Source organism: Streptomyces sp. NEAU-W12 (assembly GCF_026242095.1).
GTDB lineage: Bacteria > Actinomycetota > Actinomycetes > Streptomycetales > Streptomycetaceae > Streptomyces.
In genome coordinates this window covers 1-81657 of record NZ_JAPJDM010000033.1, presented here as the reverse complement: position 1 = coordinate 81657, position 81657 = coordinate 1, and the positions used below count along the sequence as shown (strand labels likewise).

Below are 81657 nucleotides of genomic sequence, written 5' to 3'. Positions count from 1 at the left end.
TATACCCAGGCCGAATTGGATGCCGTCGCCCTCAAGCTGAACACCCGCCCCCGGCAGACCCTCGGGTTCGAAACTCCCGCTGATAGGCTCGCGGCAGCTGTTGCATCAACCGGTTGACTCCACCGCCGCCGCCTTCAAGATGTCGTTCGCCCGCTTCAGCTCGGCGATCTCCTTCTTCATCGCCTTGATCTGCGCGGACTCCTCCGTGGTCGTCCCCGGGCGCTTCCCGGAGTCGACCTCATCGCGCTTCACCCAGTTCCGCAGGGTCTCGGCCGAACCGATGCCCAGCTTCTGGGCGACCGCCCGCAGCACGGCCGACTCGTTCGGATAGTCACCACGAACCTCGGCGACCATACGGACCGCTCGTTTGCGCAGCTCAACGGGATAAGAGGAGGGACGTGCCATGACTCAATCCTTTCACGGAATCAAGTCTCTACCGAACCCGGAACGGTTCAGGCCACATGAGTGGCCGTGTTGCGGACGGTCATGTTGACTCCGGGCGCGTACTTGGCCAGGCCGTTCTGCATGGAGCTGACCGTGCGGTCGCTCGGGTCCCCAGGCCACGCCAGCATCGGGTTCTTGGACGCGAAGACCTTCTCGTAGAGGTTAGTGGCATCCATGTTGGCCAGCCCAGTGCGGGTCTTTAGCTGGGAGGTAAGGCTTTCAGCCGCGCTTTGGACAGCAAGACGGAAGTGGCCGTCGACCCAGAGCTTGCGGGCGGCTCCCCAAATCGTCGGGTGCATCGCCTCCACTCCGGTAGTCGGGGGCAACTCCGCCTCCGCCTTATCCGTCATCGCCTCCAAGCGCCCCAGAATCTGCTCCGCCGCGTCCAACACATCGCCCGGTTCAAGCAGCGGCTTCGGTGTGATGACGGTTTTCCAGGCCGCAATCGGGTCCAAAGGCTCCGGGAAGCTGGCGATGCCTATGTACATCCGGGTCAGGCCGGGGGCCGCCGAGGCGCGGCCAGCTGCTCGCGCCACCCGATCGGTAACGGTTTGGATCTCCTCGAGTGACACGCCTTCCCGGGCGACTGCGGCGGGGAGGAGACCCCGCCCAAAGCCGGCGTCCTTCGTCTCCATGTGGAGCTCCATGAACGCCTTGAAGGCTTCTTTGAACTCGGTCACGGCTTCGGCGGTCTTACGGAGGTACTCGGGGTGAGGTACTCGGGGTTCCGGGAAGCGTCCATGCCGCTGATCGTGTCACGGGCTCGGAAGGTTGTTCCCAAGAAGGCGCCGAGTCGGCGCTGCTCACGGAGCGGTCAGCGGCTCGCCGCCCAGGGCAGTCGACGGCGAGCCCTGGGCGGCCGATGGCTACCGGCGATGGGCCGGACGTGCAGCCACTACAGGGTGACTTGCCTCGCGCGTCTACTCATCCTCTTTTCCCCTCCACTGCGCGAACCGGTTGTCTTTAGCCTGGGCGCATGCCCGAGCCCGTGTTCAGCGCCGACGACTACGTCAACCCCGATGCTCCCGAAGACGAACTCCGCCTGAAGCCAGACCATCCTCGTGTCCGTGACCACTCCTACGACTGTGCGCGCAGCACCCAGGAGCTTGACCTCTGGAAAAGTTCTCTCATCTCCACCGTGATGGAACCCTGGGATGGCTACCCCGACCTGGCGGAGATCCCTGAAAATGCCGTGCCTGGGCCGGAACTCACACTGTTCGTCAAAGAGCGAGAGCGCGGGCCAGGCTACGTCGCAGACTTCCTCTACAAGGCAGCCAATCTGCCGGTCACGGTGCACGGCATTCTGGCGAACCAAGGAACCGGCCTGGGAGTGATCGAGCTCGAGCTCTGGCAGCCGGGGTGGGGTTACTGGGACGACTGGGGAGACTTCGTCGGTCCTCCAGGCGAGGATGCGGCGGTAGCGGTGTCCGTGCCGATCACCAGTGACGTGTTGCGCCGTATCCCACTGGGTCAGATCGTCGCCCGGGCCCAGGCCGAGCTGGCCGACCAGTCGTGGAAAGAGGAAGGTGTCACGGTCTTGGGCCGATCGCGGGCCGCGGGATCAGACCTCGCACCACCGTCCATGCGAGCCCTGGAGAACGCGAACGCGCTCGCACAGCCGGCGCAGCGAGGGCGCCCCCCGCTCGACGGTGAACTCCTGCACGCCGTGGCCCATGCCTATCTCCGTGAAGCCATCAACGGTCCTGGCCTCCATCGCCGCCTGGCTGACCTGTTCAACCGGCCGGAACCGACTATTAAGGACTGGATCAAAGCGGCCCGGGACCGCGGCTACCTCTCCCCCGCCGTCCCAGGCCGCCGGGCCGCCGGCCCCGGCCCGCTCCTCACTCCCCCCGAGGACGGCTCACGTCCACCACCGGCCTGATCTCCATAGCCACCATGAGCGCGCGGCGGCTGCCTACTCCGGGCCAGGGTCGCGCAGCGGGTTGCGGTGACTGCAGTCCCAGCACCTCACGCTCTCGGGGAGGTTCTCGAACCGTATGCCGGGGATGCCGAAGGAGCCGTCGATGCGGAAGCCTCCGCAGCCCTGGCACGGTGTGGCGTGGAAGGGCTTGTCGCAGCGGAAGCAGGTGCCTTCCGCTGCGGTCTGGTCAAGGCGGGTAACTCGGGTGTCTGCGCTGCCACATCGCACGCAGAACGCTTCTTGTGTCTTCATGGTTCTGGTGTACATCAGGTTCGCGGCATCGTTCCCCCCGCTCCGATCCGGGGGCTGCCGGCGGTCACAGCGAAGAGATCACGGTCGGCCGGCAAAGCGGAGCCGGTGGTCGTAAGCGGGGCGTATGGATTTCGAACACGAAATCCAGGAGGGACCGGCTGGACGCCGAACAGCTCGCCGCCCTCGCGGAACTGGGCAAGGACTGGGCGTGAGAACCACGGGCCGCTGGCCGACCTCATCGGGCTCACTCGACAACTCACCGAGTGCCGTACATCGAGCGCCAAGCGCATTACGGTTCTTCGATGAACCAGGATGAGATCCGTGATGAGCTGGTGCGCTCTGCACAGCGATGGGCTCGGACAGCCCTCGACGCCTACTTCGAGGAGCCGGTGGACCAGGACTTCGCAGTCCATCACATGGCTGTGGCTGTCGAGCATCTGGCCAAGGGGTGTCTAGCCTCCATCGCGCTCACGTTGCTGGCCGACGTCAGGCCTTCCGTAGAAGATCTGCTGGTACTCGGTGGCCAGGGGGAGTGTCAACTTAACGGCTGATCTTGGTTGTTGGTCGGTCAGTGGGTGGCCGGGGTGAGCCGGCCTTCGAAGTGGATCTGGAAGGCGTTCAGCGGGGCCTTCCAGCGCATGGTCCAGCGCTTGCGGCCCTTGCCTGTCGGGTCCAGCGACATCAGTGCCATATAGACGCACTTCATGGCGGCCTGTTCATTCGGGAAGTGCCCGCGAGCGCGGACGGCCTTGCGGATCCGTGCGTTCACGCTCTCGATCGCGTTGGTCGAGCAGATGATCTTGCGAATCTCGACATCGAAGGAGAGGAAAGGCACGAACTCTGCCCAGGCGTCCTCCCAGAGCCGGACGATCGCCGGATACTTGGCGCCCCACTCCTCCTGGAACTCGGTGAAGCGGGCTGCGGCCGCGGCCTCGTTCGGCGCGGTGTAGACCGGCTTCAGCTTCTTGGCGATCTTGTCCCAGTCCTGGCGGCCCGCGTAGCGGAAGCTGTTCCGAAGCAAATGAAGCCGTAAGGAAATAACACGTTGCTTCGCGAGGACGCGTTCGTTGGTCTGGTATGCGAATATCCGACGAGGCCCGTGTCCTGCTGACCCGGCGGTTCGAGGTCCTGCTCCCGCACCTGAACGAACGGCAGCGCCGTCTCGCCCTGGCCACCGAGGCCCGGCTGCTGGGCCATGGTGGTGTGAGGCTCGTGGCGAGAGCTGCCGGGGCCAGCGAGACCACGGTCCGCAGAGGTGTCTTCGAACTCGAAGGCGGCACCGGACCGCTACCCGAAGGCCGTGTCCGGCAGGCGGGCGGCGGGAGAATGCGCGTCGAGGACGTGGACCGCGAGCTCGTCCCCGCGCTGTTGGCGCTGGTGGAACCGGATGAACGGGGCGATCCGATGTCTCCGCTGCGCTGGACGACCAAGTCGCTGCGCAACCTCGCGGAAGAACTGACTCGGCAGGGGCATCCGGTCTCCGCTCCGACCGTCGGCCGGTTGCTGAAGGAGCAGGGCTTCAGCCTGCAGGCCAGTGCCAAGACCCTGGAGGGGAAACAGCACCCCGACCGTGACGCGCAGTTCCGCTATCTCAACGAGCAGGTCAAGGAGCATCAGTCCGCCGGACAGCCGGTGATCAGCATCGATGCCAAGAAGAAGGAACAGCTGGGGCAGTTACCCAATCCCGGCCGGCAGTGGCGACCGGCAGGTGATCCAGTACAGGTGGAAGACCACAGCTTCTACTTCATCGGCCCCGACGTCGACGTGGCGATCCCCTTCGGCATCTACGACCTGGCCAACGACAGCGGCTGGGTGAACGTCGGCACCGACCACGACACCTCCGTGTTCGCCGTCGAGTCAATTCGCCGCTGGTGGCAGGCGCGCGGACGGGCGGACTACCCAGATGCCAACCGCTTGTTGATCACTGCGGACTGCGGAGGGTCCAACAGTTACCGCTACCGGTTGTGGAAGGCCGAGCTCGCCGCCTTCGCCGCCCAGACGGGTCTCACTGTGACTGTCTGTCACTTCCCGCCGGGCACCTCAAAGTGGAACAAGATTGAGCACCGGCTGTTCTCCCACATCACTATGAACTGGCGCGGCAGGCCCCTGACCAGCTATGAAGTCGTCGTCAACAGCATCGCTGCGACCCGCACCCGTACCGGCCTGCGCGTTCACGCCGAGCTGGATGCCGGTGCCTACCCGGTGGGCATCTCCGTCAGCCGCGACCACCTGCGCTCTCTACCGATCACGCCCCATGACCAGCACGGATCCTGGAACTACACGATCGCCGCCGCCGGTGCCGAGGACGGCAGCCAGGTCAGCCCCAGCGATCGAGACCGCACCAGGGCGCAGGTCCTCACGATGCTCACCGACCCCCGCTTGAGCGGCATGACCGCATCGGAACTGGACACGCTGCGCAACCAGTTGGCCCCCGCACAAGCCGCCCAGGCGGAACAACGCAAGTTCCAACAGCGCGGCGGCCGACGGCTGCAGGCCCCCGGAGCCCACGGCAGACCCCTGCTCTCGAACGCCGATCGTGTCCTGATCACCGTGATCTACTTGCGCCGCGTCTGTTCCCAGAAGGTCCTGGTCGATCTGCTGGCCATCAACGCGGTCACCATCGGCAAGGTCATCGGTGAGACCCGCACGCTCATGGACGCACAGAAGATCACCGTCACACAGACCACGCATTACTTCTCCTCCGCCCGGGAACTGCGCGACTGGGCGGAAGGCGGTGCGACCACCAGTCGCATGGAACTCTCCCAAGCTCTGTCCCACCCCGCCCTCACCGGCATGCCTCGATCAGACCTCCAGGCACTGATCGACCGGATCACCCTGCCCTACCAGGCCGCCCTCGAAGAACGCCGGCATCGCCAGCGCGGCGGTGACAGGCGACCCGGAACCCGCGGCGGCCTCTTCCGCCAAAAGATCACCGACGCCGACCGAATCCTGGCAACTGTCCTTTCCCAACGAGGTCTATGCGACCAACAGGCCCTGGCCGCCGTGTTCGGCGTCAGCCGCGGCACCATCCGCAACGCCATCGAGGACGTCCAGCCTCTCCTCGACCAGGATCAATACGTCGTGACACCCGCCGAACGACGCTTCGCCACGGCCGCCGACGTACTCAAATTCGTCGCGGAAAGAGGGGAAACACCATGTTGATTCCTTACGGCTTCAATGGGTGCGGCATCGCTGCCAGGACGCGCCCGGCAGGACCGCGCCGATCGCGTTCACCAGGCCGGTGTGAACGTCGGAGACGACCAGCTGGACGCCGGACAGGCCGCGGGCGGTCAGCGAGCGCAGGAAGGCGAGCCAGCCGGCGCCGTCCTCGGCCGTGGCGACGTCGATGCCGAGGACCTCGCGGTGTCCGTCGGCGTTGACGCCGACCGCGATCAGGGCGTGGACGTTGATGATGCGGCCGCCCTCGCGGACCTTCTGGGTCAGTGCGTCGACCCAGACGAAGGCATACGGCCCCGCGTCCAGGGGCCGGTTGCGGAAGGCTGCGACCTGCTCGTCCAGGTGCTTGGCCATCGCGCTGACCTGGGACTTCGACAGCTGGGTGACGCCGAGGGACTCGGCGAGTTTCTCTACCCTGCGCGTGCTGACGCCCAGCAGGTAGGCGGTGGCCACCACCGAGATGAGGGCCTGCTCGGCCCGCCGGCGCCGTTCGAGGAGCCAGTGCGGGAAGTAGCTGCCCTGCCTCAGTTTGGGGACGGCGAGTTCGACGGTCCCGGCGCGGGTGTCCCACTCGCGTGGGCGATACCCGTTGCGGTGGTTGACGCGTTCGTCGCTGACCTGCCCGTATTCGGCGTTGCAGAGGGCGTCGGCCTCCGCGGACATGAGCGCGTCGGCGAACGTCTTGACCATCGCGCGCAGCAGATCGGGACTCGCCGCGACGAGGTTGTCCTCGGCGAGGGCGCGCAGGGGCAGACTGTCTGGTGCGGTCATCGTGCTGATCTCCTTCGAGCTTCGACATCTCGAAGATCAGCCGGTGGCCGTTCATCTATGCGGGCACCACCCCGATGCCGGAGCAAACCCCCGGATCAGGTCGAACCCGTACACCACTTCCTTGGACGCGACCCGGCCCCGGACCCTGTGCGTACTGTCCTCGGGGCTCCGACTCAATCCTCGTTGAGACCAGATCAGTCGGGCGCCGACCTCGGGTCGTTGCGCCTTCTGCGAGGGTATGTGCCAGTTCGGTTCAAGTTCCGTATCGGTCTCGCAGAGGAAGTGGAACCGTTGTGGTTGTGCGGACACTTGTTGCTGTGGACTTCCTACTGCACGAACGGGTCCGGTCTGGTGATCGGGCGGCGTTCGCCGAGATCTTCGACGAGCACGCGCGAGTCGTCTACGCCCACGCGATCCGGACGACGGGCGACTGGGCCATGGCCGAGGACGTCATGTCCCTCACCTTCCTGGAGGCTTGGCGGCTGCGTGACAAGCTGCGTGAGGAAGTCAGAAGCGTTCGGGCGTGGCTCTTGGGCATCGCGACGAACGTGATGCGCAATATCGCTCGGTCGGCACGCCGCCACCGGGAGGCGATGTCCCGTCTGCCGCCCCCGGAAGCGTTGCCGGACTTCTCCGACGAGCTGGTCGGTCAGATGGCCGATGCCCAACGCCTGGCCGCCGCCGCCAGAGCGCTGCAGCGTCTCAAGCGCAGCGAGCGCGAGGTCTTCACGCTGGTGGTCTGGTCCGATCTGGGGTACGCGGCGGCCGCTGAGGCTTTGGGGATTCCGGTAGGCACCGTGCGTTCCCGGCTTTCCCGGGCGAGAGAGAAACTGCGCAGGCTCGTCGATGAGGAACTGGTGGTGCCGAATCTGGACGGTGCGGAACCGCGGACCGACAGCGGACACATATCGCACAGCGGGGTGGCCGCAGCCCGCACGTCCCACCGAAGGAGAGCACGATGAATCCGGAACAGCGGGAACAAGCCGAGCGTGAGCGGGCGAGCCGGACGCTGCCTCCCGCTCCCTACCCGGACCCGGCACCCGAACGCGTGGCAGCGCGCCGCGCACACCTCTTGAGCGAGGTCGACCGGCAGACGCATTCCCGTGCTTCCCGTCTGGCACTGCGGCCGAAAGGACGTTGGGGCCTGGCATGGGGAGCAGTTGCCGCTGCAGGAACTGTCGTCGCCGTCCTCAGCCTCGGCTCCGGACCCTCTGACACTGTGGGTAACGTGCCACCGGCCTCAGCAGCATCGGTCCAGCTGCTGGAAAGAGCGGCTCTGGCCGCCGCGACGACGCCGCAGACGACGGTGCGCGCCGGACAGTACTCGTACGTGAAGACGGTCGGCCACACATCGGTGCTGTCCGAGACCACGGCCGGCGAAATGGAGCTCCTGCGCGAGGACGAGGGCATGGAGCAGTGGACCTCGGTGGACGGCAGTGAGCAGACTCTGCAGCGCAAGGACGGCAACGACAGCTTGCTGCCCGGCACCGCAGGTGAGGGGAGTCTGAACGCGCCGACCTACGACTTCCTGGCCGCCCTGCCGACCGATCCTGACACTCTGCTGAAGCGGATCCGCGACGACGCCGAGAGGAATCACGGAGCTGGCTCCGGCTCCACGACGGGACCGGACCAGGAAGCCTTCGTCACGATCGGTGATCTTCTGCGGAACGGGGTGACACCTCCCGAGACCACTGCGGCTCTCTACCGCGCCGCTGCCCTTATTCCCGGCGTCGACGTCGTCCCCGACGCCGTCGACGCGGCAGGACGGAACGGGGTCGCCGTCGCCCGGACGCACGACGATGAGCGCACTGAATGGATCTTCGACAGGAGCACGGCCCGACTCCTGGGTGAGCGCACAGTTCTTGTGGTGGACAACGCCTGGGGCGAAGCCGGCACAGTCGTCACGTCCGTCGCCGTCATCGACAGCGGCATCGTCGACGAGGCCGGACAGACTCCGTAGAGGGCGAACGGCCGCGCGGCACAACGTCATACACCCATGACGACGACCCGCACAAGATCGAACATCCGGACGATCGTGATCGAGAACCCGACATACTAGATCGCGGCCGCCCCGCACCCACGAAGCGTGCTGTGGGATCCCTGTGAATCACCGCCACAAAACCATCACAGGAGAAGCAGCATGCGCCCTGCACGCGTCCTTGTCCCGGCTGTCGCCACCCTTTGTGCGTTGGCGGCGAGCGCGACGACTGCAACCGCGGTACCGGAGCCCGTCGCAGTACCTGAGGTCAGAATCACCACGCAGGCCGAGGAGGCCCAGCTGCAGGAGCAGCTCGCCGAATCCAAGCCCGTCATCGCCACCTACAAGGGCGAGAGAATCAACCTGGCTGACGGCTGGCAGGGGGCGCAGGCCTGTAACGAAGTACCGAGCGGTGAGGTCTACTGCTACGACAGCGCCGCCGAAGCGGACCAGGCAATGGCCGCGATCGCCCCGAAAACGACCAGAGGGTCGGAGAGTGGCAGGGCTGCAGCGACGGCCGGCGGTGCGTTCGGTCCTACAGCCTGGAGCGACTGCGCGTACGGGTGGGTCTGCCTGTGGGAGCACTCGGACTTCACGGGGCGCCGGCTCCAGTGGAGCGCCAAGGGGACCAAGCAGCTCGGAGACTGGGACTTCCGGGACAAGGCCAGTGCCGGCTGTGTACAGCGCGATCAGGGCGGTGTGTCGGTCTACGACGCTCGAACGGGCCTGCCTGACCCGTACATGGTCCTGACCAACGGGTACTGCTACAAGTTCTCCACTGCCAGCTACCCGACCGGTGGCACCTTCAACGACAAGGCCGACTACATAACCATGTGACCGGCCGGGACTGGCCTCATCTCGTGCTGACGACGCGCTGCACGACGGCGCCTGGCGCCCGAGAGACGTGCGTCCTGGCTGTCAGCCGCGGTCCCGTACGCCCCTGGTCGGGACCGCGGCGATCCAGTTCAGCGTTGGCCGAGCGCCCCACCGCCGAGGCCGGTCTTTAGGAAGGCAGTAGGAACGGTCCTCGTTGATGCCACGTCATCACTGTTCCGGTCGATCGTCGCAGCTTCCGCAGAGGCCGCGCCGGGCCCCTTCCGTACACCCTGACATCGCATTGTTGGAGTAGTAGTTGAGAGCTCACAGACTAGCTCGTAGCGGAATCGCGGGCCTTGCGGCCAGTGCGATCCTGACCGGGCTCATACAGGCCGCGCCGGCGTTCGCCGACTCGAGCCCTCCCAACCCGAAGCCTGCACCGAAGCCGACCGCCAACCCGTCGTCCGACGTGCCCCCGCGTGTGCCGGACCCCGGCAAGAAGCTCGGAAAGAGCTGGGACACCTCGCTGGACCGGGCAGTGACCACAGCGGCAGACAACGACGGATTCAAGGTCCTCGTGGCGGACAGCAAGGACGCCTACCAGTGGCGAACCGCTGCGACGCTCGCCGAGCCCGGTATGCCGACGGACTCGTGGATCGGCAACTCCTGCGTCATGGACCGCGATCATGCTGCGGTCGTGTATGCGCCCCGGACGTTCACGAACAAGCCGGACCTGATGCAGGGTGGGGCGTTCACCGCAGTCGTCGACCTGAAGTCCGGCCAGGTGACGAAACTGCCCTTCACCGGATCGCTGGCCTACTTCGACCCGTCGTGCAACCCCACAACACGCACGGCCGTCTTCACGGCGTTTCGCGACAGCAAGACCCGGCTCGTCACCGTCGACACCAGCGGTAAGACGACCAGCGACACTTCTGTCACTGGTCAGGTGACCTCCGCCGTCCCGACCAAGGACGGTCTTGTCGCGGCACACGGCCGCCGTCTGGTGCGCGTCGACCCGACGAAGAGCAGCATCACGCGGCTGGCTTCCACGAACGAAGTGCCCTTCAGCCTCCGCCCCACCAGCAAGGGCATCGCCTTCCTCGACCGTAAGGACAACACCGCCCACGCCAAACTGTGGAAGAAGGGGAGCACACCGTCGCTTCTCGCGACGGGCAAGCTGGGCGACCTGGCCCTCCAGCAGGGAACCGACGGCCGGGCATTCCTCACCGGAGACACCACAGACGCGAACGTCGCCGGCACCGGGATCACCCGCCTGCATGTTTCGGCAGACACCGATGTGTCCACCCACGGCCGACTCGCTGTCGATCCCGTCCTCATGCCCGGCGTCCGTGCAGGCCTGGAACGGATCGGCAACGTAGGCAAGGGCTTCACCAAGGCAGAACCGACACCACGAGCTCGCGCCACTGACGACCCCACGCGGGACAGTGCCGACCCGCTGACCATCACCAGTGTCGCGACCGCCACCGGCGAGAAGATCACCCAGGCGGTCACCGACACAACCAGCGACACAGGAAAAGGCTCCTTCTCACCTGCCCTGCGCGCAGCCGCCGACACGGAGAAGGCACCGGGAAAGAACGCGCGGACCGTTCAAGCGGCCGACGCACGGGCGCACAACCCGGTGGATACCGACCGCTGGTGCTCCATCCCCCGCAACGACGTCAAGGCGCTGGCCCTGCAGCCGACCCCCAACCAGGTCGAATGGGCTGTCAACATGGCGATCCGCGGCGAACTGCGCGCCAACTGGATCACGCAGGGAGGCTGGCGCTCCCAGTTGGGCCTGGGCACCGTCGACCCTCAGGGACTCTTCCCGCCTCCCGCCTTGAAGGGCGGTGGACAGATCCCGGCGCAGGTGCTGCTGGGCGTGCTCGCCCAGGAGTCGAACCTGTGGCAGGCGGAAGGCGGCGCCATCCCCGGTCAGATGGGCAACCCTCAAGCGGCGATCGCCGGCTTCTACGGCCATGAGGGCGAGACGTCCGAGGCGTACTGGAGGATTCGCTGGCACGAGTCCGACTGTGGCTACGGAGTCGGTCAAGTCACCGACGGCATGCGGCTCGCCGGCTATGAGAAGCCGGGTGAGACGTCCCTGTCCCCGACGAAGCAGAAGGCCGTCGCTCTGGACTACGCGGTCAACATCGCCGCGTCCATGTACATCCTCGCGGACAAGTGGAACCAGGTGCACACCGCCGGGCAGACCATCACGGTCAACAACGACGACCCGTCGAAGCCGGAGAACTGGTTCGCCGCCCTGTGGAACTACAATCTCGGGTTCAACGAGAACAAGGGTGACGGCACGCCGTGGGGCCTGGGCTGGTACAACAACCCCGCGAACCCGTTCTACCCGCCCTCGCGGGACCCGTTCATGTCCGACCCGCGTGACGCCGCCAAGCCCCAGAACTGGCCCTACCAGGAAAAGGTGATGGGCTGGGCCGCCTGGTCCATGGACACCGGCTACTCCTATGCCACTTCCGGGCGGCAGGACTGGCCCGGCGAGTCCGGCTACGACTCCGCCGGTTTCCGGCCCGCCTGGTGGATCAACCCAGGCCAGCGCGACCGGATCAAGCCGCCACTGGACGCGTTCTGCAACGCCACCAACAACTGCGATGCCGCCAACCCGCCCGACTGTCCCGACGCGAAGTGCTATGAGACGTACTGGTGGCGCGGCGCAAACGTGACGTGGAAGGCGAACTGTGACGCCGACTGCGGTCACGAGAACGTCAAGTACGTCACGTCCCGCGCGGAACCCGGCCGTGGCTACCGTCTGCAGTACGGCACACCGGAGTGCGGCGCTGCCCCTGCCGGGGCGCTGATCGTGGAGTCCGTACCTGACGACACCGCAACCTACGGCGGCTGCGCGTCCGGCACCGACGCCGGACACTTCCAGTTCACCTTCCACCCCAACCCCCTGGCGACCGGACCAGGCCTGGGCCCGTACGAAGCCAAGGGAGACCTGCACCAGATCGGCGGCGGACAAGGTGGCCACTTCTGGTACACGCACACCCGCGACATCGCTCACCTCGGCGGTCCTGGCAACAGGATGACCATCGACGGCACCTGGACCCTCGACCGCGACGTCGAGTGGACACGCGTCTTCGCCCACCAACCCGACACGGGGGCGCACACCCAGCAGGCCCATTACGTGATCAAGGGAGTCGCCGGCGGCGACCGACACCGCTACGTCAACACCCACTTCAGTGCCAACACCTGGGTGGAACTCGGCGTCTACCGCTTCACCGGCACCCCTCAAGTCCAACTGACGAACACTACCGCCGACGGCACCGCCGACGAAGACGTCGCCTGGGACGCCGTTGCCTTCCAGCCGCTGTCAGGCAAGCCCAAGCACATGGTCGTCGCCATGGGCGACTCCTACACCTCCGGCGAGGGGGCCGGAGCCTACTCACCCGAGTCCGACAGAGACCACGGAGAGAGCGACTGGAACGCCTGTCGACGCAGCGACAACTCCTGGCCGCGCAAGCTCCGGCTGCCCGGTCACAGCACCAGCCTCGGCGAACTCTCGGACAACAGGAGCGCCACCGTCGACTTCCTCGACGTCAGCTGTTCCGGTGCGAAGACCTCGCAGCTGACCCCAGGCGACCCTCTGCCCTGGGGAGAAATCGGCAACTACCATGAGGTGAGCCAGATCGACTCCGGCGTCCTCAGCCCGGACACCACACTGGTCATGCTGACCATCGGCGGCAACGACGGGGACAACTTCACCAACGCCGTCACGAACTGCTACATCATCGGAATATGTGATCCCGCCGACTACACAGGCAAGGTCGACCAAGCGGTACTCGATACCGGGGGTCTCATCGCCGACATCGCACTCGCCGCGCCGAACGCACAGATCGTCCTTATGGGCTATCCACGCCTGGTCAGTGACGAGCAATGCGTGACAGCCGACTTCGACGCCCTGAACCAACTGGCCGACTACGTCCGAGACAAGCAGAAGGCCAAGGTGGCGGAGCTGAGCAAGGCCGGGACCAAGGTGGCTTTCGCCGACCCGATACCCGCCTTCCAGGGGCACGGTATCTGTGACGGCGACGAGTGGATCAACCGCATCGTCGCCGGCCCGAACGGCGATGGCGACTTCCACGCCGGAGACCCGGCCAACCAGGCCCCGTGCCTGCCCTGGCCCGGGGAGAACATCTGTGCCAGCCTCGAGTCGTTCCATCCCAAGAACGCCGGCACCACAGGCTATGCACGGGTCATGGAGCAGACACTGGCCGGTATCGGATACAAAGGCAGCTAGTGGCACCTGACCAAACCAGAGGTGCGGTGGTCGCGAGGCCGGGGAACCGCCTCGTGACCACCGGCTGCCTCACCGTGCTGATCGCGTTGGCTGCCGTTCTAAGTCTCGTCGTCTCCTGGCTGTGGTACCGGCATTGGCACGACGGGAACATCAACAGCGAGCGCAGGGAGCAGGCCCTGGCAGCGATCCTCGAGCAGGCTCAAGCCAGGGCGGACGAGACAGACCGCGCACTTGAGACGAGCGGCACCACCGACGTCGACACACTGACCCGAGTAATCTGGCAGCACTCCAAAGCCCCGGTGGTCACCTACGACGCGACCTACCGCGAATTCACTGCCACGGCTGCGTCATCCGCCCAATACGATGCGGAAACCATGCTCCCCGGTGGCGGATCGATCCAGGTGACCCGCTGCTTCGTCTTCACGTACACCCAACACCCTGGCCAGGCGTGGACATCGAAGGTATCCGAGCGCGACGACGTCGTGTGCCGTCCGAGCACCCAAATCGGTAACCGGGTCCGCCTGGCGCTGACGCGCATTTCAGGCATGTACACCGAGGACCTGACGCCCGAGGGTGTACAGCATGTCCTCAACCCCACGAGACGCCGATCCTTCGACGTCAGGAATGTAGTGCACGAAGGGGACACGGTGATCGTCTCCGTCCTCGTCTCCAGCGCCGACGCACGAATCGACCAGTGCTACCGCTTCTCACGGCCCGAAGCAGGCGCTGTCGGCCAGGAGACAGCCACAGCGGTACCGGCACCTTCATGCTGAGGGAAGCTGCGCCGCATTGTCGTCCGGCAGGAGGCCGAGCGAGAGGCCAGCCGTGCCAGAGACGGCCCACGCCCCGCCGTCGCTGTCTAGAGGCCCGACGCGGTTGCGCAGCGTGGACCTGGCGGGCCGCTCGCACGCCGCGCCGGGCCGTCATGATTGAGGACGTGGACTACAGCCTTGTCATCGCGGCCGCCCAGGCCGCCGGCCCCTGCCCGCTCGGTGAGGAACCGGCCTGGGGCCGTCGCGTGCACGCCCTGACCGTCGACCTGCACCTGATCGCCCAGCAGGCGGCGCAGGACATCGACCGCCTGGAGAGCGCCTCGCGGTTCGTGGCGTTCCTGGAGGAGGTCGAGATCGAGGAGTCCAGCCGCCGGGGACTGCTCACCCTGCGCTCCCCGGCCGGGGACACGGAGCACATCCGCACCGAGCAGCAGGAGACCGACCGCGGCCGCGACCTCATCGAGCGGGCCCGCGGCCTGCAGGGCCGGTGGGTGCTGGTCTTCCGGTACAACGAGAAGGCCTCTGACAAGTTGCAAGCGGAGATCGACGCTGGCCAACTGACGCCAGAGAGCGGGAAGACCGAGGCAGCCTGTATCCAACCAGGCAGCGAAAGCACGATTACGGCCCGTCGCATGTCGGAGCTGGCCGCTCGGGCCCCCGTGGCCATGCCGGACTACTGCTTCGACCTCGCCACTGGAAACGGTGCCTGGTACTACACACGCACTGATGCATGTTCCATCTCGGTGTGGACCCTCGACGTCACCGACATCAGGACCGGCGAGCTCACCGGCCAAATCATGTACCTCCAGGCCGACCTGATCTATACCGGCTATGACACACCTCACTGGGCCCACCAGGTAGTGATCGACAAGTCAGGTGGCTGGGGCAACATCAACGGCACCACTGTCAGCGGCGGCGGCTCCTGTGCGGGGGACTGCACGCTCGCCGCGGGCGACAAAGACTTCCCCGTTCAGACAATCACCGAGACGGGGACAACCTACGGTGACATCCTGCCGAAGAGCACTGTCCTGGGCGTAGGCGACATCGGCGAGGGCCGCACCACGGTGACTTACCGCTTGGCGAACACGTCCTGGGTGTCGCAGCCGTCCGGCGTCGCCTCGACCCCCTCCTTCGACGTGCGCTGCGACAATGCCACCCCCGGGACTGCGAAGATTGGTTGCGTGATATCGGACTACGACGCGGTCGACGTCGTCAGCCTCACCGGCACCAACCCGGACTACGCCCGCCATGTCCAGGCCGCTCAGGCATCCGGTCTCCCCGGCGCCTACCCGGACGGTGAGCCGCTCTACCGGCTGACCGACACGGCCCTTCGAAACAGGAACGGCGACACGGCCTGCCCACAGGCATCCAGCGGCGGCTACCCGCGTCCGTGGAAGTACAGCTGCGACGAATACCCCTTCCGCTCCACCTGGCAGGGGGCATTCACAGGATCACTACCTCAACCTGCCCCCTACCCGGGCCGTACGTTCAACTGGTGTCAGATCAGCGCACTGCCTCAGAACGTCACAGGCCCCAACGGCTGGAGCGCCTGTATGATCCCGGCCAGCCAGAACAGCAGCGCGGGCAGTTTGCTGAACCGCTTCTACATCAAGAACCGGGTCATCGAGCGGGATGCCTTTCGCGTCTGGATCGTCGCTTGAGGGAGCAGCCTCTACGATGCCGGCTATGAGTGAACCCGTCGCGAGGGCATCCGGGGCCTTGACCCCGGTTTCTGGACACGGGTTATGCGGCTTGCGCCAACGTAGTTGATGTCGTTCGGAAGGTGTTCTCGTAGGCGATCGGACTGCGGTGTCCGAGGCGGGAGTGACGGCGTCGGGTGTTGTAACGGTTCAGCCAGCGGAAGGCGTCGAGGCGGGCCTCGCCCTCGGTGGGCCAGTGCTTTCGACCTTGAAGCGTCTCGCGTTTGAACGTCGCGTTGAAGGACTCGGCGAGCGCGTTGTCCGCGCTGGAGCCGATCGCGCTCATGGACTGGCGGACGCCGGCCTTGCGGCAGGCGTCGGCGAAGGCCCGGCTGGTGTACTGGGCTCCGTGGTCGGTGTGCAGGACCGCCCCGGTGAGGCCGCCGCGGGTCCGCTCGGCGGCGGCCAGGGCGTCGGTGACAAGGTCGGTGCGCATGTGGTCCGCGATCGCCCAGCCGGCCAGGCGCCGTGAGGCGAGGTCGATGACGGCGGCCAGATAGAGGAACTTCCCGCCGTCCAGGGGGAGATAGGTAATGTCGCCGACGTACTTCGTGTTCGGCTTGCTTGCGGTGAAGTCGCGGCCGATGAGGTTCGGGGCCTTCGCCGCGGCCGGGTCCGCAACAGTGGTGCGGTGTCTGCGGCGCAAACGCACGCCCGCAAGACCGGCACCCCGCATCACGCGCGCGATCCGCTTGTGGTTGACGCGCTCGCCCGCCTCGCGGAGCTCGGCGGTGATCCTCGGGGCGCCGTAGGTGCCGTCCGACTCGCGGTGCACGGCCCGGATCCGGGCGGCAAGGCGGGCGTCGGCCGCCTGCCGGGCGGCCCGGTCCGCAGCGGTGCGGCGCCAGTAGTAGAAGCTGGAGCGGGCGATGCCGAGGATGGTGCACAGCCGCTTCACGCCGTAGCGGCGGTGGTGGTCGGCGACGAACTGGAAGCGGTTCACCAGCGCGTCTCCCCGGCGAAATACTTCGCCGCCTTGCGCAGGATCTCGCGTTCCTCCTCCAGCTCGCGGACCTTCTTGCGCAGAGCGGCGTTCTCCGCCTCCAACGGCGTGGGCGGCTCGGTCGGCACCTCGGCCCGGCGTCCCCGGGGCCGACTCGCACCAGCGGCGCGGACCCAGTTACGCAGGGTCTCGGGATTGATCCCCAGATCGGCAGCGACCTGCCGGATCGTCGCTTCGGGCCGCGACTGGTACAACGCGACCGCGTCCGCCTTGAACTGCGGCGGATAGTTCTTCATGACCACGAGATGTCCGTTCTCAGATCCTCAGGATCCAGTGTCTCGTGTGTCCAAGATCAGGGGTCAAGGCCCGTCTCTTGCAGCTCTTCACCCCAGCGTGCGGCGCACGCTCCTACCTCTATGCGCTGAACGAGCCACGCGCCCTTGAGCCCTGCGGCTATCAGGCACTGCCTCAGGTTGGACCACAGTCGGGACCCGCGCCAAATGAACAGCGTGACCATGATGACTGCCGCCACCACAACCGCTATGAGCAGGGCGAGTAGGCCACTGAATATCAACAGGGCCAAGGAGCCGACAGCGACCAGCGAGCAGACCACTCGCCAGTTCCAAGGCGTCGCTCGAGCCGCTCGCTCGTGTTTGTCCCGGGCCTCGGCCAAGTCCTCTATCGCTCTGTCGAGCAGGGATGATGGGCAGCGGAGGGTGGTGTAGCGGTGGTACCGCGTCGTCATCATGCGCTCTACGACGGCGTCGCGGTCTACGCCGGCACGTTTGCCGAGCAGCCGCTTCGTCTCGGGCGCGTCAACTGCGGCCAGCACGCACCGTTGGTAGATCGCCGGCTTGTCGACACCGTCGACGAAATCGAAGGCCCTCGCCGCCCATAACTCCAGCCAGGCCTGCAGCCGCAGCATCCGTCCACCTTCCCCCGAGTGCAGAACCTGCGGATGCTACTCCCGAGGCCAGCACGGTGGGAGGCGTTCTCCTGAAGGTGGCGCAGTTTGTGCACACCGAGCAAGGGGATGGCAGGCATACCCGCAACGAATCCCCCTTGAGCAGCTCGATCAGTTTCTCCACCTGCTCTGGCGTCAGGCGGCTACGGAGGTCTTGCGTCAGGGCCTGCAGTTCCTCCCTGCCTGACGGCCAGAGGGCGCTTCGCCCCCTCAGAAGACCTGTCGGTTCACTCGGCGCGAGCTGCATGAGATGCCGCAGGATGCTGAGCGACCGCGGGTCTGCCTAGTAATGTTCGGCCGCATGAGCATCCCCAACCCTCGGGGAGAGCGAGAGAAGCTAATTACGGCCCTCACTCCCCAGCTACGTAGGCATCTAAAGATCCGCGCCTTTGAGCACGGAATGGACATCCAGGACGCGACCGAGCACGCGATTAACGCCTGGTACTCGGCAGAAGGCCTGCCCGAGGTCAAAACCGATGGGGCGAAGACCTGGGGCACGTTCCTTCCGGTCGGAGAGCCGGACAAGTTCAAGGCGACCTGTTCGGAGCGCGGCGTCACCTACGTCCAAGGGTTGGCGCAGGCTCTCTCGCTGTGGCTCGACAACCACCCCTCCCCCACAGCTCCGTTGGTGGCACAGCCCGTGGTACGGGTGATAGTGGCGAACCAGAAGGGTGGCGTCGGGAAGACATTCCTGTCCTCCGGCATCGCGCAGGCCCTCGCAGAGGCTGGCCATCGGGTTCTGCTGGTCGACTACGACCCCCAGGGGCACCTGACGGCGGAGCTGGGCTTCGAAGACCTCATGTACGAGGACGACGTCGAAACCCTGATGATGCACATGGACGGCAGCGCCAAGGGCGACATCCATGACTTGCTGGTGGCTTTGGACGGCGAGCGGTTCGGGGAGCGGCTTCACCTTCTGCCAGCGTCTGACGACGCGTTCCTGCGCGACGTGGCTCTGTCCAAGGTGAGCTTCAGCGAGGCCGCGCTGGAGCGGGCACTGGAGCCGTTGGAGGCGGACTACGACGTCATCATCATCGACGGACCGCCCAGCCTCGGGCTGAACATGGACACCGCCCTGTACTACGTCCGGCGTCGCGACGGTGAACTCGCCGACCGCTCTGGCGTCATCACGCCCGTCTGGGCAAACAAGGCATCACACCGAGCATTCCGGCTCCTGAAGTCGCAGATGGACGATCTTTGCCGGAAGGGTCGCATCCAGGTCGACTACCTGGGCCTGATCATCAACGCCTACGACAGCCGCCGCGGCAAGCTTGTGAAGGAGAACAAGGACCAGTGGGAGAAGAGCAGCTCCCCGTCTGTCCTTGCAGTAATCGGTGATCTCAAGGAGGGGCGTGAGGCGGCAGACGGTGAGATCCCGCTGCTGGAGTACGCACCGGATAGTGAGCACGCGCAGGTGATGCGCGATCTGGCAAAGGAGCTGGCCGTATGACGCCTCCGACGCAGCGGGTCACCCGTGGCTTCAGCATCGATGAGGACGGTTTGGACGCGAAGCCTGCGCCCCGTCGGGTCCGGACTCGGCAGCAGATCATGAGCGGGGAGGGGAAGCGCCCGCCGGCGGCTGTGCCGCTGTCCGTGCTGGCGCATAATCCGCTCAACCCTCGCGATGAGCTGACCGAGATCGAAGAGACCGCGGCCTCTCTGAAGGAGAAGGGTCAGCTTCAGCCCGTGGCAGTCGTCCGGCGAGCGGCCTTCTTGACAGCCCACCCCGGCCGGGAAGAGGAGATTGGGGCGGCTGAGTACGTCGTCATCGACGGCAACAGGCGACTGGCGGCCGCGTCCGTCGCGGGTTTGGCAGAACTGCGGATCGACGTCAATGACGATCTCGCTGCCAGCGCGGAGGACATGCTTGAGAGCGCGCTGATCGCCAACGTTCACCGGGTCGACGTCCCCCCGCTGGACCAGGCGAAGGCCATCCAAGAGCTCCTCAGCAAGCACGGCAGCCAGGAGAAGGTAGCCAAGAGGCTCGGAAAGTCGGGGGCTTGGGTGTCGCAGCGCCTGGCGCTGCTCGGGCTGAGCGAGGACCTGCAGGAGAAGGTCGAGTCCGGCGAGCTCACCGTCAAGGATGGGCGCCGTATTGGTCGGCTCCCTGCCGATCAGCAGCAAGCCGAGGCCAACGCAGCCCTTAACCGGGTTAAGACGCCCCGGAAGCCGCGGTCCAAAAAAGCGAGTGTCCCGTCCGTGGACTCAGTGGCTTCTTCGATCTCATCGCAGGCGGCTGGTGCGAGCGAAGCCGAGGGGACGGGCACCGTAGGTCTTAACCCGGTTAAGGGGGAGCAGACGGACGGCCGCGGGCTGGACCTCCCGTGGAACGATCCGAAGTGGTTCAACGACCGGCTTCGCGCCCACATGTCGGCTGAGCACCGCGAGGAACTCGTGCTGCTCCTCATGGCCGACAGCTGACCCCTGGGGGTCTTAACCCGGTTAAGGGTCCGAAACGCAGAGAAGGCCCGGCACCTCCGCAGATCGATCTGGGGGAGGTGCCGGGCCTTCGGTTGTCAGGCTGCCCAGGTCGCAGGTACGCCCGTGTCGGGGTTGGGGATGCCAGCGGCGGTCACCACGGCGGCCGGGTGCCGCATAGCGGTGACCGGAACGGCGCCAGGCTCGGTGCTGGATGCCCAGACCATGCGCCAGGTGTCATCTCACTACAGGGCCGGTGCGGTCACGCGCTCGCCCCCGCGACGGCGGCGTCCAGGAGCGCCACGGCGTCGGCCTCGTACGGGTCGGCGAACAGCTGGTGGTCGCTGACGTCGAACGGACCGAACCTTGCGGAGACGCGGTGTCCGGGCACGAGGGTGGTCTCGCGTCCGTCCAGCGCGGCGGTAATCCGGTCGTGGTCCTGCTGGGCGTGGCGGGTCTGGGTGTACGGGCCGACGCGCAGCAAGGTGCAGCCGTCGCGGCTGCCGTCGCGTTTGCGGGCCTCGATGTAGAGGGCGTAGTGCGCGGGGGCCATGCCGACGTCGTCGGGCAGGAGCAGGCCGGCGGCGGCGTGGGTGAGCATCGCGTAGCCGGGCTGCCAGAAGCCGAGGATCGCGCTCGTCTCGCAGCGCAGCCAGCCGCGCTCGGTGTAGCCGAGCTGGCGGCCGTGGAGGTAGGCGCGGGCGTGCGGGGTATCGGGGTGGACCAGGGCGACGGCGATCATCTCGGGGCCGTGGTCGTCGCCGGGTCGGGTGTGCGCACGTTCCACGAACGGGCCGACGCGCACGGCGATGTCCCGGGCGCTCCCGGGCGTCCAGGGCTCGGGGTTCCGCAGGGCGGTGAGCATCGCGCGGAACTGGTCGACGACAGCCTGGTCCTCGGGTGTGAGGGCGCCGGGGCCGTGGCCGCAGCGGCGGAAGCGACGGATCATCGGGCGGTCTCCTGCTCGGTGTTGGCGGTGCGGGGGCCGACGGGTGCCTTGAGGACGCGCGGCAGATGGACGTGCAGGTGCTCGACTACGACCTCACGGCCGCGGGCGCGGAGTTCTCGGGCAAGGAGTTCGGTAAGACCGCTGGCCCTGTGCCTGCCGCCCGCACAACCGATGGCGATGCGGCTGGGGCCGGCGGGCAGGTCGGCGTAGTCGGCGAGGTTGGCGAGTAGGTCGCGGGCGCCGGGGGTGGCGAGGACGACGTCCTGGACGCGGGGGTTGAGGCCGTCGAGGTCGAGGATGTCGCGGGCGGCGGCCGGGTCGCGGAGCCGGTCGCGGACGTCCTCGATCCGGTCGGCGGCAGGCGGGACGGGGGAGCCGTCCGGGCCAGTGGGCAGGTGCAGGTAGCCGAACGAGATCAGACGGATCGGGTGCAAGGGAGCCTCCTACTCGGGGGTGAATGGCGAGAACGCGCGGAGCGCCGCGCCCGGCCGGGAAGGGCGGGGCGCGGCGCTCCGGGGCGGGGCTACTGGGTGGTGGTGTCGGTGACCACGAGGAACTGGTCGGTGCGCAGGTCCATCACGACCTGAGCGTTGGTGCCCTGGGCTCGCTGGCTGGCGGCGTACTCTTCGGCCGGCCAGGAGCCGCGAGGTCCTCCGGCGGGGAACCGTTCCAGGACGGTGCGGGCCTGTGGGCTGGTCGTGGCCATCAGGCGTCACCGCCGTTCACGCGCTCGTGGATGTCGATGAGAGTGGCGATGGCGTCGGGGTTGTCCGCCTCGCCGACCCACTGCCCGAGCGCGGTGAAGACGGGGATCTTGTCGTGGTCGGCGTCGAAGATGCAGCAGTAGTCGCCGTACCTGTCGAGCACCATGTCCCGCAGTACCGGGATGAGTCCGGTGTCCAGGACCTCCAGGGCGTCGACGGTGAGCCGGGCGGGCTCGCCGGGTGCCGGCGGCTGGACCAGGGTGCCGGTGACACGCAGCAGGTCGCCGGGCTGGATGCCGGTCAGCAGCTCGTGCGTGATGCGGGGGTCGCCGCTGGTGCAGGTGACGATCGTGTCGGGGGCGTCGTCGGCGAGCGCGTCGATGTCGGCGGGCCGGACGATCAGGTCGAAGGTGGCGGTCCCGATGCGCGGGCCGGGGGCGGGTATCGCGTCGACCCAGCCGTCGACGGCGCAGTACTTGGTGTCCATCAGTTGGCCTCCGCCAGGGTCTCGGTGGGGCGAGGGGAGCGGGGTCGGGTGGTGCCCTGGGCGATGTCCAGCAGTTCGCGGTTGCACCGCTGCTGGGCGGGCGTGAGCGGGCGGGCCTTCGCGCCGTGGCGGTGCCAGAGCGGGGAGGCGGGCGGCTCGGGGTAGGCGAGGGCGTGGTCGACGTCGCGGTCGGTGCTGCTCATGGAGGTCCTCCAGGTGGAGGTCAGGCGTGGTCGCCTTGGCCCTTGGACTTGGGCTTCGGCGCGAGGTCGGAGGCGAACCGCCCGAGGCGGGCCTCCACGGGGTTGGCGGTGATCCATCCCTCCGCGCATGCCTTGTGCACGGGCTCCCTGGAGTGGGAGCGCATGGGCGTGGGCTGGTCGCACAGCTCGCAGGGGAGGTTCTGCCAGCGGTCGAAGTGCTGGCCGTCCCGCCAGACGAGAAGCTCGCCGGGAGCCGGGATCAGGCCCGGCTCGAACGGCGGCTTCTCCCTCTTCGTGCGTCCCCTGCGGGTCACGGCCGGAAGTCGGGCAACTGCTGGAACACGCGGTCCAGCAGGTCCAGCGATGGCTTCCAGGGCACGACCTGTCCGCGTGCGGGAACCGGCAGGGGCAGCTCCTGGACGTCGGCGAGGACCAGGTGCCAGGCGCCCGGGTGCGCCCACTCCGAGCAGGGCGGCGCTCCGTCGGGGTCCTGGTGGCAGTCGGTGATCCGGGCTACGTCGACCACGGCGCCCGCGATCAGCTCGCGGCCTCGGATCGTGCGGCCGATCAGCGGGGTGCGCAGGGCGGGCTGGTCGATGGTCTTGCTCGTGTGCAGCAGTACCCACCCGGTCCGCCATGGTGTGGGCCGGTTCTCCACCGTCTTGGCCCCGGCGAGGATGGGCCACTTCTCTGGGGGTCCAGGCGCGTGATGCAGGCCCTCGACGAAGTTCTTGCAGCTCAGTGGCGTAGGTCTGGAATGTAGCGTCTGCAACAGGTGTGGTGCAGGCGGACTCACCGGTTTCCGCCTTGGAACCCATCCTTAAATCCACAGGGCAAAGCAGCGCGGCTTATAGCTCCTTGGGAGGAAGGACGGGCCCGGGCAGGCGAGTTGATCGGTCGGCGAGTCTTGATCGCTACCAAGCCTGCTGATTGGCTGGTCGGCATGACTGATCTTGGATCCGTCGCCTGGCCGCCTGCCCCGATCAGGACCGAGAGGCTCGTGCTCCGTGAGTCCGAGACCCGGGACCGTGCGGCGTTCATCGAGTTGTTCGTCTCATCGGACGTGCACACCTACCTCGGTGGTCCTCGACCGCGCGATGTGCTCGAACGCGAGGTGCCTGAGATACCCGGACGGCGGCCTGGCTGCTTCGTGATCGATTTCGACGGAGCGATGATCGGCCAGATCACGCTCACCAAAGACACGGGGCACCTTCGTCAGGCCGCCGGAAAGGCCGAGCTCGGCTACCTCCTTCTGCCGCAGGCGTGGGGACGCGGATTCGCCGCCGAGGCATGCGCCGCGGCACTCGACTGGTTCGCCGGCGCGCTTCCCGGCGAACCAGTGGTGCTCGCCACCCAGACCGCCAACGTCCGCTCGATGCGTCTCGCGGCGAAGCTGGGCTTCACCGAAGTAGAGCGGTTCGAGGCCTACGGCGCCGAGCAGTGGTTCGGCATGTGGTCCCCGGCCGCGCTATCTGAGTGAGGTCGTGCTCGCCGGCGTCCGCACTCATCGCGATGAAGCCGGGCGAGCGCGAGGAGATCAATCGAGGCTTAAGGATGGGTTCTTAGGGGTCCTCCCGCGGACGAGGTGTGGTGTTCAGGCGGGTGATCAGCTCACGGTTGGCGGCTCGTGCCGCGTCGAGTTCTTGCTGGCATTCCTCGAGCTGGCGCGTGAGGTCGACGGCTTGTTGCTCAAGTGCGGTAATCCGGCGCTTGAGCTGCTCGATGTTGTCCGGTGCGCCCAGGCCGGACTGCCTCCAGGCTTGTTCGCCGAGCAGTCCGCTGAGCTTGTTCTCCAGCTGGTGGATCCGGGCGGCCTGGCGAACGACACGGCCTTGAGCGTTCGCGAGGTCAGCCTGCAGAGAGGCCCGGCTGACCTGAGGTGCGGTGTCCGGGGTGCCGGGCGGTTCGGATGCGGCGGCGTGGACCTGAGCAAGCAGGTCTCGGTGGCGGTAGAGAAACGTTCGGTCGACGCCTGCGCTGCGGGCGATCGCCGAGACGCTGATCTCCGTGCCGTTCTTCGCGGCCTCGTTCAGCGCCTTTTGGACGCGCTGACGCCTGCGGGCGGAGTCGGCGCGTCGTCCCTGGGTCATGGGTGTGGTGGTCATGCGCTCCGGTCCGGGCGGATGTCGGGGAGGGGTTGGCGAAGGCGGGGGATACCCAGGTTGACGACGCTGTTTCGCGCTCGTCGGATGGTGGTGACTGCTTGCTCGATCCGGGCTCGTTCGTCGTCGTCGAGTTCATCGACGTCAGCTTTGATGCGGTTGATCAGCCGCCGGACACGGCGGATCTCCTCGTCTGAGGGCATGGCCTCGTCCTTCGCCCACTGATCGGCGTCAACGGTGGCCAGCAGTCGTTCCCGGTTGCGCAGGAGGTCGCTGAGGTATGCCTCCAGGTCGGGCAGGAAGGAAACGTCGGTGCGGAAGTGGGCGCATCCGACACAGCGGAACCTGACTGGGCAGTCCCCGCCGCCGGCAGCGACGTTGGTGGGCTCGGTGCAGATGCCGTAGGGGACCGCGACTTCACCGACCGCCCGGCGGGCGTGCTCGGAGTCGAGCAGGGCGGTCGCCTGCCGCCAGATCCGGCTTCCGTGCCGGTCGAACTGCATCGTGGTGACGCGGTCTACAGCCTCTCGCCTGCGCTTTTCCCCGACGCGGTAGTAGCACTGGGTCGTGGACAGCTGCTTGTGGTCCATCAGCTCTTTGAGGACCTCGACGCGGACGCCGGCGTCGGCATACCGTTGTGCGAAGGTATGCCGGTAGGCGTAGAGGTAGATGCGCCGCTTGTCGAACGGCAGCATCCGGGTCTCCGTCCTGCCGTCCGTCTCGACGGCCGTGGGCACGAGAATCTCTGGCAGGCTGTCGACCCAGGTCCGGTGCCGGCCGCTCACCCAGTCCGCGCTGATCGACTTGCGGCCGTCAGGGTTGGCGACGGTAGAGGGCAGCAGCGCCAGGTCGGCGACGGGTGTGTCGGGGAAACGGCCGCGGGCCGCCTCCTGTTGTCTGACGATCACGGACGCCATGGCCTCGGAGATCGGCAGTCGGCGCCCGAGGCGATGGGCTTTGCGGTTGTCGTAGATCAGGACCGGTTTGCCGTCCTGGTCACGCATGAGGCAGTCCCATGGAAGCTGGCAGATCTCATCGGGACGGCGGCCGGTGTCGATCAGGAGCTCGATGGCCGCGCGGACTTCAACGCCGCTGCCACCGTCGATCTTGCCCAGATGGGAGCACAGGTGGCGGATGGCCTCGATGGGCAGATCTCGGCCGGCTTCTTGGTCTTCGGGCTCGTCCGGCAGGTCCTCGCGGCCGAGCGCGAAGTCCTCGGGCAGGCCGTGTAGCGGGCGACCGGGTCGGGTCAGGCCCATGGTGCGCATCCGGGCTAGCAGCCGTAGCACCGAGTGGCAGTGGCGCGACCGCAGGCCAGAAGACAGCTCGCCTTGGTCCTGGAGGTAGGCGAGACGGTTGCAGAAGGCGGTGATGTCGGTCCGGGTCAGGCTCCGCAAATTCTCGCCGTGGTCGTCGCACTGCAGGTGCAGGCTTTCGGAGAGTTGGACGATGCCCTCGATCGACGCCTGCATGCTGCCGGCAACACCCCTGCCCCGGCGCTGTGGAAGTGCATCGAACGCCCACGCCTTGGTCGCTTCCCGCAGCCAGGGCTGGCGGATATCGGTGAAATGAAGGTTGCCGGCGTATCCGAAGACGGCGAGAGTCCAAAGGTCCTTGTGCCGCTCGGTCTCCGGCGTGGACTGAAGCAACTCGCAGTGCCGTACGAACTCGTTGCGTAGGTGGCGCATGGACGACTTCAAAGACTCGGGCGGCACTTCGCTCAGCGTCCTGGGCTGCTGCAGCCGGATCTGGTCGATCAGCGGGCGGACCATGTTGAACCTGGTCTTCACTCCGTGCTGACTGCGCTGCTGCAGCCCGTAGACGAACTCGGCAGCCACTCGTAGCGGGAGTCCTCGCAAGCTGATCTTGTTGTCCTCGGCGATCGCGGGGACGGTGCGGCGCCACTGTTCTTCGTCCAGATCCGGCTGGGCCCCCACGGCTTTGCGCCAGCGGTTGTAGTGCCCCAGGCAGTAGGCGCCGCGGCCGGCGCGCTCTCGCAGACACGAGGCAGCCCGGCAGGGTCCCAGCGAGGCGTGGCCCGTCGCCTCCGGCATGGCCAGGAATTCTTCTAGGGACACCCGTAGCTTGCGCTTCTGCACCTCGTGGGCGAGACACAGCTCCGTCCGTTCGCTCTTCCAGGGGCGCTCGCAGCCAGTCACCGTGCAAAGACGGACGCCCACCATTCGGACGAAAACCTTGGGAGCCTTGATGTACTCCTCCATTGGCGGATTCCCCAGCCGCCGCCATCGGCCGTGGCAGCTAGCACAGACGCCACTTGCGAGCGAGCGGGCCTTGACGCAGCCAGGGACCACGCACTTCTTCCAGCCGAGCGTCAGGTGCTGCTGGGGGAAGACCACCACAAGGTCCGTCGGGTCCCACTGGACCGCCGCAGCGAACTCCGGGGTGATCGCGGCCAGCAGGGCCGTGGTGGCCTCGTCCGCAACCTCTTCGGGCCCCGACAAGGATTCGAGCTGCATCGCCGTCATCGCCCGGCCTCCTCGACCAAGACCCGGGGCGTCGGAACGCGCTCGACAGCCTCGCGCAGCCGACCTGGATCTGGGTGCAGGTAGGGCTCGCTGGACGATGCGTAGGCGTGCCCCAGCAGGTCCTGCAGTTCGTCCTGGCTGCCTCCCGCATCCCTGACGTTGCTGGCGAAGGCGTGACGCGACATGTGCGGGGTGATCCGGCGCGGAATGCCCGCGCGCCTGACCAGCGCGTCGACCAGCTCGTTGACGGCGTCCGGTCGCATCGGGGCCCCGATTGGCGCCCGGAACAGGTTGACCAGCAGAAAGTCACTTTCCCCGGCGGCCTGGATCTGGTGGCGTTCAGCGACGTACTGGTCGAGGGCCTGGACGGAGACGAAGTCCAGCGGAACTACTCTGCTCCGTCGGGACTTCGCCCACGCGCTGTTGCTGTTGGCCCGGCGGTGGACATGCACGTGGGCCCCTTCGACCAGGCAGCCCAGGCTGGCGTTGTCGACCAGCAGATGCACGTCGCTGCGTCGCAGACCGGTCAGCTCGCCGCGGCGCAGGCCAGCCCGGGCCATGAGCAGAACGATCAGGCGGTCCCGGGCCGACCGGCAGGCCCGGAACATGGCCACGATCTCGACGTCCGCGGCCCGGTCGACCACCGTCTCAGGCTCATGCAGCCGGTGCTGAGCCCGCAGTCGGTAGGCCAGCCGGGCATCCTCTGCCTGGGCTTCGAGCGGCAGGTCGCGCGAGTCCGCCAAATCGTAGATCTGCCCAAGGATCCAGGATGGCGCTTCATCCCGGGCAACCGCGAAGGCCAGGAAGCCCCGTACCGCGGTGAGCACCTTGTTGATGCGTCGCTCGCCGCGCACCGGCTGCGTGCCTGGTCCACGGACCATCTGTTGGTCCTCGGCTCCGGCTGGAACGTACTTCAGCCAGACCATGAACAAGCCCATGTCGGCGGCCGCCACCCGCCAGTCGCGGCCGGTGCGAAGACACCACCGCAGGTACAGAGCCACCGAGCCGGCATAGGCCTTCGTTGTGGACTCGGCCCGGTCCTGACCGAACCGAACGTGCCGCAGGAAGCGATCGGCGGTCGTCATCACCTCCAACTTGTCGTCCAGCACCGTCCAGTACCGGGTTCCAGACGGCATCCTCACCGGGAATGCGCGCATCAACTGCTCCTCGCTCCTCGCTTGATGCAACGAAGAGCCACAGAGCTACACCCCGTGAGAACCAGTGCACGACGCTCCACGCGGGCCTCAATGCGACATCACACGACAGTGGGACGATCCCCAGAGAACAGGCCGCGTACGGCTGCCGGATGCTGATGCCCCGGATCCAGTCGCCCTCGGGCAGGGTCGCGGTGCTCATGCGGCCCGCCCTCACACGGCCGTGCCCGGCCTGCCCGCCCGGCGTCCGTTGATCGACGGGACCGTGGTGTGCGCGGCGGTGGCGAGGGCCGCGCGGCCGGAGTGCTTGCCGTCGTACAGCGCGGTGTCGGCTGCCCTCTGCAGGCCGATCAGGTCGCGGGTGCCGAGGACGTCGAGGGCTGCGGCGCCGACCGAGGCGGCGACTTTGAGGGTGCGGCCGTCGTCCAGGGTGACCGGCGTGTGCAGCATCCGGACCAGCTGCGCGAGGCGCTGCTCGCGACGGCCGGCGGGCAACTCCAGTACGACGGCGAATTCGTCACCACCGAGACGGCCGACGGCGGCGTGCGGGCCCGCCCAGGCGGTGATCCGGGCGCCGAACGCGGCGAGCACGGCGTCCCCGGCCGGGTGCCCGGCCGTGTCGTTGATCTGCTTGAAGTGGTCGGCGTCGACCATGACCACGGTCACGCTGTCGCCGTGCCGGGCGAGGATCCGGCGGGCGCGGGCGGTGTAGGCGTCGCGGCGCAAGAGTCCGGTCAGCGGGTCCTTCCGCGTGGCGGCGAGCCGCTTGTGCAGCGCGACGGCGTGCACCGCCCAGCCGGTCAGCGGCACGGCGGCGGTCGTCAGAAGGAGGGTGCGCGAGCCGATTCGGCCCCGGTGGTGCAGGACGGAGTCCATACTGAGGATCTCCCTCTCGTCTCGTACGGGTTGGGTGGGCCCGGGGCAGGCGACGGTTTCCACGCCTGGACGCCTGTCCCGGGGCAGAGCTACAGCTCGAAAGGGCTGGAGTTGAGCCAGCTGTACGGGCTCCTCCAGGGGCCGGCCTTCGCGGCGGGCCAGTCGAGCTCCCAGCCGGGCCGGTATCCGCAGGCACCCCAGCCGTCCGGGCGCCCGTGGGGAATCTCAAGTCCGGCCTCCGCCGCGGCGCGCGCCGCGTCGTAGACCTCGTGTGCAGCCTTCACGGCGGCGCTACGGCTGTCGGCCTGACCGGTGAAGACATGCACGCCTTCCAGGCCGGTCTCGGTGCTCCGTATAGGGACGTCGACCTCGAAGTAGGGCAGGGTCATGACGTCCATCTCCTCTCGTGATCGCGGCGGTTGAGGGACCACCGCGACCGCCCCGGCCCCGGCGGTGGGCCGGGACCGGGGCAGCACGGAGGGTCCGTCAGCTTCGGATCGCTTCGAGGGCCTGCTCCTCGAGGTCGGCGCGCCCGTCGGGGTCGTCGTCCTGGTCGTCGCCGTTGTTGGGGCCGTGGACGGTGCAGACGATGTCCTCGTCGTCGTCCAGGTCGCCGTTGAGCGCGCGGAACAGGCAGGTGACGCTGTAGTCGGGCACCCAGGCGTAGCCGTCGCATTCGTCGTCGTGCGGGCACGGCACCATGACGTCGAACCCGACGTCGCCCTCGCCGTCCACGTCGGTGCGCAGGGCGAGGGTGAGGTACATCTGACCGAGGCGGATCTCCGCGACGCGGTCGCCGCCGGCAACGTTCGAGCCGGGCTTCCACTGCCACAGCGGCACGATCTCCTCGCCGAACATCCGAGCCACGAGGTTCAGGTCACCGAGGCCGTCGCTGCCGTCCAGGCCGAGGTCGGCCTGCCGGGCCCCGCTCATGCGCTCCAGGAACGGCAGCAGCCGGTAGAGGCTCTCGGAGTAGACGACCTCGGTGAAGCCCTCCGCCTTGAGGCCGCGGCGCTGTGAGTCGACCATGTCCTTGCGCTGCCGGATGACCACTTCCTCCGGCACGCGGCGGTTGGCCGGCCGCGCGCTCTGCCGGTCCACGCACACTGTGCCGGGGGTGGCGACCAGGAGCGCGATGGGGAGCATGTTGTGCCGCTTGGCTGCGGCGACCAGCGGCCGCCTGGCCACCTCGGTGACGTTGGTGGCGTCGACGACCGTGAACAGTCGGCGGCGCATCCTCGCCTCCAGGAGCAGGTGCAGGGCGGCAACCGCGTCGCCGGTGGCGTCCTGGTCGCCCGCGTCGTCGCTGACCGTCTCGCGTAGCGCGTCCAGGGACAGGACCTGCGAGGCGGGCCAGGTGTTCGCGATGGTGGTCTTCCCGGCTCCGGCGGGGCCGATGAGGACCACCAGGCTGTTCTCGGGCATCTGCGGGTAGTACGGCGCGGTCATACGGACTCCTTGGAGGGTGAGGGTGCCGGGCAGCTCGGTGGAGTCGCTGCCCGGCGTGGTGGGTGAACGGGACGGCTTCGCGCGCCGTCAGCGGACGATCATGTGGGCGGGGTGGCCGTTCTTCATGTGGTCCACGCACTGCGGGCAGTCCTCGCGCGGACCGAGCCCGGCGTGGGCCTCGCGGCTGGCGTACGCGTGGAACCAGCACTGCGTGCACTGCCCCCGGGGCGGGTTCGTCGCTTTCGCGCTCGCCATCTCAGCTGTCTCCGTGCGGGTGAAGGGCGCGGGCAGACCAGATGAGCCGCTGCCCGGCGTCGTCGGTGATCAGGGCGGCGGCCTCGTGCAGCGGGCAGGAGGCGTCTCCGTCGCGGTCGGGCTCGATCTGCTCCGCACGGCGCGCCCCGGCGGTGAGCAGCTGCGCCACGGCCGCGAGGAAGCCGCCGGGCGGGTCGGTGTCCTCGATGAGCTCGCGCAGGATCGCGGCGAGCTCCTCCTGGTCGACGTCGTCGGCGCGAAGGTCGTCCTCGATCTGCTGGAGGGCCAGCGAGGCGATCCCGACCGAGGCGCGGACGCGTTCCAGTCGCGTCCGGGGCCGACTGGTCATCGGGTGGTGGCCTTGGCCGTGGCGATGAGCGCGGCGACGGTCTCCCAGCCGTGGTGCCAGGAGTTGTCGAGGTGGAAGGCGCCGTTCATTCCGTGCGAGGCCAGCTTGTAGAAGTCGGTCTTGCCGGTCTTGTCGGCGAGCTTCTCCAGGACGCCGTGGCCGGGCACGCGGCGGTCCGCGATGTAGTGCGTGCCGAAGGACAGGGCGAGCGCGGCCGCGGCCGCGCCGGGGTGGACCCGGATGCCCAGCGCGCGGGCCCCGAGCCCGGCGACGACCGCCTGGGTGGCGGTGTAGGTGACGCAGTGGTGCAGGCACGCCTTGCGGCCGTCGGCGGTGCCGTGGGTGGTCTTCTCCTTGGTGGCCGGGTCCTCGTAGGTCACCGGGGCGTCGTCGGAGGCGCCCTTCACGCGGGCGCAGAAGTCGTTCTGGACCCAGAAGTCGCCGACCGCGCTGGCGGCGCGGGTCAGTCCAAGCAGGGCGGCGAAGACGGCGGGACGATGCATGCTGGAGGTCTCCTGATCTCGAAGAGGGGGAGGGAGCGGGGTGGCCGGCCCTTTGCCGATGCGCGGCCACCCGGCGGTCCCGACCCCGGCCGGCGTGGCCGGGGTCGGGTCGTTCAGAACGGGGGCCCGTCCGGCCAGGCCGGAACGGGCAGGAGCCGGACGCGCAGCTCGCGCCGGTCCGACCAGCAGCCGCACGCCTCCATCTCCGGGTTCGCGCCGCCGACCCACCAGCCGCCTGCGCCCCGGCAGTCGGGGCAGGAGCGGCGGGGCCGGGGCGTCAGCTCGATGCGGTGCCGGTCGGCGTACAGCCGCCAGTGGCCGGCCTTGAGCACGGACACGGCGGCGAACGGGACGGCGGCGGCGATCAGCAGGGCGGCGCGCAGACGGCAGCCGGTCACCGCAGCGGGATGGCGCGGCAGTTGGCGGCGTGGCCGTTGGCGTCCGGCCGGATGCAGAACAGGAAGTCTTCCTCGGGCCGGTCGGAGGAGTCTCCGCAGCCGTGACAGTTCCAGCGGTTCTTGTCCGAGTGCTCGCCGGGGCCGGTGACGTCCACGTAGCTGCCGCCGACCGTGATGAACCGGATCAGCAGGTTCTTGGGGCGGTCGGGCTCGGTGAAGGCGGCGGCGCGGACAGTGGTACTCATGGGCGGTGGTCCTCTCGGATCAGGCGGCAAGCAGGTGCTTGGCCGGGGGAGCGATGTAGGAGGCGGGGTCGGCGGGCGTGCCGTCGAAGCACTCCAGGCAGGACCCCAAGGTCTTCAGCGGGAGGCAGTGGAAGTAGCGCCGGCGGCAGGTGCCGCACGTCTGGCGTGCGGCCATGGCCTTGTCGAGCGCGGCTTCCTTCGCGAGGGTCATCGGGCGCTTCGGCTTCGCCAGGTCGATCCGGTACAGCCACGCGAAGCGCTTGCCGCCGCGGCACTCGATCCGGGCGACGGGCTCCTGGCCGCCGGGGCGCAGTCCCATCTCCCGCAGCTGGCGGCGGGTGGCGAGGTTGTCGCGCCCGGCCTGCTTCCACCGGAAGACCGGTAAGGAGCCGTCGACGGCGTCGTACGGGTCGACGTCGACCAGGTCCTGGTCCTGGTCGGCCATCACCTGCTCCAGGTACCGGGCAACCGGCGTTGCGGCAGCGGGTAGCGGGGGCCGGGACGCTGCGGGCGGGGCCGGCCGATCCGGCGGCGCGGGCGGGAAATGAGCACGAGCGGTTCCTCCTGGTGTCGGTGGACAGCAAGCACCGCGCCCGCCGGCTGTTCGTCGGCGGGCGCGGTGCGAGGTGGCCGGTCGGCCTGTCCAGCCCTCGCCCACCCGCGAGCGGGGTGGGCGAGGACCAGGCGGAGCGACCGGAAGGTCAGTCCCGGAACGGGCAGCCGCTGTGCGGGTGCTGTTCGACGACCGGGGCCGGAGCCGGGGCTGGCACGTGGACGTGGATCTCGGGCTTGACGGAGACCCTCGCCGGGCGGGCCGGACGGCCGACGCGGCGGCGCAGGGTCAGGCCGCGCATCGCGAACGCGGACAGGACCGTCCAGGCGAGGACCGCGAGGCCGACCGCGATGGGACGGCTGGTGGCCGGAGTCGCCGTCCAGACCATGAACACGGAAGCCGCGCCCCACCCCGCCCACATCGCACGCACCCCGTTGTTCCGGGAGAGGTAGCCGAGGACCAGGCCGGTGATGCCGGTGAGCAGCCACAGCGTGTAGACGGTGGAGGCCGCGACCGGGAGACCGGCGGAGTGCTGCGCGATGTAGGTGCGCACCGGCTGGTCGACGACGGCGAACACGCCGCTGGAGGTGTCGACGCCGACCTGCACCTTGGGCACGGCGGTGAGCAGCTGGTGCAGCCCCTCAAGGACGACTTCGCCGGCGGCCTTGGCCATCAGCACGACGAAGGACACTCCGGCCACCATCAGGACGGCCCGGAGCCAGGGGGCCATGTACCGGAAGCCGTCCTTGGGGGCGCTGAGGACGTCCTCCCACATCGCGTGCAGGACGCCGTCTTCCTCCCATGCCTCCTGCCACCAGGTGCGCAGTGCGGCGAACCGCGGCTCCTTGGGCGGGGCCTTCGGGAAGGGCACGGGGAGGTAGGCGAGCTCCTGGCGGTCGGCGCGGGGGGTGTTGTCGTTGGACGGCACGGGGCAACTCCTTGTTGTCGATGCGGGGTTCACGGAGCGTGCGAGTGGGCCAAGCTGTGAGCGACGGGATTGAAGAGAGGGGGGCGGCTGCGATGGGGTGGTTCACCCGCGATGAGCCGGAGGAAGTCGTCTTCGAAGAGGTCGTGGACACGGACGGGCAGATCTGGCCCGCGTTCACCGACGACGACGGTGTGCTGTGGATCGACGTGGACTACGACGTCGAGGTGACGATCAATGGCGCGATCGTCGACGGGCAGATCCGGGGTGCCGAGGTCGATGAGCACGGCCGGATCTGGATCGACTACGACTGACCGCGAGGCCGGACGGCCTGTCCCGCACCCGAAGCCCCGGCCCCTGTGGGCGAGGTGTCGGATACGAGGCAGGGCGCCCGGAGTTCAGCGGACGTCGTTGCGGGTGCGGGAGAACATCCCGCGCTGGTTGCTGGTGTTGTTGATCTGCGTGTTCTGGGTGACCGGGCCCTCGTAGACCGTCTTGGACACCGACCTGCGGGCCTTGCTGAACGCGCCGCCGATCGCGGTGGCGACCATCGCGATGCCGGCGAACGGCAGGGTGACCATGAGGACGCCGTAGAGCGTGACGGAGGCCAGGCCCTGGAGGACCAGCCAGGCACCGCAGCCGACACCGGTGATGCCGGCGCCGACTCCGATGGAGGCCACCGCGATCCCGGCCGCCCACGCGGGGACGATCCGCTTGTCGTCCTGATGGACGGGCGGGGTGTCGCCGTAGGCGGGCAGCGGGGTGTCGTCGCGGAACGACGTCGGGATGTGCCGCACGGGCGGCATCTCGGGCTGGAAGGACCGGGCGATGATCCGCTCGGCTTCGGCCTTGGCTTCGTCGTCGGTGAGCGGGCGGGTGATGGGCTCGAAGTCCACGGTGATCTCCGTTTCGGGGCAGACGCGGGGCGCCCTCCCCGCCGGGGTGGCGGGGAGGGCGCAGGGGGCGAGAGAAGCGGGCGGGGCTACTGCTGGTCGGCGGCGTCCTCGAGCGCGGCTGGCGTCGGGTACTGCAACGGCCTGCGGGTCTCGGAGCGGACCACCAGGCCGCTCTGGCGGCCGGTGCGCAGGAGGTCGGCGACCAGGGCTCGGGCCTCGGGGCTGGCCGCGAGGATGTCGGTGGCGTCGTCGACGACCAGGACCAGGGGACGGTTCATCGGGGTGTTCTCCTTCTCGTTCGGCAGGGACGGGACCGGGGTGGTCAGAAGCTGCCGATCCATCCGGTGAGGGAGGACACGGCGCTGGTGATCGTGGGGGCGATGCCGGTGCTGGCGAGGAAGAGGCCGAACAGGCAGACGGCGATGCCTGGCATGATCCGCTGGTAGCCGGTGCGCACCAGGATGACGACGATGATGCCGAGCAGGAGGACCAGGGAGATCGACAGGGCCACGGGGACCGGTTTCCTTCGGTGAGTGGGTGGTGGGTGCGGGTCAGCTGTCGGCGAGCTGCCAGTGGCCGCGCTTGAGCGACTTGGCCAGGCCCTTCGCCTTGAGCTGGGTGCAGGCGTTGCTGACGCTGGAGGGCTGGAAGCTGGGCAGGGCCTCGCGCAGCTGCTTGAGGCTCTTGGGCCCGTCGGCGAGCAGGTCGAGGATCTGGTCCTGGAGGCCGGGCTCCTCCCCGATCTCGGGGCCGCCGTCGCCGAACGGGATGCCGAACGGCGCCTCGAACGCGGCGGGTGCTTCGTCACCGTCTGCGCCGTCGGCGTCGGGGGCCGGGGTGCCGGCCGCCGGGGTGCTGCCCGGGGCGTCGGAGAACGCCTGGGCGAGGGTGTCGCAGTCGGCGTACGGGTTGGTGTGCCGCACGCCGTAGATCGCGGCCCCGGCCTGCGCGGCCTTGGCCTCGCCCTCGGTCAGCCCGGTGGGCGGCTCGTCGCCGTACAGGGCGATCAGGTCGGGGTAGACCCCGTCCTTCTTCTCCGCGAAGAAGGTGCGCATGAACTTGGCGCGGCCGTCGAGGAACATGTACGCCATGCCCGCGGTGGACTCGCCGTCCTCGTCGTCCTTGCCGGAGAACAGCGCCTCGATCTGCCCGTTCTCGTAGATCCGGGCGGGGATGTTCTCCATCTGGAAACCGGCCGGGGCGATGCCGTCCAGGCCCATCTCCTTGGTGGAGGAGGAGGCGGTGCGCATGAGGAACAGCGCGCCGACCTTGCCCTGCTGGCGGATCGCGTCGTCGTCACCGAGGTCCTTGAGGTGCAGGGACTGCACGGCGAGCCGGATGCCGATGCCGACCTTGCGGCCGGTCTTCTGGATGTCGGCGATGAGGTAGGCGGTGGCCTTGCGCATCGCTTCGTCCGGGTGGGACAGCAGCCGGTTGATCTCGTCCAGCGTGATGTTGATGAGCGGCCACGGCCGGTTCAGGGCGAAGTCGCCGCGGCCCATCTCGTTGGAGATCCGCTCGCGGTGCTTCATGACCGCGTGCGCGGCCGTGAGCATCAGGAGCGTCTCCACCGGGCCTTTGGCGAACCAGTCGACCCGGCCCTCCGCCTCCGGGAGGCTCATGCCGCCCTGGACGTCGCCGACCCAGGAGACGACGCCGGAGCGCTTCTCCGCGGCGAGGATCAGGTTCTGCAGGACGGACTTGCCAGCTCCCGTGACGCCGGCGGTGATGCCGCGCAGGGCGCCCTGTCCGGGATCCCACAGCCGCATCCGGGCGGGCTTGCCGTCGTGGCAGACACCGATGGTGACGCGGCCCTTGGAGTCCATCGTCAGGTCTTCGACGGTGGCCTTTCGGACCTTCATCAGCGGGTTCGTCTTGTAGATGGAGATGACGCCCATACGAATTCCATCCGTTTCGATGACTAGGCGGGAGGGGTCGTCGATGCCGAAGGCGGAGCAGATCGCCGTGTGCGGCAGGTGGATTTCCTTGCCCGGCGGGGAGGCGACCAGCAGCACGATGCGGTGCGGCTCGGACCGGTAGTCGATGAGGTCGACGCCGGGGGCGGCCTTGCCCGGGGCGGCGACCGCTGTCTCCCACAGGCCGCGGATGCCTTCGGCGACGGCCTCCACGTCCTCGGTGGTGGGGCGGGCGACCAGCCGCATCCGGCCGGGCCCGGAGCCCTGGATCGGGCGGATCTTCACCGTGCCGACCGGGAAGTCGAACGCGGCGGCGAGCTGCACCTCGGTGAAGGTGGGCACCGCCTTCCCGGCCTGGGCGACGACGACGGCCTCGAAGTCGGGCCGGTCGGCGCGGTACGGGGTGATGGACACCAGCCGGGTTCCGTCGCCGGTGGCCTGCTGCCACTTCGCGGCGAGGAACTCGGTGTAGGTCAGCGGCTCCCCGGGGTCGGCGCCGTGCTGCGCCTGGTGCTCGGTGAGCTCCAGGACCAGGCCAGCGCTGCGGGTGAGCGGCGCCATCCAGCCCATCAGGGACGCCCACGCGGCCGGGGCGACGACCTCCCACCAGTTGAAGCCGGGGGTGATCAGGTTCGCCACGTAGGTGCCGGCGGCCGTCAGGAACGGGATCGCCCGCTGCGCCCGGGTCAGGACGCTCAGGCCCTGGTCGGGGTCCTTGGTCTTCGTGTAGAGCCAGGCGAGGGTGCCCAGTCCGATCCCGCCGGAGGCGAGGTAGGACCAGGCGCTGTCGTCGAGCTGCGGGCCGACGGCCATCCCGGCCGCCGCGAGGGCGTAGGAGGTGCGTTCGGCCAGGACGCGCCGGTAGATGACGTGGCCCGGGACGCGCTTGGTGGTGTCGGCGGCCGGCGCCGCCTGGTCGATGGTGCTCAACACTGCCTCCGTTCAGGGACAGGCAGCAGCAGGGGCCACACCCGATTGCCGGGTGCGGCCCCTGCTGCTGCGGGGTGAGGGGTTGTTCAGCTGCGGCGGCCGGTGCGCCGGTAGTAGCCGGGCTTGGCCTGCCGGACTCCGGAGCCGTTGGAGGCTTCGTAGCCGGGGCGGTACTCCCGGTCGTGCGCGTTGTTGAAGCCGCGGGCGTCGGTGTCGACGGAGTCGGCGGCGTCGACCATCTCGCCGGACGCCTCCGCGACCGCGGTGAGGTGGGTGGCGACGTCCTCGATCATGGAGATGAACTGGGGCTCGACCTCTGCCTGGTTGTTCATCTCCGACAGGCGCAGGGCCGCGTTGGCGTTGGCCTTCATGTGCGAGCGGAGCAGGTGCATGCCCTCCTTGAGGAAGAGGGCGGAGGCCGCGAGTTTGGCGGTCTGGCCGGCCAGGGCGAGGAAGCCGTTGCCGCTGCTGGCGCTGCCGCCGCTGTTCATGCCCGGGATGGCCGGGAGGTTGTCACTCACGTGCTGATCTCCTCTCAGTTCTCGTTGTGGATGCGGGCGGCAGGCACGAGCAGGCCCGCGTCCTCGGTGGCCTGCTGCAACGGCCGGTAGGCGTCGAACATCGCGTTCTCCGTCGACTCGGAGACCTCCGCCGCCGTCAGCGACTTCGTGGACATCTCGTCGGCCTTGCGGGCCAGCAGTTCCATGGACTCCGCCAGCTTCGCCATCGCGGCGCCCGTCAGACGGCCGATGACGTTGTGCGTGGAGCGCAGGTCGGCGGCAAGTTCGTCCAGCTCGTGCCGGATCTCGCGTGCCTTCGTGGCCAGCTTCAGGCACGTCTCGTGTGCGCTGAAGGACTGCTTGGTGAGCTCCTCCAGGACGTCGAGCGTGTCGTCGAGGGTGACCTCGGTCTCGTGCTGCGCGTCCATGTCCGCGATGGCACCGCTGCCCCACCGCTTGATCCAGGAGTCGCGCTCCGGGTTCGCCGCCACGAGACCGCCCGTCTTGGACGCGTCACTCACGCTGTTCTCCTTCGTGCTCGAGGTGCCGTCGGGCACGCCCGCCCCGGGGGAGTCGGCCCGCTCGACTGTGATCGGGCCGGTTGGGGCGGAGCCCGCGGTCGCCATGCCCATCGCCTCGAACGGCGACAGGCGACGTGTTCCGGTGCCCGGCACCGTGCCCCCGCCCGCAGGAGGCGGTGCGGTGGCGGGCCCGGTGACCGTGGCGGCCGGAGTTGGCGCGGCCGGGCCAGGCGTCGGGGCCGGGGTCGGGGTCGGGGTCGGGCCTCCGACCGGGACGGTGGTGGTGCGCATCCGGGCGCGCTTGCGGGCCCGTGCCTTGGCCGTGGACCAGGGCGTGCGGCGGGTTGGCGCCTTCGCGGCCGGGCCGAGCGGCGCCTTCGCGGCCGGACCGGCGGGCTTCGTGCTGCCGGACTTGGTGGTCTTGGTCTTCGGGCCGGTCTTCTTCTTCGGCTTCTTGACCTTGACCTTCGTGACGATGGGCGGCCGCATCTTCTTGCGGCGGCGCTTGAGCCGCTTCTCAGCGGTCTCGTGCACCGCCTCGCCGAAGGTGGTCCGGCCCCGGGCGGCGGGCTTCATCACCCCCAGGACCTTGCGGCTGTACTCCTTCTGGAAGCGCCGGCACTTGCGGCAGCGGCAACCGTACTTGTCGGTCGCCGCGAACGTGCCGTGCGCGATGCCCGGCGTGAGCGTGACCTTCTTGCCCTTGCGGGACTTGCCGCCCGGCGCCTTGGGCACCGAGGCCGGACCGGTGCCGCCCTTACCGGAGCGGGTCTTGCCCTTCTTCCCGCCGCCGCGCTTGCTGCCGGGCGCCGTGGTGCCCGCGCCGCTGCTGTCCTTCCCCTTCGGCTTCGTCTTCGGGCCGGTGCCAGAGGTGGTGGTGCCGGGCTTCTTGCGCAGGATCCCGGACGGGCCGGTCGTACCGCGCGGCGACTTCTTCGTCCCGCTCTTGGGGCCGGTCCCCGTGCCCTTGCCGGCGCCGGGGCCCTTCGAGCTGGTGGTGCCGGGCGAGCTCTTCCCGCCCGACCCCGTGCCCTTGCCGGGGCTCTTGGTGCCGGGTCCGGTCGTCTTGCCGGTGCCCGTCCCGGAGCCCGGTCCGCGCTTCCTGCCACCGCCGGACGAACCGCCGGCTCCGGCCCCGCTGCCGGGGCCGCGCTTGCGGTTCGTGCTCGTGCCGCCCCCGGAGGAGCCGGACCCGCCGCCGCTGCCGGGGCTGCGGTTCTTCCGGCCGCCACCGCCGCCGCTGTTGCTCGGGCCCTTGCCGCCGCCGGAGCCTCCCGAACCGCCCGAGCCGCCGGACGATCCGGGGCCGCGGTTCTTCTTGAGGTTCACGCCGCCGCCCTGCGAGGTGCGGCGCAGCGGGGTGACGCCCGAGCCGCCCTTGCCGCCGGAGCCGGAGTTGGAGCGGCCGGGCCCGGAGCCACCGCCGCCGCGCCCGCCCCGGGAGCCGCCGCCAGAGCCGCCGGAGCCGCTGGGCGAGCGGGTAGTCGACCCGCCGCGCCCCCGGCCTCCCGAGCCGCTGTACGAGCCGCTGCCGCCCCGCCCGGACCTGCCCGGACCTGCGCCGCCGGAGCGGCCTCCCAGGCCGCCAGGACCGCGCTGGAGGGCCTTGCGGCCGTACTCGTGGCTGGGCTGCACCTGCTTCTTCGAACCGCCCCCGGAGGAGCCGTCCTTGGCGGTGCTCGCGGTCTTCGCGACCGCTTCGCGCTGCTCCCGGTTCGCCCGGCCCGCCGCGACGGCGGAGTGAATGCCACGCATGGCCGCCAGGGACACCGCGAGGATCGCCGCCAGGGACAGCGAACCCAGACGCGGCGCGGCGGGCTGCGCACCCTCCGAACGGAAGGTCGCCGGAACCATCGCGCCGCCCGTCGCGGAGGTCGCGGCGGGCGCGGCTGCGGGCTCCGAGTCGCCGGAGAACGGGGTGCCGAGACCGGGCTCGGGCAGGGCCGCGATGACGTCCATCGGGTCGGTTCGCGTCGCGGGTGCAAACGCTTCGGGGGTGGCCGGAGAGGTGTCTGCGGGGGCAGCGAACGGCACGTCGACCGGGGCCGAAGCAGGGGGTTCCGCGGAGGGTTCGGCAGGGGCGGTGTAGCCCACGCGGGGGAAGTGGATCAGGTTGTTCGGGCCGTCGTCGTCGGCCATGACGTCTCCCTCTCGGAGTTGACAGACGGTCACCGCCTGGGGCACCCTCGCGCGCGCACGACACGCGCGCGCCCTGGGGTGCTCCAGGCGGCGAGGAGGAGGCGGTGATGAAGAAGAACTTCGTCACCCTCCGTTGTTCTTGTAGAAGTCGTGCAGCGCCTTGGTGAGCGCGGGCCACAGGTTCGGCTTGCCGTCGCGTTCGGCCTGGCGGGCCAGGGTCCGGCACGCGTCGTACCAGACCCCGGCCCGCTCCTGGTCGCTCTGGGCCTCCGCGACCCGCGCGTTCCAGAACCTCGATCGGTTTTGCACCTGCCGAGGCGTCGTCACTGCCCTTCTCCCTTCGGGAAGTAGTCGTTGATCGAGGCGGTCGGCCGCTCACCGCCAGCCGCCATCGGCCACTGCTGCCAGGGGTTGTCCGGGGCCACGAACTCCGCCGGCCTCGCCTGCGGAACCGCGCCCGGCACCTGGTCGGCCGGGGCGTTCAGCGAGGTCACCGTCTTGTCCAGGGACTTGGCGACGGCGGCCCCCAGGGCGGCCTGGCGGCCGGACTTGCGCTCCAGCTTCCGGGCCTCCGCCGCAGCCCTGCGCTGGGGGAGCTCCAGGACCTCGTTCTTGTAGGTCGCGTACAGGGCCTCCGCCTTGCTCGCGGCCTCGCCGGACGCCTTCTGCATGGCCTTGAGCTGCCGCGACACCTTCCAGGCGCGGAGCTTCTTGGACATCCAGCGGTCGCCATCGATCGGCGTCTGTTCCAGGCGCCGGCGCACGATGTCGGCGATCTGCCCGTACTGCTGGGCGTCGCGAACGTGCTGGTCGCGGACGGTCGCGGTGAAGGCCCGCAGGCCCTCATCCGTGAACAGGGCGTTGATATCCATGAGGTGGGGTTCTCCTTCTCGGGGCGGGGGTGATCTGGGAGGCTTTGTCGTGGCGTTTCGGCGCCTTCACCGCGCTCCCGAGGCGCTGACTTCGTCTCGGGGGCCGGTGGAACCGTCGAAAGGCTCGTTTGTGCAGGTCACTGCTCCGGGCGGTATCCGCCGGCGATGAGCGCGACGGCCTCCTGGCGGTACTTGGAGGCGGTGTCGGTGGACGACACGTCGAACTCGCGCTGGACGTCGGCGATCGAGACGACCCGGCACAGCTCGCGGTGCATCCCGTCGGCGTCCAGACCGACGAACACCGCGCCGGCCGCGAACGCCATGCGCGCGACCTTGCGGACCGCCCGCTCGCGCGGCGTCAGCTTCGCGGCGTCCTCGATTTCGACCGCGCGCCGCTCGACTTCGGCGGCGGCGAGCCGCCTTTCGGCAGCGGCGTACTCGGTTTCGGCTTCACGCTTGCGGGCCGCCTGCGTGTTCGCGTCGGCGGTCGCCTTGCGCTCGTTCTCCTCCGCCGCGAGCCGGTCGGCTTCGGCGGCGCGGCGGCGGGTTTCGGCAGTGGCCCGCTCCGTTTCGGCGGCGACCCGGTCGGCTTCGGCAGCACGCTGCCGGGCCTCCGCGATCTCCGCCGTCTCGATGGCCTGAGCCTCCGCCGCGGCGACCCGGTCGGCCTCCGCCGCGAGCCTCCGCTTCTCCGCCGCCTGGCGCTCCAGCTCCGCCGCGCGGACGTCCGCGGCGGCCTTGGCCTCGCGCTCCTGGGCCTCTTTGCGCTCCGCCTCCGCCTCGCGGGCGCGGGCCTCAGCGATGACGGCCGTCTCCAGCGCGGCCTCCTCCAGCTCAGCGGCCCGCTCTGCGGCGCTGACCTGGGCTCGGGCGTGCGCGCGGGCCTGGCCGGTCTCGCCCTCCACCCGGGCGCGGACCGCCTCGAGCTGGCCCTGCGCCTCCAGCCGGTCGGCTTCGGCCTTCTTGCGCGCGAGCTCCCTGCGCGTCTCCGCGTCCAGGCGCCGACGCTCCGCCTCCTCCGCGCGGGCCTCAGCAGCACGTTCCTGCTGCTCAGGCATCGCGAGGGCCTGGGTGACGGTGTAGCCGTGGGCGGCCATCTTCATCGGCAGCAGTTCGTCCTCGGTGGCCTTGCCGAGGTCGCCGTCGTACTTGCGCTTGAGCCACTGCTCGTAGCCGATGAGCTCCTGCTGGCGCCGGATCATCTCCGGGTACGAGGTGACGTTGTGCAGCCGCATCCGGCGGTAGAACCGCGGGGTTGCGACGGGGGAGAGGATCCAGCGGTGCAGCGGGATCCGGTCGGTGACCGTTCCCGCCTCCAGCCTGGCCTTTTGGATGATCAGGCGGCGGGCGGCCTCCACGCCGATCACGAACAGGATCGGCATGACGCCGTGACTGGCGGCCTGTACCGGGTCGGTGCCGATGTGGCCCTGTGAGCTGGCGTTGAACCAGATCGTCGCGCCCGTCATGGCGTGCGCGGCCATCCGCAGCAGCGGCCACGGGGTGCCCTTGCGGATCAGGTACAGGTCCAGCGCGAGGAACGCGATGATGCTGGCGTCGACGCCGACCGGGAACCAGGGGGCCAGTTCCTTGCTGAACCCCCAGCTCAGGGCGACCTTGGCCAGGGTGCTGTAGGACATCGCGAAGCCGATGACGCCGACCAGCGTGCCGCCGAACGCGGCGACGAGCGACAGGGCGGTCATCAGCCGGTCGCGGGTGGGCTTGATCGTCTTCCGCTTGTCCGGGCCCGAAACGCCCCGGGGCGTACCCGAAACCTTCTCGGGTGCTCCCGAAGCGCGGCCCGGCGGGTGCGAAGCGGGGGTGTCGGGAGCCGCGCTCTGCGGCATGTCGGTGATCGTCATGGGGGCCTCCGGAAGGGATCGTTCAGGGCGGGGTCGAAACGGCGGCCGGTGCTCCCGAAACGCGAGGGGTGCGTTCCCGAAACGGCGGCCGGTGCGGGCGGTTGATCACGAAACTGGCACCGGCACTACCCGGTCCGGGCGCACGAAAAGGCCGGCCTCCCGAGGGGCGTGCGACCGGTGCGGGGGAGCGCTGCGGGGCGGGCCCGAAACTGTCTGCCGCTCCCGCCGGGCGGGAACGAAATCAACTCTCGGGGAACCGCGCGCCGTGTCGGCGGAGGTCGGCGGTGGTGATGCCGAAGTGGCGGCACCGGTCGATCAGCGGCTGGAGCGCGCTGCCGCCGGCGAGCGCCTCGGGCGAGCCGACGCCGTACCGCTCCTGCATGGCGAACAGCTCGTTGAGCGCGGTCGCGGTGCGGGCGGCGTGCTACTCGAAGCGGCCCTCGCCCACCCACTCCTCCGCGATGACGTGGAGGGTGGTGCGCCAGCTGCCGCTGTAGTCCTCCGGCCCGATCGGCGGGATGTCGCTGCCGAAGATCGCGAAAGCGGCGGCCTGGGCGGCGGCTTCCGTGCCGGGCTGGAGCGGGGTCATCGTCGTGGCCATGTGGCCTCCCTCGACTGTGGTCCGGGCTGTCCGGCTCCCCTTCACCGCCCGTCCTGGCCGCCGTGGTGCAGCGGTCGGTGCGGGCGGATCAGGCAGCCGCCAGAAGGGATCAGGAGGCGTTACGGGCCCGCTGGCGGGCGGCGCGGCGCTTCATGGAGCGGCGTTCGTCCTCGCTGAGGCCTCCCCAGACGCCGGCGTCCTCGCCGTGTTCTATCGCCCACTGGAGGCAGGTCTCCATCACAGGGCAGCGGCGGCAGACGGCCTTGGCTTCCTCGATCTGGAGCAGCGCCGGGCCGGTGTTGCCGATGGGGAAGAACAGCTCGGGGTCCTCCTCCTTGCAGGCGCTACGCTCCCGCCAGTTCGTGTTGACCGGCAGGTCGGCGGAGGGGGCGTAGCTGGTGCGTACGATGGAGTCGCGATTCATCAGGGCCTCCCAGAAGGTCCAGAGCAGGAGACAGCCCCGGGGCGGCCACCCCGGGGCTGTTGCGTGTTGCGGCGGCCGGACGGCCGGAGCGGGCGGGAGCTCCCGGCGCTCTCCGCCGGCCCCGGCCGGGACGGCGCGGGGACGACGGGCAGGGCCGGGGGGATCAGCGCTGCTGTTTCTGGCGTGCGGTGTAGGCGTCCTGGAGACGGGCGAACCGATCGTGGATCGGCACCCCCTCCGCGCACGGCGTCTCGCCCTGGCAGGCCAGACAGGCGCCGGTGTGTTCGGCGGAGTCCTCGAACGCCTTCATGTAGCGGACGAACAGGTCGTCGGTCGGGCGGGCGCTCACCGGTTGTCCCCAGCGCGCTCGTTCTCCGAGCGCCGGTTCTGCTCCCGGTTCTTCTGCGAGAGCGCCTCGCGTTCGGCGTCGGTCATGCCGCCACCGCCCAACCGGTCTGCACCGCAGCGGGGTTGAGAACGAGGACCAGGGCGACGTCGACGCGGGCGGCGTCCTCGGGCTCGTAGCCCTTGGAGTCGTCCTCGCGCTCGATGTCGTCGATGATCCCGGCCCGCGGCTGCGCCGTGGTGCGTGTCATGCTGTGCTGCATCAGGTCCTCCGAGTCAGGTCCTGGACAGCTCCCGGGCCGCAATCCCAAGGGCTGTCACGATCACTCCCCGCTTGGGGAGCTGACTGCGTGTACGAGCAGCCACGGCCCCGGCCTCCCCTTCTCGGGGTGGCCGGGGCCGTGGTCGTTCGTCCGGAGCGGGTCAGCTCGCGCGGCGCTGGGGGTGCAGCGTCTTGAGCGGCACCGGCGGCGCTCCCAGCGGCGCGGCACCGGCGGGCAGCTCCGCGCGGCGGGTGTCGGCGTCGCGGACCGCGGACTCGGTCGCCGCCCACTGTTCCTTGCGCAGCAGCCACAGGGGCCGGTCGTTGCTGCGCTCGTCATCCGCCGGCGTCTGCTTCTGCGCGGCGATCTGGCTGACGGCCGGGGCGACCGCGACCTTGGGCTTGCGCCGCACGGTGGTCCGGCGGCGGTGGACGGTCTCCGAGTTGCCGTCCGTCAGTCGCTCCTCCCACTTCCTGGCCGTGACGTTGACGGTGACCAGGCGGTTGCTGCCCAGGCGGCAGCGGACGGCGGCGTCCTTGCCCGCACGGCCGGTGTCGTGCGGCACGACCTTGGGCTGCTTGGTCTGGAGGCCGGTGATCGGCACCCACGTCTCGCAGTCGGGGCAGACCAGCGACGCGCAGGCCGGCCGCAGGTCGTACTGGTGGGGCTTGAGGGTGGAGAGGGCCAGCGCCGGGCGGGCGTTGACGGTGCGGGAGCGGGTTCGGCTCCGGCGGGGGCGGGCGGTGCGCTCAAGGGTCGAAGCAGACATCGGAACTCCTCACGGACGGAGCGGCGGGGCGCGGATCGCGATGCTCTCTCCGCCCTCCGGGCCGCACGGCACGAGGCCGGCGTCCCGTAGGACAGACAGCGCACAGCGCTGCGACGTGCACACAAGTCGTCGCGGCCGTCAGGCTCCGGGGGAGTTCGATGGTGCTCTCGCGTCCTCAGCGAGCTGAGGACTACCCCGGCCGCCCCGAAGGGCGGACGACTACCTGGGCAACTTCGATATCGAAGTTGCAGTACGATGGTGCGCGATCTCTCTATCGATGTCAAGCACTTCGATAGAGATGTCCCCTCGCTATGAAAGTCGCGAGCCGTAGCTGACGCTGAGCATCGAAGCCCTTAGGATCGCTAGCGAAGTTAGGAGACACATGGCAGGCGGAAAGGGCTCTGAACAGCCCAGATACCTCCAGATCGCTGACGAGCTGAAGGCTGCGATCGAGCGAGGGGACTACCGACCCGGTGATCGACTGCCGGGAGAGAACGCCCTTGCGCCGCAGTACGGCGTCGCCGTGATGACGGCTCGGCGGGCACTGCGCGCGATCACCAACGAAGGGCTCGCGGAGTCTCGGAAGGGCGCGGGGGTGTTCGTTCAAGCTTTCCGTCCCATCCGGCGGCGCGGCATTCAGCGTCTGGCGCAGGACCAGTGGGGCGCCGGAAAGTCGATCTGGTCGGCTGACGAAGACCGGCCCCTGGCGGTCGACCAGGTCTCCGTACAGGAGGTCGTTCCGCCGGCGCACATTGCCGAGATGCTTGCCCTGGACGCCGGCGAGACCGCCTGTGCCAGGTCCCGGCGCTTCGTGCTGGATGGCCGGCCAGTCATGCTCGCCACCTCGTACCTGCCCTACGCCTTGGTGGAAGGTTCGGCAATCACCCAGGCCGACACCGGGCCGGGAGGAACCTACGCTCGCCTCGCTGACCTCGGACATGGCCCGGTTCGCTTCCGGGAGGAGATCCGCGGACGGCTGCCCACTGCTGAGGAAGCGGCCACGTTGGGCATGTCCCCTGAACGCCCTGTCCTGAAGATGTGCCGGACAGCCTTCGATGCTCAGCAACGAGTTGTTGAGGTCAACGAGATGACCCTCGACTCCGCCTCGTACGTCCTGGACTACGAGTTCGATGCCTGACGGCAAGCAGGAGTCGATGCGGGCACGGCACTGGGGTGTGCCCGGGATCGCCATGGTTCCTCCGGCCGGGATTGCGGGTGTGGATCAACAAGAAACAGCATCCGCACCAGGGGCCTTGAGCGAGATGTCCGGCCGTGGCAGTGGTGTAGCAACAGCGTGGCAATTGGGCCGTTGACACCTGGAAGGTGACCGCCAAGGGGGTGTGTAGTGATCGCTGTGGACAGGTGGACAGGTGAGGAGGCGCTGCTGTTGCGGTCGGTGATGCGAGCGTCTGTGCGCGAGTTCGCCGGTCGCCTCGGCATCAGCCCCCGGACCGTCTCGAACTGGCAGCGGAACAAGACGAGCGTCTGCCGTCCCCAGATGGCGCAGATCCTGGACACGGCGCTCCTCCAGTGCACCCCGGCTGAGCAAGAGGCGTTCAGCCTCCGTCTGGCAGCACTGCGTGGAACGGCAGCTCCCCTCAACGCGGAGTCGGCAGCGCGTCCGGCACCGTGCACGGTCGTCTCCCACAAGTTCTTGCCGGTGTACCTCGGTGAGTGCAGTGCGCCCCTCTACGCTGCGGGCTCGCCAGGCGAGCCTGGACCCGGCGGCTTGGAGCAGCGAGTCCTGCCGGCTGACCACCACTCCGCGCAGTCGTCGACAGTGCACATGTACGCCTGCGGCGTCGCGGTGGTGCATCTCGAGGAGCACCACCGCCTCAAGTCGTTGACCGAGTTGGCGTTGTGGCGTTACCGCACATACCTGAAGGAACCGGGCTGGGTAGGGGAGTGGATGGCCCACCTGCTGGCCCGCCACGGCGACGACAAGGACCAGCCTGCCCAGTCGCTCGTTCCGCAGTACGTGCTGTCGGCCTACGAGCTCCGCACACATTCCTGGTCAAGCGCCGGCCTGGACACGGCTCTCCAGCTGCTCGCTACGCCATCAGTGCTGGTCAACCGGCAGAACCCAGCAGATGTGGTGCCGCTCGGGCCAGGGGTAGAGGAAGCCAAGTTCCGTGACGGCTGGGCTCACCCCGAGGCCGTGACATTCGACGGCGGAGTCTCCCGCGGCGTCGTCGGCTGGTCTGGCGTCGCCTATCACCCGCAGTCGGACGAGCGGGCTCTGACCATGAGCCAGATCGTGGCCCTTGAGCTCGACGTACAGGCCCTCTGGGCCCTCTCGTCGCACATCCTGCACACGATCGAAGACGGCCAGGACCCGGTGATGCCGACGGCCTACGGCTGGCGCTTCCTGCGCAGCGCCTACTTCCGGCTCACTACCGCGCGCCCCACTGAGACGGCCCAGCACCGTGTGATGCGCGAGGCCATCCTGGCCACCAGCGAACTTCCTGATCGGCTGCGCGCCGCCCAGGACGCTCTCCGAGACAGCAATCCGTGACGGCCATGTGGAAGGCGGAGTGGGTGGACCCTCAATCGACAGCGCTGCTGGTCATCGATGTGCAGCAGGGCTTTGTCAACCAGCACAGCCGCGGCGTCATCCCCGCGGTTGTTCGACTGGTGGAGGGCTGGCAAGCAGCTGGCGCTCCCGTGGTGCTGTCGCGGTTCCACAACGAGCCCGGATCACCGTACGAGACGATCACGGGATGGACGCGATTGCGTACTCCCGAGGAACAAGCCCTCGTTGCTGACCTGGCCCCCTTCGCTGCCACCGCCGCCGCGGTCATCGACAAGCCCCAGGCGTCAGTGTTCACCTCCGAGGGCGCCCGGACCATCCACGAGGCGGGCTGGACCGATCTGGTGCTGTGCGGCATCGACACGGATGCGTGCGTATACGACTCCGCTGTTGCGGCCTATCAGGCCGGATACCGGCCGTGGATTGTCACCGACGCTTGTGCCTCCACCGGCGGCGCCCGCTACCACGACGCCGCGCTCCTGCTCGCCGCCCGGAACATCGGCGCTGAGCAACTGGTCACGAGCGAGGTTGTCTTGTCCCGAATCAGCGGAACGCAGGGAGCCCACGCATGAGCACACCGCACGAGACAGATGTCCTGGTGGTCGGCGCCGGCCCGTCAGGCGTGGCGGCCGCGGTGATGGCGGCCAGCCTGAACCTTCGAACGGTCGTCGTGGAGGCTGACTCAGTAGGCGGCAAGCTGCATGTCATTGGGGCACTGGAGAACGTCCCTGGCAACTGGTCGACCGGCCCGCAACTGGCTGAAGCCCTTGCCGCCGACCTGCACCGCCTACAGCGGGCTGGCCGATGCTCCGTCGTGCAGGGCCGTGCGGTCAGCGTCACCGGCTACGACGACCGGGCGGAACTCGTACTCGAGGACGGACGCGCACTGAGTGCACAGCTGATCGTGGTCGCCACCGGCGTGGCCGCCCTGGCTCCGCCCGACGCCGACTGGATCAGCGCTTCCGCACGTGTGTCGGTGCCTCCGCTGTGGCGCACCGAGCCTGCAGACCTAGCAGGCCGGACCTACATTCTCGGAGGGGACCGTCCCCTCGGGACATGGCTCCGCACCCACCCGCACTCCTCGACGACGCTTCATGTCCTTTGTCCGCCGGCGGATGACTACAAGATCGCAGAGGTCGCGGGGGACGAGCGCGTGCGCATCGTGCCCGTCTCTCACGTCGTCCTGTCGCAGATGGCCTACGGAGACGAGTGGAGCGTGCAGGTCAAGGACCGGCAGGGTGAGCGCAAGTCCTACATCGCCAAAACGGTGCTGAACAACCTCGGCAACACGCCAGCGGGTTTTGACGGCCTCGTCTCGAGCGAGGACGGCTACTGCCCTCCCGGCAAACAACACCCTCGGATCCGGGTCGCCGGCGACTTGAGGTCAGCCCAGTTCCAACGCATCATCACGGCGCAGGGCTCTGGAGCGGAAGCTGTGCTCGCGTCCTACTACGCCTCGGTCCTGAAACCATGCTGAGGCTTGACGCCCACCGCCCTATCGGCGTATCGATGCATGCCAGCCGAAAACGATCCCGTGGTGTATCTTTCAGGGATTCGGTGATCATGAGAGGTTGGGGCATGTCCGACGCGGATCCCATGCAACGGGTCAACGCTCTCCTCGACGACGTCCTGCCGACGCCGCACGTGCGTCAGCAGTTGCGCCTCGCTGCGGGGCTCACCCAGCAGGAAGTCGCGGACGCCGTGGGCGTAAAACGCTTGGCCGTCGCCCGCTGGGAGCTAGGCCAGGCCCACCCCAGGCGGCCCCATCGCGCCGTCTACATCCACCTACTCAAAGGGCTCGCGAAGCGTTTCCCCGAGGTCGCTGAGCTGGATGCAGGCAGCACGACGCCGGCCTCCAAAAGGGGGTCGGGATGACCTAGCGGCCATCGGCCGCGCGCGCCGATAGGTGGAATGGCATCCACTTGGCCCCGCGCGGCCCGTCTCGCCGACCATCAGGTCGGCCACCCAGTCCCCGGTTGGCGCCGGTTCTGGGCTCCAGCTCAACGAGCTGGCTCACCTCACTAGCAACACCCCGCTTTGGCAAGCGGGTCCACCCGGTCGTCCTTTGGCAAGGCGACCGCCTCGGCTCTCCAGGAGCCCCTTTGGCAGGGGGCCTCTGTCGAACCACTGCTTCATCCCGGGTTCCGGCGGCTTTGGCAGGCCGTCGAAGCTCGGAGCTCCGCGTTGGTGTCCATCCACACAGAGCGCTCGGCCGTGGTCGGGCCCCTTAGCAGGGGCCTGGTCGCAGTCGGGGCGATCCATATGAAGGTTGGTGTCCCCGCCATAGTGCACGAGATCGGTGTCCTCTGTCAGCTCGACCGTGTCCGATTCGGGCGGGTTCAAGCCCCCCAGACTTCCCGTGTGACGGAATCGGCTGACCCTGTTCGCCCTTTTCATAGCATTAGTCACGAAGATTCTTCGAGTTGGAGTGCCACGCCGGCCCCGATCCGGCACACCTATACCGAGAGGAGGACCCCTGTCCTCCTGGCGGTACCGGCCGCCGTGGTGTTCCGGGGCTCCGTCCCGCCCCACGGAACGCGATCGGAAGTCGTTGCCCGCCGGGCGGGAGGGATTGGGGGTCTCGCCGGTTCCTGGCCTCTGTCCACAGGCGGTCCGCGCAAGGCTGCCGGGATGATCTCTTTCTCGTGCGTCCGGGTGGGCCGATGAGTGCCGTGGCGGCGGTGGCCGCCGTGGTGGTGCCCGCTCCGCGTCCGTCGGTCGACGACGTCGACACGATCGCTGTGCTGCCTGTGCTGTTCGTGCCGGAGGCGTCGCAGTGGTTGTCGACGTCGGCGGGCCGGATCGCGGGCGAGGGCTATTCCTGGATGCAGGCGGTGCACTGGGTGGCCGGGTCCGGGCTCTACAAGCCGCGACGGCGTCGGTCGCACGGGCCGCGCTCGTTCGGACCGACGACCGTGCGCGTCGCCCAGGAGCTTGCGCAGCTGTTCCCGTGCCGCCCGGGGATCGAGTACTTGGTACGCCGCACCGGCCTGTCCGAGCGGTCGGTGGAGTACCACCTGGGCATGCTGCGGGAGGCCGGTCTGCTCGCGTGGATCGTCAAGGGCACCCGGGTGTCCGGCGGCCCCGCGCTGGCGTCGGAGTTCGCGCGGATGATCCCGGTGGAGTTCGACGTCGCGCTCGGCATCCGCACGGTGCAGCGCGATGAGGACGCTCCGGCGTACACGCGGGCGGTGTCCGGGATCGCGGAGGCCGGCCGGGAGCTGATGGCGAGGCTGGCGCAGAAGGCGTCGCGGAAGGTGCGCAAGCCGCGCTCGAAGGCCCCGGCGAAGGCCTCGGTGAGGGGTGCTGAGCAGGGGGATGTGACGGCCGTTTCGGATGAGGTCCGTTGCACCCCAATGCAGGTTGGTACCTCAGCATCTTCTACTGCGGGTGATACTTCCTTCCCCCCTGAGAGCAAGCTCGCCAGCGGGAAGCGCAAGTCCCCCACCCTGAAGAAGTCCAAGGCGAAGACCGGTGAACGCCGGAAGCTGAACTGCATCGGTCGCCGCTTCCAGCTGGCCGGGGAACTGATCTGCCGGGTGCCGTGGCTGGCGAAGGCTGCACGGCCGCGGATCGCCTGGATCGTGCGGGAGGTCGCCGACGCCGGGTGGACCGCGGACGAGGTGATCGCCTGGCTGGACCTGGAAGACGCCCCAAAGCGGGTGCTGCGCCCGTCCGGGTTCCTCGCGCAGCGCCTGGACGGCGCCGTGCGGCTGTGGCCGACCGCTGAAGGCCGCGCCCGCGCGGTGGAGGCATACCGGGCCTCTCGCCGCGCTGAGCAGGCCAGGCACGCCGAATGGGAAGGCTCCGGTGCTCCCTCGAGCCAGTTCGCGGCCCGTCTCTTCTGTGAGGCGGCCGCGCAGGTCCGCCAGCACGACCAGCCGCCCGCACAGCTGCTGTACACGCTCACCACCGACGACGTCCCCGCCGCGCCGCCGGAGCTGTCGGAGCACGAGCTGATCGACATGCGCGCGGCCGCGCAGAAGGACCCCTCACTGGTCACCTCGATCGCTGCCGCCTACGGCGAGGACTACGCGCGCTACGTGTTCACCGCCGACATCGCCGACCTGGTCCAGCGGGTGCGCGGCACCGGCCACCTGGCCATCGACCGCCCCTGGGAGGAGTACGCATGAGCAAGGACCTGGCCCCCGCCCTCTCGGGTGTCGACCTGGCCCGGGTGGCGCTGCAGGCCGCGCGGGCAGCAGCGAAGACCCGGCCGGCCGATGCGGCCGGAGGCGGTGCCGCCACCCGGCGCGTGCGGCCGTCGCGTCGCACCGGCGGACGGGATCCGATCACGTTCGCCGCCGCGATCGACCATTTCGTGGCCGAGCGGGCCTGGGAGGCCCCGGCCGCAGCCGGCAGCGTCATCGACCGCTGGGCAGACATCGCCCCCGAACTGGTCGGCAAGGTCAAGCCGGTGCACTACGAGCCGGCCACCCGGCAGCTGGACCTGCTGCCCGTCTCCCCTGCCTACGCCACCCAGCTCCGGTTGCTGGGCAGGCAGCTGATCGCCCGGATCAACACCAAGACCGGCCAGGAAACCGTCAAGGAACTGCGCGTCCTGGCCCCGGGCAACACCGCGTCTGCCCCGGCCGACACCGGGGCAGATCGTGAGGGCTCATCGAACGCGAAGGCGCCGGTGAAGACCCGCGAGATGGCCTGCGACGGCTACCGCCGCGCGCTCGCCGCCCACCAGGCGGTCCGGCCCGACCGGCACGTCGACCCAGCCATCCAGGAGGCCATCGAGTCGCAGACCCGCGCCCTGCGCGAGCTCAGCCGGCGCGCGTTCCCCGACCCCGAGTCCGGTGACCAGCCCAGCCCCATCGAAGCAGCCCGTATCCAACGGCGTCGCGATGCCGCTGCCAGCCGTGTCGCCGCTTTGCGGCGTGCCCGGGCCCAGCGCGCTCAGAAGGCCGACGGGCAATCAGCAGCCGCGCAGCCGCCAGCAGCGCAGCGCACGGCGTGAGAAGGCGGGCCGCCGTGCCGAAGCCCGGTCTTGACGTAGGCCATAAAGCCTCGTTCAGGCCCAGGATGCGCAAGAGTGGGCGGGTGTCCAAGAAGAAGAACGCCAGCAGCAAGGAAAAGCGCGCCGGACGCCAGAAGACTGCCGCCGAGAGCCGGCGCCGCGCGCAGCAGTACGAGGGCGTGCCCGAAGAGATCGTGGAGCTGCTCGAATCGCCGTACACCTTGCCGGAGTGGGAGAGGTTCTACCGCGCCTTCCCCACGGTCACCGCGGCCGTCGAGGCGGGTGGCAGGGGCGAGACCGTGGAGGTCTACAGCAGTGAGCATGAGCTCTACCAGCTGCGGGTGATCCTGGTGGATGGCGAACCTGTGGTGGAGACACTCCTGTATGTGCCCTACGGAACGCGGGACGCGCTGTGGAGCGGGCTGCTGCACAGCGACGGCCAGGACGACGCACTGAAGCGGATCACCGGTGCGCTGCCTGACCTGCTCCCGGACGATGTCCCGCTTGACGGGGTCGACTGCGTCGTCGAAGCGGCCCCCTCTGGGGCGAGGCTGCCGCGCTTTGCCTACCGGTACCGGATCCCCGCCTCGGGCCTGGAGAGGTGGAAAGATCAGTGGGAGGAGGCCAGCCGTTTCACTTCCCTTCAGGAAGCCGTCAGCTGGAGCGATACCCGTGCCGCCGGCCATGCCGACGCCGTCGAGATTCTGCGGCGGCACGGTATCCCGGCGGTCAGCTGCGACGCCTGCGGACACGCCGTGACGAACCGCCACCCCGCCTGGCCCGGACTGTGGGTCGACTTCATGGGTGATGATTTCGGGCCCGTGTGCCCGGAGTGGGACGACTCAGCGTTGCAGACGGAGAACGAGCTGGACAGCCTCGCCATCGGAGGCCCTCACCAAGTCGACGAGGCCGCCCTGACGGGCGCTTGAGCAGCGCAATGTCACCCCATAGCCCGGGCCTGGGCTTGTGGCCGGGATGGCGCCGAAACGGTGCCGGCGCGGACCAGGGCATGGACCTGGGCGGACATCAACAGCCCGGTGGTTCACCTACTGGCGACAGTAGGAGAGAGCCGGCGGCCGGGCCGAGCCCCACGTCATGAGGCCCGGCCGGGCAGTCTTCAGACGAGACCGAGCACGGCCAGTGTCGTGAGTCCGAGCGTCATGGACACCGCGAAGGCGCCCCCTGCAGAGAGGACGGCCTCGGCGAGGGAGGCCCCGGTGGTGTAGGTGAGGATTCCAGCACCGGTAGCCACGATTATCGAGGCCAGGGCGCACACCACGACCAGCAGAACTTTGACGCCGAACGATGGGTTGAACTTCAACGGTCCGGATGACCTTTCCGGTGGCCGGACCTAGGTGTTCTGTCCTGGGAGGTTGTGGACGGGTGAGCCAGGTCTCGGCTGAGGGATCTTGAACAGGTGAGGGCCTTCCGGTTCGGTGTGGATTGCGACGTCTACACCTGACCGAAAGGCCCTCGTGCCCCACTCTAATGCACCCCTGACCGAGACCGGACGGCTGCGCCTGGCCCGCTGCGTGGTCGAGGACAACTGGCCCCTGCGCCGGGCCGCCGAGCGCTTCCAGGTCTCGCCGACCACCGCCCAGCGCTGGGCCGACCGCTACCGGGCCTTCGGCGAGGCCGGCATGAGCGACCGCCCCAGCCGTCCCCATCACAGTCCGCGCCGCACCCCGACCCGCACCGAACGCCGGATCATCAAGGTCCGCGTCCCGCGCCGCTGGGGACCGGCCCGCATCACCCACCTGCTGCACCTGGTGCCCTCCACCATGCACCGCGTGCTGACCCACTTCGGCCTGGCCCGCCTCACCCACCTGGACCGGGCCACCAGCCGCGTCATACGCCGCTACGAACGTGACCGTCCCGGCGAGCTGGTCCACGTGGACATCAAGAAGCTCGGCAACATCCCCGACGGCGGCGGACACAAGGTGCTGGGCCGCCAGGCCGGCCGCAAAACCCGTTCCGGGACCGGCTACAGCTACCTGCACACCGCCGTCGACGACCACTCCCGCCTGGCCTACAGCGAGATCCACGCAGACGAGAAGAAGGAGACCGCCACCGGCTTCTGGACCCGGGCCCACTCCTTCTTCACCCAGGCTGGCATCACCGTCGAACGGGTGCTGACCGACAACGGCTCCTGCTACCGCTCACGCGACTGGCGCGACCTGCTCACCGCGGCCGGGATCACCCACAAGCGCACCCGGCCCTACCGCCCGCAGACCAACGGCAAGGTCGAACGCTTCAACCGCACCCTGCTCGACGAATGGGCCTACGCCCGCCCCTACCGCTCGGAGACCGAGCGCCGCGAAGCGTTCCCGCAGTGGCTGTACACCTACAATCACCACCGCGGACACACCGCGCTGAAGGGCCAACCACCCGCCAGCCGCGTCCCCAACCTCACGAGGCAATACACCTAGGGCACACGGCTCTCAGCTTGTTCTTTAACCTCAGGTTGCTGCGGAGTGTTTGCCGGTGGGGAAATTGCGGTGCGTGTTGGCACCACGCTAGGCAGACTCGCGGACATGACTGAGAAGATCATCCGCATCAACCCCGAGCAGCTGCATGAGACGCCCGGCTACCACCACATCACGGTGGTAGAGGCAGGGCGTACGGCCTACCTGGCGGGACAGTGCCCGCTTGATCGGAACGGTGACCTCGTCGGTGCCGGTTCCCTCGAGACGCAGGTCGACCAGGTGGTCGCGAACGCGCTCACTGCCCTGGCAGCGGCGAGTGCCCAGCCGCAACACGTGGTGCGGTCAGTGATCTACGTGCGGAGCGACGAGAGGGACATTCTCGGAGCCGCATGGCGTCGGCTCACCGAGTCTGCCCTGGGGCCGGCGTTCACCACCGCCAGCACGCTCTTGGGCGTTGCCCAGCTGGGCTTTCCCGGACAGCTCGTCGAGGTGGATCTCACCGTGGCGCTGCCTGACTGACTTCGAACGGCGTATCGAACTGGGTAGCCCAGCTGGGCATTCGCCGGACGCTGGGGCGGCCTTCGTCTGATCATGTGCTCCGACCAAGGTGCACGTGACCACGACGAAGGCCGTGAGGGTGAGTCTGCTGCCTGATGCTGCTGTAAGGGAAGCGTTCGCGGAAGCGTCATGCTTCCGGGACGAGTTGTACGCGTGTCTGACCGTGCGGGGCGATGAGCTGTTCGAGCTGGCGGACGCGGTTCTGTGTGCTCCGGGTGCGGTGCACTCGGCGGTGGAGCTGACGTTGCTGCCCGAGCACCGGCGTGGGCATGGCGCTATGTACGACGGCCTCAACCAGGGCCGGATCGACAGCGGCCGACTGCGGTCGCTGCTGGCCGGCCTGCCGCTGCCCCGCTTCCCGGACGGGCGCCTGGTGCTGGCGGTAGACGTCTCGCCGTGGCTGCGGTCAGACGCGCCGTGTTCGCCGGAGCGGCTGTTCTGCCACGTCTACGGCCGGGCCAAGACGGCTTCGCAGTTCATTCCGGGCTGGCCGTACTCGTTCGTCGCGGTGCTGGAGATGGGTGCCACGTCCTGGACACAGATTCTGGACGCGGTCAGGCTTGGCCCAGCCGACGATGCCACCGCGGTCACCGCCGCCCAGCTCCGCGATGTCGTCGAACGGCTCGTCGCGGCAGGCCAGTGGGCGCCGGGCGAGCCGGACATCACCATCGTGACCGACGCTGGTTACGACGTCACCCGCCTGGCCTGGGTCCTGCAGGACCTGCCTGTCGAGCTGGTCGGCCGCGTCCGCGGCGACCGTGTGATGCGGCTGCCGAAGCCGCCGCGCGTCTACGACCCGAAAGGCGGCCGGCCGCCGAAGCACGAGCCGGAGTTCCGCTTCGCCAAGCCTGAGACCTGGCCCGAGCCCGCCGTCACCACCCACACCGCCACCGCGAACTACGGCAAGGCCGTCACGCAGGCGTGGGACCGGGTCCACCCCCGGCTGACCCACCGGGCTGCCTGGCTGGACCATGAGGGCGAACTCCCACTGATCGAGGGGACGTTGATTCGGCTGGAGGTCGAGCACCTGTCGAAGGACCGGGCGGCCCCGGCGGTGTGGTTGTGGTCCTCGAAGACCGGCGCCGACGACGCGGACGTCGACCGGGCCTGGCAGGCGTTCCTGCGACGCTTCGATCTGGAGCACACGTTTCGGCTGTTCAAACAGACGCTGGGCTGGACCCGGCCTCGGCTTCGGGAACCGGAGGCGGCGGACCGGTGGACGTGGCTGATCATCGCTGCCTACACCCAGCTCCGGCTTGCTCGTCCAGTCACCCGCGACCTGCGGCATCCCTGGGAGAAGCCGGCGGCACCGCACCGGCTCACACCCGCGAGAGTCCGGCGGACGTTTCGGAACCTCCGCCAGCACATGCCCTGCCCCGCCAGGGCACCGAAACCCCACCGGCCCGGCCCTGGACGGCCGTCCGGCACCCCGAACAAGCACCGGGCACCCCGCTACGACGTGGGCAAAACCGTCCGCCGCGAGAAGACGCTTATCGCCCTACAACGGTTGAAAGGTTAAAGAACAAGCTAAGGAAAGATGCCCCGCTTCCTGCGGGGAGATGCAGGTGCAAGGCCTGCCCGGCGCTCGATACGAAAGAACCCCGTTCCTGCAGCAGGCAGGGACGGGGTTTTTCGTTGTCCGGTCTCTTGGCCGTCGCCATGGCGGGAGGCCTTGGCGCCTTTACGGCCGTCGGTGACCGGCGGCAGGTCCTGTCATGAGATCGCCTGCCGCCCGCCCTTGCGACGTCGAGGTCCCCGGAGAGGCGCCGGGAGTGGCCGGGGGTGTGCGGCCGGTGTCGGCCGCACACACGGGCCGGGGCGGGTCAGCCGTGGAAGGAGATGTAGCCGTTGCCGTCCTTGTCGTTGGCCTTCTTGGTGTAGGCGTGGACGTCGGCGCGGGCGCCGGAGGGCTTGTAGAAGTAGATGGTGTCCTTGTCGTTGTTCCACATGAAGTTGCAGTTCTGGCGGTAGACGACGTTCTTGGCGTCGGAGTCGGTGCCCTTGCCGCCGCGCAGCTTGATGTAGTCGCCGGGCTCGAGGGTGTGGCTGGTCTTGAAGGAGAACTTGTTGCCCGCGGCGTCCTTGACGACGTAGCCCTTGAGGTTGACCTTCGACTTCTTCGAGTAGTTCTTGATCGTCAGGTACTCGTCCTTGGTGTTCCCGCCCGAGCACTTGTTGGAGTCCCGGCCCGGCGCGTCGTACTGGACGCCCTTGATCTTCAGCGCCGAGGAGTACTCGGCGGCCTGCGCCGGAACGGCCGCGACGAGGCCGAGCCCGACGGCCGCGGCAGCAGCGGCGGCAGCGGCCAGGGTGTGAGACATACGCATGAGGAATCCCCCCTCAGTGGTGCGGATGAAGCGTCGAGAAGCATAACGAGCCAGTGATCACCCCGTAGGGAAAAGGTGAGAAGAGGGTGAAGCGGGGGAGCGGGCCGGGATCCTTGAACAACCGGACCCTCACGGCCGGGATGCAGGGCACCGCCGTAGCCCACGGGCGGTTCGTGCCACACTGGCCAAGGGCCCGCCGCGCATCCCCCGTCGCGGCGGGCCCTTGCCCTCAGCCCCCCTCGCAGCCGATGCCGTCGTTGTCCCGGTCTAGGTGCGAGCCGTAGCCGGGATCACCACGCCGCACGGGCGCGGCGCCGGCGGCCCGGGCCGCAGCACAGTTCGCGTAGTAGGCACTGCCCTCGCCCCCACCCCCGCCGCTGTCGTCGTCACTGCTGTCGTTGACGCCGCTGCCGAAGGCGGGCTCGGCGGTCACGGTCTCGGTGACCTCGACCTCAACCTCGATGGTCTTCGTCACCGTCGGCGCCGGCTTGGGCTTTGCGGTGGCGGTCATGGTCGCGGTGACGGTCGCAGTGGGCTGCGCCCCGGCCGCGGCCGGTTTGGCGTCGTCCTTGGGCTGCGAGTCGCCGGCGCCGGCTCCGATGCCGAGGAAGAAGGCGAGGCCGAGCGCGGGCAGAACGTACCGCTTGCGGGCCCACCTCGGCGCGGGCCGCTCCGGCGCGGTGTATGGGTTGGTCATGTCGCCCCCCTGGCTATGACGGTTGAAGCGTTGACGGTAACCATCTGGTGGGGCGGTTGTGCTGTTCTGGGGGGAGCAGTCACCGATTCGTGACACCCGAGCTGCCTACTGGATGATGCGCCTGCCAGTCACTCCTGCCTCCCCTTGGCCGCCATCGGCCGCTCCGCGAGGCACGGGCGACGGGCGCAGAACGAGTCCCGCACCCATATGCGGCCGGTCAGCCGGCTGCCGCCTTGGCACCGCCGGCGGGGCGCCCGCCGATCCACCCCGCTTCATGGTCACAGACCACCGTGTTCCGGCAGTTGGCCCACGAACCAAACGCTTCCGCCGGTGGAACTGAGAAGTCGGACAACGTGCGCGCCACTGGGCCACGACTGCGTTGTCATTGCCGTCCGCGCTCCTCACTACACGGCTGCACACCCCGCGTCCTACCAGACTCAGGACACTCCATAGCCTCCATCAGACCCGGAGCGGTTCAGCTGCACTGGTCCGCCTGGCGCAGACGCCACCAGGCAACAGCCCGACGCAGTCACTACCGACGACGATCCGCCGACGAATCCGCTGGGTAGATCACAAAACCGTACTGGAGTACTAGCCTGCCGTACGGCTGTCACGATCAGGCCGCCTGGAAGGCCAGCTCCCGACCTGGCGCCTCAGCTGGCCCACCGCATCGGCGGCGGGCACCCATGAAGAGGCTTTTGTCCCAAACGATTTACACCGAATGGGATAAAAGCCCCTTTTGTGCTGGGTCAGGACGCTTCAGCTCTCGTGGTGAACTCCTCAAGGAGCGCACGCAAGGAGCCCGGGTCGCGCTGTGCAGCCGTCGTCAGCATCTCCTTCAGCAGGTCCAGAGACGGCGCCTGGCCTGCCTTATCCCAGCACTGCGCCGTCATGAACCGCGCGGCCATCACGAAATCCGCAGGGGTCATCTTCAGCTCTAGATGCATGGCCACGTACGTTGGGTCGTCGTACGGCAACCTCCGCGGCTGGCCGTCCTCCTGCTGTTTCGTACTGTCTGCTGCGCTGGCATCCAGATCGTGCCGCTGGTTCGGAAACGGTGAAGAGGACTCCATGGACTTCTTGTCGTCCGGTGCGTTGCGACGCTTCACTGCCGCAGAGCCGGGCTTCTGGGTATCGGATTGTTCGGACGGTTTGTTGTCCGCGGACAACAAATCCGAGGAGCGCTTCGGCTCGGCCGGGATCGCCTTCGGCTCGGGGGGTTTGTTGTCCGCGGACAACAAACCAGCGCCAGAGGGTGCAGCCTGCTTTCCCCTTGCTGCTTCCAGAACAGCCCGCTCCTGCTCCTTGGCCTCGGCGGCGGCAGCCTTCGTCAACTGGAGGTGGTCCAGGAGAGCAACTGCGTCAAGGCCCGGATTGTCCTTGAGGTGGCGTGCAAGGGACCGTCCGTCTCGCTCCGGCAGAGCGCCGGCGCTGAGCATGGTCTGCAGCTCCTCCGGCAGCTCCAACAGGGCGAGCTGGTTTGTCACCCAGGAGCGGTCCTTACCCAAGCGCTGCGCCGCCCGGGTGCGTGAGCCTCGCTCGGACTGCTCCGCGCAGATCTGCACGAGTTCGTTGACGCCTCGTGCCCGCTCAATCACATCGAAGTCTTCCCGCTCCAGGTTCTCCTTGAGCAGGTGGTTGATGAATTCTTCACGAGAGACGGCCAGGTCATCACGGATCACGAAGTCCAGAGCGTCCAGACCCACATGAACACCGCTGTGATACCGGCGTTCGCCGTTGACCAGGACGTGCATAGCCGTCCCGATCCGATCCGCGTGATCGGGCCACAGGGCGAGGTAGGCATCCCGGGTGACTGCCACACAGGCGGCCAGCTGGGCCTGCCGGAGCTCCTCACCGAACCGACTCTTGTCCTCGTCGGTTCCGAAGTTGCGCCGCGGGTTGAGGGGAGTGGGGGAAACCTCCTCCAGGCGCAGCCGCACGAGTTCGTAGGCTGGAACGTCTCCCTGCGCGACGGCCTTGGCCCGGCCCCGGGCGCTGCGTCCACGGGGAGCCTGGCTAAACGAAGACCCGGTTCCGAGCTTGTCGGCGACGCTCATGCGCTGATCCTCCGTGCGATGGTGCGCATCACCTCGGACTGCTCACCATAGGGGGCGTGGACGAGTAGGGGCTGCTTCACGCGGACGGCCTCGCGCTGGTCCTTCAACTCCGGGACGATGGCGAGAACTGGCGGCTCGCCGATGTTCCGCCATGCGTCCAGGGACGAGGTCGCAACGAACCCCTTGCGGCTGTCGTACATGTTGACGACGAAACCCAGCAGGGCGATGTCGATGTCCATGTCCTCGATGAGGTCCTGGATCTGGTCGTAGAGCATGTCGTATGCGTCGGCGGAGGAGTCCTCCGCCAGCACGGGGATGACGATGCCGGAGGTGTTCTCCTCCTCTCCTTCCCGCCCGCGGCTGTAGTACAGGGCCGTGTCCATGCTGTAGCCCAGGCTCGGAGGGCAGTCAACGAGGATGTAGTCGAACTCCTGCTCCAAGAGCTCAAGAGCCTTTTCCAGTGCCGTCTCCTTGATACGGACGGTGCGGCTGGTGGCGAGCTTCGCATCCAGGAGGAAGGCGTCCTTGCAGGCCGGGAGCAGCCACAGGTGGTCCTCGAAGTCGCCGCCCTTTATGGGCGTAAGGAGGTCGCGCAGCTCGCCCTTAGCCTCACCGAGCATGTGCTTGGCCAGGCTCGGCGCGTCGATGTCGAACAGAGGATGCCCCAACTGCTTCGTCAGGTGGCCCTGCGGGTCGAAGTCGATGAGCAGTGTGCGGTGTCCGGACTCGGCCAGCGCCTGGGCGACACCGGCGGAGACCGATGTCTTGCCCACCCCGCCTTTCTGGTTGCCGAAGATGATCCGGCGGGCACCGGTGACCCGCGCCGGCTTCGGGCGCGGAGACGGGTTGCCGTCCAGCCAGAGGCGGATCGATTGGGCGATGCCCTGGTTGTAGGAGATCCCCCGGGCCTTGCAGTCCTTCTTGAGCTTGTCGTACAGCCCAGCCGGGAGATATGTCGCGAACGACGTTCCACCGGACGTGTCGACCACCGGGCGCTTCTTGGCCTTACGCCAGGTCTCCACTCCTGCCGTAACAGCGTCCTGAATGTCCGTGCCCATCTCGGCAGCACGGATCTTGAGTTCCTTGCGCAGCTCAGCCGGTAGCTTGGCTACTACCTTTTCCCGATCGCTCGGGTCGTATGGCACGGTCATGGCGCTACCTTACTAGTCTCTCCCGTGGCAGAAACCTCGCGAGGCGCGTGTCACTCAGACTTGTTGTCCGCGGACAACAAGCACTTGATCCCCCTCTCGCCCTCGAACGTTGTCCGCGGACAACGGCAGAGCGAGCCAGTTCCCGCCCGGCATACGACACCGCTGAGACCTGTAGCGATCTCGGACAAGATTCAGGAGTGATCAGGCCAGGACTGACAAAGCCCCCTTGTTTTCGCTTACTTGTTCGGAAAAGTGTGGGGTGACCAGGTGTCAGGCGTGAGGTCTGGCATCACACACGTCCGGGGGTTTGCTTGATGAACAGAGTGTGGTGGCGGCTCAGCAGACAACTGCTGACGACCGGAACAGCGCTTGCTGTCGTATTGGTAGCGGCGCCAGGGGCTGCAAGCACAGAGAACTCGGCGGATTTGCGGGTGGAGTCGTACGTCTTGCCGGTCGGTGCGGCCAAGCCTTCCTTGAAGGACCTGCAGAACGGGCACGGGATGCAGCGCCTGCGGGACCTGGCGGCGCAGACAGAGCCCGGGGCACGAATGCCGGTGGAGACAGTCGGCCCGGCAGCCTCCCACGCGCCGCTGTCCCGTAAACCGTCCGGTGCACCGCAAACATCACAAAGCGCACCTGCGGCGCGAGCAACGATAGGGCCTTCCGCGATCGCTCCGGAACCGGCCAGGGCGATGACGTACGAGGAGTGCGTAAAGGGCCTGGGTAGCGACAAGAAGTTCTACGTCAAGTCCCGCTTCGCGGTGTGCAACGGGGCCTCGTTCCTGCAAACCTGGACCCGTAACAACCAGCCGGTCGGCGAGAGCATGTTCAACGTCCGTGTCATCGGCACGATTGCCAAGAACAGCCGTACCATCAACTTCCAATACCACTTCACCGACTTCGCCACGACTGGAACGACCGGCGCAGCCGCGATGCCCATCACCACCAAGGGGAACATCCCGCAGAGCTGGCCAGCCGGTGCGAAGTACACCCGCGGCGGCAAGATTCCGGGCACGAAGACGTTCACTCAACTAAAGACACAACGCACCTTCAACGAGACGGTGACTGCCAAGCCCGGACAAGGCAGTAAGAAATCACTAGATCTGCTCTTCACGGTCTACGAACCGGACATCAGCTACACACCCCCACCCCCGTGGACACTGCGCGGGAACCTGGGCGGCAAGCTGTTCATGCTCGCACCCCGGTGGGAGTCAGCGTCGTACCTGGCCAACTCCACCGGCGGCGGCAAGCCGGACAAGAAGGGAGCGGCCACCTTCAGCTACGTCACGCCACTCACCCTGAGCGCGAAGCAGGGAGCGGAGGAACAGGCCGAGGCCGCGCACATCCAACAGGCATTCCTCGTCCCGCAGGACACCAAGCCGTACATGTCGGCGAAGAAGGTCCCCGGCCAGACAGCTAAGGATCCCCTGCACCGCACGGTGAGCGCTACCCGCATCGACAAGAACCGCGCGGCGGCGGTCAAGCAGTGCAAGCGGTACTGGGGCGCCAACTACACCCAGGGCGGCAAACTCGAGTGCGACGAGTACCCCTTCGCCAGCACCTACGAAGGAGCCGCTGAACCCGAGTACGACCCGGAGGTCAAGAAGTTCAACTTCTCCGCCAAGCCCATCGCGAAGGACGACAACCAGGCCGGCGGATCGATCCTCAAGAGCTTCTACGCCAAGAACCGCATTATCGACGGACTGGACGACGGCTTCATCGTCAAGATCCTCGCGTGACCTGAAGTGCAAGTGCCTGCGGCGGGAGCGGAACCGAGTCCGCTCCCGCCGCAGGCATCCTCCTTTACGCGCCGACCGGCCAGAACTGCATGAGGTAACGCTCCACCCCATGACCGGTTCCTTCACCCTCTGACAAGGCAGCGGCTTCAGCCCGGCCCGTACAACTGACCCGGACGCGCCACGAACCGCCGGAGTCCCCCAGTACGATGACATCGTCCATCCGGCCCGTGTGCATGGACCACACGGCGACCTGGCCACTCGTCGACTCGAAGTGGGTCTCGGCCTGCTCGTCCCAGCCGGCCGGATCCTCCTCCTGCGGCGGCCCGTCCCACACCTCGACGCTGACCGTAGCGGTGTGGGTGTGACCGCCGCTAGTGATGTCCAGGCGCCCAGAATGCGTACTGATGAAAGCCCCGTGGTCGAAGTCGTCGGGGAACGGGACCGGCAGGTCCGCGTCATCTGACTCTTGCAGACCGAACGCGTGGTACCCCACATACGCTTCGACGTGCTGCTGCCGTACAAGCTGTGCCACGAGCACCCCTCTGGAGTCGCCGAAGGACGGTCTTCTCCGAGATGGTAGGCATGTGCCCGCACGGCTCGGGCATGCAGCGCACAGAATCGGTCGGGAAAGTGCCTCAGAGGTATACCCATACCGCAACGAGGCCGGACACTCAAATTGAGGAGTCCGGCCCTGCCGTCTACAGCGCAGCATTCGCACGGCGTCGTCAGTCATTCGACGCCATGGAACGGCAGCGTCGTCTCCTTCCACTGCTCGGAGTTGGTCAGGTGGCAGCCGGTGGGGCACCAGCGGCGGTTGGTCACCACTCGTTGCGGACCGGGGGACTGGTGGCTGAAGACCAGGTACACCCGCTCCTTGGTGAGTGTCTGGCAGAGCGGACAGACGATTCCGGTTCTAGTCATATGCATGAGCGGGACTGTGCTCATGTCGACGACTTACCGTCTCGGGCTGGTGGGACGGCTCGCCCGGCGGAAAGCACCCCTGATCACGCTTTCCCGTAGGTCACGGGCCAGGTTCCATGGCCGGATGCTCAGCAAAGCGAAGATCAGTCCGGGTGGTTGGCCGTACTACTGCAACGACGTGATGGTTGGCGACGGCCACCGCTCTGCGGGCCCGCCTCGCCACCGAGGCGCTGACGGCCTGGGCCCAGGCCGTGCACCGTCGCCTCGAGGTCGCGCCCACGACCGTTCTACTCGGATCGGAAGGCCAGCCGCGTCCCGGAGCAGACGTCCGACGTGGACGCGGTGGAGCAGACCCGCCGGACGCTCGCCGAGGCCGCCCTCGCCAGGGTCCAGGAAGGCGCCCGGGAGCGGGCCCTCACCCACTGCCCCCGACTACAGCCCGCCCCTGCGACGGCCCGTCGCCGCACACCCAGCAGCCCGGCATCCAGCACACACCGGGCCGAACTACAGGAGGAGTCATCGCGTGAGCACCCCGGAAGAACACCCCAGCCCTGCGGAAGCCCTCACCCGCGCCGCCGCCAAGAGGATGTCCGCCGTGCTCGACGAGGACCAGGAGCCCGAACCCGATGAGAGTTCCTGGGGCGGCAGCCGGTCTGGAAGCGGCCCTGGAAACCGAAGTCGAAGGCGGCGAAGAAGGCGGAGTTACGCAAGCGGCGGCGGCTCCAGGACGCGGGGCGACGCGTGTGCTCTGTCCAGGGTGCGGCACTCCAACGTCTGGCTGTGGTGACGATGCCGGGCATCGTCCACTGAGTGGAACGCACGATGTTCTGCATCCAGTGGTGATGCACGACATCGCGTGGAGCCCACCGGGTGGGCTCCACTGAGTGGACGCCACTCTGGTGCGCACCACGATGTCCGCCACCGCACCCGATGCACCGCACCCGATGCGCCGCACCCGATGTCCCGCACCGCATTGAGCCTCCGCCAACTTGAAGTCGCAGGTCAAAGGACTGGTGTGACCGGTCCTCGGGGTGATCACGCTGGTCGTCGGCGGCTGTCTGCGGAGTAGATCATCTGGCGAATTGTCTCGGGGTGGATCAAGCGTTGGGACAAGTTGTTGAGCGTTGGAGATAGTGATCGGTCCTCTCACCCTCGCCGCTTTCTCAGCTGCGGATCCAGGGAAGCGGAGGGACTGGATTCCTTCGGTCCCTCCGTGGTTCAGTCCCTTAGAAAAAGCGCAGGTCAGAGCGATCGACTCAAAGCTGAAGGGACCGAAGGGACCGAAGGTTCCGTGTTCTAGCTGCGTGCGTACGCGCCTATGCACGCGTACGCAGACTGACCTGCACATACCCTGGTGCGCTGATAACTGGGAAGTTGAGTCCCTTCAGTCCCTCTCCTTGGCCCCGCAGGTGCTCTGACCTGCAGAAACGTGACAGGGACCGAAAGGCGCCCAAGAGTCCCTCTGCCGCTGCCAGGCTTTCGGCCCCTCAGCCGCCTGCCCTAGCAGGCGGGTTCCTTTTCCTGCTTCCGCTTGCAGGCCGCACGAGGGACCGAAGGGACTGATTCCGGAATAAGTGCTCATGCCTCTCCTGAGGACGGGAAGCGGTGCGCTAGGCTCTGTCGCCTATAAAGGAAAGTCAGTCCCTTCAGTCCCTCAGCCCGTTCCGCACCCCTCCTGAGCAGGCAAAACGCTCAGGACCGAATTGAGGGACCCAAGCCTGGCCACACAAGAGGAACGGACCGACGACAGTGCAGCGCCACGCCGACACCGCTTCATTTGAAGTCGCACAGCCGCCGCGACCCGCAGATGTAGCCCGCTGGCTGGCAGGCCGTCAGTGGCCGGTCCATCCGCTGGCACCGGGACGCAAGACTCCGGCTGCCAACTGTGAGCAGTGCCGTATCCGTTCCCACGCTCCCTCGGGGTGTCCCTGCCATGTTCGAGGATTGTGGTGCCACGGTTTCCACAGTGCGACCACGGACCTGGCCCGTATCGATGCTTGGTGGAGCAGGGAGCCCCGCGCAGGAGTTGGTGTGTCCTGCGGGCCGGCGCGTCTCGTCGTCCTGGACGTCGACGCCCACGCGGCGCAGATTCCTAACCGCGACCGCTTGCTGCCCGGCATCCCGATTCCGGACCAGGTGAATCTCGACGGGCTTGCCTCGGGCTTCGACACACTGGCCCTCCTCGCTGCCTACCGGCAACAGCAGGATCCGGCGCAGGACGACACGACTCTGCGCGTACGCACGCCTTCCGGCGGGCTGCACATCTGGTACCTGAACCCCGACCCTCAGGTCCGCTACCGCTCGTCCACCGGGTCCAGCCCCAGGACTGCCCTGGCCTGGCAGGTCGACGTACGGGCCCATGGTGGGTACATCGTCGCTCCCGCCACCCGTACGTCCGCCGGCGTCTATACGCCTCTCGGGTCCGTACGAGAGCCAGCCTCCCTGCCCGCCTGGCTGGCGGCCGAACTGACACGCACCGGGCATGTCATACAGACATCCCCGATTCCCGACCTACGCCCGTACAGCACCAGTCGGCGCCCCCGGGCCGGCGCCGCGCAGGCGCTTTTGCAGCCGCTCATCGAGACCGTGCGTGAATGTGCCGCCCACGCCGAAGGAACGGGCTTCACCGAGAAGCTCAACCGAGCCGCCTACACAGCAGGAGGACTTGTCGGAGCAGGCCACCTCAATCAGGCCGAAGCCCGCCAAGAACTAGCAGAAGCCGCTCACTATGCTCGTCCTCGCCAGACACGCCGCAGTGAGACGATCATCGACGCAGCCTTTTCCGCAGGCGCCAGCCGCCCGTTCCACCCCAAAGGACTCGCATGAGTAGCGCCGAGAGCAGCCGCTTCGATGCGGCCGCCGCCGCTCAGCAGATGCTCGACCTCGAGGCCGCTGCCCCCGCATGGGTCCCCCCCCAGCAGGCTCAGGCTTCTGCCACGGCCGACACACCCGTTCTGCTGCCGCCCATGCTTACCGACCGGGGCAACGCCAAGCTGTTCGCCCAGCTCTACAGCGACCAATTCCGCCACGTCGAAGGCCTCGGCTGGTACTGCTGGGACCAGTTCAGGTGGAAGCGTGTAGGGGGCGAGAAGGCCGCGTTGTGGGCCGCGGGCGACATGGCCGAGCAGATGTCCGCCACCGACCCCCGCGGCATCTTCAGCGACCGAGAGATCGCCCAGCACCGTCGGCGCACCATGTCCACGAGCGGCATGAAGGCGCTGCTCCACCAGGCCAAGGCCGCGCCTGCTCTGAGCCTTGACCCCGACGTCCTTGACGGCGACGCGTATGCGCTGTGCACGCCTGCCGGGGTCGTCGACCTGCGCAACGGTGGTCTGCGCAAGCCCGATCCGCTGCGAGATCTCCACTCCCGTGCCACCAACGTAGCTCCCCAGGCGATGCCGACCCCGCGTTGGCATGCCTTCCTGGGCGATACCTTTGGCGACGACGCCAAGGGACAGGAGATGATCGACTTCCTGCACCTGCTGCTCGGGTATTCCATCACGGGGGACGTCGGCGCACAGGTGTTGCCCTTCCTTTGGGGCAAGGGAGCCAACGGCAAGTCGGTTCTCCTGGACGTCATGATCCAGGTGATGGGCGACTACGCCGACGCGGCCCCGCCCGGCTTCCTGATGGACAAGGGAAACTTCGCCGAGCATTCGACGGAACTGACCGAGCTTCACGGCCGCCGCATCTTCGTCTGCAGCGAGCTCAAGCCCAACGACAAGTTCGACGAAGCGCGGGTCAAGCTCCTTACCGGCGGTGACAAGATCAAAGCCCGCCGCATGCGGCAGGACTACTTCAGCTTCACCCCCACCCACAAGCTCTGGCTACTCGGGAACCACCAGCCCGAAGTCGGCACCGGCGGCCACGCCTTCTGGCGCCGTATCCGCCTCATCCCCTTCGAACGCGTCGTCCCCGCCGAGCGGAAGATCGACAACCTGGCCGGCGAACTGGTCCGGGAAGAGGGCCCCGGCATCCTGCACTGGCTCATCCAGGGCGCCACCCGCTATCTCACCAGCCGGGACCCCCTTACCGGACCTTCCTCCGTCCGACTGGCCACCGCTGCCTACGAGACCACCGAGGACCACATCGGCCGCTTCCTCGGCGAGTGCTGCATGCGCCAGGGCCCGGACACCGGTGACCTGCGTGTCGAACAGGGCCTGCTCTACGCCACCTACACCGGCTGGTGCAGTTCGGAGGGCATCAGAGCCGACACCGCCCGCGCCTTCGCCGGCCGCATCCGTCAGGAGGTGGGCCTCGCGTCCCCCGCGGAGATGCTGAAGTCCAGTGGCAAGAAGTACTACCCGAACCTCGCCCTGCTCCCTGACGACATCGCCCGCCCCGACGCCCCGTCAGGCGGACGGCTATGACCGAAGGCCTCCTGCCCGGGACCTGGACGCCGTCCTACTATGGAAGCGTCCCAGACCTCCGCGCCCCCCTGCAGGCAGCGGGAGGCTACCCCTCCTACCCACACCGCCACATCACCGACAAGGAGCTGCGTCCATGAGCTCGCTGCTGCACGAAGGCCAGCTCGCACACGAAGCTAACGTGGTGTGGCTGGAAGACCTCGACGACCTCGACTACGTCCGCCAGGCACTCGACAAGAGCGCCCGCCGCAGCGGGAAGCCCCGCTACGCCCGCGACGGACGCATGGTCGGCTACGCCGAGCTTGACAAAGACGCCGAGGCCAACCCCGACAGTGGTCTCTTCCAGCGCCGCACCTTCTTCCTTCTCCCGCACGACCGGCCGAACGAGCCCGAGGGCCTCTACAAGGAGGGAGCGCCTGGAGAGGCGGTCGACCCTCGGACCATCGAACCGCGTCGGGTAGGGGAAAAGACGCCCCGCTCCCAAGGCAAGCGCAGAAACGAGATAGTGCCCTCCTGACGGCCCGGCGTTCGCTCGTGTCCCTTGGTGTGCAACACCGTTGCGTTTAGCCACTGCTGGTGGTGTCAAGGCCGCCTTCCTTCACCATCTCGAAGTGAAGGGTGTACGCCTGGGCTGCTCTGGGGTGCTTGCCGGTAGTGAACGTGTACTTGCTGTTGCGCTTGCGGACGCGGGCCTTCAGCCGCCAGCGTCGGCCTTTCGGCAGGAGGCTGGCTAGGGCGGCACGCCCGATCGCCCTGACGAGGCCCGCCGGACCGGCCGGGGCGATGCCGCGGGCGGCCGAGCAATTGTCAAAAGCTGTGGATCAGTAGCTGTTCACGCTGTCTCGTGGTTCAGGTGGGTGAGCCCTTCGATGGAGTCCAGGCGGACCTGCAGGGCGGGGTCCAGGGCCGGTGTGGTGGCGAGTAACAGCACCTGGGCCGCCGGGTGTTCCGGGGCGTAGAGGTCGTCTTCATCGTCGTCGCCGGGGATCGGGTTGGGCTGTATCTCGATCCGCCCGTTGGGGATGCTGGCGAGGTGGTAGACGCCCCGGTAGTCGCTGTCGCGCTCGGTGAAGACGAGCCCGAGGCGGTCACTGACGAGCCGGACCAGCTCGCTGGCGGTGTGGGTGCTGGTGCCGTAGGTGTGGTGGTCGGTCATGGTGCACCAGACCCTATGCCGCAGCGGTGGCGGGGCGCTCGACCAGCTGTCCGCGATCGAAGCGGGCTCCGGCACGGACGAGGGCGACGAGGTGGGGTGCGTTCACGGACCGCCATCGGGCCTGGGCGGACTCGACGAGCTTGAAGACCATCGCCAGGGCGGCGGCGCGGGAGCCGGCGCCGCGGGTGACCTTGGTGCGCAGGCGGACGGTGGCGAACGTGGACTCGATCGGGTTGGTCGTCCGCAGGTGGATCCAGTGCTCGGCGGGGAAGTCGTAGAACGCCAGCAGCTCGGCCTCGTCGTCGGTGATCTTCTTGACGGTCTTGGGGAACTTCGCGCCGTAGAGCTGGGTGAACGTCTTGATCGCCTTGACCGCGAGGTCGCGGTCCTCGGCGTTGTAGATGTCCTGAAGTGCCTTGCGGGCGCCAGGCTGGGCCGACTTCGGCAGAGCGTTGAGCACATTGGCGGTCTTGTGCACCCAGCACCTTTGATGACGGGAGGCGGAGAAGACCTCGGCCAGGGCCTTCCAGAACCCGAGAGCCCCGTCGCCGACCGCCAGGACCGGGGCGCGCATCCCTCGGCGGGCGCAGTCGCGCAGCAGGTCCGCCCAGGACTCGCCCGACTCGCGGTAGCCGTCCTGGAGGGCGACCAGCTCCTTGCTGCCGTCGGCGCGCACGCCGACGAGGACGAGTACGCAGGCTTTGGCCTCTTCCAGGCGGACGTTGAGGTGGATGCCGTCGGCCCACACGTACACGTAGTCGACCTCGGCGAGGTCGCGGTCCATGAACGCGGCGTGGTCGGCCTGCCACTGCTGGGTCAGTCTCGTGACCGTTGCCGGCGGCAGGCCGGCCGAGCTGCCGAGGAACTGCTCCAGCGCGGGCACGAAGTCGCCGGAGGACAGGCCGTGCAGGTAGAGCAGCGGCAGCACCTCGCTGATCTTCAGGGACTTGCGGCACCAGGGCGACAGGATCTTCGAGGAGAACCGTTTGCGCTCGCCGGTGGCCTCGTCGACGCGCTTGTCGTTCACCCGCGGCGCCTTCACCTCGATCGCGCCGGCCGCGGTGGTGACCTTCCTGGGCTGGTGGTAGCCGTTGCGCACGACCAGGTGACGGTCACGCTCGTCGCGCTGGTCAGCCAACTCGGCTATGTAAGCGTTGACTTCAGCTTCCAGCACGGCGGCCAGCATCCTTCTTGCGCCCTCCCGGACGATCTCGTCGATCAGAGAGGAGCCATTGGCGGTGGTGCCGTCGTCGTTCACTACGCTGAGCACAGACGTGCCTTCCCGGCCGGTGCTGCGAACACCGGTCTTGCTCGGTGACCTATCGATCAATCACCCGGGAAGGTACGTCCTTCCCGGGTCGATTCACAGGTTCTGAGCATTGCTCACCTCGACCGGGTACCGGTGCCCCTTGTACGACGGCGACGCGGACGACACGAGCGAACCCCTACCCGGCGCAACCAACTCCAAGATCATCCCAGGCCGGTCAGCCAACGTGACAACGCCCGCGGGAAGTGTTGTGGCGCTGATCGTGAAGACTCCAGATATCGAAGCGCTGAGATTCGCCAGGACCGACCGCGTAACGCCTGAGCCCATCATGACGAGGCACTGCGGATTGTCGGGGATCCGCTGGCTTCAGTCGCTGGCCGGCTTCTTCTGAGCCCGACTCGCTCACAGGCTTCAGCGCGGCCCGACCCTGGTCCGTGAGCCGGAAGTGTTCCTCCCGCTCACAGACCAGGACCCTGCGGCTTTCGGTTCTCCCGGACGATGACTACCTGAACCGGAGCCGTGCAGGCCCGGAGGAGTTGCACAATTGTGCAAAAACAATCTTGGTCAGTTCAGTGCCGCCTTGCGTTCCCGTTCTCGGAGCGGGACGCCCGGAAGGAGCTTCTTCTTCGGGCCGAGCAGCATGGGCCGGAGCATGTCCGGGGAGAACAGGCGGGTTGGGGGCTCGAGCAGGCTCATGACGTCGAGGAGGGCGTTGAGGGCGCGGGGGTTAGCGGCGCCGGTCTCTACGCAGCGGTCGACGTAGCGGGCCAGGAGCTTTTCCACGGCGGTGGGCGGGGTGTCGGAGGCGCCAGGGTAGAGGGCGTCCTGACCGACTGCCAAGTTCCATGCGGCGCCGACGGGCCGGGCTGCCGCGCGCTGCATGCGCTGGGCGGTGCCGGATGCGGTGAGGGAGTGGGAGCGTAGTACGTTCCGGACGGCGAGCGCGCACTGGGCGGCGACGGACAGGCCGTGGCCGTAGACGGGGTTGTAGCCGGCGATGGCGTCGCCGAGGGCGATGAACCCGTCGGGCCAGCGGTTCATTTTCTCGTAGTAGCGGCGGGTGTTGGCCGTGCTGCGAGAGGTCCTGACGTCACCGATCGGTTCCGCGTTCTTGAGTAGTTCTCCGATGACGGGGTCGCCGAGGTTGAGGGCGAAGTCGATGAAGGCCTCGTTGCCGGCGGTGGGCTCGCCGCCGCGGGTGCCGCACAGGGTGACGATCCAGCGGTCGCCCTCGATCGGCAGGATGATTCCACCCTGGCCGGGCGGGTTGGCGGGGTTGGCCTGCACATTGACGAGTGGAAAGCCGATCCCTGCGGTGTTGCCGGGCGCCTTGAACAGGCGGGTGGCGTAGGCGACGCCGGCGTTGACTTCACGCGTTTCGACCTCGGGCAGACCCAGGGTCCGGAGCCACTGGGGTGCGCTGGTGCCGCGGCCGGAAGCGTCGACGACCAGGTCGGCGCTCAGGGTCTCAGCGGTGTCGCCGGTCTGCACGCGGACCCCCGTGACGGTCGTCGACGAGCCCTCCAGGCCGAGCGCGGTGGTGTTCTCGCGGAGTGCGATGCGCGGGTCGTCGAGGACGTGGGTGCTCAGGACGTGGTCGAGGAGAAAGCGGGAGCACACCAGATTGCGGTGGGGGACGTTCTCGAAGCGCCGGAACCACACCTCGTTGGGGGCGCGAGAGACCATGTCGCCCATGATGCGGACGAGGCGCGCCCCGCGGGCGACGGTCTCTTCGATGACGCCGGGCAGCAGCTCCTCGAGTGCTTTTACTCCTCCCGTCCATACCAGGTGGGCGTGATGGGCCTGGGGTATTCCGCGGCGTGGCTTGGGGCCGTCGGGCAGAGAGTCGCGCTCGAGCACTGTGACGTCGGCGAACTCGACGAGTGCGGCCGCAGCCAGGAGTCCCGAGGCGCTGGCGCCGATGACGATGGCGGTGGGCCGGCCGGTGGTGGCTCTGTCAGACATGAACAGTCACGCTCTCTGTGCTGGTCGTCCGCTGGCGTATGCGGTTGAGAAGACGGGGGCGGTGCAGGGCTTTGCCGATGGCGTCCAGGTGCTCGGTGACCTCGGGGCCGATCAGCGCAGGCTGGTCGTGTGTGCTGAGCGGTGTATTGGCGGTGTAGGCGTCGACGGCTTTGTGGATGGCGATGGCGCCGGCGAGTCCGCGGGCCCGGTCGTCGCTGTGTTCGGCGGCGGCTTCTGCGTAGTGCCGCTGGTAGGCGGTGTGATCGAAGTAGGGGGCGAGAACCCGCAGAGCATCATGAATGCGCTGTTCACGCTGCATCAATTTCAGGTTCAGCGGTGTGAGCACGCCGAAGCGGGCGGTGGCTGCCGCCGCGTTGGTGACCCGGACGGTCCGCCACAGGGCACGCAGGCGCCGGTAGTTGCGGCCGTTGCGGATGCGGGTCCCCATGGCGGGACCGGCCTGCGGGATGATGAAGCCGAGCGCGACGAGGAAGGCCTCGAGAAGGGCGAATGGCGGAGCCACCTTCGTGCTCAGCGTGTCCAGGTCGTGCCCGCTCCAGCGGGCGCCGACTGCGATCAGCTTGGTAACGTCGAAGACGAGGCCGGAGGCGTATCCGACCTGCAGACAGACGACACTGCTCTTGATCCAGCCCTTGGTGATCTCGGGGTACCACTTCCACAACATGCTCGCCGAGACCACACACGACACCGCGTGGGCGACGACGTACAGCAGGATGTGCTCCCGCATCCAGGGCGTGGTCGCGTAGTAGGTGTCGAGGTCGTAGATGCGGGGTTCGGGGACGTCGGCCAGGAAGAATGTGATCCATAGGGCGCCGATGATGCCTGCGTAGATCCAGTAGATGGCGATCATGCGGCGGCGGCGTCGCTCTGAGGGTGGTTCCCGCCAGCGCATGATCATGGTCAGGCCGGTGGCACAGAACGCGGTGAGGAAACTGTATGCCCAGGGGGCTGCGATGTTCGGGATACCGGTCCAGACGTTCAGCCGGTGAATGTTGATCGGCGTGATCACGACGAGGACGGCCGCAGCCCACAACAGGAGGAGGGCGGTTGCCCGGACGTCGGGGTCGCGGCGGCCGGCGCGCCACAGCATCGGGCCTCTCAGTCCCAGCGCGACGACGAGCGCGGCGGTGGGGACGATGTAGGGAACGTTGAGATCGGCCATCAGAGGACGCGTCCGCCTCGGTGCGACAGCGACAGGGTGAGACGGCCCTCGACGGTGGCGGCGGTGGCTCGGGGCTGTGCGTACCGTCCAGCTACCCAGGTGCGGACCTCGCTGCCGAACCAGAGACCGAAGGTCTCGGCGTCCACTTCGTCGGTGTGCGCGGATTCGGAGCGGGCCGCGACGGCGAGGAGCGCGTCCATGGGGACCTGCTCCGATGCGAGGACCAGTTCCGCAGCTTGCCGGATCGTGTCACTCGAGGTGTGGGGGGCGACCGCTCGAGCCGCAGCGCTCAGACCGGGCATTGCGTGACTGCAATGGTCGAACTCCTCGTGGTACAGCTCGTGCCCGAGGATGACCAACTGTGCCTGCGGGGCCATGCCGGCGGCGATCACGATCAGACTCCGGTCACTCATGACCAAGCGCAAACCTGAGACCGGCACCTCGGAGGGGAACTCCCTGAAAAGCAGGACGACCGGCTTGTTTTTCCGCTTGCTCATCGCATGGCAGAACTCCTCCATCACGACCTCCGCGGCGGCCGGCACCTGTATGCGCTGCGCCACGTCCCTGCCTAAGTCGGCGAGCAGCGTCTTCATGGTCCTACTACTCATCAGTCCTGGTCCCCTTTCGGCGGAATGACTGATTTGAAGACGCCTTCCAGAAGGACGGCAAGCTGCTCCTTGCTGGAGACGCCTCCAGAGGCACCGTGCAATCTCATGTCGGCAGCCTTCACCCCGTACCTGTCCATGAGGGCCTCGATCGGGTCACGCTCGGGGGGCTCGTACCGAAGCAGGACGCGCTGGAGCGCTCTGTTCAGAGCGTCGACCGCGAGGCTCGTGAAGTAAGTTTCCTGACCGTCCAGTTCGAAGTAAACGGCCAGCTCATGGAGGGTTTTCGAGTTTGGCACCTTCTCGCCGCGGATCACGCTGCGGGCCCAAGGACGGGAGATCGGGTGGAGAGCTACCTGGACCTCCCCGATGAGCTGCGCCTCGGTTTTCCGGGTCTCGGCCAGGTGGTACGCCACGAAGGCCTTCATGCGCCCCAGGACCCGTTCGCTGAACTCCCGCTCCGGCACCTCCTCGCCCCGCAGCAGAGCGAGGACCGTATCCACCGGAAGAGACGTTTTGTCGGCCAAAATTTGGGGGTTAAGGATGGTATGTCTGTCTAGGTCCTGTGCCTTGATCTGCACCTCAAGGCGCCGGAGGGTCTCGGAAACGGGGGTGTTCACCTGTGCGCTCCCGCGTGTTGGGTGATCGTCGTGCCCCGTACTTTACGCAGGAAGCACCCAGACGGAAACGATCGTTACCCATGGCAGAAACGATCGTTGACATGGCTTGTTGCCGCATAGCAAGATCCGGGTAGCGGGATCGGGGTATCCGGTCACTTTGTGTGACTATTTATTGATCGTTGAGCAGTCGGCGACGCAAGCCTGCACGGGGGAGTTGCCTATGCCTAAGCGTGAACGCGCACGCTTGACCGAGCGCCGAGGATTACGGCATTCGAACTGACATTCGTATAGCTATTGCCGACGGGACGGATTAGACCGTGACGCCCCACAACCGGACTACAGACTCGCTCAAGGAGACAGCCACACACGTGCCAGGCGGGTTGAGTTGGCTCCACTTCTCACTCGGCCCCGGCCATACCCCGGCCGACGCGATACAGCAGACCGCCACGGCGGTGAACACGGCGCTGCCGCACTTCCTCGGCGAACTGCCCGACACTGCACGGTTCGACGCCGACACGCTGGCCGTTCTCACTGAGTTGGTCGGCGTCGCAGCGTGGCGGGTGAAAGGCGATCACGACCGAGAGGTCGAACACCGCGGAGATGGCGCGCTCAACCCCCTCCCTGTCCTCAGCAGAGACGTACCCGAAGAGTTCGTCCTGCTCGAACCGCAATGGACGGAACGGGGAGACGTGGACTATGACCACGTTGCGCACCGGCTGCCCGCTGGGCATGGCGACGAGCATGTCGAGGCCGTCCTCGACTTCCTGGACGAGCATGCACAGGATGCCGCCCGGATGCAGCCAGACCACGGCGTCATTCTCGACGACGAGAACGGTGCGCTCCCGGCCGACTGTGGGGACCATGCCAGACCGCCCCCTCGGATTCTCGGTCACGCGTCGTCCGCTTCGTAAGGTGTGATCGCCAACACGAAAGTAGCTGTACGCATGCAGAAGGGGCGCCACCTGACCCGGCGACGCCCCGACTTCCTACCCGGTTCCTCGCCAAAGGGGGTAGGGACTGCTTGGCGCCGAGCATACAGGCTGCCCTGCGCGGACCACTCGTTTCCGCACCCACCTGTAATAGTCGCGATGCGCAGTTCCTGCTCTCTGCACGACAGAGAGAGTCACTTGAGCCTCACCTCCATCGGCCGCGCACTCAATGCTCCTGCCGACATCACGCCCACGGAGCGACTGCTCCTCGTCCACCTGGCCCGGGATGCGGCGGGCGACGAAATGATGTCTACCAGCATCCGACACCTTGCCGCCAGGACGAATACCAGCCTGTTCACCGTCACACGCTCGCTCCGCCGGCTGGCGGAACTCAAGCTGGACCAGCGCGGCCACTTCAGCGACGTCACTGGGAGGCCGTCCCCGGCCTGGTGCGTGAGGCTGCCCGCCCTGACCGGCAATGGGAGCACCAGGGGAGGCCCGGCGTGACCATCAAGCACATCGCGATGGTGCTTGATGCCGAGGGACTGGACGGGTCGGAGAAGCTGCTTCTGATTGCCTACTGCAACAGGACCGACGATCACGGGTACTGCTGGCCGGGCCAGCAACGCCTCGCCGACGATTGCGGCACGTCCATCGCAACGGTCAAGCGGGTGAAGGCGAAGCTGATCAAGAAGAAGCTGATCGCCTCCCAGCGACGCCTCGACCCACGAACGGGCGAGCCCATTACCAACCTGACGCGCGTGAACCTCGAACTCTTGGCTGCGATGAAGCACCAGCGCACCGACTACGGCGACAACGTCATCGAGCGGATCATGTTCGACGACAACGTGCCTTTGCCGATCAAGAAGAAGAAGGCCCCCAAGGGCGCAGCGCAGGATTCTGACCAGGTGATGGCTCAAAACGAGCCCGGCCCCGGGCCCAGGATGAGCCCGACCTCGGGTCAGGATGAGCCCGACAGCGGGGTCAAGTTGAGCCGAGGGCCGGGTCAAGTTGAGCCCCTAACCGTCAGTGATCCACCAGAGAAACCCTATGGAACCGTCCATCCCTCCGTAGGTTCCACGGAGTCCCCCGAGGGAGAAGGAGAGACGGACGGCAGTAAGCCTCTCCGACGAGAGATGCCCCTGACGGAAGGCGTGCGCTTCCTCATGGAGCTCGGCCACGTACAGCCGAAGCTCATGATCACAGGAAAGCCGCTACTGGATCAGGGCCTGGTAGTCGACGAGTTATTCCGTCGAGGTTGGAAGGACGAGGTCCTGTGGGAGCTACTCACCCGGCCGTTTCCGGAGCCGCTGCGCAGCGTGGGCGCCGTCATCGCCAGGAGGCTGCGTGATGCCCTGGGCTCGCCCCTGCCCAGCCCGCGCCGGGCATGGGAGGACGATGAAACGCCGACGCCCAGGCAGTACACCGCGGGCGGCACCGTCGTGCTTCGGCGGCAGCACGAGTGCGACGGTAATCATGGCTTGTGCGGAGTGCCAGTAGAGGCGGAGGGGAACCGGTGTCGTGAGCATGCACGAGAGTCGCAGTCGGCGTGATCCCAGTGTTGAGGAGTCGGCCGTGAGGGTCGGGGCAGGCAGTCAGCTGGCCGCGCAGTTCGGTGTGAGGGGCCTCGCGTTCTTCGGACAGGGATCTGATTGTCGAACGAATCGTCGACCGACCCCATCGACGCCTTGATTCCGGCTCTGACCAGGCGTGCTGACAGCTTGATACTCATGTTCTGGGCAATACGTATAAATTCGGTACACTGACCGGTTATCCGACATCGGCGCCTCCGCATCGGTCGGCTCGGTCGCTGACTCGTACGACTGTCAGTCTGTTCTCACCGGATACCGCAAGGATCGGGTAGCCCCGGTTGTGACGGTCGGACTCCTGCTTACGACCGACCCTGCGGGTGTCCTGGCGTTGATCTGTCGACCGTCCGGCCGGGCACGCAGTAAGCGCTGCCGTCGGACGGGCGTGACCTCATAGCGCCTCTGTGTGTCAAGCGGCTTGGGCGAGGTGGGTCCGTCGGTCTCGTTTCATGATCCGGTAGACCACGTTGGACATGCGTCGTTTGAGGGCCCTGCGGGCCTCCGAAGGCGTCTTTCCCTCAGCGATCTTGCGGAGGTAGTAGTCCTGCCCGCGTCCGCCGTCACGGATCTGGCAGACGGCGATGGTGTGCAGGACCGAGTTCAGCGCGCGGTTGCCGCCGGTGTTGAGCCGGTGGCGGACGTTGTTGCCGCTGGAGGCGTCCAGGGGTGCGCTGCCGGTGTAGCTGGTGAAGTGGTGCTCGGTGGGAAACCGGCTGGCGTCCCCGATATGGCCGATGACCTTCGCGGCCAGCACGGTGCCCAGGCCCGGCAGGGTGGTCAGCGTGGTGCGGGTCGCGGCGACGGCCTCGCGCATTTCGGCTTCGTTGTCCTTGACCTGCCGGTCCGGGCGGCGCAGGTCGGCCAGCAGGTCACGGGCTATGTCACGGCGGCAGTTGTCGGTGGCCGTGACAGGCCGGATCCCCTTCATCAGGCCGGCGGCCTTGTCGGCCGACAGCCCGGTGGGGGCGCCGCCGGACAACAGATCGCGAAGCACGGCGTGGAGCCGGTTGAGGACGCGGATGCGCTCGTGGATCAGAGGGCTTCCACCAAGGCCGGGTAGTTAGCGTTTCCGCTGGTCGCGCAAGGGGCGTTGGCGGGTTCTTGACGTGGAGCAACGGAGCTCGTTGGTACAGGCAGTCGTCCAAGACAGCTTGTCCCGCAAGGAGCTCCGTTGCCTGTTCATTGTGTCTCGTCGTCGGCGCTGACGGCCATCACCCGTACGGTGGCGGTGGCCGGGGGCCGGTTCGCTCCCGGACATCTTGGAGAGCTCACGCCTGGCATGCCGTTCGAGCTGGTCGACGCGGTCTTGTCCGAGACCAGGGCCGTGCAGCGGCGGTTGCGTGATCTGCCCTCGCGGGTCGGCGTCTACTTCCTCCTGGCGATGTGTCTGTTCCCCAAGGTCGGCTACCGGCTGGTCTGGGACAAGCGGACCGCCGGTCTGTCGGGGATGGTGATCGTATGCCCGAGCACGAAAGCGCTACGTGATCTGCGCCGCAGAATCGGCAGCGCACCGGTGCGGGCGCTGTTCGAGGTGCTGGCCGGGCCGTTGGCCCGGCCGACCACGCCGGGAGTGCGGTTCGGCCCGGATCGGATGGTGTCGTTCGACGGTTGCGGCTTGATCAAGGTGCCCGACAGTGAGCGCAACCGGGGCTGGCTGGGGCGGTGTCCTCACGGCGGCTATCCCCAGGTTGAACTGATGCCACTGGTCGAGACCGGCACCCGGGCCGTGATCGGAGCTGTCTTCGGTCCCACCCGGGAGGGCGAGACCTCCTACGCCACCAGGTTGTTGCATCATTTGGGTCCCTAGATGTTGGTCCTGTGGGACCGGGGCTTCGACGCCAACGACTTCCTCGCCGCCGTGCACGCCACCGGTGCACGGGTCCTGGGCCGCATTCGACAGCGCCGGCGCCCACCGGTCCTCCAGCCGCTCGCTGACTCCTCCTACCTGTCGGTCATCGGCGGCGTCCCAGTGCGCATCATCGAGGCCCGTGTGAGCGTCATCTGCACGGACGGCAGCACCTTTGAGTGGGCGGTTCGTGAGGTGATGTCCGTTTCCGGCTGAGGTTGGAGCAAGGTTGCGTCGGCTATTGCTTCCTGGCGAAGTTGCCGGTGTCGGCCTCGGTGAGGATCCCGAGTTTGACCAGGCGTTTCAGCTTGGCGCGGGTGCCTTCGACGTTCTTTGGCAGCAGTTCGTGGCCGAGGGCTTCGCAGACGTCCTTGGCCCGTAGCGGTCCGGTGCGACGTTCGGGAGCCGGTCGGCGAGGCCGGTGACGGTCGTGCGGGTGATCGCGAGGTGTTCGAGGTGCATCTCGGCCTCCCGCAGCCGGGTCTGCAGGCCGTCAATCTGCGTGCGGAGGTCGTCGGCCAGGGCCCGGGCGGCGTCTTCCTGGAGGTCCAGGGCGTCGAGCAGGGGCTGGAGGTTCACCCTGCCGCCGCCTTCGCCTCGTGCCAGGTGGGGGCGTTCGCGCCGGTGAGGCGGCGGGTCATGACGTGGGTCATCGCCC

At 68.1% G+C, this 81657-nt stretch carries 88 protein-coding genes and 3 pseudogenes; 34 read left to right on the top strand and 57 right to left on the bottom strand.

What is annotated here, in order from left to right; translation table 11 throughout:
- Positions 1 to 117 (top strand): annotated as a pseudogene (locus ORI94_RS35655) (IS30 family transposase); the annotation flags it as partial.
- Here ORI94_RS35655 and ORI94_RS31600 read toward each other — a convergent pair.
- Positions 106 to 405, bottom strand: coding sequence for a transposase (locus ORI94_RS31600; protein ID WP_266081956.1), 300 nt, complete (start codon positions 403 to 405; stop codon positions 106 to 108). The pseudogene ORI94_RS35655 and the gene ORI94_RS31600 sit on opposite strands and share 12 nt — an antisense overlap.
- Before the next feature lie 47 nt (positions 406 to 452).
- Positions 453 to 1124, bottom strand: coding sequence for a TIGR02391 family protein (locus tag ORI94_RS31595; RefSeq protein ID WP_266081954.1), 672 nt, complete (start codon positions 1122 to 1124; stop codon positions 453 to 455).
- A 296-nt stretch (positions 1125 to 1420) separates the two neighbouring features.
- Between ORI94_RS31595 and ORI94_RS31590 the strand changes: the two genes are divergently transcribed.
- The gene (locus ORI94_RS31590) at positions 1421 to 2326 is read left to right on the top strand and encodes a hypothetical protein (RefSeq protein ID WP_266081952.1); all 906 of its coding nucleotides are present in this window, start codon (positions 1421 to 1423) and stop codon (positions 2324 to 2326) included.
- Positions 2327 to 2919: 593 nt separating this feature from the next.
- Positions 2920 to 3168 (top strand): hypothetical protein, encoded by a 249-nt coding sequence (locus ORI94_RS31585; RefSeq protein WP_266081950.1) that lies wholly within the window; start codon positions 2920 to 2922, stop codon positions 3166 to 3168.
- A gap of 17 nt (positions 3169 to 3185) precedes the next feature.
- On the opposite strand, the pseudogene ORI94_RS31580 reads toward ORI94_RS31585, so the two are convergent.
- A pseudogene (locus ORI94_RS31580) lies at positions 3186 to 3644 on the bottom strand (transposase); the annotation flags it as partial.
- A 50-nt stretch (positions 3645 to 3694) separates the two neighbouring features.
- Here ORI94_RS31580 and ORI94_RS31575 point away from each other — a divergent pair.
- Entirely contained in the window at positions 3695 to 5779 is a 2085-nt protein-coding gene (locus ORI94_RS31575) for an ISAzo13 family transposase (RefSeq protein WP_266081948.1), read from the top strand.
- Between the two features lie 15 nt (positions 5780 to 5794).
- Here the strand turns inward: ORI94_RS31575 and ORI94_RS31570 are convergent.
- Positions 5795 to 6565, bottom strand: a pseudogene (locus ORI94_RS31570) (IS256 family transposase); the annotation flags it as partial.
- Positions 6566 to 6882: 317 nt separating this feature from the next.
- Here ORI94_RS31570 and ORI94_RS31565 point away from each other — a divergent pair.
- From ORI94_RS31565 to ORI94_RS31540, 6 genes are all read left to right on the top strand, one after another.
- On the top strand, positions 6883 to 7527 hold the full coding sequence (locus tag ORI94_RS31565) for an RNA polymerase sigma factor (RefSeq protein WP_191889338.1): 645 nt from the start codon (positions 6883 to 6885) through the stop codon (positions 7525 to 7527).
- Positions 7524 to 8525: a CU044_5270 family protein gene (locus ORI94_RS31560; protein WP_266081944.1), complete on the top strand. Its 1002-nt coding sequence runs from the start codon at positions 7524 to 7526 to the stop codon at positions 8523 to 8525. Before ORI94_RS31565 ends, ORI94_RS31560 begins: the two co-directional genes overlap by 4 nt.
- Positions 8526 to 8753: 228 nt before the next feature.
- On the top strand, positions 8754 to 9380 hold the full coding sequence (locus tag ORI94_RS31555; RefSeq protein ID WP_266081942.1) for a peptidase inhibitor family I36 protein: 627 nt from the start codon (positions 8754 to 8756) through the stop codon (positions 9378 to 9380).
- Positions 9381 to 9897: 517 nt separating this feature from the next.
- Positions 9898 to 13629, top strand: coding sequence for an SGNH/GDSL hydrolase family protein (locus tag ORI94_RS31550; protein WP_266081940.1), 3732 nt, complete (start codon positions 9898 to 9900; stop codon positions 13627 to 13629).
- Positions 13630 to 13682: 53 nt separating this feature from the next.
- Positions 13683 to 14402 (top strand): hypothetical protein, encoded by a 720-nt coding sequence (locus tag ORI94_RS31545; protein ID WP_266081938.1) that lies wholly within the window; start codon positions 13683 to 13685, stop codon positions 14400 to 14402.
- Between the two features lie 164 nt (positions 14403 to 14566).
- Complete coding sequence (locus ORI94_RS31540; protein WP_266081936.1) at positions 14567 to 16063, top strand: hypothetical protein; 1497 nt, start codon at positions 14567 to 14569, stop codon at positions 16061 to 16063.
- 82 nt (positions 16064 to 16145) lie between these two features.
- Here ORI94_RS31540 and ORI94_RS31535 read toward each other — a convergent pair.
- Both ORI94_RS31535 and ORI94_RS31530 read right to left on the bottom strand, forming a co-directional pair.
- Positions 16146 to 17347 (bottom strand): IS3 family transposase gene (locus ORI94_RS31535; protein ID WP_266081934.1). Its coding sequence is split into 2 segments (ribosomal slippage): positions 16146 to 17056 and positions 17056 to 17347, totalling 1203 coding nucleotides; the frame shifts between segments, so codons are not numbered across the junction.
- 50 nt (positions 17348 to 17397) lie between these two features.
- Positions 17398 to 17970: a hypothetical protein gene (locus ORI94_RS31530; protein WP_266081932.1), complete on the bottom strand. Its 573-nt coding sequence runs from the start codon at positions 17968 to 17970 to the stop codon at positions 17398 to 17400.
- A 340-nt stretch (positions 17971 to 18310) separates the two neighbouring features.
- On the opposite strand from ORI94_RS31530, the gene ORI94_RS31525 reads away from it, so the two are divergent.
- Together ORI94_RS31525 and ORI94_RS31520 are read left to right on the top strand one after the other, a co-directional pair.
- Positions 18311 to 19459: a ParA family protein gene (locus ORI94_RS31525; RefSeq protein WP_191889160.1), complete on the top strand. Its 1149-nt coding sequence runs from the start codon at positions 18311 to 18313 to the stop codon at positions 19457 to 19459.
- A complete protein-coding gene (locus ORI94_RS31520; RefSeq protein WP_266081928.1) occupies positions 19456 to 20430 on the top strand; it encodes a ParB/RepB/Spo0J family partition protein in 975 nt (324 codons plus the stop codon). The genes ORI94_RS31525 and ORI94_RS31520 overlap by 4 nt, the downstream gene beginning before the upstream one ends.
- Before the next feature lie 259 nt (positions 20431 to 20689).
- Here ORI94_RS31520 and ORI94_RS31515 read toward each other — a convergent pair whose 3' ends face one another.
- From ORI94_RS31515 to ORI94_RS31485, 7 genes are all read right to left on the bottom strand, one after another.
- Positions 20690 to 21376 carry a hypothetical protein gene (locus ORI94_RS31515; protein WP_266081926.1) on the bottom strand — a complete coding sequence of 229 codons (687 nt, stop codon included), beginning with the start codon at positions 21374 to 21376 and terminating at the stop codon, positions 20690 to 20692.
- Positions 21373 to 21810 (bottom strand): RNase adapter RapZ, encoded by a 438-nt coding sequence (locus ORI94_RS31510; RefSeq protein WP_266081924.1) that lies wholly within the window; start codon positions 21808 to 21810, stop codon positions 21373 to 21375. The genes ORI94_RS31515 and ORI94_RS31510 overlap by 4 nt, the downstream gene beginning before the upstream one ends.
- Before the next feature lie 89 nt (positions 21811 to 21899).
- Entirely contained in the window at positions 21900 to 22082 is a 183-nt protein-coding gene (locus ORI94_RS31505; protein WP_266081922.1) for a hypothetical protein, read from the bottom strand.
- Positions 22082 to 22567, bottom strand: a complete 486-nt coding sequence (locus ORI94_RS31500) for a hypothetical protein (RefSeq protein ID WP_266081920.1) — start codon at positions 22565 to 22567, stop codon at positions 22082 to 22084. Before ORI94_RS31500 ends, ORI94_RS31505 begins: the two co-directional genes overlap by 1 nt.
- Positions 22567 to 22770 (bottom strand): hypothetical protein, encoded by a 204-nt coding sequence (locus ORI94_RS31495; RefSeq protein WP_266081918.1) that lies wholly within the window; start codon positions 22768 to 22770, stop codon positions 22567 to 22569. The genes ORI94_RS31500 and ORI94_RS31495 overlap by 1 nt, the downstream gene beginning before the upstream one ends.
- A 20-nt stretch (positions 22771 to 22790) precedes the next feature.
- On the bottom strand, positions 22791 to 23084 hold the full coding sequence (locus tag ORI94_RS31490; protein ID WP_266081916.1) for a hypothetical protein: 294 nt from the start codon (positions 23082 to 23084) through the stop codon (positions 22791 to 22793).
- Positions 23081 to 23485 carry a hypothetical protein gene (locus ORI94_RS31485; RefSeq protein ID WP_266081962.1) on the bottom strand — a complete coding sequence of 135 codons (405 nt, stop codon included), beginning with the start codon at positions 23483 to 23485 and terminating at the stop codon, positions 23081 to 23083. Before ORI94_RS31485 ends, ORI94_RS31490 begins: the two co-directional genes overlap by 4 nt.
- A 228-nt stretch (positions 23486 to 23713) precedes the next feature.
- On the opposite strand from ORI94_RS31485, the gene ORI94_RS31480 reads away from it, so the two are divergent.
- The gene (locus tag ORI94_RS31480; RefSeq protein WP_266081914.1) at positions 23714 to 24250 is read left to right on the top strand and encodes a GNAT family N-acetyltransferase; all 537 of its coding nucleotides are present in this window, start codon (positions 23714 to 23716) and stop codon (positions 24248 to 24250) included.
- 82 nt (positions 24251 to 24332) lie between these two features.
- Here ORI94_RS31480 and ORI94_RS31475 read toward each other — a convergent pair whose 3' ends face one another.
- From ORI94_RS31475 to ORI94_RS31415, 13 genes are all read right to left on the bottom strand, one after another.
- A complete protein-coding gene (locus tag ORI94_RS31475) occupies positions 24333 to 24875 on the bottom strand; it encodes a DUF6262 family protein (RefSeq protein WP_266081912.1) in 543 nt (180 codons plus the stop codon).
- The gene (locus tag ORI94_RS31470; protein ID WP_266081910.1) at positions 24872 to 27358 is read right to left on the bottom strand and encodes a tyrosine-type recombinase/integrase; all 2487 of its coding nucleotides are present in this window, start codon (positions 27356 to 27358) and stop codon (positions 24872 to 24874) included. Before ORI94_RS31470 ends, ORI94_RS31475 begins: the two co-directional genes overlap by 4 nt.
- Entirely contained in the window at positions 27355 to 28467 is a 1113-nt protein-coding gene (locus tag ORI94_RS31465; RefSeq protein ID WP_266081908.1) for a tyrosine-type recombinase/integrase, read from the bottom strand. The genes ORI94_RS31470 and ORI94_RS31465 overlap by 4 nt, the downstream gene beginning before the upstream one ends.
- Before the next feature lie 258 nt (positions 28468 to 28725).
- Positions 28726 to 29388 carry a GGDEF domain-containing protein gene (locus ORI94_RS31460; protein WP_266081906.1) on the bottom strand — a complete coding sequence of 221 codons (663 nt, stop codon included), beginning with the start codon at positions 29386 to 29388 and terminating at the stop codon, positions 28726 to 28728.
- A gap of 89 nt (positions 29389 to 29477) precedes the next feature.
- Entirely contained in the window at positions 29478 to 29777 is a 300-nt protein-coding gene (locus ORI94_RS31455; RefSeq protein ID WP_266081904.1) for a hypothetical protein, read from the bottom strand.
- A 97-nt stretch (positions 29778 to 29874) separates the two neighbouring features.
- On the bottom strand, positions 29875 to 30837 hold the full coding sequence (locus tag ORI94_RS31450; RefSeq protein ID WP_266081902.1) for an ATP-binding protein: 963 nt from the start codon (positions 30835 to 30837) through the stop codon (positions 29875 to 29877).
- Between the two features lie 87 nt (positions 30838 to 30924).
- Positions 30925 to 31092, bottom strand: coding sequence for a pRL2-8 (locus ORI94_RS31445; protein ID WP_164441983.1), 168 nt, complete (start codon positions 31090 to 31092; stop codon positions 30925 to 30927).
- 1 nt (position 31093) lies between these two features.
- On the bottom strand, positions 31094 to 31441 hold the full coding sequence (locus tag ORI94_RS31440; RefSeq protein ID WP_266081899.1) for a hypothetical protein: 348 nt from the start codon (positions 31439 to 31441) through the stop codon (positions 31094 to 31096).
- Positions 31438 to 31944 (bottom strand): hypothetical protein, encoded by a 507-nt coding sequence (locus ORI94_RS31435; protein ID WP_266081897.1) that lies wholly within the window; start codon positions 31942 to 31944, stop codon positions 31438 to 31440. The genes ORI94_RS31440 and ORI94_RS31435 overlap by 4 nt, the downstream gene beginning before the upstream one ends.
- 113 nt (positions 31945 to 32057) lie before the next feature.
- Positions 32058 to 32342: a hypothetical protein gene (locus ORI94_RS31430; protein WP_266081895.1), complete on the bottom strand. Its 285-nt coding sequence runs from the start codon at positions 32340 to 32342 to the stop codon at positions 32058 to 32060.
- A complete protein-coding gene (locus ORI94_RS31425) occupies positions 32339 to 32587 on the bottom strand; it encodes a hypothetical protein (protein ID WP_266081893.1) in 249 nt (82 codons plus the stop codon). Before ORI94_RS31425 ends, ORI94_RS31430 begins: the two co-directional genes overlap by 4 nt.
- A gap of 19 nt (positions 32588 to 32606) precedes the next feature.
- Entirely contained in the window at positions 32607 to 33032 is a 426-nt protein-coding gene (locus ORI94_RS31420) for an RRQRL motif-containing zinc-binding protein (RefSeq protein ID WP_266081891.1), read from the bottom strand.
- 256 nt (positions 33033 to 33288) lie between these two features.
- Complete coding sequence (locus ORI94_RS31415) at positions 33289 to 34068, bottom strand: hypothetical protein (RefSeq protein ID WP_266081889.1); 780 nt, start codon at positions 34066 to 34068, stop codon at positions 33289 to 33291.
- Between the two features lie 92 nt (positions 34069 to 34160).
- Between ORI94_RS31415 and ORI94_RS31410 the strand changes: the two genes are divergently transcribed.
- Positions 34161 to 34379: a hypothetical protein gene (locus ORI94_RS31410; protein WP_164441989.1), complete on the top strand. Its 219-nt coding sequence runs from the start codon at positions 34161 to 34163 to the stop codon at positions 34377 to 34379.
- 84 nt (positions 34380 to 34463) lie between these two features.
- On the opposite strand, the gene ORI94_RS31405 is transcribed toward ORI94_RS31410, so the two are convergent.
- From ORI94_RS31405 to ORI94_RS31335, 15 genes are all read right to left on the bottom strand, one after another.
- The gene (locus tag ORI94_RS31405; protein WP_266081886.1) at positions 34464 to 34961 is read right to left on the bottom strand and encodes a hypothetical protein; all 498 of its coding nucleotides are present in this window, start codon (positions 34959 to 34961) and stop codon (positions 34464 to 34466) included.
- An 86-nt stretch (positions 34962 to 35047) separates the two neighbouring features.
- A complete protein-coding gene (locus tag ORI94_RS31400) occupies positions 35048 to 35302 on the bottom strand; it encodes a hypothetical protein (protein ID WP_266081884.1) in 255 nt (84 codons plus the stop codon).
- The gene (locus ORI94_RS31395) at positions 35284 to 35472 is read right to left on the bottom strand and encodes a hypothetical protein (protein WP_266081882.1); all 189 of its coding nucleotides are present in this window, start codon (positions 35470 to 35472) and stop codon (positions 35284 to 35286) included. The genes ORI94_RS31400 and ORI94_RS31395 overlap by 19 nt, the downstream gene beginning before the upstream one ends.
- A 40-nt stretch (positions 35473 to 35512) precedes the next feature.
- Positions 35513 to 37807: a hypothetical protein gene (locus ORI94_RS31390; protein ID WP_266081880.1), complete on the bottom strand. Its 2295-nt coding sequence runs from the start codon at positions 37805 to 37807 to the stop codon at positions 35513 to 35515.
- 86 nt (positions 37808 to 37893) lie between these two features.
- The gene (locus ORI94_RS31385; RefSeq protein ID WP_266081879.1) at positions 37894 to 38328 is read right to left on the bottom strand and encodes a conjugal transfer protein TraB; all 435 of its coding nucleotides are present in this window, start codon (positions 38326 to 38328) and stop codon (positions 37894 to 37896) included.
- Positions 38329 to 38342: 14 nt separating this feature from the next.
- Entirely contained in the window at positions 38343 to 40967 is a 2625-nt protein-coding gene (locus tag ORI94_RS31380; RefSeq protein ID WP_266081877.1) for a hypothetical protein, read from the bottom strand.
- Between the two features lie 123 nt (positions 40968 to 41090).
- Positions 41091 to 41276, bottom strand: a complete 186-nt coding sequence (locus ORI94_RS31375; RefSeq protein ID WP_266081875.1) for a hypothetical protein — start codon at positions 41274 to 41276, stop codon at positions 41091 to 41093.
- Positions 41277 to 41290: 14 nt separating this feature from the next.
- On the bottom strand, positions 41291 to 41839 hold the full coding sequence (locus tag ORI94_RS31370) for a hypothetical protein (RefSeq protein WP_266081873.1): 549 nt from the start codon (positions 41837 to 41839) through the stop codon (positions 41291 to 41293).
- A 137-nt stretch (positions 41840 to 41976) separates the two neighbouring features.
- Positions 41977 to 43698 (bottom strand): DUF2637 domain-containing protein, encoded by a 1722-nt coding sequence (locus ORI94_RS31365; RefSeq protein WP_266081871.1) that lies wholly within the window; start codon positions 43696 to 43698, stop codon positions 41977 to 41979.
- 241 nt (positions 43699 to 43939) lie between these two features.
- Positions 43940 to 44080: a hypothetical protein gene (locus ORI94_RS31360; protein ID WP_266081869.1), complete on the bottom strand. Its 141-nt coding sequence runs from the start codon at positions 44078 to 44080 to the stop codon at positions 43940 to 43942.
- Positions 44081 to 44122: 42 nt separating this feature from the next.
- Positions 44123 to 44299: a hypothetical protein gene (locus tag ORI94_RS31355; RefSeq protein WP_266081866.1), complete on the bottom strand. Its 177-nt coding sequence runs from the start codon at positions 44297 to 44299 to the stop codon at positions 44123 to 44125.
- Between the two features lie 109 nt (positions 44300 to 44408).
- The gene (locus ORI94_RS31350; protein WP_266081864.1) at positions 44409 to 44723 is read right to left on the bottom strand and encodes a WhiB family transcriptional regulator; all 315 of its coding nucleotides are present in this window, start codon (positions 44721 to 44723) and stop codon (positions 44409 to 44411) included.
- Positions 44724 to 44886: 163 nt separating this feature from the next.
- Positions 44887 to 45072: a hypothetical protein gene (locus ORI94_RS31345; RefSeq protein ID WP_266081862.1), complete on the bottom strand. Its 186-nt coding sequence runs from the start codon at positions 45070 to 45072 to the stop codon at positions 44887 to 44889.
- Positions 45073 to 45154: 82 nt separating this feature from the next.
- On the bottom strand, positions 45155 to 45319 hold the full coding sequence (locus ORI94_RS31340) for a hypothetical protein (RefSeq protein WP_266081861.1): 165 nt from the start codon (positions 45317 to 45319) through the stop codon (positions 45155 to 45157).
- Between the two features lie 172 nt (positions 45320 to 45491).
- Positions 45492 to 46100, bottom strand: a complete 609-nt coding sequence (locus ORI94_RS31335) for a hypothetical protein (protein WP_266081859.1) — start codon at positions 46098 to 46100, stop codon at positions 45492 to 45494.
- 382 nt (positions 46101 to 46482) lie between these two features.
- On the opposite strand from ORI94_RS31335, the gene ORI94_RS31330 reads away from it, so the two are divergent.
- The 8 genes from ORI94_RS31330 (at position 46483) to ORI94_RS31295 (ending at position 54525) form a co-directional block, all read left to right on the top strand.
- Complete coding sequence (locus tag ORI94_RS31330; RefSeq protein ID WP_266081857.1) at positions 46483 to 47238, top strand: GntR family transcriptional regulator; 756 nt, start codon at positions 46483 to 46485, stop codon at positions 47236 to 47238.
- Between the two features lie 207 nt (positions 47239 to 47445).
- Positions 47446 to 48615 (top strand): helix-turn-helix domain-containing protein, encoded by a 1170-nt coding sequence (locus ORI94_RS31325; RefSeq protein WP_266081855.1) that lies wholly within the window; start codon positions 47446 to 47448, stop codon positions 48613 to 48615.
- The gene (locus tag ORI94_RS31320; protein WP_266081853.1) at positions 48612 to 49202 is read left to right on the top strand and encodes an isochorismatase family cysteine hydrolase; all 591 of its coding nucleotides are present in this window, start codon (positions 48612 to 48614) and stop codon (positions 49200 to 49202) included. Before ORI94_RS31325 ends, ORI94_RS31320 begins: the two co-directional genes overlap by 4 nt.
- Entirely contained in the window at positions 49199 to 50107 is a 909-nt protein-coding gene (locus tag ORI94_RS31315) for an NAD(P)/FAD-dependent oxidoreductase (protein ID WP_266081852.1), read from the top strand. The genes ORI94_RS31320 and ORI94_RS31315 overlap by 4 nt, the downstream gene beginning before the upstream one ends.
- Positions 50108 to 50208: 101 nt before the next feature.
- Positions 50209 to 50505 (top strand): helix-turn-helix transcriptional regulator, encoded by a 297-nt coding sequence (locus ORI94_RS31310; RefSeq protein WP_266081851.1) that lies wholly within the window; start codon positions 50209 to 50211, stop codon positions 50503 to 50505.
- Positions 50506 to 51293: 788 nt separating this feature from the next.
- A complete protein-coding gene (locus tag ORI94_RS31305; RefSeq protein WP_266081850.1) occupies positions 51294 to 52763 on the top strand; it encodes a transcriptional regulator in 1470 nt (489 codons plus the stop codon).
- On the top strand, positions 52760 to 53596 hold the full coding sequence (locus tag ORI94_RS31300; protein ID WP_266081849.1) for a DciA family protein: 837 nt from the start codon (positions 52760 to 52762) through the stop codon (positions 53594 to 53596). The genes ORI94_RS31305 and ORI94_RS31300 overlap by 4 nt, the downstream gene beginning before the upstream one ends.
- Before the next feature lie 83 nt (positions 53597 to 53679).
- Positions 53680 to 54525, top strand: coding sequence for a hypothetical protein (locus ORI94_RS31295; RefSeq protein WP_266081848.1), 846 nt, complete (start codon positions 53680 to 53682; stop codon positions 54523 to 54525).
- Positions 54526 to 54713: 188 nt separating this feature from the next.
- Here the strand turns inward: ORI94_RS31295 and ORI94_RS31290 are convergent, their stop codons facing one another.
- Entirely contained in the window at positions 54714 to 54917 is a 204-nt protein-coding gene (locus ORI94_RS31290) for a hypothetical protein (protein WP_266081847.1), read from the bottom strand.
- A 154-nt stretch (positions 54918 to 55071) separates the two neighbouring features.
- Here ORI94_RS31290 and ORI94_RS31285 point away from each other — a divergent pair, with 154 nt between their 5' ends.
- The 3 genes from ORI94_RS31285 to ORI94_RS31275 all read left to right on the top strand — a co-directional run bounded on the left by ORI94_RS31285 (position 55072) and on the right by ORI94_RS31275 (position 58099).
- Complete coding sequence (locus ORI94_RS31285; protein ID WP_266081846.1) at positions 55072 to 56025, top strand: IS481 family transposase; 954 nt, start codon at positions 55072 to 55074, stop codon at positions 56023 to 56025.
- Between the two features lie 105 nt (positions 56026 to 56130).
- Positions 56131 to 56541 carry a RidA family protein gene (locus tag ORI94_RS31280; RefSeq protein WP_266081844.1) on the top strand — a complete coding sequence of 137 codons (411 nt, stop codon included), beginning with the start codon at positions 56131 to 56133 and terminating at the stop codon, positions 56539 to 56541.
- A gap of 118 nt (positions 56542 to 56659) precedes the next feature.
- Positions 56660 to 58099 (top strand): NF041680 family putative transposase, encoded by a 1440-nt coding sequence (locus ORI94_RS31275; protein ID WP_323056103.1) that lies wholly within the window; start codon positions 56660 to 56662, stop codon positions 58097 to 58099.
- 304 nt (positions 58100 to 58403) lie between these two features.
- Here ORI94_RS31275 and ORI94_RS31270 read toward each other — a convergent pair whose 3' ends face one another.
- From ORI94_RS31270 to ORI94_RS31255, 4 genes are all read right to left on the bottom strand, one after another.
- Positions 58404 to 58907, bottom strand: a complete 504-nt coding sequence (locus ORI94_RS31270; protein ID WP_266081840.1) for a lamin tail domain-containing protein — start codon at positions 58905 to 58907, stop codon at positions 58404 to 58406.
- A gap of 229 nt (positions 58908 to 59136) precedes the next feature.
- On the bottom strand, positions 59137 to 59604 hold the full coding sequence (locus ORI94_RS31265) for an excalibur calcium-binding domain-containing protein (protein ID WP_266081838.1): 468 nt from the start codon (positions 59602 to 59604) through the stop codon (positions 59137 to 59139).
- A gap of 749 nt (positions 59605 to 60353) precedes the next feature.
- Entirely contained in the window at positions 60354 to 61661 is a 1308-nt protein-coding gene (locus tag ORI94_RS31260; protein ID WP_266081836.1) for a ParB/RepB/Spo0J family partition protein, read from the bottom strand.
- Positions 61658 to 62812 carry a ParA family protein gene (locus tag ORI94_RS31255; protein WP_266081834.1) on the bottom strand — a complete coding sequence of 385 codons (1155 nt, stop codon included), beginning with the start codon at positions 62810 to 62812 and terminating at the stop codon, positions 61658 to 61660. Before ORI94_RS31255 ends, ORI94_RS31260 begins: the two co-directional genes overlap by 4 nt.
- A 431-nt stretch (positions 62813 to 63243) precedes the next feature.
- On the opposite strand from ORI94_RS31255, the gene ORI94_RS31250 reads away from it, so the two are divergent.
- Positions 63244 to 64551 carry a hypothetical protein gene (locus ORI94_RS31250; RefSeq protein WP_266081832.1) on the top strand — a complete coding sequence of 436 codons (1308 nt, stop codon included), beginning with the start codon at positions 63244 to 63246 and terminating at the stop codon, positions 64549 to 64551.
- 64 nt (positions 64552 to 64615) lie between these two features.
- On the opposite strand, the gene ORI94_RS31245 is transcribed toward ORI94_RS31250, so the two are convergent.
- Both ORI94_RS31245 and ORI94_RS31240 read right to left on the bottom strand, forming a co-directional pair.
- A complete protein-coding gene (locus tag ORI94_RS31245) occupies positions 64616 to 65083 on the bottom strand; it encodes a hypothetical protein (protein WP_266081830.1) in 468 nt (155 codons plus the stop codon).
- Positions 65084 to 65280: 197 nt separating this feature from the next.
- Positions 65281 to 65478, bottom strand: a complete 198-nt coding sequence (locus ORI94_RS31240) for a hypothetical protein (protein ID WP_266081828.1) — start codon at positions 65476 to 65478, stop codon at positions 65281 to 65283.
- Positions 65479 to 67221: 1743 nt separating this feature from the next.
- On the opposite strand from ORI94_RS31240, the gene ORI94_RS31235 reads away from it, so the two are divergent.
- The 3 genes from ORI94_RS31235 to ORI94_RS31225 all read left to right on the top strand — a co-directional run bounded on the left by ORI94_RS31235 (position 67222) and on the right by ORI94_RS31225 (position 70356).
- Entirely contained in the window at positions 67222 to 68298 is a 1077-nt protein-coding gene (locus ORI94_RS31235) for a bifunctional DNA primase/polymerase (RefSeq protein ID WP_416237935.1), read from the top strand.
- Positions 68295 to 69842: a DNA primase family protein gene (locus ORI94_RS31230; RefSeq protein WP_266081826.1), complete on the top strand. Its 1548-nt coding sequence runs from the start codon at positions 68295 to 68297 to the stop codon at positions 69840 to 69842. The genes ORI94_RS31235 and ORI94_RS31230 overlap by 4 nt, the downstream gene beginning before the upstream one ends.
- A gap of 133 nt (positions 69843 to 69975) precedes the next feature.
- A complete protein-coding gene (locus tag ORI94_RS31225; protein ID WP_266081824.1) occupies positions 69976 to 70356 on the top strand; it encodes a DUF6009 family protein in 381 nt (126 codons plus the stop codon).
- 315 nt (positions 70357 to 70671) lie between these two features.
- Here the strand turns inward: ORI94_RS31225 and ORI94_RS31220 are convergent, their stop codons facing one another.
- Positions 70672 to 70995 (bottom strand): hypothetical protein, encoded by a 324-nt coding sequence (locus ORI94_RS31220; RefSeq protein ID WP_266081822.1) that lies wholly within the window; start codon positions 70993 to 70995, stop codon positions 70672 to 70674.
- Between the two features lie 13 nt (positions 70996 to 71008).
- Entirely contained in the window at positions 71009 to 72265 is a 1257-nt protein-coding gene (locus ORI94_RS31215; protein ID WP_266081820.1) for an IS256 family transposase, read from the bottom strand.
- 139 nt (positions 72266 to 72404) lie between these two features.
- Here ORI94_RS31215 and ORI94_RS31210 point away from each other — a divergent pair, with 139 nt between their 5' ends.
- A complete protein-coding gene (locus ORI94_RS31210; protein ID WP_266081818.1) occupies positions 72405 to 72653 on the top strand; it encodes a hypothetical protein in 249 nt (82 codons plus the stop codon).
- A 173-nt stretch (positions 72654 to 72826) separates the two neighbouring features.
- Here the strand turns inward: ORI94_RS31210 and ORI94_RS31205 are convergent, their stop codons facing one another.
- The 5 genes from ORI94_RS31205 to ORI94_RS31185 all read right to left on the bottom strand — a co-directional run bounded on the left by ORI94_RS31205 (position 72827) and on the right by ORI94_RS31185 (position 77498).
- Entirely contained in the window at positions 72827 to 74227 is a 1401-nt protein-coding gene (locus tag ORI94_RS31205; protein WP_266081816.1) for an NAD(P)/FAD-dependent oxidoreductase, read from the bottom strand.
- Positions 74220 to 75410, bottom strand: a complete 1191-nt coding sequence (locus tag ORI94_RS31200) for an MAB_1171c family putative transporter (protein WP_266081814.1) — start codon at positions 75408 to 75410, stop codon at positions 74220 to 74222. The genes ORI94_RS31205 and ORI94_RS31200 overlap by 8 nt, the downstream gene beginning before the upstream one ends.
- Positions 75410 to 76018: a toxin gene (locus ORI94_RS31195; protein WP_266081813.1), complete on the bottom strand. Its 609-nt coding sequence runs from the start codon at positions 76016 to 76018 to the stop codon at positions 75410 to 75412. The genes ORI94_RS31200 and ORI94_RS31195 overlap by 1 nt, the downstream gene beginning before the upstream one ends.
- On the bottom strand, positions 76018 to 76635 hold the full coding sequence (locus ORI94_RS31190; protein ID WP_266081811.1) for a hypothetical protein: 618 nt from the start codon (positions 76633 to 76635) through the stop codon (positions 76018 to 76020). The genes ORI94_RS31195 and ORI94_RS31190 overlap by 1 nt, the downstream gene beginning before the upstream one ends.
- Positions 76636 to 77033: 398 nt before the next feature.
- Positions 77034 to 77498 (bottom strand): hypothetical protein, encoded by a 465-nt coding sequence (locus ORI94_RS31185; RefSeq protein ID WP_266081809.1) that lies wholly within the window; start codon positions 77496 to 77498, stop codon positions 77034 to 77036.
- Between the two features lie 264 nt (positions 77499 to 77762).
- Here ORI94_RS31185 and ORI94_RS31180 point away from each other — a divergent pair, with 264 nt between their 5' ends.
- The gene (locus ORI94_RS31180) at positions 77763 to 78071 is read left to right on the top strand and encodes a hypothetical protein (RefSeq protein ID WP_266081807.1); all 309 of its coding nucleotides are present in this window, start codon (positions 77763 to 77765) and stop codon (positions 78069 to 78071) included.
- Complete coding sequence (locus tag ORI94_RS31175) at positions 78068 to 79117, top strand: helix-turn-helix domain-containing protein (RefSeq protein ID WP_266081805.1); 1050 nt, start codon at positions 78068 to 78070, stop codon at positions 79115 to 79117. Before ORI94_RS31180 ends, ORI94_RS31175 begins: the two co-directional genes overlap by 4 nt.
- A gap of 445 nt (positions 79118 to 79562) precedes the next feature.
- On the opposite strand, the gene ORI94_RS31170 is transcribed toward ORI94_RS31175, so the two are convergent.
- The gene (locus ORI94_RS31170) at positions 79563 to 80147 is read right to left on the bottom strand and encodes a transposase (protein WP_266081803.1); all 585 of its coding nucleotides are present in this window, start codon (positions 80145 to 80147) and stop codon (positions 79563 to 79565) included.
- A gap of 228 nt (positions 80148 to 80375) precedes the next feature.
- Here ORI94_RS31170 and ORI94_RS31165 point away from each other — a divergent pair, with 228 nt between their 5' ends.
- Complete coding sequence (locus ORI94_RS31165; protein ID WP_323056102.1) at positions 80376 to 80960, top strand: transposase domain-containing protein; 585 nt, start codon at positions 80376 to 80378, stop codon at positions 80958 to 80960.
- Positions 80961 to 81215: a hypothetical protein gene (locus ORI94_RS31160; protein WP_266081801.1), complete on the top strand. Its 255-nt coding sequence runs from the start codon at positions 80961 to 80963 to the stop codon at positions 81213 to 81215.
- An 87-nt stretch (positions 81216 to 81302) separates the two neighbouring features.
- Here ORI94_RS31160 and ORI94_RS31155 read toward each other — a convergent pair whose 3' ends face one another.
- A complete protein-coding gene (locus tag ORI94_RS31155) occupies positions 81303 to 81578 on the bottom strand; it encodes a hypothetical protein (RefSeq protein WP_266081799.1) in 276 nt (91 codons plus the stop codon).
- Between the last annotated feature and the right edge of the window lie 79 nt (positions 81579 to 81657).

Bases quoted from the DNA above. Each gene is read 5' to 3' on its own strand.
- ORI94_RS31400 (WP_266081884.1), bottom strand. From the start codon at position 35,302: ATGGATCGGCAGCTTCTGACCACCCCGGTCCCGTCCCTGCCGAACGAG.
- ORI94_RS31280 (WP_266081844.1), top strand. From the start codon at position 56,131: ATGACTGAGAAGATCATCCGCATCAACCCCGAGCAGCTGCATGAGACG.
- ORI94_RS31440 (WP_266081899.1), bottom strand. From the start codon at position 31,441: ATGACCAGTCGGCCCCGGACGCGACTGGAACGCGTCCGCGCCTCGGTC.
- ORI94_RS31330 (WP_266081857.1), top strand. From the start codon at position 46,483: ATGGCAGGCGGAAAGGGCTCTGAACAGCCCAGATACCTCCAGATCGCT.
- ORI94_RS31205 (WP_266081816.1), bottom strand. From the start codon at position 74,227: ATGTCTGACAGAGCCACCACCGGCCGGCCCACCGCCATCGTCATCGGC.
- ORI94_RS31585 (WP_266081950.1), top strand. From the start codon at position 2,920: ATGAACCAGGATGAGATCCGTGATGAGCTGGTGCGCTCTGCACAGCGA.
- ORI94_RS31470 (WP_266081910.1), bottom strand. From the start codon at position 27,358: ATGACGGCGATGCAGCTCGAATCCTTGTCGGGGCCCGAAGAGGTTGCG.
- ORI94_RS31335 (WP_266081859.1), bottom strand. From the start codon at position 46,100: ATGTCTGCTTCGACCCTTGAGCGCACCGCCCGCCCCCGCCGGAGCCGA.
- ORI94_RS31260 (WP_266081836.1), bottom strand. From the start codon at position 61,661: ATGAGCGTCGCCGACAAGCTCGGAACCGGGTCTTCGTTTAGCCAGGCT.
- ORI94_RS31360 (WP_266081869.1), bottom strand. From the start codon at position 44,080: ATGCAGGAGCGGTACGGCGTCGGCTCGCCCGAGGCGCTCGCCGGCGGC.
- ORI94_RS31520 (WP_266081928.1), top strand. From the start codon at position 19,456: ATGACGCCTCCGACGCAGCGGGTCACCCGTGGCTTCAGCATCGATGAG.
- ORI94_RS31450 (WP_266081902.1), bottom strand. From the start codon at position 30,837: ATGACCGCGCCGTACTACCCGCAGATGCCCGAGAACAGCCTGGTGGTC.
- ORI94_RS31420 (WP_266081891.1), bottom strand. From the start codon at position 33,032: ATGGCCGACCAGGACCAGGACCTGGTCGACGTCGACCCGTACGACGCC.
- ORI94_RS31600 (WP_266081956.1), bottom strand. From the start codon at position 405: ATGGCACGTCCCTCCTCTTATCCCGTTGAGCTGCGCAAACGAGCGGTC.
- ORI94_RS31380 (WP_266081877.1), bottom strand. From the start codon at position 40,967: ATGGCCGACGACGACGGCCCGAACAACCTGATCCACTTCCCCCGCGTG.
- ORI94_RS31505 (WP_266081922.1), bottom strand. From the start codon at position 22,082: ATGGCCACGACCAGCCCACAGGCCCGCACCGTCCTGGAACGGTTCCCC.
- ORI94_RS31350 (WP_266081864.1), bottom strand. From the start codon at position 44,723: ATGAATCGCGACTCCATCGTACGCACCAGCTACGCCCCCTCCGCCGAC.
- ORI94_RS31300 (WP_266081849.1), top strand. From the start codon at position 52,760: ATGAGCAAGGACCTGGCCCCCGCCCTCTCGGGTGTCGACCTGGCCCGG.
- ORI94_RS31195 (WP_266081813.1), bottom strand. From the start codon at position 76,018: ATGAGTAGTAGGACCATGAAGACGCTGCTCGCCGACTTAGGCAGGGAC.
- ORI94_RS31525 (WP_191889160.1), top strand. From the start codon at position 18,311: ATGAGCATCCCCAACCCTCGGGGAGAGCGAGAGAAGCTAATTACGGCC.
- ORI94_RS31310 (WP_266081851.1), top strand. From the start codon at position 50,209: ATGTCCGACGCGGATCCCATGCAACGGGTCAACGCTCTCCTCGACGAC.
- ORI94_RS31445 (WP_164441983.1), bottom strand. From the start codon at position 31,092: ATGGCGAGCGCGAAAGCGACGAACCCGCCCCGGGGGCAGTGCACGCAG.
- ORI94_RS31315 (WP_266081852.1), top strand. From the start codon at position 49,199: ATGAGCACACCGCACGAGACAGATGTCCTGGTGGTCGGCGCCGGCCCG.
- ORI94_RS31590 (WP_266081952.1), top strand. From the start codon at position 1,421: ATGCCCGAGCCCGTGTTCAGCGCCGACGACTACGTCAACCCCGATGCT.
- ORI94_RS31220 (WP_266081822.1), bottom strand. From the start codon at position 70,995: ATGACCGACCACCACACCTACGGCACCAGCACCCACACCGCCAGCGAG.
- ORI94_RS31200 (WP_266081814.1), bottom strand. From the start codon at position 75,410: ATGGCCGATCTCAACGTTCCCTACATCGTCCCCACCGCCGCGCTCGTC.
- ORI94_RS31410 (WP_164441989.1), top strand. From the start codon at position 34,161: ATGGGGTGGTTCACCCGCGATGAGCCGGAGGAAGTCGTCTTCGAAGAG.
- ORI94_RS31185 (WP_266081809.1), bottom strand. From the start codon at position 77,498: ATGGTCCCCACAGTCGGCCGGGAGCGCACCGTTCTCGTCGTCGAGAAT.
- ORI94_RS31365 (WP_266081871.1), bottom strand. From the start codon at position 43,698: ATGACGATCACCGACATGCCGCAGAGCGCGGCTCCCGACACCCCCGCT.
- ORI94_RS31270 (WP_266081840.1), bottom strand. From the start codon at position 58,907: ATGCGTATGTCTCACACCCTGGCCGCTGCCGCCGCTGCTGCCGCGGCC.
- ORI94_RS31225 (WP_266081824.1), top strand. From the start codon at position 69,976: ATGAGCTCGCTGCTGCACGAAGGCCAGCTCGCACACGAAGCTAACGTG.
- ORI94_RS31495 (WP_266081918.1), bottom strand. From the start codon at position 22,770: ATGAGCAGCACCGACCGCGACGTCGACCACGCCCTCGCCTACCCCGAG.
- ORI94_RS31160 (WP_266081801.1), top strand. From the start codon at position 80,961: ATGTTGGTCCTGTGGGACCGGGGCTTCGACGCCAACGACTTCCTCGCC.
- ORI94_RS31460 (WP_266081906.1), bottom strand. From the start codon at position 29,388: ATGGACTCCGTCCTGCACCACCGGGGCCGAATCGGCTCGCGCACCCTC.
- ORI94_RS31425 (WP_266081893.1), bottom strand. From the start codon at position 32,587: ATGAGTACCACTGTCCGCGCCGCCGCCTTCACCGAGCCCGACCGCCCC.
- ORI94_RS31475 (WP_266081912.1), bottom strand. From the start codon at position 24,875: ATGACCACCACACCCATGACCCAGGGACGACGCGCCGACTCCGCCCGC.
- ORI94_RS31265 (WP_266081838.1), bottom strand. From the start codon at position 59,604: ATGACCAACCCATACACCGCGCCGGAGCGGCCCGCGCCGAGGTGGGCC.
- ORI94_RS31240 (WP_266081828.1), bottom strand. From the start codon at position 65,478: ATGCATATGACTAGAACCGGAATCGTCTGTCCGCTCTGCCAGACACTC.
- ORI94_RS31370 (WP_266081873.1), bottom strand. From the start codon at position 41,839: ATGGATATCAACGCCCTGTTCACGGATGAGGGCCTGCGGGCCTTCACC.
- ORI94_RS31560 (WP_266081944.1), top strand. From the start codon at position 7,524: ATGAATCCGGAACAGCGGGAACAAGCCGAGCGTGAGCGGGCGAGCCGG.
- ORI94_RS31480 (WP_266081914.1), top strand. From the start codon at position 23,714: ATGACTGATCTTGGATCCGTCGCCTGGCCGCCTGCCCCGATCAGGACC.
- ORI94_RS31455 (WP_266081904.1), bottom strand. From the start codon at position 29,777: ATGACCCTGCCCTACTTCGAGGTCGACGTCCCTATACGGAGCACCGAG.
- ORI94_RS31255 (WP_266081834.1), bottom strand. From the start codon at position 62,812: ATGACCGTGCCATACGACCCGAGCGATCGGGAAAAGGTAGTAGCCAAG.
- ORI94_RS31575 (WP_266081948.1), top strand. From the start codon at position 3,695: ATGCGAATATCCGACGAGGCCCGTGTCCTGCTGACCCGGCGGTTCGAG.
- ORI94_RS31515 (WP_266081926.1), bottom strand. From the start codon at position 21,376: ATGATCCGTCGCTTCCGCCGCTGCGGCCACGGCCCCGGCGCCCTCACA.
- ORI94_RS31500 (WP_266081920.1), bottom strand. From the start codon at position 22,567: ATGGACACCAAGTACTGCGCCGTCGACGGCTGGGTCGACGCGATACCC.
- ORI94_RS31340 (WP_266081861.1), bottom strand. From the start codon at position 45,319: ATGACACGCACCACGGCGCAGCCGCGGGCCGGGATCATCGACGACATC.
- ORI94_RS31530 (WP_266081932.1), bottom strand. From the start codon at position 17,970: ATGCTGCGGCTGCAGGCCTGGCTGGAGTTATGGGCGGCGAGGGCCTTC.
- ORI94_RS31230 (WP_266081826.1), top strand. From the start codon at position 68,295: ATGAGTAGCGCCGAGAGCAGCCGCTTCGATGCGGCCGCCGCCGCTCAG.
- ORI94_RS31305 (WP_266081850.1), top strand. From the start codon at position 51,294: ATGAGTGCCGTGGCGGCGGTGGCCGCCGTGGTGGTGCCCGCTCCGCGT.
- ORI94_RS31355 (WP_266081866.1), bottom strand. From the start codon at position 44,299: ATGGCCACGACGATGACCCCGCTCCAGCCCGGCACGGAAGCCGCCGCC.
- ORI94_RS31435 (WP_266081897.1), bottom strand. From the start codon at position 31,944: ATGCATCGTCCCGCCGTCTTCGCCGCCCTGCTTGGACTGACCCGCGCC.